General features: G+C 66.3%; 103 protein-coding genes and 5 pseudogenes (2 of these 108 only partly in view). 59 read left to right on the top strand and 49 right to left on the bottom strand.

Annotated features, from left to right (window positions below; translation table 11 throughout):
* On the bottom strand, positions 1 to 879 hold the 5' portion of the coding sequence (locus tag QO058_RS02930) for an aminotransferase (protein WP_284170238.1). 306 nt of this gene lie to the left of the window's left edge; only the first 879 of its 1185 coding nucleotides appear in the window; it begins with the start codon at positions 877 to 879; its stop codon lies off the left edge, out of view.
* Between the two features lie 153 nt (positions 880 to 1032).
* Here QO058_RS02930 and QO058_RS02925 point away from each other — a divergent pair, with 153 nt between their 5' ends.
* Entirely contained in the window at positions 1033 to 1746 is a 714-nt protein-coding gene (locus QO058_RS02925) for an SIR2 family NAD-dependent protein deacylase (protein WP_284170237.1), read from the top strand.
* Positions 1747 to 1955: 209 nt separating this feature from the next.
* Here QO058_RS02925 and QO058_RS02920 read toward each other — a convergent pair whose 3' ends face one another.
* Positions 1956 to 2588 (bottom strand): LysE family translocator, encoded by a 633-nt coding sequence (locus QO058_RS02920; RefSeq protein WP_284170236.1) that lies wholly within the window; start codon positions 2586 to 2588, stop codon positions 1956 to 1958.
* 11 nt (positions 2589 to 2599) lie between these two features.
* Entirely contained in the window at positions 2600 to 3718 is a 1119-nt protein-coding gene (locus tag QO058_RS02915) for a mandelate racemase/muconate lactonizing enzyme family protein (RefSeq protein ID WP_284170235.1), read from the bottom strand.
* A 193-nt stretch (positions 3719 to 3911) separates the two neighbouring features.
* Here QO058_RS02915 and QO058_RS02910 point away from each other — a divergent pair, with 193 nt between their 5' ends.
* From QO058_RS02910 to QO058_RS02900, 3 genes are all read left to right on the top strand, one after another.
* A complete protein-coding gene (locus QO058_RS02910) occupies positions 3912 to 4523 on the top strand; it encodes a cold-shock protein (RefSeq protein ID WP_284170234.1) in 612 nt (203 codons plus the stop codon).
* 217 nt (positions 4524 to 4740) lie between these two features.
* Positions 4741 to 5418 (top strand): HPP family protein, encoded by a 678-nt coding sequence (locus tag QO058_RS02905; RefSeq protein WP_284170233.1) that lies wholly within the window; start codon positions 4741 to 4743, stop codon positions 5416 to 5418.
* 119 nt (positions 5419 to 5537) lie between these two features.
* Complete coding sequence (locus QO058_RS02900) at positions 5538 to 6572, top strand: HD-GYP domain-containing protein (protein ID WP_284170232.1); 1035 nt, start codon at positions 5538 to 5540, stop codon at positions 6570 to 6572.
* A 7-nt stretch (positions 6573 to 6579) separates the two neighbouring features.
* On the opposite strand, the gene QO058_RS02895 is transcribed toward QO058_RS02900, so the two are convergent.
* On the bottom strand, positions 6580 to 6930 hold the full coding sequence (locus tag QO058_RS02895; protein ID WP_284170231.1) for a HesB/IscA family protein: 351 nt from the start codon (positions 6928 to 6930) through the stop codon (positions 6580 to 6582).
* An 86-nt stretch (positions 6931 to 7016) separates the two neighbouring features.
* Here QO058_RS02895 and QO058_RS02890 point away from each other — a divergent pair, with 86 nt between their 5' ends.
* The 14 genes from QO058_RS02890 (at position 7017) to QO058_RS02825 (ending at position 22110) form a co-directional block, all read left to right on the top strand.
* The gene (locus QO058_RS02890) at positions 7017 to 8258 is read left to right on the top strand and encodes a deoxyguanosinetriphosphate triphosphohydrolase (protein ID WP_284170230.1); all 1242 of its coding nucleotides are present in this window, start codon (positions 7017 to 7019) and stop codon (positions 8256 to 8258) included.
* A gap of 35 nt (positions 8259 to 8293) precedes the next feature.
* Positions 8294 to 10060, top strand: coding sequence for an arginine--tRNA ligase (gene argS, locus QO058_RS02885; protein ID WP_284170229.1), 1767 nt, complete (start codon positions 8294 to 8296; stop codon positions 10058 to 10060).
* Between the two features lie 187 nt (positions 10061 to 10247).
* Positions 10248 to 11837 (top strand): SPOR domain-containing protein, encoded by a 1590-nt coding sequence (locus tag QO058_RS02880; protein ID WP_284170228.1) that lies wholly within the window; start codon positions 10248 to 10250, stop codon positions 11835 to 11837.
* A gap of 166 nt (positions 11838 to 12003) precedes the next feature.
* Positions 12004 to 12936 carry an arginase family protein gene (locus tag QO058_RS02875; RefSeq protein WP_284170227.1) on the top strand — a complete coding sequence of 311 codons (933 nt, stop codon included), beginning with the start codon at positions 12004 to 12006 and terminating at the stop codon, positions 12934 to 12936.
* Positions 12937 to 13110: 174 nt separating this feature from the next.
* Complete coding sequence (locus QO058_RS02870; protein ID WP_284170226.1) at positions 13111 to 14202, top strand: TRAP transporter substrate-binding protein; 1092 nt, start codon at positions 13111 to 13113, stop codon at positions 14200 to 14202.
* Positions 14203 to 14421: 219 nt separating this feature from the next.
* Positions 14422 to 15435, top strand: coding sequence for a beta-N-acetylhexosaminidase (gene nagZ / locus QO058_RS02865; RefSeq protein ID WP_284170225.1), 1014 nt, complete (start codon positions 14422 to 14424; stop codon positions 15433 to 15435).
* Between the two features lie 67 nt (positions 15436 to 15502).
* Positions 15503 to 16321: a segregation and condensation protein A gene (locus tag QO058_RS02860; RefSeq protein ID WP_284170224.1), complete on the top strand. Its 819-nt coding sequence runs from the start codon at positions 15503 to 15505 to the stop codon at positions 16319 to 16321.
* Between the two features lie 7 nt (positions 16322 to 16328).
* The gene (scpB, locus tag QO058_RS02855; protein WP_432212004.1) at positions 16329 to 17015 is read left to right on the top strand and encodes an SMC-Scp complex subunit ScpB; all 687 of its coding nucleotides are present in this window, start codon (positions 16329 to 16331) and stop codon (positions 17013 to 17015) included.
* A gap of 116 nt (positions 17016 to 17131) precedes the next feature.
* Complete coding sequence (locus QO058_RS02850) at positions 17132 to 18172, top strand: ABC transporter ATP-binding protein (protein ID WP_284173082.1); 1041 nt, start codon at positions 17132 to 17134, stop codon at positions 18170 to 18172.
* A gap of 68 nt (positions 18173 to 18240) precedes the next feature.
* Positions 18241 to 18474, top strand: a complete 234-nt coding sequence (locus QO058_RS02845) for a twin-arginine translocase TatA/TatE family subunit (RefSeq protein WP_284170223.1) — start codon at positions 18241 to 18243, stop codon at positions 18472 to 18474.
* A 50-nt stretch (positions 18475 to 18524) separates the two neighbouring features.
* Positions 18525 to 19076, top strand: a complete 552-nt coding sequence (tatB, locus tag QO058_RS02840) for a Sec-independent protein translocase protein TatB (RefSeq protein WP_284170222.1) — start codon at positions 18525 to 18527, stop codon at positions 19074 to 19076.
* On the top strand, positions 19073 to 19900 hold the full coding sequence (gene tatC / locus QO058_RS02835) for a twin-arginine translocase subunit TatC (RefSeq protein WP_284170221.1): 828 nt from the start codon (positions 19073 to 19075) through the stop codon (positions 19898 to 19900). The genes tatB and tatC overlap by 4 nt, the downstream gene beginning before the upstream one ends.
* 258 nt (positions 19901 to 20158) lie before the next feature.
* Positions 20159 to 21343 carry an OpgC family protein gene (locus QO058_RS02830; RefSeq protein WP_284170220.1) on the top strand — a complete coding sequence of 395 codons (1185 nt, stop codon included), beginning with the start codon at positions 20159 to 20161 and terminating at the stop codon, positions 21341 to 21343.
* Complete coding sequence (locus tag QO058_RS02825; protein ID WP_284170219.1) at positions 21280 to 22110, top strand: SGNH/GDSL hydrolase family protein; 831 nt, start codon at positions 21280 to 21282, stop codon at positions 22108 to 22110. Before QO058_RS02830 ends, QO058_RS02825 begins: the two co-directional genes overlap by 64 nt.
* A 174-nt stretch (positions 22111 to 22284) precedes the next feature.
* Here QO058_RS02825 and QO058_RS02820 read toward each other — a convergent pair whose 3' ends face one another.
* A complete protein-coding gene (locus tag QO058_RS02820) occupies positions 22285 to 23178 on the bottom strand; it encodes a hypothetical protein (RefSeq protein WP_284173081.1) in 894 nt (297 codons plus the stop codon).
* Positions 23179 to 23322: 144 nt separating this feature from the next.
* Here QO058_RS02820 and QO058_RS02815 point away from each other — a divergent pair, with 144 nt between their 5' ends.
* The 3 genes from QO058_RS02815 to QO058_RS02805 are packed head-to-tail and all read left to right on the top strand — an operon-like array spanning position 23323 to position 24700.
* Complete coding sequence (locus tag QO058_RS02815; protein ID WP_284170218.1) at positions 23323 to 23892, top strand: nitroreductase family protein; 570 nt, start codon at positions 23323 to 23325, stop codon at positions 23890 to 23892.
* Between the two features lie 5 nt (positions 23893 to 23897).
* On the top strand, positions 23898 to 24503 hold the full coding sequence (locus QO058_RS02810; protein WP_284173080.1) for a flavin reductase family protein: 606 nt from the start codon (positions 23898 to 23900) through the stop codon (positions 24501 to 24503).
* 5 nt (positions 24504 to 24508) lie between these two features.
* Complete coding sequence (locus tag QO058_RS02805; protein ID WP_284170217.1) at positions 24509 to 24700, top strand: hypothetical protein; 192 nt, start codon at positions 24509 to 24511, stop codon at positions 24698 to 24700.
* A gap of 201 nt (positions 24701 to 24901) precedes the next feature.
* Here the strand turns inward: QO058_RS02805 and QO058_RS02800 are convergent, their stop codons facing one another.
* Together QO058_RS02800 and QO058_RS02795 are read right to left on the bottom strand one after the other, a co-directional pair.
* Entirely contained in the window at positions 24902 to 25780 is an 879-nt protein-coding gene (locus QO058_RS02800; protein WP_284170216.1) for an HpcH/HpaI aldolase/citrate lyase family protein, read from the bottom strand.
* Positions 25780 to 26271: a MaoC family dehydratase gene (locus QO058_RS02795; protein WP_284170215.1), complete on the bottom strand. Its 492-nt coding sequence runs from the start codon at positions 26269 to 26271 to the stop codon at positions 25780 to 25782. The genes QO058_RS02800 and QO058_RS02795 overlap by 1 nt, the downstream gene beginning before the upstream one ends.
* Before the next feature lie 136 nt (positions 26272 to 26407).
* Here QO058_RS02795 and QO058_RS02790 point away from each other — a divergent pair, with 136 nt between their 5' ends.
* The 3 genes from QO058_RS02790 (at position 26408) to QO058_RS02780 (ending at position 30575) form a co-directional block, all read left to right on the top strand.
* Entirely contained in the window at positions 26408 to 27544 is a 1137-nt protein-coding gene (locus tag QO058_RS02790) for a lytic transglycosylase domain-containing protein (protein ID WP_284170214.1), read from the top strand.
* Entirely contained in the window at positions 27541 to 28752 is a 1212-nt protein-coding gene (locus QO058_RS02785; protein WP_284170213.1) for a DUF2336 domain-containing protein, read from the top strand. The genes QO058_RS02790 and QO058_RS02785 overlap by 4 nt, the downstream gene beginning before the upstream one ends.
* Before the next feature lie 236 nt (positions 28753 to 28988).
* Positions 28989 to 30575, top strand: a complete 1587-nt coding sequence (locus QO058_RS02780) for an ABC transporter substrate-binding protein (protein WP_284170212.1) — start codon at positions 28989 to 28991, stop codon at positions 30573 to 30575.
* On the opposite strand, the gene QO058_RS02775 is transcribed toward QO058_RS02780, so the two are convergent.
* On the bottom strand, positions 30562 to 30825 hold the full coding sequence (locus QO058_RS02775) for a hypothetical protein (RefSeq protein ID WP_284170211.1): 264 nt from the start codon (positions 30823 to 30825) through the stop codon (positions 30562 to 30564). The two genes, QO058_RS02780 and QO058_RS02775, sit on opposite strands and share 14 nt — an antisense overlap.
* A gap of 182 nt (positions 30826 to 31007) precedes the next feature.
* On the opposite strand from QO058_RS02775, the gene QO058_RS02770 reads away from it, so the two are divergent.
* From QO058_RS02770 to QO058_RS02760, 3 genes are all read left to right on the top strand, one after another.
* Positions 31008 to 32123: a M20 family metallopeptidase gene (locus QO058_RS02770; protein ID WP_284170210.1), complete on the top strand. Its 1116-nt coding sequence runs from the start codon at positions 31008 to 31010 to the stop codon at positions 32121 to 32123.
* Between the two features lie 202 nt (positions 32124 to 32325).
* On the top strand, positions 32326 to 33504 hold the full coding sequence (locus QO058_RS02765; RefSeq protein ID WP_284170209.1) for an E22 family MetX-like putative esterase: 1179 nt from the start codon (positions 32326 to 32328) through the stop codon (positions 33502 to 33504).
* 10 nt (positions 33505 to 33514) lie between these two features.
* Positions 33515 to 33961 (top strand): GNAT family N-acetyltransferase, encoded by a 447-nt coding sequence (locus tag QO058_RS02760; RefSeq protein ID WP_284170208.1) that lies wholly within the window; start codon positions 33515 to 33517, stop codon positions 33959 to 33961.
* Positions 33962 to 33975: 14 nt separating this feature from the next.
* Here the strand turns inward: QO058_RS02760 and QO058_RS02755 are convergent, their stop codons facing one another.
* Entirely contained in the window at positions 33976 to 34929 is a 954-nt protein-coding gene (locus QO058_RS02755; RefSeq protein WP_284173079.1) for a GlxA family transcriptional regulator, read from the bottom strand.
* Between the two features lie 83 nt (positions 34930 to 35012).
* Between QO058_RS02755 and QO058_RS02750 the strand changes: the two genes are divergently transcribed.
* Positions 35013 to 35678, top strand: coding sequence for a DJ-1/PfpI family protein (locus tag QO058_RS02750; protein WP_284170207.1), 666 nt, complete (start codon positions 35013 to 35015; stop codon positions 35676 to 35678).
* A gap of 24 nt (positions 35679 to 35702) precedes the next feature.
* Positions 35703 to 36050: a gamma-glutamylcyclotransferase family protein gene (locus QO058_RS02745; protein ID WP_284170206.1), complete on the top strand. Its 348-nt coding sequence runs from the start codon at positions 35703 to 35705 to the stop codon at positions 36048 to 36050.
* 333 nt (positions 36051 to 36383) lie between these two features.
* Here QO058_RS02745 and QO058_RS02740 read toward each other — a convergent pair whose 3' ends face one another.
* Positions 36384 to 37016: a MarC family protein gene (locus QO058_RS02740; RefSeq protein WP_284170205.1), complete on the bottom strand. Its 633-nt coding sequence runs from the start codon at positions 37014 to 37016 to the stop codon at positions 36384 to 36386.
* Positions 37017 to 37057: 41 nt separating this feature from the next.
* Here QO058_RS02740 and QO058_RS02735 point away from each other — a divergent pair, with 41 nt between their 5' ends.
* Together QO058_RS02735 and gyrA are read left to right on the top strand one after the other, a co-directional pair.
* A complete protein-coding gene (locus QO058_RS02735; RefSeq protein WP_284170204.1) occupies positions 37058 to 37210 on the top strand; it encodes a hypothetical protein in 153 nt (50 codons plus the stop codon).
* Positions 37211 to 37792: 582 nt separating this feature from the next.
* Positions 37793 to 40597: a DNA gyrase subunit A gene (gyrA, locus tag QO058_RS02730; RefSeq protein ID WP_284170203.1), complete on the top strand. Its 2805-nt coding sequence runs from the start codon at positions 37793 to 37795 to the stop codon at positions 40595 to 40597.
* Between the two features lie 145 nt (positions 40598 to 40742).
* On the opposite strand, the gene QO058_RS02725 is transcribed toward gyrA, so the two are convergent.
* The 3 genes from QO058_RS02725 to QO058_RS02715 form a co-directional block, all read right to left on the bottom strand.
* Positions 40743 to 42542 (bottom strand): AsmA family protein, encoded by a 1800-nt coding sequence (locus QO058_RS02725; RefSeq protein WP_284170202.1) that lies wholly within the window; start codon positions 42540 to 42542, stop codon positions 40743 to 40745.
* Positions 42543 to 42667: 125 nt separating this feature from the next.
* Positions 42668 to 44365: an ABC transporter permease gene (locus QO058_RS02720; RefSeq protein WP_284170201.1), complete on the bottom strand. Its 1698-nt coding sequence runs from the start codon at positions 44363 to 44365 to the stop codon at positions 42668 to 42670.
* Positions 44362 to 45375 (bottom strand): extracellular solute-binding protein, encoded by a 1014-nt coding sequence (locus QO058_RS02715; RefSeq protein ID WP_284170200.1) that lies wholly within the window; start codon positions 45373 to 45375, stop codon positions 44362 to 44364. Before QO058_RS02715 ends, QO058_RS02720 begins: the two co-directional genes overlap by 4 nt.
* Before the next feature lie 658 nt (positions 45376 to 46033).
* Here QO058_RS02715 and ilvD point away from each other — a divergent pair.
* The 3 genes and pseudogenes from ilvD to QO058_RS02705 all read left to right on the top strand — a co-directional run bounded on the left by ilvD (position 46034) and on the right by QO058_RS02705 (position 49229).
* Positions 46034 to 47763, top strand: a pseudogene (gene ilvD, locus QO058_RS30995) (dihydroxy-acid dehydratase).
* Entirely contained in the window at positions 47750 to 48697 is a 948-nt protein-coding gene (locus QO058_RS30990) for a tetratricopeptide repeat protein (protein WP_347975765.1), read from the top strand. Before ilvD ends, QO058_RS30990 begins: the two are co-directional and overlap by 14 nt.
* Before the next feature lie 163 nt (positions 48698 to 48860).
* Entirely contained in the window at positions 48861 to 49229 is a 369-nt protein-coding gene (locus QO058_RS02705; RefSeq protein ID WP_284170198.1) for a hypothetical protein, read from the top strand.
* A 26-nt stretch (positions 49230 to 49255) separates the two neighbouring features.
* Here the strand turns inward: QO058_RS02705 and QO058_RS02700 are convergent, their stop codons facing one another.
* The 4 genes from QO058_RS02700 to QO058_RS02685 form a co-directional block, all read right to left on the bottom strand.
* Entirely contained in the window at positions 49256 to 49546 is a 291-nt protein-coding gene (locus tag QO058_RS02700) for a putative quinol monooxygenase (RefSeq protein ID WP_284170197.1), read from the bottom strand.
* Positions 49547 to 49548: 2 nt separating this feature from the next.
* Positions 49549 to 50328: an exodeoxyribonuclease III gene (gene xth, locus QO058_RS02695; RefSeq protein WP_284170196.1), complete on the bottom strand. Its 780-nt coding sequence runs from the start codon at positions 50326 to 50328 to the stop codon at positions 49549 to 49551.
* Between the two features lie 184 nt (positions 50329 to 50512).
* Positions 50513 to 51568, bottom strand: a complete 1056-nt coding sequence (locus tag QO058_RS02690) for a sensor histidine kinase (protein WP_284170195.1) — start codon at positions 51566 to 51568, stop codon at positions 50513 to 50515.
* 290 nt (positions 51569 to 51858) lie between these two features.
* Complete coding sequence (locus tag QO058_RS02685) at positions 51859 to 52311, bottom strand: BA14K family protein (RefSeq protein ID WP_284170194.1); 453 nt, start codon at positions 52309 to 52311, stop codon at positions 51859 to 51861.
* A gap of 210 nt (positions 52312 to 52521) precedes the next feature.
* Between QO058_RS02685 and QO058_RS02680 the strand changes: the two genes are divergently transcribed.
* Positions 52522 to 53094 (top strand): TIGR00645 family protein, encoded by a 573-nt coding sequence (locus tag QO058_RS02680; RefSeq protein ID WP_284170193.1) that lies wholly within the window; start codon positions 52522 to 52524, stop codon positions 53092 to 53094.
* Positions 53095 to 53223: 129 nt separating this feature from the next.
* Here QO058_RS02680 and QO058_RS02675 read toward each other — a convergent pair whose 3' ends face one another.
* From QO058_RS02675 to QO058_RS02660, 4 genes are all read right to left on the bottom strand, one after another.
* Positions 53224 to 54729 carry a helicase HerA domain-containing protein gene (locus QO058_RS02675; RefSeq protein ID WP_284170192.1) on the bottom strand — a complete coding sequence of 502 codons (1506 nt, stop codon included), beginning with the start codon at positions 54727 to 54729 and terminating at the stop codon, positions 53224 to 53226.
* 146 nt (positions 54730 to 54875) lie between these two features.
* Positions 54876 to 55247, bottom strand: a complete 372-nt coding sequence (locus tag QO058_RS02670; protein WP_284170191.1) for an Atu4866 domain-containing protein — start codon at positions 55245 to 55247, stop codon at positions 54876 to 54878.
* Positions 55248 to 55258: 11 nt separating this feature from the next.
* Entirely contained in the window at positions 55259 to 55720 is a 462-nt protein-coding gene (locus tag QO058_RS02665) for a carboxymuconolactone decarboxylase family protein (RefSeq protein ID WP_432212003.1), read from the bottom strand.
* 10 nt (positions 55721 to 55730) lie between these two features.
* The gene (locus tag QO058_RS02660; protein ID WP_284170190.1) at positions 55731 to 56456 is read right to left on the bottom strand and encodes an SDR family oxidoreductase; all 726 of its coding nucleotides are present in this window, start codon (positions 56454 to 56456) and stop codon (positions 55731 to 55733) included.
* A 111-nt stretch (positions 56457 to 56567) separates the two neighbouring features.
* Here QO058_RS02660 and QO058_RS02655 point away from each other — a divergent pair, with 111 nt between their 5' ends.
* From QO058_RS02655 to QO058_RS02645, 3 genes and pseudogenes are all read left to right on the top strand, one after another.
* Positions 56568 to 57503, top strand: a complete 936-nt coding sequence (locus QO058_RS02655; RefSeq protein WP_284170189.1) for a LysR substrate-binding domain-containing protein — start codon at positions 56568 to 56570, stop codon at positions 57501 to 57503.
* Between the two features lie 137 nt (positions 57504 to 57640).
* The gene (locus QO058_RS02650) at positions 57641 to 58354 is read left to right on the top strand and encodes a DNA helicase (protein ID WP_284170188.1); all 714 of its coding nucleotides are present in this window, start codon (positions 57641 to 57643) and stop codon (positions 58352 to 58354) included.
* Between the two features lie 62 nt (positions 58355 to 58416).
* Positions 58417 to 58966 (top strand): annotated as a pseudogene (locus QO058_RS02645) (AAA family ATPase).
* Here QO058_RS02645 and QO058_RS02640 read toward each other — a convergent pair.
* On the bottom strand, positions 58963 to 59244 hold the full coding sequence (locus QO058_RS02640) for a YARHG domain-containing protein (protein ID WP_284170187.1): 282 nt from the start codon (positions 59242 to 59244) through the stop codon (positions 58963 to 58965). The pseudogene QO058_RS02645 and the gene QO058_RS02640 sit on opposite strands and share 4 nt — an antisense overlap.
* A gap of 482 nt (positions 59245 to 59726) precedes the next feature.
* Here QO058_RS02640 and QO058_RS02635 point away from each other — a divergent pair, with 482 nt between their 5' ends.
* The 6 genes from QO058_RS02635 to QO058_RS02610 all read left to right on the top strand — a co-directional run bounded on the left by QO058_RS02635 (position 59727) and on the right by QO058_RS02610 (position 64780).
* Complete coding sequence (locus QO058_RS02635) at positions 59727 to 60509, top strand: DsbA family protein (protein WP_284170186.1); 783 nt, start codon at positions 59727 to 59729, stop codon at positions 60507 to 60509.
* 287 nt (positions 60510 to 60796) lie between these two features.
* Positions 60797 to 61261: an acetyl-CoA carboxylase biotin carboxyl carrier protein gene (accB, locus tag QO058_RS02630; protein ID WP_284170185.1), complete on the top strand. Its 465-nt coding sequence runs from the start codon at positions 60797 to 60799 to the stop codon at positions 61259 to 61261.
* A 29-nt stretch (positions 61262 to 61290) separates the two neighbouring features.
* Positions 61291 to 62655: an acetyl-CoA carboxylase biotin carboxylase subunit gene (gene accC, locus QO058_RS02625; RefSeq protein ID WP_126110855.1), complete on the top strand. Its 1365-nt coding sequence runs from the start codon at positions 61291 to 61293 to the stop codon at positions 62653 to 62655.
* A 207-nt stretch (positions 62656 to 62862) separates the two neighbouring features.
* Positions 62863 to 63540 (top strand): leucyl/phenylalanyl-tRNA--protein transferase, encoded by a 678-nt coding sequence (gene aat, locus QO058_RS02620; protein ID WP_284170184.1) that lies wholly within the window; start codon positions 62863 to 62865, stop codon positions 63538 to 63540.
* 54 nt (positions 63541 to 63594) lie between these two features.
* The gene (locus QO058_RS02615; RefSeq protein WP_284170183.1) at positions 63595 to 64059 is read left to right on the top strand and encodes an Rrf2 family transcriptional regulator; all 465 of its coding nucleotides are present in this window, start codon (positions 63595 to 63597) and stop codon (positions 64057 to 64059) included.
* Positions 64049 to 64780, top strand: a complete 732-nt coding sequence (locus tag QO058_RS02610; RefSeq protein WP_284170182.1) for a class I SAM-dependent methyltransferase — start codon at positions 64049 to 64051, stop codon at positions 64778 to 64780. The genes QO058_RS02615 and QO058_RS02610 overlap by 11 nt, the downstream gene beginning before the upstream one ends.
* A gap of 18 nt (positions 64781 to 64798) precedes the next feature.
* On the opposite strand, the gene QO058_RS02605 is transcribed toward QO058_RS02610, so the two are convergent.
* Entirely contained in the window at positions 64799 to 65173 is a 375-nt protein-coding gene (locus QO058_RS02605; RefSeq protein ID WP_284170181.1) for a VOC family protein, read from the bottom strand.
* Positions 65174 to 65176: 3 nt separating this feature from the next.
* Positions 65177 to 65776: a DUF2155 domain-containing protein gene (locus tag QO058_RS02600; RefSeq protein ID WP_284170180.1), complete on the bottom strand. Its 600-nt coding sequence runs from the start codon at positions 65774 to 65776 to the stop codon at positions 65177 to 65179.
* A gap of 236 nt (positions 65777 to 66012) precedes the next feature.
* On the opposite strand from QO058_RS02600, the gene QO058_RS02595 reads away from it, so the two are divergent.
* Entirely contained in the window at positions 66013 to 67359 is a 1347-nt protein-coding gene (locus QO058_RS02595) for an Nramp family divalent metal transporter (protein ID WP_284170179.1), read from the top strand.
* A 79-nt stretch (positions 67360 to 67438) separates the two neighbouring features.
* Here the strand turns inward: QO058_RS02595 and QO058_RS02590 are convergent, their stop codons facing one another.
* The 3 genes from QO058_RS02590 to QO058_RS02580 all read right to left on the bottom strand — a co-directional run bounded on the left by QO058_RS02590 (position 67439) and on the right by QO058_RS02580 (position 69725).
* Positions 67439 to 67849, bottom strand: coding sequence for an NADH:ubiquinone oxidoreductase subunit NDUFA12 (locus QO058_RS02590; RefSeq protein ID WP_284170178.1), 411 nt, complete (start codon positions 67847 to 67849; stop codon positions 67439 to 67441).
* Between the two features lie 96 nt (positions 67850 to 67945).
* Entirely contained in the window at positions 67946 to 68953 is a 1008-nt protein-coding gene (locus QO058_RS02585) for a serine hydrolase domain-containing protein (RefSeq protein ID WP_284170177.1), read from the bottom strand.
* A 76-nt stretch (positions 68954 to 69029) separates the two neighbouring features.
* A complete protein-coding gene (locus tag QO058_RS02580; RefSeq protein WP_284170176.1) occupies positions 69030 to 69725 on the bottom strand; it encodes an NIPSNAP family protein in 696 nt (231 codons plus the stop codon).
* 704 nt (positions 69726 to 70429) lie between these two features.
* Between QO058_RS02580 and QO058_RS02575 the strand changes: the two genes are divergently transcribed.
* Positions 70430 to 74155, top strand: a complete 3726-nt coding sequence (locus QO058_RS02575) for a vitamin B12-dependent ribonucleotide reductase (protein WP_284170175.1) — start codon at positions 70430 to 70432, stop codon at positions 74153 to 74155.
* 184 nt (positions 74156 to 74339) lie between these two features.
* Here the strand turns inward: QO058_RS02575 and QO058_RS02570 are convergent, their stop codons facing one another.
* The 7 genes from QO058_RS02570 to QO058_RS02540 all read right to left on the bottom strand — a co-directional run bounded on the left by QO058_RS02570 (position 74340) and on the right by QO058_RS02540 (position 82047).
* Positions 74340 to 76154, bottom strand: coding sequence for an ABC transporter ATP-binding protein (locus tag QO058_RS02570; protein WP_284170174.1), 1815 nt, complete (start codon positions 76152 to 76154; stop codon positions 74340 to 74342).
* Positions 76151 to 77041, bottom strand: a complete 891-nt coding sequence (locus tag QO058_RS02565; RefSeq protein WP_284170173.1) for an ABC transporter permease — start codon at positions 77039 to 77041, stop codon at positions 76151 to 76153. Before QO058_RS02565 ends, QO058_RS02570 begins: the two co-directional genes overlap by 4 nt.
* A 13-nt stretch (positions 77042 to 77054) precedes the next feature.
* Positions 77055 to 77993 (bottom strand): ABC transporter permease, encoded by a 939-nt coding sequence (locus QO058_RS02560; protein ID WP_284170172.1) that lies wholly within the window; start codon positions 77991 to 77993, stop codon positions 77055 to 77057.
* Positions 77994 to 78049: 56 nt separating this feature from the next.
* A complete protein-coding gene (locus tag QO058_RS02555) occupies positions 78050 to 79603 on the bottom strand; it encodes an ABC transporter substrate-binding protein (protein WP_284170171.1) in 1554 nt (517 codons plus the stop codon).
* Positions 79604 to 79724: 121 nt separating this feature from the next.
* On the bottom strand, positions 79725 to 80438 hold the full coding sequence (locus QO058_RS02550) for an SDR family NAD(P)-dependent oxidoreductase (RefSeq protein WP_284170170.1): 714 nt from the start codon (positions 80436 to 80438) through the stop codon (positions 79725 to 79727).
* A 12-nt stretch (positions 80439 to 80450) separates the two neighbouring features.
* A complete protein-coding gene (locus QO058_RS02545) occupies positions 80451 to 81608 on the bottom strand; it encodes an NAD(P)/FAD-dependent oxidoreductase (protein ID WP_284170169.1) in 1158 nt (385 codons plus the stop codon).
* A gap of 10 nt (positions 81609 to 81618) precedes the next feature.
* Complete coding sequence (locus QO058_RS02540) at positions 81619 to 82047, bottom strand: RidA family protein (protein WP_284170168.1); 429 nt, start codon at positions 82045 to 82047, stop codon at positions 81619 to 81621.
* Positions 82048 to 82321: 274 nt separating this feature from the next.
* Between QO058_RS02540 and QO058_RS02535 the strand changes: the two genes are divergently transcribed.
* Entirely contained in the window at positions 82322 to 83923 is a 1602-nt protein-coding gene (locus QO058_RS02535; RefSeq protein WP_284170167.1) for an ABC transporter substrate-binding protein, read from the top strand.
* 118 nt (positions 83924 to 84041) lie between these two features.
* Here the strand turns inward: QO058_RS02535 and QO058_RS02530 are convergent, their stop codons facing one another.
* Together QO058_RS02530 and QO058_RS02525 are read right to left on the bottom strand one after the other, a co-directional pair.
* Entirely contained in the window at positions 84042 to 85367 is a 1326-nt protein-coding gene (locus QO058_RS02530) for an NAD(P)/FAD-dependent oxidoreductase (RefSeq protein ID WP_432212002.1), read from the bottom strand.
* Positions 85368 to 85434: 67 nt separating this feature from the next.
* Positions 85435 to 86181, bottom strand: a complete 747-nt coding sequence (locus tag QO058_RS02525) for a GntR family transcriptional regulator (RefSeq protein ID WP_284170165.1) — start codon at positions 86179 to 86181, stop codon at positions 85435 to 85437.
* 193 nt (positions 86182 to 86374) lie between these two features.
* Between QO058_RS02525 and QO058_RS02520 the strand changes: the two genes are divergently transcribed.
* The 6 genes from QO058_RS02520 (at position 86375) to QO058_RS02495 (ending at position 92867) form a co-directional block, all read left to right on the top strand.
* The gene (locus QO058_RS02520; RefSeq protein WP_284170164.1) at positions 86375 to 87388 is read left to right on the top strand and encodes an SIS domain-containing protein; all 1014 of its coding nucleotides are present in this window, start codon (positions 86375 to 86377) and stop codon (positions 87386 to 87388) included.
* A 25-nt stretch (positions 87389 to 87413) separates the two neighbouring features.
* Positions 87414 to 88253 carry a PfkB family carbohydrate kinase gene (locus QO058_RS02515; RefSeq protein ID WP_284170163.1) on the top strand — a complete coding sequence of 280 codons (840 nt, stop codon included), beginning with the start codon at positions 87414 to 87416 and terminating at the stop codon, positions 88251 to 88253.
* Between the two features lie 23 nt (positions 88254 to 88276).
* On the top strand, positions 88277 to 90322 hold the full coding sequence (locus QO058_RS02510; RefSeq protein ID WP_284170162.1) for a hydantoinase/oxoprolinase family protein: 2046 nt from the start codon (positions 88277 to 88279) through the stop codon (positions 90320 to 90322).
* Positions 90322 to 91704, top strand: coding sequence for a hydantoinase B/oxoprolinase family protein (locus QO058_RS02505; protein ID WP_284170161.1), 1383 nt, complete (start codon positions 90322 to 90324; stop codon positions 91702 to 91704). Before QO058_RS02510 ends, QO058_RS02505 begins: the two co-directional genes overlap by 1 nt.
* A complete protein-coding gene (locus QO058_RS02500) occupies positions 91649 to 91927 on the top strand; it encodes a hydantoinase B/oxoprolinase family protein (protein WP_284170160.1) in 279 nt (92 codons plus the stop codon). The genes QO058_RS02505 and QO058_RS02500 overlap by 56 nt, the downstream gene beginning before the upstream one ends.
* A 247-nt stretch (positions 91928 to 92174) precedes the next feature.
* Positions 92175 to 92867: an SDR family NAD(P)-dependent oxidoreductase gene (locus QO058_RS02495; protein WP_284170159.1), complete on the top strand. Its 693-nt coding sequence runs from the start codon at positions 92175 to 92177 to the stop codon at positions 92865 to 92867.
* A gap of 9 nt (positions 92868 to 92876) precedes the next feature.
* Here QO058_RS02495 and QO058_RS02490 read toward each other — a convergent pair whose 3' ends face one another.
* The 7 genes from QO058_RS02490 to QO058_RS02460 form a co-directional block, all read right to left on the bottom strand.
* Positions 92877 to 93842, bottom strand: a complete 966-nt coding sequence (locus QO058_RS02490) for a 2-hydroxyacid dehydrogenase (RefSeq protein WP_284170158.1) — start codon at positions 93840 to 93842, stop codon at positions 92877 to 92879.
* 24 nt (positions 93843 to 93866) lie between these two features.
* A complete protein-coding gene (gene ggt, locus QO058_RS02485; protein ID WP_284173077.1) occupies positions 93867 to 95468 on the bottom strand; it encodes a gamma-glutamyltransferase in 1602 nt (533 codons plus the stop codon).
* A gap of 86 nt (positions 95469 to 95554) precedes the next feature.
* A complete protein-coding gene (locus tag QO058_RS02480) occupies positions 95555 to 96079 on the bottom strand; it encodes an RraA family protein (protein ID WP_284170157.1) in 525 nt (174 codons plus the stop codon).
* Between the two features lie 101 nt (positions 96080 to 96180).
* Positions 96181 to 97005, bottom strand: coding sequence for a creatininase family protein (locus tag QO058_RS02475; protein ID WP_284170156.1), 825 nt, complete (start codon positions 97003 to 97005; stop codon positions 96181 to 96183).
* A gap of 41 nt (positions 97006 to 97046) precedes the next feature.
* Positions 97047 to 97850, bottom strand: coding sequence for an ABC transporter permease (locus QO058_RS02470; protein WP_284170155.1), 804 nt, complete (start codon positions 97848 to 97850; stop codon positions 97047 to 97049).
* Positions 97847 to 98803 (bottom strand): ABC transporter permease, encoded by a 957-nt coding sequence (locus QO058_RS02465; protein WP_284170154.1) that lies wholly within the window; start codon positions 98801 to 98803, stop codon positions 97847 to 97849. Before QO058_RS02465 ends, QO058_RS02470 begins: the two co-directional genes overlap by 4 nt.
* Positions 98800 to 100254, bottom strand: coding sequence for an ABC transporter substrate-binding protein (locus QO058_RS02460; RefSeq protein WP_284170153.1), 1455 nt, complete (start codon positions 100252 to 100254; stop codon positions 98800 to 98802). The genes QO058_RS02465 and QO058_RS02460 overlap by 4 nt, the downstream gene beginning before the upstream one ends.
* Positions 100255 to 100505: 251 nt before the next feature.
* Between QO058_RS02460 and QO058_RS02455 the strand changes: the two genes are divergently transcribed.
* Complete coding sequence (locus QO058_RS02455; protein ID WP_284170152.1) at positions 100506 to 101276, top strand: GntR family transcriptional regulator; 771 nt, start codon at positions 100506 to 100508, stop codon at positions 101274 to 101276.
* Positions 101277 to 101710: 434 nt separating this feature from the next.
* Here the strand turns inward: QO058_RS02455 and QO058_RS02450 are convergent, their stop codons facing one another.
* From QO058_RS02450 to QO058_RS02440, 4 genes are all read right to left on the bottom strand, one after another.
* A complete protein-coding gene (locus QO058_RS02450) occupies positions 101711 to 101992 on the bottom strand; it encodes a hypothetical protein (protein ID WP_284170151.1) in 282 nt (93 codons plus the stop codon).
* Positions 101993 to 102138: 146 nt separating this feature from the next.
* A complete protein-coding gene (locus QO058_RS02445; RefSeq protein WP_284170150.1) occupies positions 102139 to 103383 on the bottom strand; it encodes a thiamine pyrophosphate-binding protein in 1245 nt (414 codons plus the stop codon).
* Positions 103296 to 103490, bottom strand: coding sequence for a thiamine pyrophosphate-binding protein (locus tag QO058_RS30985; RefSeq protein ID WP_347975747.1), 195 nt, complete (start codon positions 103488 to 103490; stop codon positions 103296 to 103298). Before QO058_RS30985 ends, QO058_RS02445 begins: the two co-directional genes overlap by 88 nt.
* 113 nt (positions 103491 to 103603) lie before the next feature.
* Positions 103604 to 103987 carry an NAD(P)/FAD-dependent oxidoreductase gene (locus QO058_RS02440; protein WP_347975745.1) on the bottom strand — a complete coding sequence of 128 codons (384 nt, stop codon included), beginning with the start codon at positions 103985 to 103987 and terminating at the stop codon, positions 103604 to 103606.
* A gap of 5 nt (positions 103988 to 103992) precedes the next feature.
* On the opposite strand from QO058_RS02440, the pseudogene QO058_RS02435 reads away from it, so the two are divergent.
* The 3 genes and pseudogenes from QO058_RS02435 to QO058_RS02425 all read left to right on the top strand — a co-directional run.
* A pseudogene (locus tag QO058_RS02435) lies at positions 103993 to 104382 on the top strand (pirin family protein); the annotation flags it as partial.
* 1 nt (position 104383) lies between these two features.
* A pseudogene (locus QO058_RS02430) lies at positions 104384 to 104754 on the top strand (alpha/beta fold hydrolase); the annotation flags it as partial.
* A gap of 293 nt (positions 104755 to 105047) precedes the next feature.
* Complete coding sequence (locus QO058_RS02425; protein ID WP_284170149.1) at positions 105048 to 105293, top strand: hypothetical protein; 246 nt, start codon at positions 105048 to 105050, stop codon at positions 105291 to 105293.
* A 442-nt stretch (positions 105294 to 105735) separates the two neighbouring features.
* On the opposite strand, the gene QO058_RS02420 is transcribed toward QO058_RS02425, so the two are convergent.
* Together QO058_RS02420 and QO058_RS02415 are read right to left on the bottom strand one after the other, a co-directional pair.
* A complete protein-coding gene (locus tag QO058_RS02420) occupies positions 105736 to 106428 on the bottom strand; it encodes a response regulator transcription factor (RefSeq protein WP_284170148.1) in 693 nt (230 codons plus the stop codon).
* Positions 106425 to 107825 carry a sensor histidine kinase gene (locus QO058_RS02415; protein WP_284170147.1) on the bottom strand — a complete coding sequence of 467 codons (1401 nt, stop codon included), beginning with the start codon at positions 107823 to 107825 and terminating at the stop codon, positions 106425 to 106427. The genes QO058_RS02420 and QO058_RS02415 overlap by 4 nt, the downstream gene beginning before the upstream one ends.
* Before the next feature lie 812 nt (positions 107826 to 108637).
* Between QO058_RS02415 and QO058_RS02410 the strand changes: the two genes are divergently transcribed.
* The gene (locus QO058_RS02410; protein WP_284170146.1) at positions 108638 to 112687 is read left to right on the top strand and encodes an autotransporter domain-containing protein; all 4050 of its coding nucleotides are present in this window, start codon (positions 108638 to 108640) and stop codon (positions 112685 to 112687) included.
* 117 nt (positions 112688 to 112804) lie between these two features.
* Positions 112805 to 113360, top strand: a pseudogene (locus QO058_RS02405) (methylmalonyl-CoA mutase family protein); its annotated part runs 110 nt beyond the window's last position; the annotation flags it as partial.

Below are 113360 nucleotides of genomic sequence, written 5' to 3'. Positions count from 1 at the left end.
GCGGATGCCGTCGATGCCCCAGGCGACGGCGCTCTGGCCGGCGCGAACCGGGCTGATCTGGACGCAGTCAAGCACCTTGCCGATCTGGGCCAGCGCCGCCTCGCCGGCGGTGATCGCACCGAGCCGCCAGCCGGGAACGGCATAAGCCTTGGAGAAGCTGTAGAGGCCGATCAGCGAATCCTGCCAGTCGCTTGTGCTGAAGAGTTCATGCGGCCGGTCGGCGCCTTCCGGCAGGAAGTCGCGATAGGTCTCGTCGAGCACGAGCCAGATCTTGCGCCTGCGGCAGAGCGCGGCGAAGGCGGCGATGGTGGCAGGCGGATAGACCGCGCCGGTCGGATTGTTCGGCGTCACCAGCACGATGGCGCGCGTGCGCTCGTCGATCAGCGCCTCTGCGCGTTCGGCATCGGGGACGAAGCCTTGAGCCGGGTCGCAGGGCAGCGGGCGCGGCTCGACGCCGAGCATGTTCAGCGTCATCTCATGGTTGAAGTACCAGGGCGTCGGCAGCAGCACATTGTCGCCGGCGCGGGCCAGCGCCATCATCACGGTGACATAGGCCTGGTTGCAGCCGGCGGTGATCGCGACCTCCTGCGGCCGGATCGCCCCGCCATAGAAGGCGCTACTCTCGGCGGCATAGGCCTCGCGCAGGATATCGTCGCCGGCGATCGGCCCGTAGCGCGTGCTCTCGGGCAGCGCCGCAGCCTCGGCGAGTCGCTCGAGCAGAGCAACCGGCGGCGGGGCGCCCGGCACGGCCTGCGACAGGTCGATCAGCGGGCCATTGCTACCGGCATATCCGCGGGCCCAGGCCTTGGCCTCGGGAATCGGCGGGGTCGCGGTGTCGATGAGATCAGGATTGAGCGGGGCGGGAGAGGGCGCAGGCATGGCTGAGCTTTGCGGTGCCTTCGCTGCGACGTCAACGGTCGGGCAAGCAGGGCTGGAGCGCGGCACGGCTAAGCCCCATATTCGAACCGGAGCAATGCGAGGCTGACGGCATGGACGAGGCGACGCAGGACGCGATCGAGGGAACTGCACGCCATGCTCGACCGCGCCCGGGTGATCGTGCCGTTCACCGGGGCGGGGATCTCGACCGAATCGGGCGTGCCGGATTTCCGCTCGCCCGGCTCGCCCTGGATGCAGAACAAGCCGATCCCGTTCGATGCCTTTCTCGCCAGCCGCGAGGCGCGGATCGAGGCCTGGCGGCGCAAATTCGCCATGGACGACCATTATCGCGACGCCAGGCCCAATCGCGGCCATCGGGCGCTGGCGACGTTGGTGGCGGAAGGGCGCTCGCCCGGCGTGATCACCCAGAATATCGACGGCCTGCACCAGGCTTCCGGCATCGCCGAGGATGGCGTGATCGAACTGCACGGCAACGGCACCTATGCCACCTGCCTGACCTGCGGCTGGCGGCACGAGCTCGCGGCGATCCGGGCGCAGTTCGAGGCGAGTGGCGAGCCGGCCACCTGCGTGATGTGCGCCGGCGTGGTGAAGACGGCGACGATTTCCTTCGGCCAGCAAATGCCGCAGCAGCCGATGTTGCGGGCACATGAGCTGACGATGTCGGCCGACCTCTATCTGGTCGCCGGCTCCTCGCTCGTCGTCTTTCCGGCCGCGACCTTTCCGGTGATCGCCAAGCGCAATGGTGCCAAGCTCGTCATCCTCAACCGCGAGCCGACCGATCTCGACCCGATCGCCGATCTCGTCGTGCGCAGCGAGATCGGCCCGGTGCTGGCGCGGCTGGCAAACTAAATGGCTCGGCCGTCATTCCGGGGCGCTGCGCGGCAGCGAGCCCGGAACCCATGAACACGGCGCCATTCCAGCTCGTCATGCTCGCCCTTGTGGCGAGCATCCACGTCTTGAACACCGCATCGCAGGAACGAAGACGTGGATGGTCGGGACAAGCCCGACCATGACGGGAAGGGCAGTTTTCAAAGACGGGTGCCGCGAGCTCTGATCAGCTAATCGCGCGACGCCAGTGCCAGCCTCACCGCCAGCCCGCCGAAGACGACGCCGAGGACGCGCTGCGGCCAGAGCGCCAAATGCGGGCGGCTTGCGATGGCGCGGCCGAGGCGGCTCGCGGTCATGATGACGATGCCGTTGGCGAGGAGGCCCATCAGGTTGAGGATCGTCGCCAGCACCATGACCTGGAGCAGCAGCGAGCCGGCCTCGGGCTTGAGGAACTGCGGCAGCAGCGCCAGCATGAACAGCGCCATCTTCGGATTGAGCAGGTTGGTCAGCAGCCCCTGCAGGAAGATCTGGCGCAGCGGGAAGCGCGCCGCATCTGCCGTCGGCGCGAACAAAGTCGCGGGCGACCTGAAAGTCTTCCAGGCGAGCCAGGCGAGATAGGCCGCGCCGGCCCAGCGCAGCGCGTCATAGGCCGCCGGCACCAGCAGAAAGAGCTGCGACAGGCCATAGGCGGCGGCGAGCGCCTGGAGATAGCTGCCGGTGGCAATGCCGGCATAGGTCATGAAGCCGGCGGCACGACCCTGGCTCATGCTGCGCGAGGCGATCAGTAGCATGTCCGGCCCGGGCGTCGCGGTCAGCACGGCGCAGGCGGCGGTGAACAAAGCGAGGGTGGCAAAATCGGGCATGATGGGGTCCTTCAGGCCAGCGGCTTGGCGAAGCGGGCGAACGCGTCCTTCGTCGGCGTGGTGCCGGCGCCGGGCTGTTCTGGTCTACGGAAACAACCATCGGCGACATTGGCGGGTTCCGCGAAAGCGTCCTTGATCCAGGGAATGTATTCGAGCACCGGCGTCGCCGGATGCCAGTAGGCGAGATGGACGTGGACCTGGCTCATCTCGCCGGCATGAGGCGCGACCGGCAAGCGATGGGCCAGCGCCAGCTCCGCCACCTGGATGTATTCGGTGATGCCGCCGAGGCGGGTGACATCGGGCTGAACATAGTGGATCGCGCCGGCCTGCACGAAGGCGCGGAAGGCATCGAGCGTGTAGAGCTGCTCGCCGAGCGCGACCGGGATCGAGGTCGAGCGGGCGAGCTCGGCATGCGAGCCGATATCGTCGTACCAGAGCGGTTCCTCGAACCAGAAAATGTCGAGGGCCTCGGCGCGGGCGCAGAAGCGCTTGCAGGTCGGCAGATCCCATTTGCCGTTGCCGTCGATCGCCATGGTGACATGGTCGCCTATGGCGCGGCGCACCGCTTCGAGACGGCCGATATCGGTCATCGGATCGGCATGGCCGACCTTGACCTTGATGCGATGGAAGCCGTCGCGCTCGACCGCCATGCGCGCGCCCTCGACGAGCTCGTCCTTGGGGATCGAGAGCCAGCCGATATCGGTGTTGTAGGCTTCGAGCTTGGCCTTGCTGGCGCCGCCGAGCAGATGCCAGAGCGGCGTACCGGCCTTCTTCGCCTTCAGATCCCAGAGGGCGACGTCGACGGCGGCGAGTGCGAGCTGGGTGATGCCGGCACGGCCGACCCATTGTAGCGCCGGATGGCGGGCGAGCTTCAACCAGAGCCGGGAATGCTCGGAGGCATCCTCGCCGGCGAGCAATGGCGCGTAGCAATCGCGGATGCAAGACGTGATCAGCCGGTCGGAAGCAAGGTCGGCATGGGTGCCGGTGAAGCCGTAGCCGACGAGCCCGTCCTCGGTGGTGATCGTCGTGCCGACCACGCCCCAATGGCTGATCCGGTGGGTCGAATCGGCGATCGAGCCGCCGGTGACCGGGATGTGCAGGATGAAGGGTTCGATGCGGGCGATGCGCATGACTGGTCTCCCGAGCGCGGTTCGCACGATCATCGGCGCGATGCACGAAAGCGACAAGGCGCAGCTTTCGTTGGTCTCTCACAGGGTTTACGCATGCTGATGATGTGGATGAGCCGGAAGCGACTGTTTCGCGACTCCGCCGGGGTGCTATCGTCACGTCACGAATCACGTTCGCGGCGGAGATGAGCGGGACATGTCCGACGAATACGGCGACGGAGGCAGGCCACCGGTCGGCCCGCTGCAATCGCTCAACCGGATCGTGCGGCTGGACGGGCCTGACGACGTTGGCGAGCAGACGGTCGAGATCACGGGCCATGTCAAATGGTTCGACGTCAGCAAGGGCTACGGCTTCGTCGTGCCACAGGATGGTGGCAGCGACGTCCTGGTCCATGTCACCACCCTGAAGCGCGACGGCTTCCACGCCATCGCCGAAGGCGCCCGCATCGTGCTCGAGGCGATCGCGAAGGCACGGGGCCGCCAGGCCGTCCGCGTGCTCTCGATCGACACCTCTGCCGCGCGTCACCCGGCCGAGATGCCGATGCCGCGGACCAATGCGACGATCACGCCAACCAGCGGGCTCGAGCGTATGGTGGTGAAGTGGTTCAACCGCCTGCGTGGGTTCGGCTTCGTCTCCGCCGGGGAGGGCTCACCCGACATCTTCGTGCATATGGAAACGCTGCGCCGCTACGGCATCGTCGAGCTGATCCCGGGGCAGGTCGTGCTGGTGCGCTACGGGCCTGGGCCGAAGGGGCTGATGGCGGCCGAGATCCGGATGGAGCAGGGCGGGCCTCCGAGCTCGCACTGAGAAAAATGTTCTCTGAAAAGGCGCCTTCGGGCGCCTTTTTTGTTGTGCTTCTGGTGTTTGCTTCAGATGCCTCATGTAATTCACGTTCGTGCATGTGAATTTGTTATTTTGCCGTTGAATTGTGCGTAATGCCTATTATAGAGGCGGTCCTAGACTGACGTGGGAGCCTGTCTCGCTCGGCCGGGTGGCGGGCGGGCCATGCTCCGGAGAGCCGGCCGTGAAGCTGTTTCAACCGATCCTCGCCGGCGCGACGCTGACCGAGCGTGTCGTTGCCTGTACCGGCGTCTTCGCCGCGATCGCGCTCACCGCGGCGGCCGGATACGTGTTCCCGACCCATTCGCCGCTGGTGGTGGCGCCGATCGGCGCTTCGGCGGTCCTGGTCTTCGTGGTTCCGGCAAGTCCGCTGGCGCAGCCCTGGCCGGTGGTCGGTGGTAATGTGATCTCGGCCTTGGTCGGGCTCGCGGTCGGCTGGGCCGTGCCGGATCTGACAATCGCCGCGGCGCTGGCCGTCGCGCTCGCGATCGCGATCATGTCGCTGACGCGCTCGCTGCATCCCCCAGGCGGCGCCGTCGCGCTCACTGCCGTGCTCGGCGGCCCGGCCGTGATGAAGTGGGGGCTGATGTTCCCCTTCGTGCCGATCGGGCTCTGCTCGCTCTCGCTGGTCGCGCTCGGCGTCGCGTTCCATGCCCTCACGCGCCGCAGCTATCCGCATCGGCCGCCGCCGGCTGGTCATGTCGGTCCGCAAGCCGCGACGCCGGCGATGTTCAGCGCCCCCGATATCGACGAGGCCCTGGTACAGATGGGCGATTCCTTCGACATTGCGCGAGAGGATCTCGACCGGCTGCTGCACTATGCCGAAGCGAGCGCGATGCGCCGGCAAGCCCGGAGTTCATAGCCGTTTCGAGGCTTTTCGCCATTTCTGAAAGGAAATGGCGAATTTGAGCGATTCAGTTTCACGGGACCTCAACGGACCCGCGGCTAGGGTGTCCTCGTTATGAGGATATGCCGATCGCCGTGCTGCTGATCACCGACCGCCCGGAACAGAGCGTCCAGCTGGAGCGGCTCCTGTCGCTGTGGGGCCCTTGCGACGTCGTCGACCTGCATCACCCGATGCGGGGCGGGACGGCGCCGAAGCGCCTGCTTGTCAGCGATGTCGATCTGTCCAACCGCGCCTCGGTCGAGGCAGTGCGCGACCGGCTCGCGGAGCGCAGGCGGAACGGAACCCCCTATCTTTGCCTGTTACGCAACGAGTCGCCGCGCCTGACCACCCAGGCCAATGCGATCGGCGCCAGCGCGATCCTGCCGGCCGACATTCCGGCGAAGGCCTTGCTCGACGAGATCGGTCGCATCCTCAATCCGGAGGGGCAGGCGCCGATCCAGCGGCAATTCGTTGCCGCGTCCGCCGCCATGGCCGATATCCTCGCGGCTGCCACCGACGGCGCGGCGCTGCCGGTCGCGGCCATAGAGGGTGGGGTCGAGGCGATCAACCGCGCCGCTGACGACCGCGATCTCGGCGCCTGGCTCGACATGGTCTGGAACCATGACGATGCCACCTATCAGCACTGCCTGCTGGTCGCAGGGCTCGCTGCCGCGTTTGCCCGTGAGCTCGGTTTTCCGGAAGAGGCACGCAAGCTGGTGACCAGTGCCGCCGTGCTGCACGACATCGGCAAGGCGCGTGTTCCGCTCTCGATCCTGCACAAGCGCGGCAAGTTGACGGCGGAGGAGTTCGCGATCGTGCGCGAGCACCCGCAGACCGGCTACGAGATGCTGCTGCGGCAGGGGGCCTTCGCCCGCGAGGTCGTCGAGGCGACGCGCAGCCATCATGAATATCTCGACGGTTCGGGCTATCCGCAGGGGCTGAAGGCGGCCGAAATCTCCGACGTGGTCCGGATGATCACGATCTGCGACATCTACGCCGCCCTGATCGAGCGGCGTTCCTACAAGGAGCCGATGGCGCCGGAAGAAGCTTATTCCGTGCTGATCGGGATGGGCGCTAAGCTCGACGCCGACCTGCTCCGCGCGTTCAGGCCAATGGTGCTGCCGGGCTGACGCAGTCTCAAAGAGCGAAGGAGGTTCCGCAGCCGCAGGAGCTCGTCGCGTTCGGATTGATGATCTTGAAGGACTGACCGACGAGATCGTCGACGAAATCGATGGTCGAGCCATCGAGCAATTCGAGCGAGGTTTCGTCGATCAGCACGGTGGCACCGTCGCGCTCCAGGACGAGGTCTCCGTCGGCCTTCTCGCGATCGATGTCGAAGACATACTGGAATCCGGAGCAGCCGCCGCCGGCGACGCTGACGCGCAGCATCGCTCCGGGGGCCTCGCTCGCCATCACCGCGACGATGCGGCTCGCGGCCTTGTCGGTCAGCGAGATCGTGTGCGGGTTGGCTTCGATTGCCGTGCTCATGCGCAGAACATCCTTGCTCCTGCCTCGATTGCGAAGGTAATGGCGCAGGCGCATCGCTTCAAGCCGCGCCTGCCCAAGGGGCTGCCATGCCGCACGCACACGATCCCGCCTCTGCCTTGGCCCGGGAGCCGGGCGATCGCTGGCGCGCGATCTACGCCTGCCGCACGGCGACGAGCCGCGGCCGACTGGTTGAGGAGCCGGGCTCGGCGACGCGCAATCCGTTCCAGCGTGACCGCGACCGCATCATCCATTCCACCGCCTTCCGCCGGCTGAAGCACAAGACCCAGGTTTTCGTCTCGCATGAGGGAGACCATTTCCGCACGCGCCTGACCCATACGATCGAGGTGGCGCAGATCGCCCGCGCGCTCGCCCGGGCGCTTGGGCTCGACGAGGACCTCGCCGAGGCGCTGGCGCTGGCGCACGATCTCGGTCACACGCCCTTCGGCCATACCGGCGAGGACGCGCTCGACGAATGCATGGCCGGTTTTGGCGGCTTCGACCACAATGCGCAGACTTTGCGGATCGTCACCCGGCTGGAGCGGCGCTATGCCGGCTTCGACGGGCTGAACCTGACCTGGGAGACGCTTGAAGGGCTGGTCAAGCACAACGGCCCGCTGCTGAGCGCCGATGGGAAGCCGACCGAGCGATATGCCAAGACGGGCATTCCGGTGGCGATCCTCGAATACCAGGAGAAGCAGGATCTCTGGCTCGAAAGTCATGCCTCGGCCGAGGCGCAGGTCGCGGCCCTTGCCGACGATATCGCCTACAACGCTCATGACATTGACGACGGCCTGCGCGCCGGGCTGTTCGATTTGCCCGAGCTCAGAGCCGTGCCGTTTCTGGGCGGACTGCTCGACGAGATCGACGCCCTGCATCCCGGGCTGGAGCGGTCGCGCGCCACCAACGAGCTGGTGCGCCGGGTGATCACCCGCTTCGTCGAGGACGTGATCGCTGAATCCGAGGCGCGGATCGCGGCGCTGGCTCCCTCCGATGCCGATGCGATCAGGCAAGCGGGCGCGCCGGTCGTCGCCTTCTCGCCGGGAATCGTCGCCGCCGACAAGGCGATCAAGGGCTTCCTCTATCCGAACATGTATCGCCACCCACGCATCGGCGTGATCCGGAAGGAGGCGGCCGACATCGTCCGCGACCTGTTCGTGCGCTTCAAGGCGCAGCCGCAGGCCATGTCCCCGGAGTGGGCGGCGGGATGCGAAGAGCTCGACGAGGCGCGTCTTTCGCGCCGAATCGCCGACTACATCGCCGGCATGACTGATTCCTACGCACTCGACGAGCACCGGCGCCTGTTTGACGCCACCCCGTCGCTGCGATAGGCGCTGGCCCGCTTCCCCATGCATCTTTGGTCGTCATGAACATTTTCGAGACTTTCTCCGCACGCCTCGCCGCCGTCCTGACCGGATTGGCGGAGGCCGGTCGCATCCCGGCCGGGCTGTCGCTGGCGCGCGTCGTGGTCGAGCCGACCAAGGACCCGGCCCATGGCGATCTTGCGATCAACGCCGCGATGGTGCTGGCTAAGGAAGCCGGCATGGCGCCGCGCGCGCTGGCTGAGCTGATCGTCGCCGAGCTCGCCAGGGACGGCGATGTCCTCAAGGCCGAGATCGCTGGCCCAGGATTTATCAACCTGACGCTGCAACCTGCTGTTTTCACTAAGGTTCTGAAGTCGGCAGTGCTGGCCGGCACCGAGCACGGCCGCGGTGCCGCCAAGGGCGATCCGAAGATCAACGTCGAATACGTCTCGGCCAATCCGACCGGGCCGATGCATGTCGGCCATGGCCGCGGCGCGGTCTTCGGCGACGCGCTGGCGAGCCTGCTCGCGTTCGCCGGACACGACGTCACCCGCGAGTACTACATCAACGATGCCGGGGCGCAGGTCGACGTGCTCGCCCGTTCCGCCTTCCTGCGCTACCGCGAGGCGCTGGGCGAGGAGATCGGTGCGATCCCGGAAGGGCTCTATCCCGGCGACTATCTCGTTTCGATCGGCGAGACGCTGGCCCGCGAGCATGGTCCGGCACTGCTCGACAAGGCCGAATGGGACTGGCTGCCTCTGGTGCGCGGGGTGGCGATCGACGGGATGATGGCGATGATCCGCGATGATCTGGCCGCGCTCGGTGTCGTCCATGGGGTCTTCTTCTCGGAGCGCTCGCTGCAGGGCAGGGACGGCAACTCCAACGCGGTTCACCAGACGATCGAGGATCTGCGCGCGCGGGATCTGATCTATGAGGGCCGGCTGCCGCCGCCCAAGGGCCAGAAGGACGAGGACTGGGAGGATCGCGAGCAGACGCTGTTCCGCGCCACGCAGTTTGGCGATGATGTCGACCGGCCGCTGCTGAAGTCGGATGGCAGCTACACCTATTTCGCCAACGACATCGCCTATCACCGCTCGAAGTTCACGCGCGGCTTCGCCGAGATGATCGACGTCTGGGGCGCCGACCACGGCGGCTACGTCAAGCGCATGCAGGCCGCTGTGAAGGCCGTGACGAACGGGCAGGGCGCGCTCGACGTCAAGCTCTGCCAGCTCGTCCGCCTGCTGCGCAATGGCGAGCAGGTCCGGATGTCGAAGCGCTCCGGCGATTTCGTCACCCTGCGCGAGGTCATCGACGAGGTCGGCCGCGATGCCGTCCGCTTCATGATGATCTTCCGCAAGAACGACGCGACGCTCGACTTCGATCTGGCCAAGGTCGTCGAGCAGTCGAAGGACAATCCGGTCTTCTACGTTCAGTACGCACATGCGCGCTGCGCCTCGATCTTCCGCCAGGCAGCCGAGGTCTTCCCCGATCTCGACCTGTCGCCGCAGGCGCTGGCGGAAGCCGACCTTGGCCTGCTGACCGACGAGTCGGAGATCGGCATCGTCAAGATGATTGCCGCCTATCCGAGGATGATCGATGCCGCGGCTGCGTCACACGAGCCCCATCGTGTTGCCTTTTTCGTGCATGACTTGGCCAGCGCCTTCCACTCGCTATGGAACAAGGGCAAAGACTCGCCGCAATTACGGTTCGTTAATCAAACTGATCGAAAGTCGACATCGGCAAGATTGGCGTTCGTGCATGCCGTGCGCAGCGTCCTTGCTTCCGGTCTGGCGGTCGTTGGGGTGACGGCGCCGGAGGAGATGCGCTGACGGGATCCATCCCGGCGCATCGGACGCTTTGCGGATCAGGATGATCCGGTCGGCGTCCGCCGGGTCCGACACGGAAGTGGTGTTGGCCGGTCTGCCGAAAGGCGATCGGCTAAGGCTTTCGTCAGATTGACCGCGCTGTGGCGACGTCCTTTGATGGGTAGCGGCACGCGCTGGAATGGATCATGTGATGAGCGAGCCAGCTAGAAATCGTTTCGCCCTCGATCTCGACGACCTCGAGCGCCAGCTGCGCGGAGCGGCCCAGCCGCAGAAGCCGGGCACGGCTTCCGATCCGCTGATGGAGCTGACCCGGCTCGTCGGGCAGGACGATCCGCTGAAGGAACTCTTCGCCGGTCGAACCGATCAGGCACGCCCTGCTGCGTCGCAGCCCGCGTCCTGGTCTGCCAACCGGACCGAGCCGAGCTTCCAGCCGACATTGGTCACACCGCCTCAGGCGCCATCAGCTTCGCCGCCGCCGGATGTGCGCGGCACGCTCGACGAATTCGAGGCGCTGCTGCGCCGGACCGAGCCCGTGCGGACTGCGCCGGCTCAGCCGATCGCCCACGCCCCTTCGGCGCCGGTGCACGATTACGATGAGCCGGAGCCGCTGCCGCCAGGCTCGCAGCCCTATGCGGTGCAGCAAGAGGGGCATCACGCCTATGTCCCCGAGCTGCCGCGCGACCTCGACGAGGCGGCCGGCCAGCCGCAGGCCCAAGCTTACGACCACGACTATCCTGCCGCCCCACAATATGATGCCCAGTCGCAAGTCGCTGAGGACGAATCTCGCGACTTCCAGCGGCCGCGCTCGCGCAAGGGGCTCATTACGGCTGCGGCGCTGCTCGTCGTCGTCGTCGGCGGTGTTGGCGCCGCCACGGTCTTCCGCGACAAGAGCCCAGCCGGCGTCAACGGCCAGCCGCCGGTGATCGCGGCCGATACCGGGCCGTCCAAGGTCGCGCCGGTCAATCCCGGCGGAGCCGAGATCCCGAACCAGAACAAGCAGATCTACGAGCGCAGCGGCGACGCCTCGACCGACAAGACCAAGGTCGTCAGCCGCGAGGAGCAGCCGGTCGACGTGCAGCAGGCAGCGCGTACGATGGCAGCGCAGCGCCCGACGCAAACGTCGAATGGCAGCATCACGCCGACCGATACGGCTGCCGCCGCTCTGGCTTCGACCGAGCCCGGCCTGATCCCGATCCCGGCCGTGCCCGGCCTCGGTGAGCCGCGCAAGGTGCGCACCGTCGCAATCCGCCCGGACGGCACGCCGGCGACCAGCAATGCAGCCGCCACGAACGGGGCAGGGCAAGGCATCGTGACCGGTTCGGCGCCGTCGAACCGCCCGGCCGCGACGCCTTCGGCGACGCCGAGCCCGGTCGCACAGGCGCAGGCACCCAAATCGCAGGAACGTGCGGCTGCTCCAGCGACCCCGCCGGCCTCGCAGACGCCGCCCGCCAACACGACCCGGACCGCGGCACTCGCGCCGCAGCCGGTCCAGCCGGCCGCCCCCGCCGCTACGCCGCCGCGCACAGACCCGGCAGGTGGCTTCGTCGTGCAGCTCGGCGCGCCGGGCAGCGAGGCCGAGGCACGCGCCACCTTCGCAGCGCTCCAGCGCAAATATTCCGATCAGCTCGGCGGCCAGAGCCCGATCGTGCGCAAGACCGAGCTCGCTGGCGGCAAGACGGTCTATCGCCTGCGCGTCGGTCCGTATTCCCGCGAGGATGCGAGCTCGATGTGCTCGGCGTTGCAGGCTGCCGGCGGCCAGTGCTTCATCGCGAAGAACTGAAGCACGGCCGACCTTCTCATAGACACCTGACACACCGGCCGCGATCGTCGCGGCCGGTGTTTTCGTTTGGCTTCCGCGAACCTGCCCACGGCGATGCGCTTGCGTGCCCGGATGCCGGGTGGCAGGCAGGCTGGAGACACCATCCTCCGTCATTGGTTCGTTCGCCATGCCTCTCGACCCGATCTCCCGCGTTAGCGAGACCTTCCTTGGCTGCGAAGCTGTCGCGCTCGACGCTGTGCCGCACGGCGCAGTCGCGGTGGTCGGCATTCCCGGCGCGACGCCCTATCCGTCAGGCAGCCTGCACAGCGCCTCGGCTCCCGCTGCCGTCCGCAGTGCGAGCGCGCGACAGGCGGCGCGGCGCGGGCACTATGATTTCGATCTCGGCCGGGCGTCGGCCTGGTCGGACCAGAACCTGGTCGATTGCGGCGATATCGCTTTCGATCCGGGCGACTTCGCCGGCAATCGGGCGCGGATCGAGGCGGTCTATTCCGCCTTGCTCGCGCAAGGAGCGGCGCCCTTGCTGCTCGGCGGTGATGACAGCGTGCAGATTCCTGCCCTGAAAGCCTTCGCCGCACGCAGCGAGATCAGCATCCTGCAGATCGATGCGCATATCGACTGGCGCGAGGAGGTCGAGGGCGAGCGTTTCGGGCTGTCCAGCACGATGCGGCGCGCATCCGAACTTTCCGGCGTCAAGGCGATCGTTCAGGTCGGTGCCCGCGGCATCGGCAGCGCCCGCGAAACCGATGTCAGCGATGCGCGCGCCGCCGGGGCGCAAATCGTCGACATGCGCATGCTCAGGGAAAAGGGGATCGGCCACGCGGTCCAGTGCGTGCCGGCGGGCCGGCCGGTCGTGGTTTGCCTGGATGTCGATGGCCTCGATCCGTCGGTGGTGCCGGGTGTGCTCGGCCGGGCGCCGGGCGGCCTCGGCTATGGCGACCTCGTCGACCTGCTGAACGGCGTAGCGGCGCGCGCGCCGATCATCGGCTTCAACATCGTCGAGTTCGTACCCGAGGAGGACATTGGCGGCCTCGGGGCGCGGAGCGTCTGTCGGCTGGCCATGCTCGGGGCTGGCCTCCTTGCTGGCAGCGCAGGCAGCTGAACCGCATCCCCATGCCGCTGTGCAGGAATCCCGGATTGCTCCTGCTATCCGGACATGCGCGCGTTGCGGGGCCGTGACTGGAGCCCCGTCAGCGCGTGCTCTAGCGTCGCGCCAGGCCATCGGGCATAGCCCGTTCGAAGAATGCCGAAGCCGGCAAGCGAGAGGAAACACACCATGGACCGCCGCAAGCTTCTCAAGACCACGGCCGTAGGCGCCGCGGCCGCGACCATCGCTGCACCGGCGATCGCGCAGACCAATCCGAAGATCAATTGGCGCCTGACCTCGAGCTATCCTAAGAGCCTGGATACGCTTTTCGGCATTTCGACCCAGGTCGCCAAGCGCGTCGCAGAGGCGACGGACGGCCAGTTCCAGATCCAGACCTTCGCCGCCGGCGAGATCGTGCCGGCGCTGCAGGCGCTCGATGCGGTGCAGAACGGCACGGTCGAGTGCAGTCACACGCTGTCGAGCTTCTATATCGGCAAGGACACGGCCTTCGCCTTCGAGACCTCGCTGCCGTTCGGCCTCAACACGCGCCAGCAGAACGCCTGGCTCTACCAGGGCGGCGGTCTCGAGCTTTGCCGCGAGCTGATGAAGAAGTTCGGCGTGCACACGATTCCGTCCGGTAACACCGGCGCCCAGATGGGCGGCTGGTTCCGCAAGGAGATCAAGAGCGTCGCTGATCTCCAGGGCCTCAAGTTCCGCATTGCGGGTCTCGGCGGCCAGATCATGGCCAAGCTCGGCGTGGTACCGCAGACATTGGGCGGCGGCGACATCTACCCGGCGCTGGAGCGCGGCACGATCGACGCGGCCGAGTTCTCCGGCCCCTATGACGACGAGAAGCTCGGCTTCGTGAAGGTGGCGAAATACTATTACTATCCCGGTTTCTGGGAAGGCTGCGCGAACGTCAGCTTCATCGTCAACAACGAGAAGTGGGCCGGGCTGCCGGCGCATTATCGCGCCATCGTCGAGGCGGCCTGCGCCGAGGCGAACGCGCTGTGCATGGCGAAATACGACCACGGCAACCCGGACGCGCTGCTGCGGCTGATCGCTTCCGGCGCCGAACTACGTGCCTTCCCGCAGGATGTGATGCAGGCGGCCTTCAAGGAGGCCTTCGCCCTCTATGCCGACCAGGCGGCGAAGAACCCGGCCTTCAAGACGCTGTGGGATTCCTTCCTGTCGTACTGGAAGAAGGAGCAGCTCTGGTTCCGCGTCGCCGAGCTGCCCTTTGACGCCTTCAATGCGCAGGCCTCGCAGTCGCTGCGGTGAGGGCAGGCTGCAACCACTCCTGGCCGGGCACCGTCATGCTCGGGCTTGACCCGAGCATCGCAGGCCGAAGGAGGCGCCAGTCGGCGCCTTCCAATCCTGAGATTCTCGGGTCTGCGCTTCGCTTCGCCCGAGAATGACGGCGTGGCTCCGGGCTCGGCGCTTCGCGCCACCTCGCAATGACGCAATGCGGCTCGCCCCCGAATCGGCGATAACGGGCGCATGACCTCGCGCGCCTTCATCGCCGGTTGCCTCGGCACGAGCCTCACCGCCGACGAGCGGGCCTTCTTCCGCGACGCCCGGCCCTGGGGCTTCATCCTGTTCAAGCGCAATACGCAGGACCCGGCGCAGGTCGCGGCGCTGACGGCGCAGATGCGCGACTGCGTCGGCTGGCAGGCGCCGATCCTGATCGACCAGGAAGGCGGCCGGGTCCAGCGCATGGGGCCGCCGCATTGGCCGCCCTATCCGCCGGCGCTGACCTTCCTCGCGATCAACGATCCCGTCCAGCAGCGCGAAATCGTCCGGCTCTCGGCGCGATTGATGGCGCATGACCTGAAAAGCGTCGGCATCGATGTCGACTGCCTGCCGGTGCTCGACGTGCCGATCGCCGGCAGCCATGACGTGATCGGCAATCGCGCCTATGCGCGTGATCCCGCCATGGTGGCGACGCTCGGCCGGGCGGCGGCCGAGGGGCTTTTGGCGGGCGGTGTCTTGCCGGTGATCAAGCATATGCCGGGCCATGGCCGGGCCAAGGCCGACAGCCATCACGACCTGCCGGTGGTCGAGGCTGGTATCGACGAGTTGCGCGCCCATGATTTCCGGCCGTTCCGCCATCTCGCCGACATGCCGCTGGCGATGACGGCCCATGTCGTCTTCACCGCGCTCGACAACCGCCGGCCGGCGACGGTCTCGCGGAAGATCGTGCGCGATATCATGCGCGGCGAGCTCGGCTATGACGGGCTGATCATGACCGACGACATCTCGATGAAGGCGCTGTCCGGCTCGTTCGCCGAAAAATCGCAGGCGGCGATCCGGGCCGGCGTCGACGTGGTGCTGCATTGTCATGGCATCATGGAGGAGATGGTCGCGGTAGCTGGCGCCGTCCCGGCGATGAGCGGCCAGCGTGCCCGCCGCGCCGCGATGGCACTCGCCCGCATCCGGCACGAGCCCGAGCCGCTCGATCTCGAAGCTACGCGGGCACAACTCGCGACTGCCCTTGCCATGGGCGGTAGATAAGCTGATTCTATCCCCGGGGTTGCGGCCTCGCCAGACGGGCGGGGCAGGACATGGGGATAGGCCAACGATGGCCGCTGAGCTGCCATTCCAGGAGGACGGCACGTCGGAACGCGCGAGCGGCGAGCCGGCGTTCCTGATCGATGTCGACGGCTATGAAGGGCCGCTCGACCTGCTGCTCGATCTCGCCCGCCGCCAGAAGGTCGATCTCGCCCGTATCTCGATCCTGGCGCTGGCGGAGCAATACCTCGTCTTCGTCGAGAAGGCGCGGGAGCTGCGGCTCGAGCTCGCTGCCGACTATCTCGTCATGGCGGCCTGGCTCGCCTATCTGAAATCGCGCCTGCTGCTGCCCGAGCCGCCCAGGGGCGAGGAGCCGAGCGCCGCTGATCTCGCCACCGCGCTGGCGCTGCGCCTGAAGCGACTGGAGACGATCCGCGCCGCGGCACAGCGGCTTGCGACCCGCGAGCGGCTCGGCCGCGACGTCTTCGCCCGCGGTGCGCCCGAAGTGATCGCCTTCGAGGGGCGGCCGATCTGGGAAGCGGAGCTCTACGACCTGCTGGCGGCCTATGCGCAGCAGCGCCAGAAGCGCATTCGCCAGCCGATGAGCGTCGGCCAGCGCCAGGTCCTCTCGCTGGCCGAGGCGCGCGAGGCACTGGCGCGGCTGGTCGGCGAGGCCGGCGAATGGACCGCGATCGACGGCTATCTCACCCGCTATATGAGCAGCCACGGCCTGCCGGAAGAGACGATGGCGGCGACGGTCAGGGCCTCCTCGCTCTCGGCCATGCTTGAGATGGTGCGCGAGGGCGTGCTCGACCTGCGCCAGGATGGCGCCTTCTCGCCGCTTTATGTCCGCCGCCGCTCGGCGCGGCCACCGACGCTCGACCTGTGAGGCGCTGATGGCCGTGGCTGAAGCCGAACGCGAGGACGACGAGGAATGGGATGCCGACGAGGCGCTGGCGCGCGCCTGCCGCATCGTCGAGGCGCTGCTCTTTGCTTCGGTGCAGCCGCTTACAGCCGACGACCTGGCGAAATCAGTAGCGGCGAACGTGCCGATCGAGCGGGTGATCGCCGAGCTCGAGCAGAGCTATGCCATGCGCGGGGTGACGCTGCATCGCGTCGCCGGCGGCTATGCCTTCCGCACCGCGCCCGATCTTGCCTATCTGCTGGCGCCCGAGGCCGAGCCGCCGCGCAAGCTCTCGCGCGCCGCGCTGGAGACGCTCGCCATCATCGCCTACCACCAGCCGGTGACGCGGGCCGAGATCGAGGAGATCCGCGGCGTCGCCACCGCCAAGGGCACGCTCGACATCCTGCTCGAAGCCGGCTGGGTGCGCCTGCGCGGCCGCAGGCGCTCGCCGGGGCGGCCGGTGACCTTCGGCACGACGCCGGCTTTCCTCGACCATTTCGGGCTCGACCGGATCGACGACCTGCCGGGGCTGGAGGAGCTGAAAGGCGCCGGCTTCATCGAGGGGCGCCTCGCCAAGGACCTCGCAGTGCCGGTGCCGGACGACGATCCGAGCCTGCACGATGACGAGGATCCGCTCGGCGACCTGTTCACGCCGCTTGACGACGGCGACGCCAGCTAGCACAGCGCAGGCGATTGAGCCCGGCGGGCCGGCAGGAGAACGACTTGGCTCGCAGCGAAGGCAGACCGCGTTGGTTGGGGTGGGGACGGCGTGGCACCGCCGGCGCCGCCATCCCGATGGCGCTCGGCTTCGACGGCGTCACACAGCGATTCGGTGCGGTGACCGCGCTGGACCAAGTCTCGCTCAACGTCGCGCCCGGCGAAATCGTCGCGCTGCTGGGCCATTCCGGCTGCGGCAAGACGACGCTGCTGCGGCTTGCCGCCGGGGTCGAGCGGCCGAGCGCGGGCCGCGTTCTGCTCGAGGGCCGTGACGTTTCCTCACCGGGGCATTTCGTCGAGCCAGAGGCGAGGGGGGTCGGCCTCGTCTTCCAGGACTATGCGCTGTTCCCTCATCTCAGCGTGCGCGAGAATGTCCGTTTCGGCCTGCGTGGCTATGGCAATGCCGAGGCCGACGCGACGGCCCTGCGTGCCATCGCCCGCGTCGGCCTCGCCGACCTCACTGATGCCTATCCGCACATGCTCTCGGGCGGCGAGCAACAGCGCGTCGCGTTGGCGCGCGCGGTGGCGCCGCGTCCCGGCGTGCTCTTGATGGACGAGCCCTTTTCCAATCTCGACCGGCGCCTGCGCGACGTGGTGCGCGACGAGACGATGGCCTTGCTGCAGGAGATCGGCGCGACCTCGATCATCGTGACGCACGATCCCGAGGATGCGATGCGCGTCGCCGACCGGATCGTGCTGATGCGCCAGGGCCGCATTGTCCAGAGCGGAACCGGCGAGGAGCTCTACCGCCACCCAGCCAGCCTCTTTGCCGCCCGATTTTTCTGCGATCTTACCGAGATCGAGGCGAATGTCCGCAATGGCGAGATCGACACGCCGCTCGGGCGCTTCCCGGCGCCTGGACTGCCGGACGGAGCGGCCGTGCTCGGCGTTCGGCCGCAAGCGATCCGCCTGGTGCCCAAAGGGTACTGCCTGCCGGCGCGGGTGGTGACGCGGCGCTTCCTCGGTGAGGTCGACCATATCGAGCTCGCGGTCGATGGTCTCGACAAGCCGTTGATGGCGCGGCTGCCAACACGGCGGGATTCCGTCGCAGAGGGCGAGGATGTCGGTATCGACATTACGATGGACGAAGTCCTTGTGTTCCCTGTAGGGGACACCTAGTTTCCGGCACAAGCATCTGGCCCTTCGGCACAAGTCGGGCCGCGCGTTCAATTCGGAGGAGTTCCGCCATGGGTGGCGTCAGCATCTGGCACTGGATCGTCGTCGGCGTCATCGTCATGCTGCTGTTCGGCCGCGGCAAGGTGTCCGAACTGATGGGCGACGTTGCCAAGGGCATCAAGTCGTTCAAGAAGGGCATGGCCGAGGACGAGACCCCACCGGCGGCTGCGCAGCAGCCGGTCGATCCCAAGGTGATCGACCAGACCGCGACTCCGCAGCCGGCCAAGGCCGAGACCAAGGCCTGAGTCCGCGCCGCTCTGGCCGTGTTTAAAGTTTCCTGAAGGACCGGCCGTCGATGTTCGACATCGCCTGGAGCGAAATGCTGCTGATCGGGGGCGTTGCGCTCGTCGTTATCGGCCCCAAGGATTTGCCCGGGGCGCTGCGTGCCGCCGGGCAGGCGATCGGCAAGATTCGGCGCATGGCCTCCGAATTCCAGGGGCAGTTCAACGACGCGATGCGCGAGGCCGAGCTCACCGACTTGAAGAAGCAGGTCGAGGACATCGGCAATTCGGTACAGGCCTCGACCAATTTCGACCCGATCGAGCCGATGAAGGATTTCGGCGCCGCCGACGCTTCGAAGCCGGCGGCCGACGACAAGGCCATGAAGGACGCCGAGGAAACGCTCGCCAAGCTTCCGGCCCCGGACCTGCCGGCACCCGTCAGCATCGATCCTGCTCCCGTGGCGTCTCCCGTACCGGAGGAAAAGCCGAAGCGCCGCCGCAAGACCGTCGCGACTGAAGAACCTGCGGTACCGGACATCGCGGTCGCGGCTGAGGAGGCGGCGGCCAAGCCGGTGCGCAAGCGCAAGGCCAAGGCCGCTTCGGTCGAGGGCGGAGAGACGGCATGAGCGTCGTCGAGGCCAATACCGATCCGAAACGTGCCGGCGAGGATGAGATCGAGGCGTCGCGCGCGCCGCTGATCGACCATCTGATCGAACTGCGCTCGCGGCTGATCAAGTCGCTGATCGCCTTCCTGATCATGTTCTTCATCTGCTTCGCTTTCGCGACGCAGATCTACAACCTGCTCGTCCAACCCTATATCTGGGCGGCTGGACCGGGCGCGAACGTGCAGCTGATCTACACCGCACCGCTCGAATATCTCTTCACGCAGATCAAGATCGCGGCCTTCGGCGCCGGCTTCTTCGCCTTCCCGGTGATCGCGACGCAGATCTACAAATTCGTCGCGCCCGGCCTCTACAAGAACGAACGCCAGGCCTTCGCGCCCTATCTGGCGGCGACGCCGATCTTCTTCCTGCTCGGCGCGGCGATGGTGTTCTTCTTCGCCATGCCGGTGCTGATGAAGTTCTCGATCGGCATGCAGCAGGCGGCGACCGAAGGGCAGGCCGGCATCCAGCTCCTGCCCAAGGTCAGCGAGTATCTCTCGCTGATCATGACGCTGATCTTCGCCTTCGGCATCTCCTTCCAGCTGCCGGTGGTCCTGACCCTGCTCGGCCAGGCGGGAATCATCGACGCGCAGTTCCTGAAGGACAAGCGCCGTTACGCCATCGTCTTCGTCTTCGTCATCGCCGCGGTGCTGACTCCGCCCGACGTGATCTCGCAACTGATGCTGGCGATCCCGATGCTGCTGCTCTACGAGCTCTCGGTGTTCTCGGTGCGCCGGGTCGAGAAGAAGCGCGACGCGGCGAAGGCGACCGAGGACGCAGGCGCCTAGCGCAGCTCATCCCTTCATCCAGCTCATGCCGTTGATTGCTCAATAGCGATGCAATTTGTCACAGGCCGTTGAAGCCAATAACGGATTGCGGGATTGCCCATGCGATGCCGCGGCAAACCGCGTGCCTCTCCATACGGCAGTGCACAGGCTTGTGATCCGCTTCCGCGGAGCCTTGCTCGCAACACAATGTTAAGATGAACGGCAGATGAACGAATGCGCGGCCGCCTCACAGGCCGGGCATGGCGGAGCGGTAGTGACGTGAGCGGATTCTGGCGCCTGATGCTGTTCGGAAAAGGGCCCCGCGAAGCGGCCTCGCCCGGCCGCGATCTGCGCATCGACGTGATCCGCGGCCTGATCCTGCTCGTCATCTTCATCAATCACATGCCGGGCAACATCGTCTCGTCGGCGATGCCGCATAATTACGGTTTCTCCGACGCTGCCGACGTCTTCGTGCTGCTGGCCGGCATCTCGGCTGCCTTCGCCTATGGCAGGCTGATCGACCAGCGCGGACTGCTCGTCGGCTCGCTCAAGGTCGGCGCGCGGATCTGGACGCTCTACATCGCGCATCTGTCGCTGTTCGTGCTGGTCTGCGGCATCGTCGCGACGGCGGTGGTGCGCACCCAGAACGCGCTCTATGTCGAGGCGATCAACATCCAGCCCTTCTTCAGCGACACGCAGGCTGCGATCGTCAATGCGCTCGGCCTGGTCTACCAGCCCTATTATCTCGACATCCTGCCGCTCTACATCGTGCTGCTGGCGCTGTTTCCGCTGATCTATGTCGCAGCACGGACCAGCCCGCTCGCGACGCTGCTCGTCTCGTTCGCAATCTGGCAAGGCGCCACCCATGCAGGGGTCAACCTGCCGAACCATCCGGGCGAGGGCGGCTGGTTCTTCAATCCATTCGCCTGGCAGATGGTGTTCACGCTCGGGGTGGTGATCGGCCGCCTCGGCATCGTCGGCGCCGCCCTGCCGAAGCTGGTCCTGGCTGATCTTGCAGCTGCGGCCATCATCCTTTTCGCGGTGGTGGTGAAGCTGTCCTCCGGCAACCCGTTCGGTATCGCGCTCCTGAACGACTGGATCGAGAGCCTGCAGATCGGCATCGACAAGACCAACCTCGCCTGGCTGCGCGTCGTTCACCTGGTGGCGTTGGTCTGGCTCGTGCTGCGCTTCCTCAAGCCCGGTGCGAGCCTGCTGAAAGGGGTGGTCGGCAGGAGGCTGGCCTCGCTCGGGCGGCATTCGCTCGAGGTCTTCTGCGCCGGAATCGTGCTGGCGATCACCGGCCAGATCATCCTTGCGGAGACCTCCTTCGCCCTTTTGATGCAATTGATCGTGAACCTCGCCGGGATTACCATCCTGATCGGGCTAGGAACCTTTCTCTCGTGGTACAAGTCGCTTACGGCACGCGCCGCCAGCGCCCCTCGCGAGCAGGCCGCTACGGCCTGAGCGCCCTTCTTCTGATCCTGGCGTCGGCCTTGCCGGCAGTCGCCGGGCCCAAGCCGCTCGCTCAAATGGTGGACGGGCGCTGCCGGGCCGGCGCGGCCCAGCACCCGTTCAAGCCGTTGCTGTCGGCGTCGAAGCGCGCCCTGACCGAGACCAATAAGCTCACCATCGTCGCACTAGGCTCGTCCAGCACTGCCGGAACGGGCGCGAGCGACGCCGACCGCAGCTACCCCGCTGTGCTCGAAGCCGAGCTGCGCCGGCGTTTGCCGGGGCGCGAGATCAAGGTCGTGAACCTCGGCGTCGGCGGCCAGTCTGCCTATGAGATGTATCTGCGGCTCGAAAGCGAGGTCATCCCCGAGAAGCCGGCGCTGGTGATCTGGCAGACGGCGGTGAACGACGCCATTCGCGATATCGGCGAGGAGAAGCTGGCGAAGATCCTGCGCAAGGGCGCCCATAGGCTGCAGGAGGCCGGGGTCGACCTCGTGCTGATGGATATGCCCTGGCTGCAGCGCGAGGGCCGCTATCCAAAGTACGACGACTATCGGGCCGTGCTGGCGAAGACGGCGAGCGAAAGCGGCGTTCCGGTCTTCCCGCGCTACGCCATGATGAAGAGCTGGTCGGGCTCGAAGCAGTTCAGCGAAGAGGAGATCGTCGGCATGGACGGACTGCAGGTCGTCGAGGCCGGCTATCGCTGCTTCGGCATTCGCCTGGCGGACGGCATCGTCAGCGAGCTGACCGGCGGGCGCGAGCCCGGCAAGCCGATAAACTGAGGTAGGAACCTCTTTCGTCATTCCGGGACGCTGCGCAGCAGCAGGTCTGGAACCCAGAATCAATGCCATTCTTGAAAGCGCGATGTCGCCGTCGCGCCGAGGTGCCTCTGATCGTCGGTTCTGGATTCCAGGCTCTTCGCTTCGCGAAGCCCCGGAAAGACAGAGCAGAGCCGCTCAGCGCGCGATCACTTCGATATCGCGATCGCGTCCAGCCTCGACCTTGAAGTCGCGCGAGAAGACCTGCCCCTCCTGGCGGGCGATCAGGACATAATCGCCCTCGGCCAGAATCACCTGCGGGAAGGCGCCGATCGCCTCGCGAATGACGTCGCCGCCGGGCGTAAGAACGCTGAAGGCGGTGCCAGCGAAAGCCTCGCCGCCGGGGCCGGCAACCAGCTTGAGCGTCACCTGTGCGGCGCGGTGGTGCAGCGTCGCCTGGGTGACCTGGCCCGACTCGACCCGGACATCGGAGCGCTGGATGGCGTTCGAATCACCATAGGTCGAGACGATGTGATAGGTGCCCTCCGGCAGACGGATTAGCTCGCCGGACTTGACGTTGGAAGCGACGAGGCGGCCCTCGGAGTTGCCCTGCAACGGCACGAACACCGAGAAATTGAGCTGAGCCGGAGCGATCGGGGTCTCGCCGATCGAGCCCGCGAGCGACAGTCCTCCGGCGCTGATGCTGAGCTTGTCGCTCAGCCCCTGCGCACCCAGCGTGACGCGCTTTGTGGCGCTGGCGAAACCATAGGCGGCGTGCAGGAGATAGACGCCTGGGTCGAGTGGGAAGCTGGGCTCGGCGTCGTTCGAGCGGGCAACGATCCGGGGCGGCGAGCCGTCGAAGGATTCGGTCAGCACGCGCCAAACCAGGCCGGAGCGGATCGGCTTGCGGTTTCCGGAGAACTGGGCGCCGAGGGCGAGCGTCGCCTGGCCGGGCCGTGCGGCTGGTGCCGCGTTCGGCGACGAGCCCGGCGTGGTGGCGGATGTCGCGGCGCCAGGAGTCTGGGCGAGGATGGGCGAGACCGCGAGCACGGCGGCAAGCAGCGTGATGCCGACCCTGGCCATGGTCCGCATCCGAATCTGAAACTTGTCGCGTTGAAACATGCGTTGCGCCGTCATCGTCCCTGCGCCGGGGAAGGAGCAGGTTCGCTTGTCCTCATCATGGCGAAACCTTAACTGGGAGACCATCACCCCAGCCGCGCCATTTCCGGATCGTTCATGACCGACACGCTCTCCCTGCTCAAGCTCCGTCGCTCGGTGCCACCGCAATTTCTAATCGCTCCTGGGCCGGACGAAGGCCAACTGCGCGAGATCCTGACCGTGGCGGCCCGCGTGCCGGACCATGGCAAGCTTGCACCCTGGCGCTTCATCGTCTTTTCCGGTGCGGCCAAGGAGAAAGCGGCGGAGATCGTCGCCGACGTCTTCAAGGAGCGCAACCCGCAGGCCGATGAGGAGAAGGTGGCGTTCGAGCGCAAGCGCCTGCTCCATGCTCCGGTCGTGATCGCGGTGGTTTCGCGTGCCCGCAAGCATGAGAAGATCCCGGAATGGGAGCAGGAGCTCTCGGCCGGCGCGGTCTGTATGAACATGCTGATCGCCGCCGAGGCGCTTGGCTTCAACGGTTCGTGGCTGACCAACTGGTTCGCCTTCGACCGCAAGGTTTTGGATGCCTTCGGGCTGGAATCGGGTGAGCGCATCGCCGGCTTCGTTCATCTCGGCAAGGCCGATGGCCGTCCGGCCGATCGCGAGCGGCCCGATCTTGCCGCGATCGTCAGTCGGTTCGGAGCATGAGCACGATGTACTACACCGACGAAGGCCGTGACCTCGAGTTCAAGCACGACCCGTTCAAGGCGATCGTGGCCCCGCGGCCGATCGGCTGGATCAGCGCAGTCAACGCGAAGGGAGAGGTCAATCTCTCGCCCTACAGCTTCTTCAACGCGATCTCGTCGCGGCCGAACATCGTGATGTTCTCCTCCGAGAACAAGAAGGATGCGGTCGCCTTCGTCGAGGAGACCGGCGAGTTCACCTGCAGCCTGGTCACCAAGGCGCTCGACCAGCAGATGAACCTGACCTCGGCGCCGTTGCCGCGTGGCGAGAGCGAGTATGGCCATGCCGGTCTGGAGATGGCGCCCTCGCGCATCGTCAGGCCGCCACGGGTCGCGGCGAGCCCGGCTGCGCTCGAATGCAAGCTTCTGTCGATCCAGCAGCTCCGGGACATCAACGGCAACGACGTGCCGCGCTGGATGGTGCTCGGCCAGGTCGTCGCGACCTATATCGACGAGGCCTTCGTGCGCGACGGCCGCTTCGACACGGCGGGCGCCAACCCGATCGCGCGCTGCGGCTACGCCGACTATGCAGAGGTCAGCGAATTGTTCTCGATCACCCGGCCTGCGGGAGGCTGACCGCCATGGTCCGGCGCCAGGACCAGGAGCCGGAAGAGCAATGGCGGATGACAGTGAACCTGCTCGCGATCATCGCCGTGCTGGTGATGGTCGGGGCGGGCTTTTGGCTGCTGCGCGAACTCAACGCAGCCAAGAAGGCGCAGGAGTGTCTCGCCACTGCGGCGCGGCATCAGTGCCGGCAGATCGGGATGCCGTAAGATGAGCGCACCGTCTTTCCGGGGCAGCCCAAAGGGCTGAGCCCGGAACCCAGAACCGATGCGTCTTATCGAGAAGGCGCGGAGTCTGTGTGGTCTTCCAGTTGGGGCATCGGTTCTGGGTTCCGGGCTCGCCGCTTTGCGGCGCCCCGGAATGACGGTGCCGATCCCGAAATTCGAATTACCGGAATCGCTTGCGTTCGATCATTCACGCAATCTGTCAGCCCGCGCCTTGAGCCGGCGGGCGCGCATCAGATGCGGCCGGTCGAGCATCTCGCCGTCGAGCCCGATCACGCCGAGACCAGGATTGGCGTCGAACAGCTTGATGATCGCCTCGGCCCGGGCCAGCGCTTCCGGCGAGGGTGAGAAGACCTCGTTGATCACCGGCACCTGCGCCGGGTGGATCGCCATCTTGCCGGTGAAGCCGTCGCGCCGTCCTGCGATGCATTCGGCACGCAAAGCCGCTTCGTCGCGGAAGGCTGTGAAGACGGTGTCGATCGCGTCGACCTGCGCCGCGGCGGCAGCGAAGAGCAGGAGCGAACGCGCGATCCGGTAGGGATCGGTGTAGGTGCCATTCTCCAGCCGGTTGGTTTCGGCGGCGAGATCGGCCGATAGGTCTTCCGCACCCCAGGTCAGGCCGGAGAGCCTATGGCTGGCGCCGGCATAGCTGCCGAGGCCGAAGATGCCCTTTCCGGTCTCGGTCGCGATCGCAATGATCTTGGTCACAGCGTCGGGCAGGTCGTATTCGGCCTCGCGCACGGCGATATGGGCGGCGAGGTGGCTGAGGTCGGGGCCGCCTTCCGATTTGGGCAGCATGATCGCATCGGGTCCGCCTTGCATGACGATGTCGAGATCGGCCTCGGTCATGCCCGTGCTCAACGCATTGACGCGGATGATCAGGCGCGGGCGCTTTGCCCGGGCACTGATCTCCTTGAGGAAATCGCGGGCAAGTTCGCGCGCCATGGGCTTGGCGTCGAGCGCGACGGAATCCTCGAGGTCGAGAATCAGCGCGTCGGCGCCGCTCTCCAGGCCCTTCTGCAGCTTCTTCTGGTTATCGGCGGGAACGAAGAGGAGCGAGCGCATCAGGCCTGCCCTCCCGTCGGCCGCTTCTTCATGAAGGCCTGGCGGCGGCACTGCGCCACCAGCGTGCCGTCCTGCTTATAGGCGCGATGATGGAAGTCGACGATGCCGGCATCCGGCCGCGACTTCGATTCGCGCTTGGCGACGATCTCGGTGACGCAGTTCACCGTGTCGCCCTCGAAGAGCGGGGCCGGGAAGGTGACGTCGGTCATGCCAAGGTTGCCGATGGTGGTGCCGACGGTGGTGTCGTTGACCGAGATGCCGATCATCAGGCCGAGCGTGAACAGCGAGTTCATCAGCGGCTTGCCCCATTCGGTCTCGGTTGCGCAGAAATGCGCATCGATGTGCAGCGGCTGCGGATTCAGCGTCATGTTGGAGAACAGCATGTTGTCCATCTGCGTGACCGTGCGGGTCAGCCGATGCTCGATCGAGGCGCCGATCTCGAAATCCTCGAAATAGAGCCCACCCCGCTTATGCCGCGTCGCTTCCGCCATCGTCTTGCTCCTGTGGCACTTTTTACGTCTGAGCCGGTTCTGGCGAACGCCCGTTTTAACGGTTCGCTTACCATAACCGGTCCAGTCTCCTCAGGTGCTCCGGTCCGCCTGGAACGGCAGCGGACCGAGTGACCTCATGTTCCTTTTCAGCACGCCGAGTACCCGTGAGACAACGCCTGCCAACCCGGTCGTCAACGCGATCAAGGAAGGGGCGGACAAGACCGGCGTCGGCTTCGACTATCTCCTGAAGACGGCGCAGCGGGAATCGGCGCTCGCGCCGGATGCCAAGGCGCGCACCTCGAGCGCGACCGGCCTGTTCCAGTTCATCGAGCAGACCTGGCTGTCGATGATGCGTCAGGAAGGGCCGAAGCAGGGGATGGCCAATTATGCCGGCGCGATCAGCGATGATGGCAGCGGCCGGCTGACCGTGGCCGATCCGGCGCTGCGCGAGAAGATCCTGCAACTGCGCACCGATCCGCATGTCGCGACCGTGATGGCCGGCGCGCTGACGCAAAAGAATGCCGAGCAGCTCGGCCAGGCACTCGGGCGCCAGCCGCAGGCCGGCGAGCTCTATATGGCGCATGTGCTCGGCGCACGCGGTGCCACCGACCTGATCCGCACCGTCGGAAGCGACCCGGCGCGCGCTGCGGCACGCGACTTTCCAGACGCCGCGGCGGCGAATCGCTCGATCTTCTTCGACAAGGGCGGGCGGGCCCGCAGCGCCCAGGAGGTCTACGGCCTGCTTGCCGCCAGCCACGCCAACACCCAGGTCGCGGCGACCACCGGCGCCATGCTGGCGCAAGCACGGCCGACAGGCGCGGCCACGACCGCCACAGCTTATGCTGCCGAGCCAGCCGTCGTGCCGATCGCCGCCGCGCTGGCGCCTGACCGGGCAAAAGGGCTGATCGGCCTGTTCTCGACCGAAGGGCCGCGTACTCCGGTCTCGAAGGCGGTCGCCAATCTCTGGACGACGCCGCGTAGCGGCAACACGTCCCGCACCATCGATGACGATCCGGCGACCCGCTATTTCCCGCGCGTGAGCTCGGCGGCGAGCGGCAGCGATGTCTCGTCCGCGGACAAGGTCGCCAAGGCGGAAAGCACGGTCGGTTCGACCGCTCCAGCCAGCGCCATGGCTCCGTTGCCGCCGTCGCGGCCGCGTGATTTGGCCGTGGCGGATACGCAGACTGCTTCCAGCGAAACGGTCGCTCCCCGCAAGCCGCGGCGCGGACCGCTCGATCTCAGCCAGTTCATGCTTCATGGGAGGCGCGGATGATCGTCCGCCGCTTCCTGCTCTGGGCCCGCACCGCTCCGGCCGAGGCTCGCGCAAAAGGCGCCGCTGCCCTGGCTGGCGCCTATCTGCGCTCGGCAATGTCGCCGGAAGACAGGCGCGAGGCCGAGACGGCCTTGATCTCCCTGGTCGACGATCCTTCGCCGCTGGTGCGACGCGCGCTCGCCGAGGAACTCGCGGCCGCGCCGCTGGCACCGCGCAACGTGGTGCTCGGCCTGATCGCCGAGCAGAGCGACATCGCCGCTCTGCTGCTGGCGCAGTCGCCGGTACTGACGGAGGCCGACCTGGTCGATGCCGCTGCTATCGGAGACGGGCTGGCCCAGCGCGCGATCGCGCAGCGGCCCTGGCTGTCGGCCGGCATCTGCGCGGCACTCGGAGAGGTCGCAGTCGAGGAGGCGCTGGTCGCGCTGCTCGCCAATCCGACGGCCGAGATTCCCGATTTCTCGCTGGAGCGCATCTTCGAGCGTGCAGGCGAGGTTGGCACCGTGCGCGAGGCCATGCTGGCGCGCGACGACCTGCCAGCCGGTTTGCGCCAGGCGATCGCGGCCAAGGTCTCCGACGCACTTGCCGCCTTCGTCTCCGGCTGTGGCTGGCTCACCGAGGAACGCAGCGCGCGCCTCGCCCGCGAATCGACCGAGCGCGTGGCCGTCGCGCTTGCCGCTGGTGGCGAGGCGAGCGACGCCCCCGCGATCGTCGATTGCCTGCGCGAGAACGGTCGCCTGACCCCCGGCGTCATCCTGCGCTCGCTGCTGAGCGGCGAGCCGGCCCTCGCCGAAGCTGCCTTCGCGGCGCTGTCGGGCCTGCCGCTCAACCGCGTCCGGGCGCTGCTCTGGGACCGGCGCGGGGCCGGCCTTAAGGCGCTCTATCGTAAGGCGGCGATGCCGGAGGCCTTGCTGCCAGCCTTCGCCGCCACAGTGGATGCTCTCAAACACGCCGGCCCCAGCCAACGCGGCGCAGGCGGCCTCGACCGCGATTTGCTGGCGCACGTCCTGATCGCCTGCGAGGCGCTGGAGGGGCCTGGGGTCAATGCGCTGATGGCATTGCTGCGCCGCCTCGATGCGGAAGCGGCGCGCGATGAAGCGCGGATGCTGGCCGATTCGCTCGCCGACGACGCGGCGCTGGCGCTGCTGATCGAGGCTGATCCGGACTTCCTTGTCGAGCTCGAGCTCGACGATCTGCGCGACGCGGCCTGAACGAGCCTCGCGTTCGTCGCCGGCCGGCTTGACCGGCCGCTGGCATGCTGATTGCCTGAGCCCCGCCGTATCGCCAAGGGCTTCGCCATCCCGGACCGACGCCCTGTTGCTAGAGCCGGATCCGATCAGGTTGTTCCAACTTGATCGGTGAATCCGTCTCTCCCTTTTAGTTTGGAGACCGTTTGCCGATCGGCTTGCGGTGCAAGCTGATCGGAACGGGCTCCAGGGAGCCTGAAATGCCGACACGTCGCGCTTTCATCGCAGGCACGGCTGCCGCCTTTGCGGTCAGCAAACCCAATATCGGCCGTGGCGCCGACAAGAACGTGATCAAGTTCGTGCCGCAGGGCGATCTTGCCGTGGTCGATCCGATCTGGACGACGGCGACCGTCACCCGTAACCACGCCTTCCTCGCCTATGACACGCTGTTCGGCCAGGACGAGAGCTACAAGGCCCAGCCGCAAATGGCCGAGGGCGCGCTCGCCGAGGCTGACGGCAAGACGTGGACGATCAAGCTGCGCGACGGCCTGACATTCCATGACGGCACGCCGGTGCTGGCGAAGGACTGCGTCGCCAGCCTGAACCGTTGGGGCAAGCGCGATTCCTTCGGCCAGACGCTGATGGCGCAGACCGACGAGCTCGCCGCGGTCGACGACAAGACCTTGCGCTTCCGGTTGAAGAAGTCGTTCCCGCTGCTGCCCGACGCGCTCGCCAAGATGACGGCCGCAGTGCCGGTGATCATGCCGGAGCGCCTGGCCAGGACCGAGGCAACGACGCAGGTCACCGAGGTGATCGGCAGCGGGCCGTTTCGCTTCATCGCGAGCGAGCGCCAGTCCGGAAGCCGGGCGGTCTACGAGAAGTTCGTGGGCTATGTCCCGCGCAGCGACGGCAAGCCCGGCCGTACCGCCGGGCCGAAGATCGTGCATGTCGAGCGGATCGAATGGCATACCCTGCCGGACCCGGCGACGGCGGCGGCGGCGCTGCAAAGCGGCGAGATCGATTGGGTCGAGCAGCCTTTGCCAGACATCCTGCCGCTGCTGGCGAAGGATCCCAAGCTCGAGGTCGCGATAAAGGAGACGACCGGCTCGATCGCGATCATGCGGATGAATCATCTGCATCCGCCCTTCGACAATCCCGCGATCCGCCGCGCCGTCTTGATGGCGATCGACCAGGCCGAGTTCATGGAGGCGGTCGGCGGCCCGGACAAGGAGCTGTGGCGCACTGGTGTCGGCCTGTTCCCGCCCGGAACGCCGATGGCGAACGATGCCGGCATGGCGGTGCTGAACGGGCCGCGCGACATCGCCAAGGTCAAGCAGGCGCTGGCGGCGGCCGGCTACAGGGGCGAGAAGGTCGTCCTGCTCGGCGTCACCGATCTCGCCAATCTCAAGGCCGAATGCGAGGTCGGCGCCGAGATGCTGAAACGCATCGGCATGAACGTCGACTACCAGGTGATGGACTGGGGCGCGGTGGTGACGCGCCGGGCCAACAAGGAACCGCCCGGCAATGGCGGCTGGAACTGCTTCTTCACGGGCTGGAACGGCATCGACATCCTCGATCCGGTCGGCCACATCTCGCTGCGCGGCAATGGCGCCGCAGCCTGGCCGGGCTGGCCGGTGGCGCCGAAGATCGAGGCGCTGCGCGAGGCCTGGATGGAGGCCACCGATCTTTCGGCCAAGCAGAAGATCGCGGCCGAGCTGCAAAAGCAGGCCTTCGAGGACGTGCCCTACGCCCCGCTCGGCCAGTATTTCCAGCCGACGGCGTTCAGCCGCAAGCTCACGGGCGTGCTGCCGAGCTTCCCGACCTTCTGGAACGTCAAGCGCGTCTAGCGAGGGCGGCCCTCGCGAGGAGGGCGCCGAGCAGCAGGCAGCCCGCCCGCAGCCAGGCCGCCAGGGCCTGGCGGCCGAGTTCCGGCATGGGCTGGGTCGCTGGTGGTGGCAGGCCGAGCGAACGCAGCAACTGGTCGGCAAGGAGCGCGAGCACGAGGACCGCTGTGAAGCCGGCCAGCGCCGCCATGAGGCTGCGCAGCCAATACAGGGCCGGCAGTATGGCAATGGCGGGGGCGGCGGGCGGGCGCATCGTCTGGTCCTCGGCGGGTTTGCTTCGAGGACGGACGAGGACCGGCGCTGCCGACAGCAGGCTGAAATTTTTTTGAGGCGCTAGGCCCGCAGGGCGGCTAGGCGTGTTTCAACATGGACAAAGCCGGCGAATTGGCCAATGTCCTGTTATCGCCACGCTTTCCTGCGAAAACTCTCCCCATCATGACCATTCACGATCCCGCCGTCCCCGCGCTTACCGTCTGGGTAGCGCTGGAGAGCCCCACCCATCACGTGCCTGGCGTCAACGGCATGATGGACCTCGTCGCCAGGGAGGTCGAAGGCCTGCCCATTGCCGTCGAGCGCATCCCCGGCCGCGACGGCCTCGGCGACAACCTGATCCTGCGCGCCGGCGTCCGTAACGGCGAGAAGGCCGTGGCGCTGATGTCGCATCTCGACACGGTCCACCCGGTCGGGACCAGCGCCAGGGACCTGTCCGTGCGGGTCGAGGGCGACCGGCTTTACGGTCCCGGCGTCTACGACATGAAGGGCGGCGCCTGGCTGGCGCTGCAGGCTTTCAAGGATGTGGCCAGGGCCGGCACGGCTCAGCGGCCGCTGGTCTTCCTGTTTACGCCGGACGAGGAGATCGGCTCGCCGACCTCCCGCACCCTGATCGAGGATATCGGCCGCGAGGCGATGGCGGTGCTGGTGACCGAGCCGGCGCGCGAGGGTGGCAAGATCGTCACCGCGCGCAAAGGCGTCGGCCGCTTCGAGGTCAAGCTGGAGGGCCGTCCGGCGCATTCCGGCTCGCGCCATGCCGATGGCCGCAACGCCATCCGCGAGGCGGCGCACCAGATCCTCGCCATCGAGGGCATGACCGACTATTCGCGCGGCATCACCACCACGGTGGCGCTGGTCGGCGGCGGCACGGCGGCGAACGTCATTCCGCAGCATGCCTGGTTCAGCGTCGATTGCCGCGTCACCACGGTGGCGGACGGCGTCGCCATGGAGCAGCGCATCCTCGGCTTGAAGGCTCGCGACCCGGATGTGAAGCTCAGCATCACCGGCGGCATGAACCGGCCGCCCTATGAGAAATCGCCGGAGGTCGCGGCGCTCTACGAGCAGGCGCGGGCGGTGGCGGCCAAGGTCGGCTTCGACCTGCAGGATTGCCCGATGACCGGCGGCGGCTCGGACGGAAACTTCACCGCGGCACTCGGCATCCCGACGCTGGACGGGCTCGGCATCGACGGCGATGGCGCCCATACCTTGCAGGAATATGCGCTGATCTCCTCGATCGCGCCGCGCCGTGCGCTGATCAAGGGACTGCTCGAAACACTGTGAAGAAGGCTTGGCGTCATGCTCGGCCTTAACCCGAGCATCTCAGGCCGGAAGAGGCTCCAGCCACCGCCTTCTCGTCCTGAGATTCTCGGGTCTGCGCTTCGCTTCGCCCGAGAATGACGGCAAGCAGCCCCTTCCGTTAGCCGGACAAATCCGCTCTGATCCAGCCTAAGGCCGTGCGACGGCCGGAACGGAGGAGTGCGGCATGAAGGCTTGGATCGCAGGAGTGCTTGGTGTCGTTGGCGCGATGGTGACGGGAATGGCCGAGGCGCAGGATCTGATCGCCGAGAAGAAGGTCTTCGAGCTGCCGAGCTACACCACGCAGGGTGGCCGGACCCTGAAGAACGTCAAGGTCGGCTGGGAGAGCTACGGCACGCTCAACGCCGACAAATCCAATGCGATCCTGATCTGCCATTTCTTCTCGGCCAATTCGCACGCCGCTGGCAAATATGCCGCCGCCGACGCGGCGCCCGGCTACTGGGACGCGATCATCGGCCCGGGCAAGGCGATCGACACCAACAAGTATTTCGTCCTGTCCTCCGACACGCTGGTCAACCTCAACACCGGCGACCCAAAGGTGACGACCACCGGCCCGGCCTCGATCGATCCGGACACCAACAAGCCCTATGCTCTCGATTTCCCGGTCGTGACCATCGGCGATTTCGTCAACGTCCAGAAAGCCTTGGTCGAGAGTCTTGGAATCAAGAAGCTCGTCATGGTCGCCGGCCCCTCGATGGGGGCGCTGCAGACCTATGAATGGGCGGCGAGCTATCCCGACATGGTCGGCAAGGCGATGGCGGTGATCGGCGCGGCCGAGGCCGACGCCCAGCTCATCGCCTGGCTCGACGTCTGGGCGGCGCCGATCCTGGTCGATCCGAACTGGAACAAGGGCGACTATTACGGCAAGACGCCGCCCAATGCCGGCCTTGCCAAGGCGCTGACGGTGGTGACGCTGCAGGCCAATCATGGCGACTGGACCAACGGCACCTTCGGCCGCCGCCCGGCCAAGGAGGGCGAGGATCCCGCCAAGGCGCTCGGTAACAAGTTCCAGGTCCAGAGCATCCTGGACAATGCCGGCGAGGCGCGCGCCAAGGTCTCGGACGCCAACCATTTCCTCTATCTGGTCAAGGCCAACCAGCTCTACGCCGCCGGCGGCAAGTCGCTCGCGGATGCGATGAGCCGGATCAAGGCGCCGCTCCTGATCGTCAATCAGCCCAAGGACCTGGTCTTCCCCGACGAGATGATCCAGCGCACCGTCGCCGAGGCGAAGAAGGCCGGGCGTGACGTGACCCATGTGACCATCCAGGGCACGCGCGGCCATCTCGACGGAGTGATCTCGATGAAGCAGGCGGAAGCGACAGTGAAAGCGTTCCTGGAGAAGTGAGGCTGACCGTTTGACTACGCCTGTCGTCACATTGCGGGAGATCACGGGCGAAACCGTGCGAACCATCTGCGAGCTTGAACCGCATGAGGCGCAAAGCGGTTTCGTCGCGCCAAATGCGGTCTCGATCGCGCAGGCTCATTTCAATCCGGACGCGGTATTCTGGGCGATCTACGCCGGCGACGAACCGGTCGGCTTCATTATGTGGCGGCCGGAGGATGATGGCGCGAGCTGCTTCCTCTGGCGCTTCATGATCGATGGGCGTCACCAGGGCAAAGGCTATGGGCGCGAAGCGATCGCGCTCTGGCTGGAGGGCCTTCCGGCGCAGGGATACACGCTCGCCCGGCTGAGCTATGTGCCTGGTGCCGCCGGGCCGCACGGCTTCTATCTGGCGCGGGGGTTTCAGGATACGGGTGAGACCCGTGCCAATGGCGAAAGGCTGATGGAGTTGGCGCTGTAGACGGTTGACCGACGCTATCCCGCAAAGCGCTCGCGATAGGCCTGTGGGCTGGCTCCGAGCCGGCGCAGGAAGGCGCGGCGCAAGGTTTCCTCGGAGCCGAAGCCGCAGCGACGGCCGGCCTGCGCGACCGAGAGACCCTGTTCGAGCAGGCGGCGCGCGGTCTCTATCCGGAGTTCCTCAACGGCGCGGGCGGGCGTGCGGCCTGTCGCCTGGCGATAATGCCGGGCGAAGCTGCGCAGGCTCATCCTGGCCTCGCCGGCCAGCCGCTCCAGCGAGAGATCGCCGCGCAGGTTCTCGACGATCCAGCCATGCAAACGGTCGAAACGCTCGTCCTTCTCCTGCAGGGTGAGCGCCGCGCTGAACTGGGCCTGGCCGCCGGGGCGCTTCAGGAAGACGACGAGCTGGCGGGCGATGGCGAGCGCCGGCTCACGGCCGAGATCGACCTCGACCAGCGCCAAAGCGAGGTCGATCCCGGCGGTGACGCCGGCAGAGGTCCAGACATTGCCGTCGCGGACATAGATCGGATCGGGCTCGAGCCGTACGGAAGGGAACATCGCCCGGAATTCGGCGCAGCGACCCCAATGCGTCACGGCGCGCTTGCCGTCGAGCACGCCCGCCACCGCGAGCAGGAAGGCGCCGCTGCAGACCGAAGCGACGCGCTGCGCTGACGCCGAGCGCTGCCGGACCCAGGCGACCAGTGCCGCATCGTGGCAGGCGGCGTTGACGCCATAGCCGCCGGCGACGACCAAAGTGTGCAGCGGCGCGGTTGGCTCGGGGAGCGGCATCGCGACGAGTTCGAGCTTCGCGCTCGTGATCACGCGGCGTTCAGCGGCGACGACCGCAGTTTCATAGGGCAGGGGCCGGCCAGCGATGGACGCAAGATCGTTGGCGGTGGCGAAGACCTGCAAGGGCCCGGCGACGTCGAGCAATTGCCCGCCGGGGAAGGTCAGGATCTCGATGCGGCGCATGTTTGGCATGAAGCGAGGGATGCTTGGCAGTTCAGCCAGAGCTTTGCCCGCTACGCTGCTCCCGTCAATCAGGAGTTCCGCCCATGTCTCTCAGCTTCGGCATCCTCGTCTTCCCGCAGGTCCAGCAGCTCGACCTGACCGGTCCCTATGAGGTCTTCGCTTCGGCCCGGGGTGCTGAGGTGCATCTGATCTGGAAGGATACTGCGCCGCTCAAGGCCGCGACCGGGCTGACGCTGACGCCGACCACGACCTTCGCCGAGTGCCCGCCGCTCGACGTGCTCTGCGTGCCGGGCGGCGCCGGGGTCAATGCCTTGCTCCAGGATGAAACCGTGCTCGCCTTCCTGCGCGAGCGGGCCGTGCAGGTGCGTTATCTCACCTCGGTCTGCACGGGATCGCTGGTGCTGGGCACGGCCGGGTTGCTGAAGGGTAAGCGCGCCACCAGCCACTGGAACGCGCATGACCTGCTGGCGCGGTTCGGCGCGATCCCCACGCAGGGGCGGGTCGTGCGCGACGGCAACCTGATCACGGCCGGCGGCGTCACCTCCGGCATCGATTTCGGGCTCACCGTGATCGCCGAACTGCTCGGCGAGGAGGAGGCGCAGACGATCCAGCTCTCGCTCGAATATGCGCCGGAGCCGCCTTTCCGGGCGGGCACGCCGCAGGAGGCGCCGGAGCTTATCCTGGCTGCGGCACGGCAGCGTCTTGCCGGCTCGCGTGCGGCGCGCGAAAAGCTGCTGGCGGCGCTCTAGAGGCGCGCCTGGTACGGAGCGAGCATGGCCGAGGATCGCAGCATTTTCCTGTTTTCCTATGGCACGCTGCAGCAGGAGAACGTCCAACTCTCGGCCTTCGGCCGCCTCCTCGACGGCCATGACGACGCCATGCCGGGTTTTTCCCAGACCATGCTGGAGATCACCGATCCCGAGGTGATCCGCACCAGCGGCAAGCGCTTCCACCCGGTGGTGGCGCCGAGCGACGAGCCGGCCGACAGCGTTGCCGGCAAGGTCTTCAGCATCAGCGCCGAGGAGCTCGCGGCGGCTGATCGCTACGAGGTCGCCGACTACAAGCGGATCAGCGTCCGTCTGGCTTCGGGCAAGGAGGCGTTCGTTTATGTCAAGGCGTAGCTGTGCCGGGTCGGCTCGACTTCGGCAGCGCTGCTTTCGCAGGTGCCGCTGCTCGCCAAGCTGATCCGCTGGGGGATCGACGCCCATATGGGCATCCTGATCGGCTGGCCGAACCAATTGCTGATGGTGGGGCTCGGCCTCGCTGCCGCGGACGCTGGTCCAGGCCTGGCTGCGGCTCGGCTGGCCGGGCAGGGCGCTGGCGGCTCTCGTCGCCGCGGGATTGGGCTGGGCGCTGCCGCTGGCCGGTGTCAGCCTCGCGCTCTTCGTGCTGGTCGACATTGTCCGCTGGCAGCTGGCGCGAGCCGCCTGAGCCGAGATTCGATCCGGGGCGGCTTAGCCGCTCCGGATCACGGCGCGCACGCCGTCGATGACGAACTGCACCGCCAGTGCGGCGAGGATGACGCCGAGCAGGCGAGTCAGCACGACATTGCCGGTGATGCCGAGCAGCCGCGCGATCGGCACCGCCATCAGGAAGACGACGAGGCAGGAGAGGACCACCAGCCCGCAGATCGCGGCGAGCGAGGCCAGCATGGCGATGTCGCCATTGGCGCGGCCGGCGAGCAGCATCATCGCGGTCAGCGCACCGGGGCCTGCCATCAGCGGAATCGCCAGCGGGAAGGCGGCGACGTTGCGGATGTGGTCCTGGGTGATCGCGGTCTCGGCCGTCTGCTGCTTGCGCTCGTTGCGGCGCTCGAACACCATCTCGAACGAGATCCAGAACAGCAGCAGGCCGCCGGCGATGCGGAAGGCCGGCAGCGAGACGCCGAGCGCCTTCAGCACCACGTCACCGGCGAGGCCGAAGAAGGCCATGATGCAGAAGGCGATGATGCAGGCACGCACCGCGACCTGCCGGCGCTCGCTGGCCGACATGCCGCGCGTCAGCGACAAGAAGATCGGCGCCAGCCCGGGCGGATCTAGCGTCACCAGCAGGGTGACGAGGGCGGAGGAGAGATATTCGGCGAACATTCCGCTACGCTATGCTAGCTTGCTGCAACGAACCAGACGACATGAGCGTCTTCGACGTGCAGGCCGAGACCAATGCGCCGAACCGCATCGAATTTCGCGGCAATGAGAGCCGCGGGGCGGCGCTTTTCTATGTTTGCTTCGGTGGATTTCTGGTGGCCCTTCTCGTGTCCAAGGGGGATGGACCGCCATTATAGGTGGAACTATTTTCGGCTTCCTGTTCCTGCTTCTTGCCTTTGGAAAAGCATTTGGCGAGCTCGATCGCTCGATCCACCTGGCGTTCGATGCGGAGGGGATCACGGCACCGTACGTGTTTGTGCGAAAGGTGCCGTGGGACGCGGTGCAGGGTTATTCCTTCGATCCCAATCTGGATACCAAGGCTGTCCTGGTTCACCTGGCGGAGCCTGCGCGTTTTGTGCCTACGGTCACCGATCCCTTAAAGGAGTGGCCAGTCACCTGGTACGGCTTTCGCCTCTCACTCAATGAGGTTGCGTGCTGCTACGAGGAGATCGAAGACGCCTTTCGGCGCTTCGCTCCGCAGGTTCGGAAGATCTAGCTCGCATCCTCGCGATGACGCATCTGGCAATTTCCGTACGCGACCACGCATGAAACATGGCGAGATTGCGGAAGGCACGCGAAAGCGAATCAAGAATCACCCGCAACCCGCTGCGATCAAACGGTTTTATTTTCTCTGAATAGATTCGCGTTTTGCTGGCTTCGCGCGCCGGAATCGGCTAGCCAGAACGTTGAAAAACCAGCGGTAAACGGGACTTTTCCCCTTGAGCGAAGACAACGACGACAAGCGCGACGACGGCCCGCAGTTCGGCGGCGACATCAAGCCGATCGCGATCACCGACGAGATGAAGAAGAGCTATCTCGATTACGCGATGAGCGTGATCGTCAGCCGCGCTCTTCCCGATGTCCGCGACGGCCTGAAGCCCGTGCACCGGCGCATCCTGTTCTCGATGCACGAGAACAAGAACCTGCCCGACCGGCCCTATACGAAATGCGCCCGCATCGTCGGCGACACGATGGGTAAATACCATCCGCACGGCAATCTCGCGGTCTATGACGCGCTGGTGCGCATGGCGCAGGATTTCTCGCTGCGCCTGCCGCTGATCGACGGCCAGGGCAATTTCGGCTCGATGGACGGCGACAGCCCGGCGGCCGATCGCTACACCGAGGCGCGCCTCGACAAGGCGGCGATGCCGCTGCTGGAAGACCTCGACCTCGACACCGTCAACTTCCAGCCGAACTATGACGGCAAGGAGCATGAGCCGACGGTCCTGCCGGCGCGCTATCCGAACCTGCTCGTCAACGGCGCCGGCGGCATCGCGGTCGGCATGGCGACCAATATCCCGCCGCACAATCTCGGCGAGGTGATCGACGCCTGCATCGCGCTGATCGAGAATCCTGAGATCACGATCGACGAGCTGATCGAGATCGTGCCCGGCCCGGACTTCCCGACCGGCGCCCAGATCATGGGCCGCAGTGGCATCCATTCGGCCTATCACACCGGGCGCGGCTCGATCATGATGCGCTCGAAGACGCATATCGAGGAGCTACGCAAGGAGCGCGAGGCGATCATCGTCACCGAGGTGCCCTACCAGGTGAACAAGGCGACGATGGTCGAGAAGATCGCCGATCTCGTCCGCGAGAAGCGGATCGAAGGCATCTCCGACCTGCGCGACGAATCGAACCGCGAGGGCGTGCGCGTCGTCATCGAGATCAAGCGCGATGCCGTCGCCGACGTGGTGCTGAACCAGCTCTATCGCTTCACCCCGCTGCAGACCTCCTTCGGTGCCAACATGGTGGCGCTGACAGGCGGCCGGCCCGAAATCCTGAATCTCAAGGATTTCATCTCCGCCTTCGTCGAGTTCCGTGAGGAAGTCGTCTCGCGGCGCACCCGCTATTTGCTCAACAAGGCGCGCGAGCGGGCCCATGTCTTGTGCGGTCTCGCCACCGCCGTCGCGAATATCGATGAGGTCATCCGCCTGATCCGCACGGCGCCGACACCAGCCGCGGCGCATGAATCCTTGATGGCGCGGGACTGGCCGGCCGAGGATATCGCACCGCTGATCGCGCTGGTCGACGATCCGCGTCACCCGATGAATGCCGACGGCACCTATCGGCTCTCGGACGCGCAGGCCAAGGCGATCCTCGAGCTGCGCCTTGCCCGCCTGACCGCTCTCGGTCGTGACGAGATCGGCGACGAGCTCGAAAAGCTCGCCAAGGAGATCGCCAATTATCTCGACATCCTGCGTTCGCGGGTGCGCATCCAGGAGATCATCAAGACCGAGCTTGCCGAGGTGAAGGCCGCCTTCGCCACGCCGCGCCGCACGGTGATCCAGGACTGGGGTTCCGACCTCGACGACGAGGACCTGATCGCCCGCGAGGACATGGTCGTCACCGTCAGCCATGCGGGCTACATCAAGCGTGTGCCGCTCTCGACCTATCGGGCGCAGAAGCGCGGCGGCAAGGGCCGCTCCGGCATGTCGACCCGCGAGGAGGATTTCGTCACCCGCCTCTTCGTCGCCGACACGCATACGCCGATCATCTTCTTCTCCTCGCTGGGCCAGGCCTACAAGGAGAAGGTCTGGCGGTTGCCGCTGTCGGCGCCGAACGCGCGCGGCAAGTTCCTCAACAACATGCTGCCGCTGGACAAGGACGAGCGCATCACCACGGTGATGCCGCTGCCGGAGGACGAGGAGAGCTGGGAGCGGCTCGACGTGATGTTCGCGACCAGGACAGGCAATGTCCGGCGCAACAAGCTCTCCGACTTCGTTCAGGTCAACCGCAACGGCAAGATCGCGATGAAGCTCGACGAGGGTGATTCCATCGTCGACGTGCAGATCTGCTCCGAGCATGACGACGTGCTGCTGACGACTGCCGAGGGCCAGAGCATTCGCTTCGCCGTGCCGGAGGTGCGCGTCTTCAAGGGGCGCGACTCGACCGGCGTGCGCGGCATTAACCTTGCCAAGGGCGACGAGGTGATCTCGCTCGCGATCCTGCACCATCTCGATGCGACGCCGGACGAGCGCGCTGCTTACCTGAAGCTCGCCTCGGCGGCGCGCCGCGCCGTGACCGGCGATGGCGACGAGACGGCCGCGCCGGTTGCCGACGCGGAAGAGGCCGCCGGTGACATCGAGCTCGGCCAGGACAAATACGCCGAGATGGGCGCGTCTGAGCAGTTCATCCTGACGGTGTCGGAAAAGGGCTATGGCAAGCGCACCTCGTCGTTCGAGTACCGGGTCACCGGGCGGGGCGGCAAGGGCATCACCGCCATGGTCGTCAACGAGCGCAACGGCAAGCTGATTGCCTCGTTCCCGGTGACAGAGACCGACCAGATCATGCTGGTCACCGATGGCGGCCAGGTCATCCGCATCCCGGTGGAGGGCCCCAAGCCGATCCGCATCGCCGGACGTTCGACGCAAGGCGTCACCATCTTCGACACGGCTGAGGGCGAGAAGGTTGTCTCGGTCGAGCGGATCGGCGAGGAGGCCGACGAAGAGGGCGAGACCGGCGAGGCCGAGAACGGCGGCGGCGAGAACGGTGGGGGCGAGGAGCCGGCTGGGGAGGCGTGAGCCGACCCCGGCGAGGCCCGCCGTGAAGTGACGCCATGGTCGGCCTTGAGCCGACCATGTCTCAGGCCGGAAGAGGCCCCAGGGCGCGCTTTCTCATCATGAGATTTCGGGTCTGCGCTTCGCTTCGCCCGAGAACGATGCGCGCCTAGCGCAGCAGCGGGATCGGCGGGCCTGGCGTCCGTAAGGCCGCATCGATCTCGGGTGTGAAGGCGGCGCCGAAGAAGGGGCCGCGGACCTCGAACGGCACGCGCGTCGAGGTCGCGGTCGAGCTCAGGGCGCCGTTGAGGTCGAGCCAGCGCCGGCTGAGATCGGCAGTGCCGTTCAGGACGACGCCGTAGCCCGAGCCGGCGAGCTGAGTGTCGGTGAGGTAGAGCACGCCGAGATTGGCGAGCGCAGCCAGCTGCAGGGTTTCGAAGGCGCTTTTGCCTTGGCGCCAGTCGCGCGCTGAGGCCGGAGGCTTCTCGGCCTTGCGCAGCAAATCGGCGAAGGCGATGCCGCGGAACTCGCCTTGCCGGATCGTCAGATTGGCCCGGCCGGTCAGCGAACTCACCACCTGGTCCAGGCTATTTCCGACACCGTCGAAGGCGAGTTGGCCGGTCGCTGTGCCGCTGAGGCGGGCGAGCTCCGGCAGGTCGTCGGCCGCCAGCGCCAGATTCACCTTCTCCAGCCCGAGCTGCAGCTTGACGTCCGAGCCGGCCGCAACCGGCGTGGCGAGGATTCGGGCGCGGGCCGAGCCGCCATAGGCGGCGGCGCGCAGGAGCGAGGCCTCGAACCTGCCTTTGCGTATCAGCAGCTGCGCCGCCAGATCGCGGACACGGGCGCTGCCGACCTTCGCGGAATCGAGCGACAGGCGCAGGTCGATATCATTGGTGGTCCAGCTATCGAACTCGAGCGGTGCGTTACCGGCCTCACCACCTCCGGAAGGCGCCGGCAGCCCAGCCTGCTGGAGCAGGCGGCCGAGATCGAACTCGGCTCCGGCGAGCGTCCCGGAGAGCGCCCAGTTCGGCATCGAGCCGTCGAGCTTCAGCGCGCCGTCGAGCTGATCGCCATCGACCATGGCGACGACGGAGTCGAGCGAGGCGCTGTTCTGGCTGAGCTGAGCCTGCGCGGTCAGCTCGACTTGGCGAACCAGCGAGGCGATGCGCGGGCGCGGTCCGATCCAGGCCAGGGCGTCCGGGAGCGATTTCGTGCTGAACTCGATCTGGCCGTTGGTGACGCCCTGCGCAGCCGAGCGCGTGCCGTTGAACCGCAGGCTCATCAAGCGCGAGCCGAGTGAGAAGCCGGTGCGTGCCCGCTCCCCAGCCACCGGCCAGAACAGGTCCACCTTGGTGGCTTCGCCGCGCCAGCTGAACGAGCCGGCAAGGGTGACCGGCGCCTGGGCAGTCCGCTCGTCGATCACCACATTGACGTCGCGCAGCGTGGTCAGAACTGTGCCGCCGGCACGGATCATGACGCTGCCGGAGGTCAGGATGAGCCGGGTCTGGCTTTCGAGGCGGGTGAGATAACCCAGCGCGCGGTTCTGCCATTCGGCGTAGCTACCGGTGTCAGCCACAGCGAGATCGAGCTCGGGGGCGACGAGGTCGATGCGGTCGAAGTCGAGCTGGCCGCCGATCAGTGACAGCAGCCGGGCGCGGGCACGCAGACGCGCCGCCTTACCTGACAGCACGCCCTGCGGATCGACGAAACTCACATCCGACAGGCTGATCCGGGGCAGGGGCAGAAAAGCGATCTCGGCGCGGCGCAGCGCCGTCACCTTGAGGCCGGTCCGGGCCTCGATGCCGGCGATGACGGAACGCTCGACATGCGACAACGCCAGATTCCACGGCCGCAGCCCGAGGACGAGCAGCAGCGCAGCGGCGGCGAGGCCGAGGAAGAGTGTGCGTCGTGACATGGCCTGGCGTTTGGCCTTCATCGGCCCGACGGCGGAGGTGTCGTCGTCAGGCATCCTGATATCGCGGCCGAATCGGCTTGAGGCGGCCGATATATGTCGCGCGGCAAGGGTTTAGCCCCCCGGTTTACGAATGTCGAGTTCAGCGCCCCGGACGACGCTCGCAAAGCCGGGGAAATAGTTCAATTTTCCCGCGATTCCGGCAACTGTTCGCCGGCTCGGGCCAGCCTGAGCGCCGGATAGATGCCGATCGCGACGATCAGCAGGGCTGCCAGGGCGCCGTCCTCGAAGACGCCGCGAGCGGCATGTCCGTAAACGAGCGTGGCCAGGGTATCGAAGTTCAGCGGGCGCAGTAGCAGCGTCGCCGGCAGCTCTTTCATGCAGTCGACGAAGACGAGCAGGGCGGCGGCCGCGATGGCAGGGCGCATGAGTGGCCAGTGCAGCCGATGCAGGAGCTCGTGCCTGTTCGCGCCGAGCGAGCGCGCCGCGTCGTCGATACGCGGCGAGATGCGGGCATAGCCGCTTTCGACGCCGTTCACCGCGATGGTCAGGAAGCGCACCAGATAGGCAATCACCAGCGCGGCGCCGGAGCCGAGAAGCAGCAGGCCGGGGCTCACGCCCAGGAGCGCGCGGCTCGCATCGGCGACGAGGTTGTCGAAGGCGGCGAGCGGCACCAGCAGGCCGAGCGCCAGAACCGTCCCCGGCAAAGCGTAACCGAGCGAGGCGATGCGGGCGAGCGCCGGCAAGGCACGCTCGCGCCCGAGTCGAAGCGCCGCGGCGATGCCGAGGCCGATTGCCACGATCAGCGCGGCCGAAAGCGCCGAGATCGAGACGGTGTTGGCGAGTGCCCGCCACAGCGCCGCATCGGCCTGGGCGAAGAGGTCGCGGCGCCACAATTCGCCGAGCAGATAAAAGAGCGGCAGCACCGCGCCGAACAGCGCGGGCAGAAAGCAGGCGACTGCTGCCGTCCAGGCACGGGCGCCGGAAAGCCGGATGCGGCCGACCGGCCGCGGCCGTTTCACCGGCAGGGTGAAACGGCGCGCCCCGCGCGTCCGCGCCTCGGCGACCATCAGCCCGACGACGACGAGCAGCATGACGCAGGCGATCTGGGTGGCGCCCGCCAGCGAGCCGCGATTGATCCAGGTGGTGTAGACCGAGATGGTCAGCGAGCGGACGCCGAGATATTCGCTGGCGCCGATATCGTTGAGCGTCTCGAGCAGAGCGAGCGTCAGCCCGGCGGCGAGGGCGGGACGGGCCATCGGCAGGCCGATGCGCCAGAACAGCGGCCAGCGCCTGGTTCCGAGCGTGCGGGCGGATTCGATCAGCGCGGCGCTCTGCATGGCGAACAGTGCGCGAACGCTGAGATAGACATAAGGGTAGAGCACGAGCCCGAGGATCAGGATCGCGCCCGGCAGGTTGCGCGGGTCGGGAAACCAGTAGTCGCGCAGCGAGCGCCAGCCGGTGAGCGCCCTGAGCGCGCTCTGGAACGGCCCCTGGAAGCCGAGGATTTCGACGTAGACATAGGCGGTGATGTAGGTCGGCAACGCGAGCGGCAGCACGAGCAGCCATTCCAGGCTGCGCCGGCCGGGAAACTCGTATTGCGTCACCAGCCAGGCAGCGCCGGTTCCGACAGCCCCGCAGAACAGGGCGATGCCGGCGAGCAGCAGGGCGGTGTTCCAGAGCGCGACAGGCAAGACGTTGGCGGTCAGATGCGGCCAGACCGTCAGCGCCTCGCGCGACAGCGCGGTGAAGGCGAGCGCCAGCACTGGCAGCGCGACCAGCCCCGCCGCAGCCACCGTGACATACAGCAGACGCGTCGACGGCCGCCAGCGGGTTGCTGGCGGCCGTTCTGCAGGTGTCGCGGGTGCGTTCAGGCTCAATTGTCGAAGCCGACCTTGTCGACGAGCTCGGACGCGGCCTTGCGGTTCTTGGCGATGTCGCCGAGCGGGGTCGTGTCGGGCGTCAGGGCGCCGAGCAGCTTGACCGCCTCGGCCTGCTTGACGTCGGCATTGACCGGATACTCGAAATTGCCGTCGGCATAGAGGTGCTGCGCCTTCTCACCAAGCATGTACTCGATCAGCTTGACGGCGCTGTCCTTGTTCGGCGCGTTCTTGGCGATCGCGGCGGCCGAGACGTTCACATGGGTGCCGCCGCCCGCGAAGGTGGTCTTCAGCGGCTTGATCGCCTCGTACCAGCCCTTCTGCTCGTTCGTCGCCTTGCTCATCAGCCCGATATAGTAGGTGTTGATGATGGCGATGTCGCACTGGCCCGAGAGGATGTCGCGGGCGACGTCGCGGTCGCCGCCGCCGGGCTTGCGGGCGGTGTTGGCCTTGATCGCCTTCAGGAAGGTCTCGGTCTTCTCGGCGCCGTTGCGGGCGAGATAGGCGGCGAAGAAGGCATTGTTATAGGGGTGCTGGCCGGCGCGGATGCAGAACTTGCCCTTCCACTTGGGATCGGCGAGCTCGTCATAGGTGATCGCGTCCTGCTTCACCCGGTCCTTCGAGACGACGACGATACGGGCGCGCTGGGTCAGCGTGACCCAATTGTTGCCGGCGCCACGCAGAGCCGCGGGAACGGTCTTGTCGACGAGCGCAGACTGCACCGGCTGGGTGATGCCGGCATCGGCAGCAGCCTGGATCTCGCCGACATCGACGACGAGCATCACGTCGGCCGGGCTGTTTGCGCCCTCGGCCTGGATGCGCTGCTGCAGGCCGTCCTTGAGGAAGACCGCGTTGACCTTGATGCCGGTGTCCTTGGTGAAGGCTTCGATGACCGGGTTGAGGAGGGCGGGCTCGCGGGTCGTGTAGAGGTTGACGCTCTGCGCAAGGGCTGGGGCCGCCAGCAGACAGGAGGCCAAGGCTGTCGCGGCAAGCGCGGTCTTGATGGTCATGTTTCGCTCCTTCAGGCGGGGCCTGTGAAATCGGCCATGTAGGGCGGAGCGGTAGAAGGAGAAATAGAGGCGGTCAAGAAATATACCTTTCATTTCAATGGGTTATATAAATTCTAAACTATGCCTTGATTATACAAATTCTAATCTGATGAGCGTGAACTTCGCCTCCCAACCCGGGCGACACCCGTAGTACGCTTCAAAAGTCGCAAGACTCCAATAGCTTGAGAATGATGCGCTTGTTGCCCAGGGCTGCTGGCGGCACCCCTGATTTCGCCAGGATCAGTTCATTCCATTCCAAAGACTTTATCCCCGCCGCGCCGTACCGGGATTGTGAACCGTGGGGTTCCGCGGGCGTCGGGTTGCAGTTGAGATATCGCATGTCCCGCCGCGATCCCTAAAATTCGTGACATTTCTACAACATCGGCAGCTATTGCAGCGCTGGCCCGGCAGGCCGCCACGATTGCCGCGAAGCCGCCACAAAGCGGCCCCAGCTGCAAACTTCAGTAACTATCTGGGATACGGAAGAATTAAGCCCCATCGGGCAGGGTGCGCAGCAGAAAAATGCTTCGCATGCCGCCTAGGGGCAGATGATTGCACCGGCGGGCAACAGCGTGGCACATCTGGCGCCCGCCAGGTGGGGTGGCGGGACAGAGTTTGCATGGACGCGCGCGTTTTCGATAAGTCGAAGTTGCCCAGCCGGCATGTCAGTGTCGGGCCGGCCCGTGCGCCGCATCGTTCCTATTATTACGCGATGGGCATGACCGCGAAGCAGATCGCGCAGCCCTTCGTCGGCGTCGCCTCCTGCTGGAACGAAGCTGCGCCCTGCAACATCTCGCTGATGCGCCAGGCCCAGGCCGTGAAAAAGGGCGTCGCCTCGGCCGCCGGCACGCCGCGCGAGTTCTGCACGATCACCGTGACCGACGGCATCGCCATGGGCCACCAGGGCATGAAGTCGTCGCTGGCTTCGCGCGAGGTCATCGCCGACTCGGTCGAGCTGACCATGCGCGGCCACTGCTATGATGCACTGGTCGGCCTCGCCGGCTGCGACAAGTCGCTGCCCGGCATGATGATGGCGATGGTGCGCCTCAACGTGCCGTCGATCTTCATCTATGGCGGCTCGATCCTGCCCGGCACCTTCAAGGGCAAGCCGGTCACGGTCCAGGACGTGTTCGAGGCTGTCGGCAAGCACTCGGTCGGCGCGATGTCGGACGAGGATCTCAAGGAACTCGAGGAGGCAGCCTGCCCGTCCGCGGGCTCCTGCGGCGCCCAGTTCACCGCCAACACCATGGCGACGGTGGCCGAGGCGATCGGCCTGGCCTTGCCCTATAGCTGCGGCGCCCCGGCGCCCTACGATGTCCGCGACGCCTTCTGCTACACCGCCGGCGAGATGGTGATGGAGCTGATCGCCCGGAACATCCGGCCGCGCGACATCGTCACCCGCAAGGCGCTGGAGAACGCCGCGATGGTCGTCGCCGCTTCCGGCGGCTCGACCAATGGCGCGCTGCACCTGCCGGCGATCGCGCATGAATGCGGCATCGACTTCGACCTCTTCGCCGTCGCCGAGATCTTCAAGAAGACGCCCTATATCGCCGATCTGAAGCCGGGCGGGAAATACGTCGCCAAGGACATGTTCGAGGTCGGCGGCATCCCGCTGCTGATGAAGACCCTGCTCGACCACGGCTTCCTGCACGGCGACTGCATGACGGTCACCGGCCGCACCATCGCCGAGAACCTCGCCTCGGTGAAATGGAACGATGAGCAGGACGTGATCCGTCCGGCGAACAAGCCGCTCTCCGACAATGGCGGCGTCGTTGGCCTCGTCGGCAATCTGGCGCCGGAGGGCGCGATCGTGAAGATCGCCGGGATGACGCCCGAGCAACTCGTCTTCACCGGGCCGGCGCGCTGCTTCGATTGCGAGGAAGACGCTTTCGCCTGCGTCAGCAAACGCGAATACGAGGTCGGTGACGTGCTGGTCATCCGCTATGAGGGGCCGAAGGGCGGCCCTGGCATGCGCGAGATGCTGTCGACCACGGCGGCGCTCTATGGCCAGGGCATGGGCGACAAGGTCGCACTGATCACGGACGGCCGTTTCTCGGGCGCGACGCGCGGCTTCTGCGTCGGCCATGTCGGCCCCGAGGCCGCGGTCGGCGGGCCGATCGGCCTGATCCGCGACGGCGACATCATCGAGCTCGACGCCATCACAGGAAAGCTCGCAGTCCGCCTTTCTGATGCCGAACTTGAGGAGCGTCTTAAGGCCTGGACGCCGCGCAAGACGGATTACACGTCGGGCGCACTCTGGAAATACGCGCAGACGGTCGGTTCCGCCAAGGGCGGCGCCGTCACCCATCCGGGGGCGCAGCCGAGATACAGTGTTATGCGGATATCTGAGGCCATCATTGCAGGAGCGTTGCTCGCTCTGGGCTGCCAGCAGGCAGCTTGGGCGCAGGACGCGTCCGCGGGGCGCATTCCGGTGCCGCCGCGCCCGATTCCGGGCATCGCCCTGCCGGAGCCGGAGGTGGAGAGCCTTACCGTCCCGCTCGTTCCAGGTCGCGGCGCGATCGCGCCGGCTCCGAGCGGCCCCGCTGCCCACACCGCATTGCCGATTGCCCCGTTCAGCAGCGCCCGGGACGCGCTGAAGGCCTGGATGCGCGATTCGACCGCCGGCGATCAGGTCGGTGCGGTCCGCGCGCTCGAATACGCTGCAGCGCAGGGACACCTGGCCGCGCAGTTCAAACTCGGGCGTGTCTTTGCCAGCGGCGATGGCGTTCCGGTCAACGATCTCAAGGCCTTCGAGTATTTCTCGAAGATCGCCGACGAGAATGCCGACGAGATGCCCGGCACCTCGGATGGACGCATCGTCGCGGCCGCCTTCGTCGCGCTCGGCGGCTATTTCCTCGATGGGATCAAGGGCACCTATGTGAAGCCCAATCCCGATCGCGCCTTCGACATGTTCCACTACGCCGCCTCCTATTTCGGCGACCCGGACGGCCAGTACAATCTCGCCCGGCTCTATCTCAACGGCACCAGCGTGGCGCGCGATCCGCGCCAGGCGGCGCGCTGGATGAAGCTTGCGGCCGAGAAGGGCCATGCTCCGGCGCGCGCCGTCTTCGGCGACATGCTGCTGCGCGGTGGCGACGGAGTGCCGCGGCACCCGATCATGGGGCTGATGTGGCTGGCGCTGGCCCGCGAGGGCGCCGATGCCACCCGCGAGACCTGGATCGTCGAGCGCTACGACGCCGCCTTCGCCAGCGCGAACGCGAATGACCGGACTGCCGCGCTGGCACTGGTCGAGCGCCAGCACGGCCGCGCCGAACGGCGCTAGATCATCGCGCGCCCGAATGGGCGCGATCACGATGATCTATCACATAGTTTTAGCATCGGATTCTTCCGAAAAGTGGATTCCACTTTCGGTCCGATGCGTGCGCGACTGCATCCAAGCACTGTCAGGCCACGTAGCCGAGGTATCGGACCTCGGAGGCCTTGCCATGCGCGACGCCGCATTCTTCAGCTTCATCGCAGCGTGTACCGCGCTCGCCATCCACGGCGCCGCCGCCCAGGAGAACTTTGGCGACTGGCCCCCGCTGACCAACCCGTTTCCGAGCACGGGCGGGGGCGGGATCATGATCCACGATTATGATCCGGTGGTCGCCGACGGCACATGCACGACGAAGTTCCGCGCCGTCGAGCCGAACGGGACGACCTATCACAACCTGATCGCGTTCGAGGCGACGCAGACACAGGGCGGCGTGCTCTGCAGCAAGGGCCAGTGGCGCTCGGCCGATGGCAGCGCCAGCGGCACGACGCCATTCCGGGTGTTCATCAAGGACGGAATCAAGCGCGGCTCGCCGCAATAGCCGCGTCGCCCGAAGCCAGCCTTTGCCTAGGCTGCGAACGCATCCATCAGCGTGACGATGCAATCCTGCCGCTGGTGCCGGTTGATCAGCGGCACCAGCCGGGTGAAGTGCTCGCTCCGGCAATGGGCGTCCAGTGCCGCCTGGTCCGGCCATTGCTCGACGAAGACGAAATGCCCGGGATCCTTCTGGTCGATGAAGAGATCATAGGCGAGGCAGAGCGGCTCAGCCTTCGTCTTCTCGACCAGCTCCCGGTAGAGCGGCTTCACCAGCTCGATGCTGTCGAGCTTGATGAAATCCTGGGCGATGACCTTCAGCATGCTCAGTTCAGCTCGATCAGTACCGGCACATGGTCCGAGGCCTTCTCCCAGCCGCGGACATGCTTGGCGATCGAGACGGCGCCGAGCTTGTCGGCGGCCTGCGGCGAAAGCAGGAGATGGTCGATGCGGATGCCGTTGTTCCGCTGCCAGGCGCCGGCCTGATAGTCCCAGAAGGTGTAGAGGCCGGGCGCGTCGGTGCTGGCGCGCAGCGCCTCGGTGAAGCCGAGACTCTGCAGCTTGCGGAAGGCAGTACGGGTCGGCGGCAGGAAGAGCGCATCGCCGGTCCAGGCGGCGGGATCGCGCGCGTCGCGCGGCTCGGGGATGACGTTGTAGTCGCCGGCGAGCACCAGCGGCTCCTCATGGGCCAGCAGGCCCTTGGCGTGCACCGCGAGCCGCTCCATCCAGGCGAGCTTGTAGGGGTATTTCTCGGTGTTCGGCGGATTGCCGTTCGGCAGATAGATCGAGGCCAGCCGCACCACGCCGTCGCCATGCGGCAGCACGCCTTCGAGATAGCGCGCCTGCTCGTCGCCATCATCACCCGGCAGGCCGCGGCGGACACCCTCGAGCTTGCTGCGCGAGATGATGGCGACGCCGTTGAAGCCCTTCTGGCCATGGATCGCGACCTGCCAGCCGGCGTCCTCGATCTCGGCGCGCGGAAAGTCGGCGTCGACGCATTTCAGTTCCTGCAGGCAGAGCGCGTCGGGCTCTGCTTCCTTCAGGAAGGCGAGCACATGCGTCAGGCGCTGGCGGATCGAGTTGACGTTCCAAGTGGCGATGCGCACGGGCTGACTCCGGATTCTCAGGGCGCGGCACATAAGTACCCAGAGGAGCGCCAAGGCAAGTCAGGAGCCACGCCAAGGCAGAGGGGACAATCGACCCGAACTGCCATTGGCGGCCACCGCCCTCGATGGCCGCGCACCATCCCGTTCCCCCGCGCGATCCTTCAAGCAGTCGGTAGGTGGCGGTTTAGGCTGCCCTTGGCATATTCGATGTGAATGTCGCCCGCGTGATTGAGATTTTCATCCCGTCCCTGCCGCTGACAGTGTCCATCGCAGCGTCGAGCTGCTTCACGAGCGCTTGCACGATGGCCGTCCCCAATCCGCTGTTGTGCCCGGTGCCGTCGCTGGCGCATTTCCCAACGCCATTGTCGGAGACCGTCAGTTTCCAGTCCCCTGCATCAATCTCGTAGGTCACAAGGATCATTGCGCCTGCCTTGGCCGAAGGGAATGCATATTTGATTGCATTAATGACAAGCTCGGTGACGATCAGGCCAATGCTTACCGCTTTGTCAGAGCCGATCACGCCTGAGTGGGCCATGACCTTGATTGCGATGGGCTGGCCTTCTCCGACCATAGAGATCGCGAGACTATCGCAGAGATTCCTCAAATATGAACTGACCTCGATCTGATCGACGCCTTCGGATGAATGTAGATGTCGCTGCACCTCGGCGACCGACATCACCCGCTGGTGGGCATCTTTCAGGTGCTGGCGCGTTTCTTCCGACAATACGGCCCGCGCTTTCAATAGCAGTATGCTCGCAATGATCTGAAGACTGTTGGCGACGCGATGTTGCATCTCTTTAAGCAGAATTTCCTTCTGCTGCAGGAGTTCCTCGGTCCTCCTAAGGAGTTCTTCCTTCTCCCGTTCGATCGCCCGGCGGCTCGTGATATCCATAAACGCGAGAAGGATCGTCGATTTTAGTTCGCCTTCGTAAATCACCTGGCGAGCGTTCAGGAGCATCACCCTGTGGCCCAGATTGGGAAAATCGTGCTCGACTTCGAAGCCGTCCATGGCGGCCTGCTCAGGTATGATCGTCTCCAAAAGGACACGTAGGGTGGGGATATCCCATTGACCGTCGCCCAGCGAATAAAGCAGGCGGCCCTGCGTATGGTCGGGATCGACCTTGAAGATTTTGTAGAACGAAACGCTGGCTGCCAACACGCGAAATTCGTCATCGAGCACGAGGAATGGCTCGGGGATGGTGTTGACGATCGCTTGCGCGAGTGTTTGCGCGTCTTCCATCTTTCGAAAATCTAACATGGACGGAACGGTGACTCCCCGCGGAACGCGAGCGCGTTGTTGAGAGCCAGGAGCAGGTGACCCTCGCGGCAGGTTACACCTTGCTGGCATCAATGTCGCGTAAGCAGAGTCCGTGAGTTGGCGCAATCGCGACGCCCGGGTGGCGCTCCACGAACGTCGGAAAACCACCCATCTCAGACACCCGCTGCGCCTGGGCCCTGTATCCTGCCGCTCAGAAAAAAGGCCTCCCCCGTGCGGGGAGGCCTCGATACGATCCGAAAGCGGCGCCGACCTTACGGGCAGGCGCGGACCACGCCGCCCGAGCCGATATAGGTGCCGGTCTCGGGGTCGTAGCTGCGGAAGCGGCGCGAGCAATAGGCGATCGCGTCGCCATCTGGTGCGGCGTAGACGGGCGCCGGCGCCCCATAGACGGGCGGCGGGGCGGCATAGACCGGGCCGGGTGCGAGCAGAGCGCCAGCGGCGAGAGCGCCGAGCGCACCGGCCGCGATGCCGGCGCCAACGGCGGCACCGCGCCCGCCGCGATAGCCATAACCCCGGCCATAATAGCCGCCGCGATAGCCGTAGCGCGGGCCGTAATAGCGGCGGTACTGCACCTGCTCGACGAGATTGGTCGTGCCGGCGGTGGCAACTGCGGCCGCAGCGGGCGCAAGAGGCGCGGCGGCCGCCGGCGTGGCGAGGGCGAAACCGCTCGCAAGCGCGGCGGCGATCATCGTTGTCCTGATCATCTCGAACTCCTTGTCCCTCCCGGCTGGGAGGATTCTCCGGTGAACTCATCAGCCACCCAGGCACAGTCACCTTACCGGCCGAAGTAAACGCAAAACGCGGCGAAATTTCAACGACTTCCGACAGCTTTCGGCGTTTTTCGGCTTGCGTGCGGCGACATCAGGCCCCATCTGGCGGACATTTCCGCACTGCAGCATCGATCCTGGAGCCTCATGTCGCACTCCGCCGAACCCGCCGACCTTCCCGCCAACGGGCCGCTCAAGCCATTGCCGATGGTGATCTTCGCCTCGCGCTGGCTGCAGGTGCCGCTCTATCTCGGCCTGATCGTGGCGCAGTGCGTCTACGTCTTTCTGTTCCTGAAGGAGCTCTGGCACCTCGTCACGCACGCCTTCAATTTCAGCGAGCAGCAGATCATGCTGGTCGTGCTCGGCCTGATCGACGTCGTGATGATCTCGAACCTGCTGATCATGGTGATCGTCGGCGGTTACGAGACCTTCGTCTCGCGCCTTCGGCTGCAGAATCATCCCGACCAGCCGGAATGGCTCAGCCACGTCAACGCCTCGATCCTCAAGATCAAGCTTGCCATGGCGATCATCGGCATCTCGTCGATCCACCTGCTGCGGACCTTCATCGAGGCCGGCAATATCGGCGGGCCGAACGCGACGAACTACACCACCACGGGCGTACTGCTGCAGACGCTGATCCACACCATCTTCATCTTCTCGGCGCTCGGCATCGCCTGGGTCGACCGGATGACCCTCAGCGGCACCAGCAAGGGGCATTGAGGGCAGTCAAAGCGCGTCATGCTCGGGTTTGACCCGAGCATCTCAGGCCGGAAGAGGTTCCAATAGGCGCCTTCTCGTCCTGAGATTCTCGGGTCTGCGCTTCGCTTCGCCCGAGAATGACGCGTTTCGCTAACCCCGCGCGCGCCGCGGCGGCAGGCCCTTGACCAGCGGCGAGGCAAGGCTGGGCGCGGTCTCGACGCCGAGTGACGGCAAAGCCAGCGTGCGTTGGCCGCGGAAGTCGACATGGCAGACGAGGAGGCCGCGCTCCTCGATATAGCCGATCAGGCGGCGCGCCCGGCTTGGCGAATGGCTGCCATAGGCTTCGGCCAGCTCGGCGTCCGACGGGCAGGGCGCGCCTTCGATGGCGCTGCGGGCGATGAACAGGAAGAGCCCGTGCAGGTCTTCCGGCAAGGTCTCGGCCGCGGTCAGCGCCTTTTCCCAGGCATCGGAGGACAGGACCTCCTCGCTCGCCCCGGCGCGGGCGACCGCGAGCCGCTTGCGGAAGGCATCCAGGCTCGTCTCCGGCCCGCTGACGCGGCGCATCCGGCAGCGCACGGTGAAGTCCTGGTAGAGCACGGCGACCGGACGGTCGCGTGCCTCGGGATCGTCGAGCAGTTCGTTCAGGATCTCGACCAGCGCCGCGGCGCGCTCGGCCGGGTCCATCTCGATCTCGGGCTCGGGCGGCGGCACCGGCTGATGCGTCTCGATCCGGCGGATGATCTCGGGCGCCACCGCCGGACGCGGGCGCGGCTGCTTCGGCCAGGGCGCGGGCGCTACCTCACCTTCGCCGGCAGTGAAGATCAGCTTGCTGGCATCCTCCGGCGCCTGGTCGGGCAGCGGCAGCAGGCTCGGCGCGCCGCCGCGATCGACCGAGGCGACCGGGCCGATCCGGACCGGAAGCGGCTTCTTCGACAAAGCAGGGCCGAGCGCGACGAACTGGCCGCGCTCGAGGTCGCGGAACATCTCGGCCTGGCGCCGGTCCATGCCGAGGAGGTCGGCGGCGCGCTGCATGTCGATATCGAGGAAAGTGCGCCCCATCAGGAAGTTGGAGGCTTCCGCCGCGACGTTCTTGGCGAGCTTGGCGAGGCGCTGCGTCGCGATCACACCGGCGAGCCCGCGCTTGCGGCCGCGGCACATCAAATTGGTCATGGCGCCGAGCGACTGGCGCCGCGCCTCATCCGAGGCCTCACCCGCCATCACTGGCGCGAAGAGCTGGGCTTCGTCGACCACGACCAGCATCGGATACCAGTAGGTGCGGTCGACATCGAACAAGCCGCCGAGGAAGGCGGCGGTGGCGCGCAACTGCTCGTCGGCGTCGAGCTCTTCCAGGTTAAGCACGACCGAGACGCGGTGCTGGCGCACGCGCAGCGCGATCTTCTGCAGTTCGACCGGGCTCGCGGTGCCGTCGACCACGACATGGCCGAACTGGTCGGCGAGCGAGACGAAGTCGCCCTCGGGATCGATGATGGCCTGCTGGACCAGCGGCGCGCTCTGCTCCAGCAGGCGGCGCAGCAGATGCGACTTGCCCGAGCCGGAATTGCCCTGCACCAGCAGCCGCGTCGCCAGCAGTTCGGCGAGGTCGAGCTCGGCGGGCTCGCCGCCACGCGTCGACCCCATATCGATGCCAGTCTTCATGCCTGCCAGCGTGTCGCCTTCAGTCCGCGCTCGCTCGACCCGGAGCAGGTCGAGCGAGCGGGGTGGTCTAGCATGCGGGCGCGAGAGCGCAGGTGCTGCCGGTTGCCGCATCCACAGCAAATGCGCAGTGGCTCCGACACCTCATGTCAGGGGCGGCGGCGCAGGATCATGCCGCCATGATGCAGCGTATCGGCGTCGACGAAGGTGCCGTCGGCGGTGAAGCCGGTGTCGTCCCAGTACTCGATATAGCTGCCAGTGACCTTGTAGCGGCCGCGATAGGCGCTCTCGCGATTGCCGCGCGCCTCGTCGTAACGGTCGTTCGGCAGGAGGTTGTGGCGGACATGGCCGTCGGCGGTGACCCACAGGCCGACATAGGGGTGGCTTTGCGGGCTTTGGGCCGCGGCGGTCTGGGTGAGGTTCATGCGGGCGGATCCTTCCGGTCCATTCTGGATGGTCGTGGTGGCAAGGCCGACGCCGGCGGCCAGCAGCAACAAGGCGTTCATGAGCAAGGGGGTCATGAGCGTTACCCTCACTGCTTGCGTCGCTCGGCGAAAAGCTCCGACATCGCCTGGGAGGCGGCGATCGCCCGCGAGATGCCGGCCGGCACCGTGATCAGGTAGACGATCTCCTTCAGCTCTCCCTCGGGCACGCCGATATTGAGGGCGTAGCCGGCGTGGACCTTCATGAAGGCGGTCTGGCCGGTCGCCGCGAACGCCGCCACCGCGGCGAGCTGGCGCGTGCGGCTGTCGAGGCCGGTCCGCGACCAGACATCGCCGAGCGCATAGGCTTCGGTCGCCTCGGCGAGGAAGGGAAATTCCTGCCGCATGCGTTCTAGCGCCTGCTGCGGCGAGCCATTGTTCAGGCTGCGGACGACGGCGTCGCCGCGCTTGCGGCGCTCCTCGCTCGTTTCGGCGCTGGCCGGTGCGGGCATCACCGCGAGGGCGAAGGCTGTGGCTGCGGCGCGCAGCGGGGACTGCATCGACATGGTCATGATTTCCTCCTCAGCGGGTGGCGGTGGGGCGGATGACGATCTCGTTGACGTCGACATCGTCGGGTTGCTCGATCGCGAAGCGCACGGCCCGGCCGATCGCGTCCGGCTTGAGCGCGATGGCGCGATAGCTGCGCATCAGCTCAGCCGCGGCCGGATCGGTGATGGTGCCGGCGAGCTCGCTCTCGACCACGCCGGGATGGATGCAGGTGACGCGCAGGTCGGCGTGTTCCTGGCGCAAACCGTTTGAGATCGCGCGCACGGCGTATTTGGTCGCGCAGTAGACGGCCGCCGTCGGCGAAACGCTGAGCGCGCCGATGGAAGCGATGTTGATGACATGGCCGGAACCGCGTGCCGTCATCTCCGGCAGCACGGCGGCGATACCGTAGAGTACGCCCTTGATGTTGACGTCGATCATCTGGTCCCACTCGTCGACCTTGAGCGAGGCCATCAGCGAGAGCGGCATGACGCCGGCATTGTTGACGATGACGTCGACGCGGCCGAAGGCCTCGCGCGCCGCTTCGGCGAAGGCGGCGACATCGGCGCGGTCGGTGACGTCGAGCCGGCGGGTGTGGACCTCGCCGCCCTTCGCCGCGATCTCTTCGGCGAGTACTTCGAGCCGGTTGGTGCGGCGCGCGCCGAGCATCAGTTTCGCTCCGGCCGCTGCAAGCTCGCGGGCGATGCCGGCGCCGATCCCACTGGAGGCGCCAGTGATAAGGACGACCTTGTCGAGAGGCATGTCGATCTCCGTCTTTGGAACCGCGTCGTTGCGGTTGCCCGAAAGCTAGGAGCAGGCCATTGTCGCGATAAGCCGCTCATTCATTGCCAGTCTGGAGAGTTTTTCTAACCAATGGAGATGGACCTCAACGCGCTTGCCGTGTTCGCGCTCGTCGCCGAAGAGCAGAGCTTTCGCGGCGCGGCCGATCGCGCTGGCGTCACGCGCTCGGCCGTCAGCCAGACGATCAGGAAGCTGGAGGAGAAGCTCGGCATCGCGCTCGTGCAACGCACCACGCGCAGCGTCAGCCTGACCGAGGCGGGCGAGCGCCTCCTTGCCGATCTCGGCCCCGCGCTGTCCGACCTGCGCGCCGCGGTCGAGGCAACGCGTGATCTGCGCGCCGGTGCGCGCGGGCGCCTGCGTCTTGCAGTATCGTCGATCGCCGAGCGCTTCCTGTCCGGGCCGTTCCTCGCCGGCTTCGCTGCGGCCAACCCGGAGGTCGAGCTCGACATCACCGTGACCGACGAGGAGTTCGACATCGTCGCCGCCGGCTACGATGCAGGCGTCAGGCTCGGCGAGGTCATCGAGCAGGACATGATCGCGGTCTCGATCGGCGGCGAGGAGCGCCAGCTTGCCGTCTGCGCTCCCAGCTATCGCCAGCGCTTCGGTGTGCCGGAACATCCGCGCGAGCTGGCGGTGCATCGCTGCATCGGCTGGCGGCCGGGGCCGAAGCTGCCGCCCTATCGCTGGGAGTTCGCCGAGGATGGTAAGGAATTCAGCGTCGCGGTCGCACCGGAGATCACCACCAGCGACATGGCGCTGATGATCAAGCTCGCTGTGGCGGCCGCCGGCATCACCTTCGGCATGGAAGAGAGCTTCCGTCCCGCCATCGCGCGTGGCGAGCTGGAGCCACTGCTGCAGGAGTTCTCCCCGTATTTCGCGGGCTTCTACCTCTATTATCCGAGCCGGCGCGCCGCCGCGCCGAAGCTGCGCGCCCTCGTCGACCATCTGCGCAGCTTCAATTGGGATCGGCATAAGGCGACGGCGCGGGCGGCATCGGTTATGCTGTGATTCTGGCGCTGCCCGCGCCTCCTCCCTCCAACGGGGAAGCACGCTGCCGTGCAGGGCCTATCCGATCGTCGAACCGACTGTTCGAGCGCTGCGCATAAGGAGGGGTTGCGGAAACGGCTCGCATCAGGAGGTCATCGATGAAGCTCACCGCACCCGTCTATCGACTGAAGCGCCAGGCAAAGGCGCTGTCGCGCCAGGAAGGCATCCCGCTCCATCTCGCACTCGACCGCGTCGCCATCGGCGAAGGTTTCGGCGCCTGGAGCCTGCTCACAGCCAAATCGGCCGACTCGCTTTCGGCCGATGAGCTGTTCGCCCGCCTGGTGCCCGGAGATTTGCTGCTGATCGGGGCGCGGCCGGGGCACGGCAAGACGCTGCTCAGCCTCAAGCTCGCGACGGCGGCGATGAAATCCGGCCGCCGGGCCGTATTCTTCACATTGGAGTACACGGCCAAGGACGTGCTGGACCGTTTCCGGGCGCTCGGCGCCGATCCCACACAATTCGAGCCGCTGTTCGGCTTCGACGATTCGGACGCAATCAGCGCCGATCACATCATGCGCTCACTGGCCGAAGCGCCCCGGGGCACGCTTGCGATCGTCGATTATCTGCAACTGCTCGACCAGAAGCGCGGCAATCCCGAGCTGATGGTGCAGATCCGTGATCTGAAGGTGTTCGCGCAGGCGAAGGGCGTGATCCTGGCCTTCATCTCGCAGATCGACCGATCCTACGATCCGGCAACGAAGCCCTGTCCGGACCTCCGCGACATCCGCCTGCCGAACCCACTGGATCTCTCGCTGTTCAGCAAGACCTGCTTCCTGAACCAGGGCGAGGTGCGCTTCCAGGCGGCAAGCTAGCGGTGGTCCGATAGGCGCTGGGCGAACTGGCCGGTTGCGCCTGCGGATACTAGAACGGCGACATGCTCGACTGCGCCGGCCAGATCCTCGTCCTCACCGGCTCGCCCGGCTCCGGCAAGACGACGACGGCGCGTGCCCTCGTCAGCTTGCCGGGTTCGGCCAAGGTGCATCTCCATGCCGACGATTTCTGGCATGCGATCGGGCAGGGCGCACTCGCGCCCTTCCTGCCGGAAGCGCATGCTCAGAATGCGGTGGTGATGGAGGCTCTTGCAGCCGCTGCCTGCGCCTATGCACGCGGGGGGCTATTTCGTCGTCGTCGACGGCATCATCGGCCCGTGGTTCCTGGCACCGTTCAGACTGGACGGGACCGGAGCGCACTATGTCGTGCTCCAGCCGCCGTTGGACGAGGCGATCGGGCGCTGCCAGGCGCGGGGCGGCGATATGCTGACCGACGCACAGGTAATCGCGTCCTTGCACGGTCAGCTCGCCGATCTCGGCGAACTCGTGCATCACGGCCTGCCGACCGCTGGCCTCGATGTCGACGGCGTCGTGGCGGCCGTGGTGCAAGCCGTCGAAAGCGAGCGCTTTCGACTGGAGCGGGCGGCGGACTAGCGCGGGCAGCGGCTCGTGCGCTCGGCGCGCTGGATGTCGGCGACGACGCGGCGCTGGGTCGCCGAGAGCGGCACGTCCTCGACATTGTCGTACTGGCAGCCGGCATTGCCGAAGGCGCTGATGCCGCGCTGCGTGCGGAAGCAGTAGCCCTGCGCCTTGTAGATCTCGTTGCGCTGATACCAGAGGTCCTCGCAGCTCTGGGCCGCCGCGGGGGTCGCGGTCGCGAAGAGCGGCAGGGCAAGCCCGAGGGCGAGGGCAGGGAACAGCAGCTTCGACATGACGGCCTCTTGCGGTTGCGCGTTTATCTGTTGCCCTGCCTTGCGGGCGCGACAAGCCTTTTCGCGCTTTGCCATGGCAGGATCACGATCCTGCTGCAGGGATGCCGGGTCGCTCCGCTGGCAAAGCTGTGAATTGACGCTGCCCCGCTCGTGGAAGACAAGAATCGTCAGGTTATGCAGCACTTTCGCCTTCAACGCTCAGGTTTTGCCAAGCACGATTGGAGCATTGCCTGCACGCAAGCGAGCCCGGACTTGGCCAAATTGCCGCAGGGGACGCCTGGAGCACTGCGCGCTCGCGGCATCGTCGCGTATGTTGCACCCGACAAACAACAACGCAGAGCAGGATGCGAAAAAGTGGGAACCGGTTTTTCGCAGGAATCCTGCTCTAACTTTTTGAATCGATCACGATGATTTTGGATCGATCCGATCCAAAATCATCGTGATCTACAGCGCTCGAATCGCGCCCTGAAAGGACCGTCGCCATGATCTTCTCTTCGCTGCGCCGCCTGGCTCTCGCCGGCATCGCCGCCTGTGCACTCGGTGCCGCCGCCGTGCCGGCCCAGGCCCAAGCGCTGTCGCCCGACCAGCGCAAGGCGGTGGTCGAGCTGATCCGCGAGACGCTGCTCAAGAACCCCGAGCTGATCCAGGAAGCGATGGTGGAGCTCGAGAAGCGCAACCAGGTCGCGCAGGTCGAGGCGCAGCGCAATGCGCTCGCGGCCGAGAAGGCCAGCCTGACCGATCCGGCGACCTCGGTGATCGCCGGCAACCCGCAGGGCGACGTCACCCTGGTCGAGTTCATGGATTACAATTGCGGCTTCTGCAAAAGGGCGATGGAAGACGTCCGCGCACTCGCCAAGGACGATCCCAAGCTCAAGGTCGTGATCAAGGACTTCCCGATCCTCGGACCGGACTCGGTCGAGGCGAGCCGTGTCGCGATCGCGGTGAAAAACCAGCTCCAGGGCCAGAAGTACTGGGATTTCCACCTCAAGCTGATGGCGACCAAGGGCCGGATCAACGGCGCCAAGGCGCTTGAGATCGCCAAGGACGCTGGCGTCGACATCGAGCGCGTCAAAAAGGAGATGGAAGCTCCGGCGACGCGCGCCGTGATCGAGCAGACGGTTGCGCTCGGCGACCGGCTCGGCCTGACCGGCACGCCTGCCTTCATCATCGGCGACGAAGTGGTGTTCGGCGCCGTCGGCCAGCCAGCGCTGAAGCAGAAGATCGACGCCGTTCGCAAATGCGGCAAGACGAACTGCAGCGGCTGAACGTATTGGAACTGGGCCGTCTCGAAGGATGGCCCAGCAGCCGCCTGAGCTTCCTGAAGTACGATTTGTCACGTCGTTCTTGTGGAACAGCTCCTGGAATGGCTGTGATTTGCATAGGCAAGGCGCCCGCTGGGCGCCTTCGCCCTTTCCTGACCCGCCAATCCGGGTAAAGACGCGCGACATCGCGAGGCCGTCGGCTTGATCCGGCACCATTCCTTCGCATAAGCGCTTCCCTTCGGGACCCTGTCGTCCCGCCCATCGAGCTCACGAAGACGGTGAAATCCGCCATGGCGACCAAGAGCCCCATCGATCCCGAACTCGTGCGCGAGATGGCGCAACTGATCAACGAGACGGATCTCACCGAGATCGAGGTGCAGAAGGGCGACCTGCGCATCCGCGTGGCCCGCACCATCACCGCGACCGTCATGGCGCCGGTCGCGGCCGCGCCGAGCTTTGCCGTGGCGCCTGCGGCGGCTCCTACCGCCGCGCCGCTCGAGGCCAAGGCCGCCGCCGCTCATCCCGGCACGGTCAATTCCCCGATGGTCGGCACCGCCTATCGCCGGCCGTCGCCGGAGGCCAAGCCCTTCATCGAGGTCGGCCAGGAGGTGAAGGCGGGCGAGCGCGTGCTTCTCGTCGAGGCGATGAAGACCTTCAACGACATCGTCGCGCCGCGCGCCGGCAAGGTCGTCGCGATCTTCGTCGAGGATGGCCAGCCGGTCGAATACGGCGAGCCCCTGCTGGTGATCGAGTGAGGATCCATCCGGGCGGGAGCGGGCTGAAGATGTTCGACAAGATCCTGATCGCCAATCGCGGCGAGATCGCCTTGCGTGTGCTGCGCGCCGCCAAGGAGCTGGGTATCGCGACCGTCGCGGTCCACTCCACCGCCGACGCCAACGCCATGCATGTGCGCCTCGCCGATGAGAGCGTCTGCATCGGCCCGCCTCCGGCGCGCGAGAGCTATCTCAACATTCCGGCGTTGATCGCCGCCTGCGAGATCACCGGGGCCGATGCCGTCCATCCCGGTTACGGCTTCCTCTCCGAGAACGCCCGCTTCGCCGAGATCCTCGAGCGGCACAACATCGCCTTCATCGGCCCCAAGGCCGAGCATATCCGCAGCATGGGCGACAAGATCGAGGCCAAACGCACCGCCAAGCGCCTCGGCATTCCTTGCGTGCCCGGCTCCGAGGGCGGCGTCGCAGACGACGAGGAGGCGCTGCGTATCATTCGCGAGATCGGGCTGCCCGTCATCATCAAGGCGGCGTCCGGCGGCGGCGGCAAGGGCATGAAGGTGGTTCGCAGCGAGGACGAGGTGTCCGTCGCGCTCTCCACGGCCCGCACCGAGGCCAAGGCCAATTTCGGCGACGACGCGGTCTATATCGAGAAATACCTCGAGAAGCCCCGCCATATCGAGATCCAGGTGCTCGGCGACGGCAAGGGCCGTGCGATCCATCTCGGCGAGCGCGACTGCTCGCTGCAGCGCCGCCACCAGAAGGTCTGGGAGGAGGGGCCGTCGCCCGCCCTCAATGCCGGCGAGCGCGACCGGATCGGCAATGTCTGCGCCAAGGCGATGGCCGATATGGGCTATCTCGGCGCCGGCACGATCGAGTTCCTCTACGAGGATGGCGAGTTCTATTTCATCGAGATGAACACGCGTATCCAGGTCGAGCATCCGGTTACCGAGATGATCACCGGGATCGACCTCGTCAACGAGCAGATCAGGATCGCCGCCGGCGCGCCGCTCTCGATCCGTCAGGAAGACGTCGTCATCGAGGGCCATGCCATCGAATGCCGCGTCAATGCCGAGCATCACGCGACCTTCCGGCCCTCGCCGGGCAAGATCGCCTCGTTCCACACCCCGGGCGGGCTCGGCGTGCGGGTCGATTCGGCCGCCTATCAGGGCTATGTCATCCCGCCGCACTACGACTCGCTGGTCGGCAAGCTGATCGTGCACGGCCGCAATCGGGCCGAGTGCCTGATGCGCCTGCGCCGTTCGCTCGACGAGTTCGTCGTCGACGGCGTCGATACCACGCTGCCGCTGTTCCGCACGCTGGTGCGCAATCCGGACATCCTGAACGGCGACTACAACATCCATTGGCTGGAGAAATTCCTCGCCAATGGCGGCATGGAAGAGCCGGGCGAGGGGTGAGCCTTGCCTTCTCCCCTTGCGGGAGAAGGTGGCTGCGGAGCAGGCGGATGACGGGTCGCACGACCTGTCAATTCGGGCTACCGCAGACCGTACTCATTGTCGAAAAGGGCGGTGCGACCCCTTACCCCAACCCTCTCCCGCAAGGGGAGAGGGGGCGATGTTGAGGCAACGTTTGACTCCCTCGCCGGCCCGCGCTCCCATCGTCTCATGAAGGCCCGCTCCACACCCGCGCGCGCGCCGGCGATCACGCCGGAGATTCTGCTGCGCGCCTATGCGGCCGGCGTTTTCCCGATGGCGGAAAGCGCCGACGACCCCGCCCTGTTCTGGGTCGAGCCGGAAATCCGCGGCATCATTCCGCTCGACGCCTTCCATCTGCCGGGCCGGCTGGCGCGCACAGTCCGCTCCGATCGGTTCGATATCCGGGTCGATCATGATTTCGCGGGGGTGATCGCCGCCTGCGCCGCCAGTCGGCCGGACCGGGCCGAAACCTGGATCAACGGCCGCATCCGCGGGCTCTATGGCGAGCTTTTCCATCTCGGCTATGTCCACACCGTCGAATGCTGGCGCGAAGACCGGCTTGTCGGTGGGCTATACGGGTTGTCGCTTGGCGGCGCTTTCTTCGGCGAGAGCATGTTCCACCGTGAGACGGACGCCTCGAAGGTGGCGCTGGCGCATCTCGTCGCCCGGTTGCGACGCGGCCGCTATCGCCTGCTCGACACCCAGTTCCAGACGGCCCATCTCGCCCAGTTCGGCACGCGCGAGATCCCGCGCGAGGCCTATCGCGTCCTGCTCGACGCGGCGGTGGCGGCTGAGGCAAATTGGTGGAGCTGGCCGCAAGGGCAGCCCGTCGGCGGCCGGGAGGCGCTGGCAGAGCTGGCGAGTTAGCCTTCCGGTGCATCGCGCTTGACCTGCGGCCTTTCACGTAACATATGAAGTTTCATGAATCGAGATAGCCGATTGTCCGGTGTGCTGCACGTCCTGCTGCACATGGCGGAGCAGGATCGTCCGGTCACCTCCGAGGTCCTCGCCAAGGCGATGGCGACCAATCCGGTGGTGATCCGGCGGGTGATGGCCGGCCTACGGGAGCAGGGCTATCTCCGCTCGGAGAAGGGGCATGGCGGCGGCTGGACCCTGGCCTGCGACCTGTCCCGGGTGACGCTGCGCGACATCTACGAGGCGCTCGGCAGCCCAGCACTGCTCGCCATCGGCAACCGCACGGAAGCCCCCGGATGTCTCGTGGAGCAGGCGGTGAATGCCGCACTCAACCAGGCGTTCCGGGATGCCGAGGCGCTGTTGCTGGAGCGTTTCGGCGAGGTGACGCTCGCCATGCTGAGCGCCGATTTCAACCAGCGTCTCGCTGCCCGCGGTGGCCATCACGACCTGGAGTCTGCGCATGCCTCATAAGGGAACCCTTCAATCTGGCGGCGGACCCGACCAGGCCGTGAGCGCGCTTCTGGCGCCCTTCTCCGATCCCGCCGCCGCAGCCCGTTATGCCGAGGGACCGCCGCGCTTCGTGCCCGGCTTCGCCGATCTGCACCGCATGGCCGCAATCCTGCTTGCGGAGCACGCTCCGGTACAGGCCCGGGTGCTCGTCCTCGGCGCCGGCGGGGGGCTTGAGCTGAAGGCCTTCGCCGAGGCCCATCCGGGCTGGACCTTCGACGGCGTCGACCCGGCGCCCGAAATGCTGAAGCTCGCCGTGCGGACGGTCGGACCGCATGCCTCGCGCGTGCGCCTGCACCAAGGCTATATCGACGATGCGCCGGACGGGCCGTTCGACGCGGCCGCATGCCTGCTGACCCTGCATTTCCTGGCGCCCGAGGAGCGGCGACGTACGGTGGCTGCGATCCGGCGCCGGCTCAAACCCGGCGCGCCCTTCGTGGTCGCCCATTCCAGCTTTCCGCAGGGCGAGGGGGAGCGCCCGCGCTGGCTGTCACGCTATTCAGCGTTCGCGGTGGCTTCGGGAGCCGATCCCGCCAAGGCCGAGGCCGGCCGCGTGGCGGTCCAGACCCATCTCAGCCTGCTCAGTCCGGAGGAGGACGAAGCAGTTCTGCGTGATGCCGGGTTTTCGGATGTCAGCCTGTTCTATGCCGGCTTCAGCTTCCGCGGCTGGGTCGCCTATGCCTGATCGCTCTACCGTCGCCGCTTAGGCGCCGGGGAACGCCTGCGGCGAGGGCTGCCATAGTTCGATCGGATTGCCCTCGGGATCGTGGATCCGGCAGAAACGGCCGATCTCGGAATCCCATTCCGGCCGGGTCTCGACCGCAATGCCGGCAGCGCTGAGCGACGTCATCAGCGCATCGAGGTCGTCGACGCGGAAATTGACCATCCATTGCTGCGCGGGGCGGCCGAAATAGTCGGTACTGGCGGCGAATGGGCCGAAAATGGTGGGGCCTGCCTCCTGGCTCCAGACGGTCTTGGCGAGGTCAGCGATGCCGAGATGGCGCTCATACCATGCGGCCAGAGCCTGCGGGTCACGGCTTCGGAAGAACAATCCGCCGATGCCGGTGATCCGTGCCATGGCTCAGTTGCCGCCGGCGGGATCGCGGCCCGGCGCCGGATTCGTCGGGAAGAAGCGCTGGCTCGGCGTCTGACGCGGCTGCACCGGAACGCCTTGCGGCGGCGCGACGTCGATGCGCTGGCTCGGTGGGGCCTGAGCGGGACGGGCAGGGCGACGCTGGTCAGGATTGAGCGGCGGAGGCGGCGCTTCCGGCTCCTTCGGGTCGACCACCAGCTCGGTGCCGCCTTTGCAGTCGGTCAGCCAGACATCGTAGATCGCGTGCTCGACGCCGTGCAGGCCGGGGCTCGAGGCATACATCCAGCCGGTGAAGATGCGGCGATACTCGTTGTTGAAGGTGACCTCGTCGACCTCGCTGAAGGAGGTCGTCTGCGGCGCCTCGGTCGGCGGGCGCGTCCAGCAGACGCGCGGCGTGATCTGCAGTGCGCCGAACTGCACCGTCTCGTCGATCGCCACCTCGAAGGAGATGATCCGGCCGGTGATCTTGTCGAGCCCGGCGAAGACCGCGGTTGGATTGCGGATGCGGTCGGCCTTGGCGGGGACGGCCAGCGCGAGAGCTGCGCCGGAGACGGCGGCGAAAGCGAGGATCCTGCGGAGCGAGAGCATGCTGGCTTGTGATTCTCTTGCAGCGCGGCCGAGCCGCGACGGGGCGCAGTAGCACGGCAATCGCAGCGGAAAAAGGGCGGAGGACGACACTTGGCCGGTGCGGCTGCGGCTGAGTGGCCGAGGAGCATTGCGTATCGGCCATGGCCGGCATGCTCACGTCAGCTGATTGTGCAGTTGCAATCCATTTGCAAATCCATATCCTGCCAATGCCTTGCAAGTGCAAAATCGGGGATCCTATGGAAGCGCGCGTCGAGGGAAAGCCGGCCGGCTGGCGCGGGGAGCGGGGGGACGCCTCGCTGGCTGACGTCCATCGCTCGATCGCGGTGCGCAGTTCCGGACCCGGCTGGCGGCGCGCCGCCGCCTTCGTCGGCCCAGGCTATCTCGTCGCCGTCGGCTATATGGATCCGGGAAACTGGGCGACCTCGCTCGCCGGTGGCTCGAAGTTTGGCTACACGCTGCTCGTCGTTGCGCTGGTCTCCAACATCATGGCGATCGTGCTGCAGTCACTCTGCGCGCGGCTCGCCATCGCGTCTGGCCGCGACCTTGCCCAGGCTTGCCGCGACGCCTTCCCCAAACCGGTCGCCTATATGCTCTGGTTCCTCGCCGAGATCGCGATCATCGCCACCGACATCGCCGAGGTGATCGGCACCGCGATCGGCCTCAACCTGATCTTCGGCATCCCGCTCGAGCTCGGTGTCGTCATCACCGCGCTCGACGTCTTCCTGATCCTCTATCTGCAGCGGCTCGGTTTCCGCTGGGTCGAGGCGCTGATCATCACCCTGCTCGGCGTGATCGCGGTCTGCTTTGCGATCCAGATCGCGCTCGCCGACCCGGACTGGGGGCAGGTGATCCGCGGCTTCGCGCCGACCACCGAGATCGTCACCAATCCGGAGATGCTGTACCTCGCGCTCGGTATCCTCGGCGCCACCGTGATGCCGCATAATCTCTATCTGCATTCGGGCATCGTGCAGACGCGCGCCTATGGCGAAACCCTGCCCGAAAAGCGCCAGGCGCTGACCTACGCGACGATCGATTCGACGGTCGCGCTGATGTTCGCGCTGCTGATCAACGCCTCGATCCTGATCCTCGCCGCCGCGACCTTCCACAGGACGGGCCAGACGGGAATCGCCGAGCTCGGCGAAGCGCACAAGCTGCTTGGCCCGCTGCTTGGCCTGGCGATCGCGCCGACGCTATTTGGCATCGCGCTGCTCTGCTGCGGCATCAATTCGACGGTGACGGCGACGCTGGCCGGCCAGATCGTGATGGAGGGCTTCCTCAAGATCAAATTGTCGCCCTGGCTGCGCCGGCTGATCACCCGCGGCATCGCCATTATCCCGGCGGCGGCAGTGACGATCTGGTACGGCGACGCCGGCACGGCACGGCTCTTGATCCTGACCCAGGTCGTGCTCTCGCTGCAGCTCTCTTTCGCCGTGTTCCCGCTGGTGATGTTCACCGCCGACAAGACCAAGATGGGCGAGCTGGTCGCGCCGCGCTGGCTCGTCGCTTTCGCCGTGGTGATCGCGGTGGTGATCGCGGCGCTGAACGTCAAGCTGCTGGTCGATTTTGCCGGTGGGACGGGGTGATCTCCCCAAGTCAGCTCCATGACAAAAAACGCGGCCCTTTGGGCCGCTTTCTCATCTTATCCGGTCTGATCGGAGCTGTTCAGCGCCCGGGAGTCCAGGCCTGGTAGTCGCCGGTCGCGGCCGGGGTCTGCTTGTCACCAAGCGTCGAGCCCTTCGGGCGATAGGCCAGTGCCGTGCCGGTATGGTTTGGCTGGTGTGGCTGCTGCCATTCGCGGGCGACGTATTTTTCCTCGGACGGGGCGACATCGACGGTGTGGTGCAGCCAGCCATTCCAGCCGGGCGGAATCATCGAGGCTTCGGCGGGGCCGTTATAGACGACCCAGCGGCGCTGGATGCCGAGCGCCTTGTCCTTCTTGCCGCCCTTGGTGCGGTAGTAGACGTTGCCGAACTCGTCCTCGCCGACCTTCTCGCCGAAGCGCCAGGTGTGGAAGCGCGTGCCCATGGTCTGGCCGTTCCACCAGGTGAAGATCTGGAGCAGGGTCTGGTTCATCGCTTCGCGTCCGCGCAGGCCTTAGGCCGTCGCGCGACTTATGAAGATGCGGGCCGGCGATGTCCAGTGCGGCCGGGCGCTGCAGGAGCCTGGCCGTTATGGCGCCGCCGCCACGATCCGGCGCAGCATGCCGATGAAGTCGCGGGTGCGCGTGCCGATGCCGCTGCGCCCGGATTCGGCGGTCTGGACCAGGGCGAGGCGTTTGCTCGGGATGATGGCGAGCAATTGCCCGCCATAGCCGGAGGCGAGCGCCGCGCCCTTGCCGAAACCGTCTTCCGGCAAACTCCACCACATATAGCCGTAGCCGCGCGCCGGACGGTCGGTCGCGGCATGGGCCGTGGTCGATTCGCGCACCCAGGCGGCTGGCACGACCTGCCGGCCCTCCCAGCTGCCGCCATTGGCGAAGAGCATGCCGAAACGGGCGAGATCGCGCGCGCTTAGGCGGAACGGGTAGGCCGGATGCCGTGAGGCCGGCGACAGCGCATAACGCCCGTCCCCGGCGGAGAAATCCTCCATGCCGATCGGTGCGGCGATGCGGCGGGCGAAGCTCTCGAAGATGTCCTCGCCGGTGCGCTGGCGGTAGATCGTGCCCAGCGCATTGAAATCCCAGTTGTTGTAGAACCAGAACGTGCCTGGCGAGTGGCTGCCGCGGGCGGGGCGTTTTTCCCTGATATCCGCAGTCTCGTGCGCCGCCGGCAGATAGATGCCGGAGCGGGCGGTTAGCAGGTCGCGGATGGTGGCGCGCTTCTCCTGCTCGTTCAGCCCCGGCGGCTTCTCGTCGATGCCGAGCTCGCCGAGCGTGGCATCGAGCTTGATCCGCCGGTCGGCTAAGGCGATGCCATAGAGCGCGCTGAGCAGGCTCTTGCGCACCGAGGCGACGCCGACCTTGCGCGCTGGCTCGCCGAAAGAGGCGACGACAGCGCCGTCCTGCACCAACATCAGGGCGGTCGGCTTGCGCAGTTCGGCATAGTCCCGCAGCGCCTGCAGTTCTGTTGTGGGCCAGCCCATCGAGGTGGGATCGACGGTTCGCCAATGGCGACCGGGCTCAGCCTGCGCCGGCAGCACCCAGAGGCAGATTGTGATGAGGGCGAGCAGGCGATTCATCGGCGTGGCTCCGCGTCCGGGCACCATCAGGCCGGTCAACCCCGGCGACTTTGCGGCGCCGGCTCGCCGATTTGCTCTAACGCAGCAACGAGTGCGCGGTCGGTACGAGGCGGGCGATATCCGGTGCCCGGCTGCTGCCGATTGGAACCGCGCGCAAAGCCGCTTCGAGCGCCGGTATCGCCTGCGCGACCGCTGGCCGGACGAGCGTGACGGCGACGCATTCGCCCTCGCGCACGGGCAGGCGTCTGAAGCCGTTCTCGCTGCGATCCGTGATCAGGCTGGCGATCACTGCGCCGCCAGTTGAGCGGACCGCGTCGGCGATCGCCTTCGCTGCAAGCGTCGCCCCGGCGTCGGCTGCCCCTGGCGCGAGATGATGGATGGCGACGATGTAATTGTGCCCGTCTTCGAGATCGATCGTTCCCGGCGGCAGTCGTTCGAGACCCTGCGTATCGAAGCCAGAGCCCGGCGCGGCCGACTTCAGCATCAGCACGTCGTGCCAGGCGAGCATGGTCTCGTTCGCGGCGGGGCCGTGCTCAGCCCAGACCGGGCCGCCATAGAAGGCGGGGAGGGCGCGGGTCCGCGCCGCCTGGTCGGCAAAGCCGCGGAACCAGACGAACTGGTCGGGTGCCGCCGGATCGCGGAACTGGCAGATGACGCTCATGCCCACCGCTTCCTGCGTCTCGACGAGATGGGTGTCGAAGACGTGGATCAAGGCCTCGCGCGTGCCGGGCTTCAAGGTGTAGCGGCGCAGTTCGAAGACGGTGTCGGTCATGGCGGCTCTCCAGCTGCTTTTGCAGCTAGGCGGCGGGCCTGACCAATTCCGTCAGCAGCGTCATCGCAACCCTCGCCACGATTCGGTCATGATTCGAAACGCATCGCGCCCCCTCCGAAATCGCGCCCAGCTGGCCAAGCATCGCGCGGATTCAAGCACTTGTGGCTGCCGGCGCAGGGAGTGCTTTCGCTGGTAGGTCGCGACAGTCCTGTTGACGCTCGGTTAACCATGGTCCGGTGGATTTTAGTGGTTTCACACCGGCAAGGATCGTTGCAAGCTGGCAACGCCGCTGCGATTCCGCATGAGATTCCTTGGGCTTAGCCGGTGCCTTGAAACTTATCCCCGTGATCCACATCTTCCTACAACATGTCGTATCCACACCTATCGCTGCGCACTAATCCTTGACGGCGCGACCCAATCGGGACTAAATTTTGACAGTCGCGTGACGGCTGGCGGAGACGCCTTTTTCGACCCGCGAAACGAGTTCCCAGATGGGTCGGGCGATCACCGCGGCGCGCCAGCAATGGCGACGGCGAACGGCGACGTATGCTCCGCCTGGTCGCAACCGGACGCTCGACGGCGGGGTGACACCGCCGCGGGATCCAGGGGCATCAAACCGAGTTGGACTGCCATCAGGAGCCGGTGAGCAACCGGCCGCGCGGGGCGCCAGGGTGCGTCCGCGGCAAGCATTGGGGACGAAGCTTATGCGCATCGAGCGCCGCCATACCACCGCCGGCCAGTCGCCCTATGCGGCGATCCCCTTCCGCACGACGGTGAGCGAGATCCGCAACCCCGATGGCTCGATCGTCTTCCGACTCGAGGGCATCGAGGTGCCGGAGGTCTGGTCGCAGGTCGCCAGCGACGTGCTCGCGCAAAAGTATTTCCGCAAGGCCGGCGTTCCCGCCGCCATGAAGAAGGTGGAGGAGAACGACGTTCCCTCCTTCCTCTGGCGTTCGGTTCCCGATGAGGCGGCGCTGGCGAAGCTGCCGGAGGGCGAGCGTTACGGCTCCGAGATCTCGTCCAAGCAGGTCTTTGACCGGCTCGCCGGCTGCTGGACCTATTGGGGCTGGAAGGGTGGCTATTTCTCCTCGGAAGAGGATGCCCACGCCTTCCATGACGAATTGCGCTTCATGCTCGCCCGCCAGATGGTCGCGCCGAACTCGCCACAATGGTTCAACACCGGCCTGCACTGGGCCTATGGCATCGACGGGCCGAGCCAGGGCCATTTCTACGTCGACTTCAAGACCGGCAAGCTGGTGAAGTCGAAGTCGAGCTACGAGCACCCGCAGCCGCATGCCTGCTTCATCCAGGGCGTGCAGGACGACCTCGTCAATGAGGGCGGCATCATGGACCTGTGGGTGCGCGAGGCGCGCCTGTTCAAGTACGGCTCCGGCACCGGCTCGAACTTCTCGATGCTGCGCGGCGAGGGCGAGAAGCTCGCCGGCGGCGGCCGCTCCTCCGGCCTGATGTCCTTCCTCAAGATCGGCGACCGCGCTGCCGGCGCGATCAAGTCGGGCGGCACCACCCGCCGCGCCGCCAAGATGGTCGTGGTCGACGTCGATCACCCCGATATCGAGACCTATATCGACTGGAAGGTGAAGGAGGAGCAGAAGGTCGCGGCCCTCGTCGCCGGCTCCAAGATCGTCCAGAAGGCGATGAAGGCGGTGATGAAGGCCTGCGTGAATTGCGAGGCTGCCGACGACGCCTGTTTCGATCCCGAGAAGAACCCGGCGCTGAAGCGCGAGATCAAGCTCGCCCGCAAGGCGCTGGTCCCGGACAACTACATCAAGCGCGTCATCCAGTTCGCCAAGCAGGGCTACACCGAGATCCAGTTCGACACCTACGACACCGACTGGGATTCGGAAGCCTATCTCACCGTTTCGGGCCAGAACTCGAACAACTCGGTCTCGCTGACCGACGACTTCCTGCGCGCGGTCGAGACCGACGGCGACTGGAACCTCATCGGCCGCACCACCGGCAAGGTCACCAAGACCCTGAAGGCGCGCGACCTCTGGGAGAAGATCGGCTACGCCGCCTGGGCCTCGGCCGATCCGGGCCTGCACTTCAACACCACGATGAACGACTGGCACACCAGCCCGGCCTCGGGACGCATCCGCGCCTCGAACCCGTGCTCGGAGTACATGTTCCTCGACGACACCGCCTGCAACCTGGCCTCGGCCAACCTGCTGCAGTTCTACGATCGGCAGACCAAGGCCTTCGACGTCGCCGGTTACGAGCATCTCTGCCGGCTCTGGACGATCGTCCTCGAGATCTCGGTGACGATGGCGCAGTTCCCGAGCCGCGAGATCGCCGAGCTCTCCTATGAGTACCGCACGCTCGGCCTCGGCTACGCCAATATCGGCGGCCTCTTGATGACCATGGGCCTCGGCTATGACAGCGACGAGGGCAGGGCGCTCGCCGGCGGCCTGACCGCGATCATGACCGGCGTCGCCTATGCGACCTCGGCTGAGATGGCGGGCGAGCTCGGCCCCTTCCCGGGCTACAAGAAGAACGCCCGGCACATGCTGCGCGTCATCCGCAACCATCGCGTCGCGGCCCATGGCCAGGCTGCCGGCTATGAGGACCTGCAGGTCACGCCGGTGCCGCTCGACCATGCCACGCTGGAGCGCCTCGGCGGCTCCTCGGTGACGGTGTCGGAGCGGGCCAAGGCAAGCTGGGACGAGGCGCTGGCGCTGGGCGAGAACCATGGCTACCGCAACGCCCAGTCGACCGTGATCGCGCCGACCGGCACGATCGGCCTGGTCATGGACTGCGACACCACCGGCATCGAGCCCGATTTCGCTCTGGTGAAGTTCAAGAAGCTCGCCGGTGGCGGCTACTTCAAGATCATCAACGGCGCCGTTCCGGACGCGCTGCGTGCGCTCGGCTATCGCGAGGCCGATATCGCCGAGATCGAGGCCTATGCCGTCGGCCATGGCTCGATGAAGCAGGCGCCCGCCGTCAACCCCGGCTCGCTGCGGGCCAAGGGCTTCAGCGACGAGAAGATCGATGCAATCGAGAAGGGGCTGAAGAGCGCCTTCGACATCAAGTTCGTCTTCAACAAGTGGACGCTGGGCGAAGACTTCCTCACCGGCACGCTGGGCGTCCCGGTCGAGAAGCTCAACGACATGTCGTTCGAGCTCCTGCCCTTCCTCGGCTTCAGCAAGGCCGAGATCGAGGCCGCCAACGTCCATGTCTGCGGGGCGATGACGCTGGAAGGCGCGCCGCACCTCCGGAAGGAGCACTACAACGTCTTCGATTGCGCCAATCCCTGCGGGCGCATCGGCAAGCGCTATCTCTCGGTCGAGAGCCATATCCGCATGATGGCGGCGGCGCAGCCCTTCATCTCGGGCGCGATCTCCAAGACCATCAACATGCCGAACGACGCCACTGTCGAGGACTGCAAGAGCGCCTATCTGCTCTCGTGGAAGCTGGCACTGAAGGCGAACGCGCTCTACCGCGACGGCTCGAAGCTGTCGCAGCCGCTGAACTCGGCCCTGATCGCCGACGAGGACGACGACGCCGACGACGCGACCGAGGCGCTCTACCAGCAGCCGCTGGCGGCACGTGCCACCCAGATCGCCGAGAAGATCGTCGAGCGCATCGTCGAGCGGGTCGAGCGGGTGCGCGACCGCGAGAAGATGCCGTCGCGCCGCACCGGCTACATCCAGAAGGCGGTGGTCGGCGGCCACAAGGTCTATGTCCACACCGGCGAGTATTCCGACGGGCGCCTCGGCGAGATCTTCATCGACATGCACAAGGAGGGCGCGGCCTTCCGGGCGATGATGAACAACTTCGCCATCGCGGTCTCGCTCGGCCTGCAATACGGCGTGCCGCTGGAGGAGTATGTCGAGGCCTTCACCTTCACCCGCTTCGAGCCCTCGGGCTTCGTGCAGGGCAACCAGTCGATCAAGAACGCGACCTCGATCCTCGACTATGTCTTCCGCGAGCTCGCGATCTCCTATCTCGGCCGGCACGACCTCGCCCATGTCGATCCCTCCGAGATCGGCCATGACGTGATGGGCGGCGGCGTCGAGCAGGGCAGGGCACCGGATGCAGCCGGGCCGATCACCTCGACCCCGCTGGCTTCGTCAGGCTTCCGCCGCGGCAAGCCGATCAACCTGCTCGCCATCCAGGGCGGGGCTGCGGCCAACGACGCGGTCGCCCGTTCGACCAGCAGCGTCATGGGCCTCGCCACCGCCGGCGCGACCGCGCTGAAGGAGGAGCTGGAAGAATTCGGAGAGGCCGAGATGAGCAAGCTCGGCTTCGCCGCGCCGGCCGCCCAACCGACGGCGTCGGAGCGCCGGGCCGAGGCGATCATGAAGGGCTATGTCGGGGACTCGTGCGGGGAGTGCGGCAACTTCACGCTGGTGCGGAACGGCACCTGCCTGAAGTGCAACACCTGCGGCTCGACGACCGGATGTTCGTGAGGTTGGGCTTCAACTGATGAAAGTCGAGGCATAGTGTTGCCGCGATTGCAGGAAAAGTTCCGCGAATGAGAGAGGGCGGCCGGGTCAAACCGGGCGCCTTTTCTTGACTAGCGGGCCTTCGCGCCGCGAGGCGAGGCTGGGTACCTCTTCTTCGCCTCTTGAGCCCGTGCGGGGGCCGTCTCCGTCAGACCGCCTGTCTGACGAAATGACCGGTCTCGACCTCGACCAGCGCCTGCGCCGGCGCGCGCCAATCGAGCGCACGGATCGGGCTCGGGATCTCGTCGACCGCCAGTTCGCGGCGCAGGGAGCGGCGTGCCGGGTCGGGCACCGGCACGGCCGAGAGCAGTTTTCGCGTATAGGGATGCAGCGGATTGGCGAATACCGCCTCGCGCGGGCCGAGCTCGACGATCTCGCCGAGATACATCACCGCGACGCGGTGGCTGACACGCTCGACCACCGCCATGTCATGCGAGATGAAGAGATAGGCGAGGCCAAATTCCGCCTGCAGGTCGAGCATCAGGTTCAGCACCTGCGCCTTGACCGAGACGTCCAGCGCCGAGACAGCCTCGTCCGCCACGACCAGCTTGGGCGACAGCGCCAGTGCCCGGGCGATGGCGAGCCTCTGGCGCTGGCCGCCCGAGAACTCGTGCGGGAAGCGCGTGCCCATGGCTGGCGACAAGCCGACACGGCGCATCAACTCGTCGACGCGCTCCTTCGCTTCTGCGCCCCGGGCGAGGCCATGGACGACGATCGGCTCGGCAATGGCGGCGCCCACCGTCTTGCGTGGGTTCAGCGAGGCGAACGGGTCCTGGAAGATCATCTGCATGTCGCGGCGCGCCGCGAGCAGCTCGTGTTTGCCGAAGCCGGTGACGTCGCGGCCCTCGAAGCGCACCGTGCCGGAAGAAGGCTCGATCAGCCGCAGGATCGAGCGCCCTGTCGTCGACTTGCCGCAGCCGGATTCGCCGACCAGCGCCAGCGTCTCGCCGCGCTGGAGCGTGAAGGAGACGCTCTCGACCGCATGGACCCGGCCGCGCAGCCGCCCGAACACGCCGCCGCGAATGGCGAAGCGCGTCGTCAGACCGGCGACCTCCAGGAGCGAGGCCTCGCTGACCTTGACCGTGTCGGCGGCCTCGACCGGCTTGCCGCGCACCTCGCCATTGTCGGGATCGATATGGGGGAAGCGCAGGGGCCTGCCATGCCCCTCCATGTCGCCGAGCCTAGGCACGGCGGCGAGCAGCGCCTTGGTATAGCCATGCACCGGCCGGTTGAAGACCTGCTCCGAGGGCGCATCCTCGAGCTTGCGGCCCTTCCACATTACCACGACGCGGTCGGCGATCTCGGCGACGACGCCCATGTCATGGGTGATGAAGAGGACCGACATGCCCTCCTCGTCCTGCAGTGTCTTGATCAGTTCGAGGATCTGCGCCTGGATCGTCACGTCGAGCGCTGTCGTCGGCTCGTCGGCGATCAGGAGTTTTGGCTTGCAGGCAAGCGCGGTCGCGATCATCACGCGCTGGCGCATGCCGCCCGAGAGCTGGTGCGGATAGTTGGCAAAGCGGGTCTTGGCGGAGGGGATGCGCACCTTCTCCAGCATGCGCAGCGCCTCTGCCTCGGCGGCCGCCTTGTCGAGCCCGCGATGATAGCGCAGCGCCTCGCAGATCTGGTGGCCGACGGTGAGCACCGGGTTCAGGCTCGTCATCGGTTCCTGGAAGATCATCGCGATGTCGTTGCCGCGGACCTTGCGCATCTCCTCCTCGGCGAGTGCCAGCAGGTCGCGGCCTTCGAGTGCGATCTTGCCCTGGATGCGGCCATTGGCGGCTGAGACCAGCCGCATGATCGAGAGCGCGGTGACCGATTTGCCCGAGCCGGATTCGCCGACGATCGCGACGGTCTCGCCCGGCGCGATGTCGAAGCTCAGATCCTCGATCGCCCAGCGCCACTGGCCGCCGACGCGGAAGGCCGTCTGCAGGTTCTCGACGGAAAGGACGGGGGCGCTCATCGTTCGCCCTTCAGCTTGGGGTCGATGGCGTCGCGCAGACCGTCGCCGAGGATGTTGAGCGCAAAGACGATGATAAGGATGGCGATGCTCGGCGCCAGCACCAGCCAGTAGCTATCGAGGATGTTCTCGAAGCCCTCGCGGATCATGCCGCCCCAGGTCGGGATCGGCGGCTTCACGCCGAGCCCGACAAAGGCGAGCGAGGCCTCGGTGCGGATCGCGTTGGCGAGCCAGAGCGAGCCCATCACCAAGATCTCGGGGAAGATGTTGGGCAGGATGTGGCCCGCCATGATCCGGACGTCGGAGAAGGCCAGCGCCCGACCAGCCTCGATATAGTCGCGCTCCTTGACCGAGATCGTCGGCGCCCGGGCGATGCGGGCAAAGGAGGGAATCGAGGTCAGCGCGATCGCGATGGTGATGTTCTCCATTGAGGGGCCGAGCATCGCGACCAGGATTAGGCCGAGGATGAGCGAGGGGAAGGCGAGCAGGATGTCCATCGTCTGCATCACGACGACATCGAACTTCCCGCCATACCAGCCGGCGAGGATGCCGATCAGCGAGCCGAGCACCAGCGCGATCACGGTCGAGGCAACACCGATGACGAGCGAGATGCGCGCGCCGTAGAGCAGGCGGGAGAGGATGTCGCGGCCGAAATAATCGGTGCCGAGATAGAAATTGTCATGCGGCGGCTGGAGGCGTGACAGGATGTCCTGCTCGAGCGGGTCATGCGGGGCGATGACCGGCGCGAACACAGCGGCCAGGATTACTGCGACGACGATGACAAGTCCGACCCAGGAGGTCTTGTTGGCGTTGAAGGCGCCGATCGTGGCCGAAAGCCAACGCAGGCGCGGCGGCGCAGCCTGGCCGGCATCATGAACCGAGGTGCTCATGCCAGCTTCACCCTCATGACAGTTTCACTCTTGGATCGACGACGGCGTAGGTTAGGTCGGTGGCGATGTTCACCAGCACGACGATCAGCGTGTAGATCACCATCATGCCCTGCAGCATGGTGTAGTCGCGCTGGTTCAGCGCGCCGATGATCAGCTTGCCGAGACCGGGCCGGTTGAAGACGATCTCTGTCAGCACCGAATTGCCGATCAGGATGCCGAGATACAGACCCACGATGGTGATGACCGGGATCAGCGCGTTGCGCAGCGCGTGCTTCCAGACCACGACGCGCCAGGGCACGCCCTTGGCCCGTGCGCTGCGGACATAGTCCTCCTGCAGCACCTCCAGCATGGCCGAGCGGGCGACGCGGGTGATGTAGGCGGCCATGATCAGGCCGAGATTGAGCGCCGGCAGCGCCATCGCCTGGAACCAGGCCGAGGGAGAGCCGGAGCCGGCGCTGATCACCGGGAACCAGCGCAGCACGATCGCGAAGACGATCAGCAGGATGATCGCCGAGACGAAGGGCGGAAAGGACAGGCCGAGCAGCGAGGCGATACGCGTCACATAGTCCGGCATGTGGTTGCGATTGATCGCAGCCCAGACCCCGAGCGGCACGCCGATCGCGACGCCGATCGCCATCGAGACCAGTGTCAGCTCGATGGTCCAGGGCAGGACGGCGAGGATCTCCTGGATCACCGGCCGGCCAGTGACCAGCGACACGCCCCAGTCGCCCCGCAGCGCCCCGGAGAGGAAGGTCCAGTATTGCTCGATCACCGGGGCATCGAGCCCCAGCCTGGTGCGCATCGCAGCGATCGCGGTCGCATCGGCCTGGTCGCCGAGAATGACCTGCGCCGGGTCGCCCGGCACGATCCGCACCACGACGAAGACGAGCGAGAGCACCGCCCAGAGTGTGACGACGGCGAAGCCGAGCCGTTTGACGAGGAAGGCGCCCATGATGCCGCCGCAAGCAAGAGAAAGGGAGCGGCCGTCTTAAGGCCGCTCCCTGAGGGTCACTTGGTGAAGCGCGTGGTCTCGAGCACCGGCGGGCCGAGATTCAGCGAAGCCTTGAGCTCGTAGCCGAGGTCGAGGCTGTCCTTGTAGGCCCAGAGCTGCATCATCTCGTTGACTGGGATCGCGCAGACTTCCTTGATGATCTTCTCCTGCGCCGTCTTCCAGAGCGCGAGCTGCTTGGCCTTGTCGGTCTCCGACCGGGCCGCATCGATCTCGGCATCGGCGACCTTGCAATGCGAGAAGTTCGTCACCGCCGTCGGGGTTTTCACGATCGCGCGCGAGTGGAAGAACTGCGAGAGATAGACATCCGCGACGGGGAAGCGCGCCGCCTGGAAATGCACAACCTGCGACAAGTCCTGCCGGATTTGCTGGTGGAAGGTCGCATGCTCCACCGGCTGGATCTCCAATGTGATGCCCGCCCGCTTCAGCAGCGCCTGCGTCGCCTCGGTGAAGCTGAGCATCGAGGGCAGCGTCGTATTGATCGTCTTGATCGTGACGCCGTTGGGGAAGCCGGCCTCCGCCAGCAGCGCCTTCGACTTGGCGAGGTCGAAGGGCAGCAGAGCTGCCTTCTCGTCCGTGCCGAGATAGCCCGAAGGTACCACCGAGACGGCCGGGCGCGAGATGTTCTTACCGCGGAACTGCCAGATCGCGTTGCGGTCGATCGCATGGGCGATCGCCTGGCGAACCTTGAGGTTGTCGAGCGGCGGCTGGCTCATATTGAGATGCAGCACCGACATTTCGGCCGGGCCCATCGCCACCACCTTGACGCCGGGCAAGGCGTTCATGCGGTCGACCCAGGCCTGCTCCTGCCGGCCGAGCATCATGTCGAGTTCGCCGGACTGGAAGGCGAGGTCGCGCGAGGAATCCGACGGGATGAAGCGGTAGAGGATCTCGGTCAGCTTCGGCTTGGCCCGGAAGTAGTTCGGGTTGGCGACGAGCTTGGCGTATTGCTGCGGCACATATTCGGAGAACATGAACGGGCCGGTGCCGACAGGCTTCTTGGCGAAGCCATCCTTGCCCAGTTCTTCGGCGGCCTTCTTACAGACCATGTTGCCGCCATGATAGTTCATGACGATGCCGAGCAGGCTCGGAATGGCCTGCTTCAGCGTGATCTTGACGGTGTATTTGTCGGGGGCCTCGACCTTGTCGAAGGCGCCATAATCCGACGAAAAGGCCGAGCTTTCCTTGGTTGCGGCCCGGTTCAGCGAATAGACCGCGTCCGCCGAGGTGAACTCGCCATAGCCGTGATGGCACTGCACGCCCTGGCGCAGCTTGAAGGTCCATTCCTTGCCGTCCGCCGAGGCGGTCCAGCTCTCGGCGAGATCGGGCTCGATGAATTCGGGCGAGAGTTCGCCGGGCTTGATCCGTACCAGTCCGTTGAACATCCAGTTCAGCAGCGCCTTGCCGGGCGTGCCGGAATTCAGATGCGGGTCGAGCACGCCGGCATCAGAGCTCTGCATGCCGACGGTCAGCACCGTCTTCTGTGCCAGCGCGGGCGTCGCCAGCAGCGCGCCGGCCAGCATGGCGGCGACGATTGATCCGGTTCGTTTCATTGCTGTTCCCCTGCGTTCTTGTTGGGTATCGACGATCCCGGCTTTGTGCCGGTGATAGCTGAGCAGGACGCCCCGTCTGGAGCGCGAATTCTGTCCTGTCTTTGCCCTTCGGTCTCCGCGCCTAGAGCATGTCCTCCAGCCTGCAATTGACCAGCAATTCCGCGACCGAGGCATTGTTGGGCAGCGCGAGGACCGTGGCAACCAGCTGCGCCAGATCGGCGGGCTGGGTCATGTCCTGGCGTGCCATCGCCTTGCTCGCCGCCGTCATGTCGGTCGGCACGAAAGAGGGGCAGAGCGCGGTCGCTCGTACGCCCTTGTCCCAGGCAATCCGGCGCGCCGCATGGGTCAGCGCCACCAGGGCATGCTTGGTCATGTTGTAGGCGACATGGTCGTTGCGCACGCGCTTGCCCGACATCGATGCGACATTGACGATGCGCCCTGAGCCGCTCGCCTCGAGATGCGGCAGCGCGCAATGGATCAGGTTGAGCGGGCCTTTGCAGTTCACCGCCCAGATCGCATCGAGCTCGGCTTCGTCCGGAGCGCGCAGCGTGATCGACGAATGCATGCCGGCATTGTTGACGAGCCCGTCGATCCGGCCGAAACGCGCCATCACGGCATCCGTCCAGGCGCGGTGGCTTGTCCAATCCTGCGCGTCGTAGCGCGCGATGTGGACACGGCCTGAAGCCCAGCCGGCGCTCATTGTCTTGAGCGAGTCGAGGTCGCGCCCGCCAAGGCTCAGGCTGTAACCCTCCTCATGCAGCGCCTCGGCAACCGCGCGGCCGATGCCGCGATTGGCGCCCGAGATCAGGATCACGCGTCCCATGGGGGCAAGCATCTGCGATGTCCTCTAGCCCTGCAGCGTCAGCGCGGCGTCCGTCGCCGGTTCGCCTGCGAAGCGGTCCAGCCTGAACGGGGTGAGGTCGAAGCGCGGCTGCTTCGACAGCGCAAGGTCGGCGAGGATTTCGCCGGTGACCGGGCCGATGCCGAAGCCGTGCCCGGAGAAACCGGCCGCGACGATCAGGCCGTCAAGGCCGGTATGGGCGTCGATCGCCGGCAGCGCATCGGGCGTGAGGTCGATCAACCCGCCCCAGAGGCGCGCGATCCCGGCATCGGCGGCAGCCGGCAAAACCTGCGTCACCCGCCCGATCAAGGCGGCGATGTCCGCCGCGCGCGGAGCCAGCGCGTCCATTGTCCAGGAGGCCGGCTCATGCGGCCAGTCGCCGATGCCGGTGGTAACGCGCAGGCGGCCATCGACCTCCTGCCGGCCGGCGGCGTCGGCATTGGCGACGCCGAAGACCTGCTCGACCAGTGGCGGCAGCGGCACGCTCTGCATGACGCAGACGAGCTTGACTCGCAGCGGCAGATCAAGCCCTAGCGGCCGCAGCAGCTCAGGCGCATGGATGCCAGTCGCCAGGATGACGCGCCCGGCGGGCACGCTCGCGCCCTCTGAGGTCTCGACGCCTGTGACCGTGTCGCCGGTTCGCTTCAGCGCCTTTACGCCGATGCCGTCACGGATGGTCGCGCCATGACGTGCGGCAGCCGCTGCGAAAGCCCGCACCACCGGAACCGGGTCGGCATGGCCGTCGCCCGAGCAGAACGAGGCGGCGAGGATCGACGGGCCGATGGCCGGCGCGATCGCCCTGATCGCCGCATTGTCCGGCAGATAGTCGATGGCGAGGCCGAGCTGTCGCTGCCGGACAACCAGCTCGCGGATCACCTCGACCTCGGCTTCCGTCCGCGCAAGACGCAGATTGCCGCGCCGGCGATAGCCGGTCGCCGCGCCGAGTTCCTCGTCGAGCCCACCCCAGCGTTCGACGGCGGCCTTCGCCAGCGGCAGTTCGGCCGGGTCGCGCCCGGATTGCCTGACGCCGCCCAAGGTCCAGCCGGATGCCATGGCCGCGAGGCTGCGGGCCTCGAACAATGTCACCGAATGACCGGCGCGCGCGATCTCGTAGGCTGCGGCCGCGCCGCTGATCCCGCCTCCGACGATGACGACGTCCGGCATGTCGACAGGCTCAGGAAAGATCGACGCTGATGCGCTTTTCGGCTTCGTCCGGCCTGCGGCGGCGATAGGCCGTCACCTCGAACTCGACTTTGAGCTCAGGCTGGCCGAGCGGCGTGCAGGTCGTGGTGTTGGCGGGGTCGATGCCCCGGAACTTGAGTCCGACGACCTCGCCGACCGCCTCCATGTCGGCGATGTCCGGCACGAAGACCTTGATCGCGACGACGTCCTTGAGCGAGGCGTCGACGGCGGCGAGCGCGCCCTCGATATTGCGGAAGGCCTGCTCGGCCTGGCCCCTGGCGTCGCTGGCGATGGCGCGGGTCTTATAGTTCCGCCCGGCCGTGTTGGAGACGAAGATCATGTCGCCGGCGACCACCAGCCGCGAGTAGCTGTTCAGATTCTCGTACTTGCTCCCGGATTTGACTTTGATGATCTCGCTCACGGCGCACCTCCTTCAGGCATGGTCGGCGGAGCACGGCAGCTCTCACCGCGCGTCGGCGATCGCTTGCCCGCTCAGCGCAGGCAAGATTGGTATATACCACTTAAGTGGATCAACGCTGTCAAGGATGCCGGCGGCAAGGGCGCGTAGAAATCAAAGGAGACCCGACATGGCCTTGCGCCCAAAAAAGACGCGCACCACCGCCAAGCGAGGACGCGATTGACGTTTGGTATACACCAATCCATGCTGCTTAAGGCCGATAACAAGGGGATCTCCGATGACGATGATTTCGCGCCGTGCCCTTCTTGCCGCCGGAGCCAGCTTTCCCCTGGTTACGGCCTCCGCCTTCTCCCAGATACCAGCAAGGAAGGTCCTGCGCTTCGGTCTGTCGAGCTTTCCGCCGAGCCTGCAACCATGGGTCCATACGGGCACCGCCGCGCTGACCGTGAAGCTCCTGATCTTCCGCGGCCTGACCGGCTTCGACGAAAAGGGCGAGGTCCGGCCCGAGCTCGCGGAATCCTGGACGCAGGACGGGCCGACCGGATGGATCTTCAAGCTGCGGCAGGCGAGCTTCCATAACGGCAAGCCCGTGACGGCCGACGACGTGAAATGGACGCTGGAGCAGATCGCCGCGCCGAATTCCACCGCCTTCCTCAGGGCCGAGTTCGGCGGCATCGAGACGATCGAGACGCCCGATCCCCGCACCGTCCGTATCGTCATGAAGCAGCCGACAGTGACGCTGCCGATCTGGCTCGCCAGCCCGCACGCGCCGATCATCGCCAAGGACTCGCTCGAGGGGCGTGGCCTCGGCGTCGGCGCGGGCCCGTTCGTCGTCAAGGACCAGGAGCGCGGCGTCTCGATCGAGGTCGCGGCCTTCGACAAATACTACAAGCCAGGCCTGCCCAGACTCGCCGGCATCAAGCTCACGGCCTATGCCGATGAGAACCTGCGCGTCGCCGCGCTCCAGGCCGGCGATATCGATCTGATCGAATACGTGCCTTGGCAGCACATGGCGGCGATCGAGAAGGACCCGCGCCTCAAGCTCGATGCCGCCAACGGCCCCTTCATGGGGCTGAACTTCAACGGCACCAGCGGGCCGTTCAAGGATTCGCGCCTGCGCCAGGCGGTCGGTTTCGCCATCCGGCGCGAGGATATCGTCCAAGCTGCCTTCTTCGGGCGCGGCACGCCGCTCCAGGGCATCCCGATCCCCGATACCAGCCCCTATTACGATGCCGGGCGGGCGAAATTCTGGAGCTATGATCCCGACAGGGCCAGGAAGCTGATGGCGGAAGCCGGCGTCCCGAAGGGCTTCTCCTGCACGCTGCTCTCGACGGCGCAATACGGCATGCACAAATCGACGGCCGAGGTGGTGCAGGCCCATCTCGGCGAGATCGGCATCGACGTGAAACTCAACCTGCCGGACTGGGCCTCGCGCGTCGATCTCGGCGGCAAGGGGCGCTACGAATTTTGCGTCCAGGGCACGACGGCCGACAACAACGATCCGGACGGGCTCGCACCGCTGCTCGACGGCGAGTTACCGCCGAACATCTCGCGCAGCTTTGGTCTGCCGACGCCGGAGCTCCACGCTCTCTTCGCCAAGGGACGCGCCGAGTTCGACATCGCCAAGCGCAAGGCCATCTATGCCGAGCTCGAGAAGCTCGCGCTGGAGCAGGCGCCGCTCGTCGGTCTCGCCTGGCGCTCCCAGGGCTATGGCATGGTCAAGGGCGTGACCGGCTTCAAGGCTCTGCCGGGCGGCACGAATTTTTCTCGGCCTATTCGCTGGAAGAGACCTCGCTGGCTTGAGCCATGCTGCGCTTTGCCAGAATCAAGCAGCGTCATCCCGGACGCAGCGAAGCGAAGCTCCGGGATCCCATCGTAAAGCTGCGGAGCCATACGATGGATCCCGGAGCGGCGCGGCTAAAGCCGCTTGTCCGGGATGACGCGGGGAGGTTTCCGCCTCGTCGCAGCGCGCGTTAAAAGTCCTTTTTGAACGACTCTCAAGCCGCGCGCGTCGTGCGCTCCAGCCGGGCGAAGCGCTCGAGCCGGAAGGGCCTGGCGTCGATCAGGGGCGTGGCGCCCCTGACGAGGTCGGCAATGAGCCGCCCGGCACCCGGGCCGATGCCGAAGCCATGGCCCGAGAAGCCGCTGGCGATGAAGAAGCCGGGCAGGCGCGGCACTTCGCCGATCACCGGCACGGCGTCAGGCATCGCATCGACGAAGCCGCCCCAGGCCTGCGCGATCTTAAGACCCGCGAAAGCCGGAAAGGCCTTGATCAGATTGGCCTGCCCCTCGCGGAGGATCGCGCTGACCGGCGCCGGATCGAGCACGCGCATGCGCTCGAAAGGCGTCACCTCGTCGAGGCCCCAGCGCCGCGGCGTCCGCGCCTCCTCCAGGAAGCGCGCGCCGAGATGCAACCTGAGCTCATGCCGCTGCTTCACCAGCGAAGGCAGGAAATCACCGAACAGGCGGAACGAGTCCGGCACGATCTCGGCGGTGCTCGCGCCGCGATGGGCAATGGTGTAGCCGCCATCCTGACGCTTGCGAAAGGCGAAGTCCGAGCCGCCCACGGCATGGGCAGGCGGGCCGTCGAGCGGTTCGGTGCGCAGGACCGAGCCGAGCACCTTGAGCTGCGGAAAGTCGATGCCGAGATTGCCGAGGAACAGCCGCGACCACGCGCCGCCTGCCAGCACGATCTGCGAGCAGGCGATCGTGCCGCGCTCCGTCACCACGGCGCTGACCCGGCCGGCTCTGGTCTCGATGCCGCGCACGGCACAGCGTGTCAGCACGGTGCCGCCATGCCGGCGCAGCGCGCGCGCCATCGCCGGCACGGCCTTCTGCGGTTCGGCCCGCGCATCGCTCGGTGTAAACAAGGCGCCAGCGAAGGTGCGCCCGCAGCCGGGCAGCACGCTCTCGATCTCGCGCGAGCTCAACAGCCGGGAGTCGAGCTGGTATTGCCTGGCATGGTCGAGCCAGGCCTCGTGCTGGGCGAGCGCGGCGGGCGTATCCGCGACATAGACGATACCGGAGCGGGTGAAGCCGGTATCGCCCCCGACCAGCTTGTCCATCTCGGACCAGAGCCGCATGCTTTCCAGCCCGAGCGGAATCTCGCCGGGATCGCGTCCCATGATCCGGACCCAGCCCCAGTTGCGGCCCGACTGCTCGTGGCCAACCTCGCCCTTCTCGCAGACCGTGACCGAAATTCCGTCTTTCGCTAGGAAGAGCGCGGTCATGATGCCGATGATGCCGCCGCCGATGACGACGACGTCGCTGCTCTTCGGCAAGCTCGCGTCAGCGTCGATCGTCTCGATCGTGATGCCCATCACATGCGCTCCCCGGCCGGAGACGAAATCATAGCCCTGGGCCGGGAGTGAAAGGCAGGCAGCGGCATGATCAGTCCTGTGGGGCCGGCGTGGAGTTGCGAAAGACGACGTGATGAGGGTGGTTGATCGATTTCATGTATTCGATCGGCGTGCCGTCGCCGTCGCGCGCCACCAGCCTCAGGACCAGAGTGGGCGAACCGGGCTGGAGCAGGAGCAAGCGGGCCTCCAGGTCCGTCGCGATACCGACGCCGATCTCGCGGTCGCGCGCGCTCGCCTCGACATGGTAGCGGGCTCTCAGCAATTCATAGAGCGACTGCCCGGCGACGAGGTCTTCCGCCACGAGCCCGGCAAAACGCGCCGCCGGCAGGTAGCTCGTCTCGATGCAGAACGGCTCGTCATTCACCGTGCGCAGCCGACGGAACATGATCAGATCGGCGCCAGCTGCGATGTCGAGCCGACGTGCGATGCTCTCGGTCGCCTTCTCCTCGCCGAAATGCAGCAGCTTGTTGCCGGGTTCGCCGCCGGCATTGCGAATGATGCGGGTGATGCCGAGGGTCGAATGCACCTCGATCGGGCGCGTCACCTGGACCAGCGGGACGCGGGTGCCGCTGGTGCCGTTGCGCTCCAGCACATTGCGGTCGACGAGCTTGTCGATCGCCTTGCGCACGGTCATGCGGTTGATGCCGAGCGTGTCAGCGAGCGCGCGTTCGGAGGGAACGCGGTCACCCGGGCCATAGTCCGGCCCGTTGATGAGGTCGAGCAGGTAATCCTGCACCTGGACATAGATCGGCTTGGCCCGCTTCACGGGTTCGCGCATGGCTGGTGTCTCTCGGATGCTTCCCGTTTCCGCATATAGCGGGATTGCGTCGGCTCCACATCCCGGGGAGCATAAACGCGGAAGTGCGGCGCAATCGAGCTGGTCCATCGGCCAATTGGACTATGGTTGACAGGAATTGGTATAGGTGATTGGTGTATACCAATTCTTCGTCGCCAGGAAGTGACACTCTCCCATGTCCATCGCCTTCGATCGCGCCCGCGTGCAAGAGGGGCTCGCGCAGACCCGCGCCGCCGTGCCACGGGCCTTTGCGCTCGGCCGCCACCTCGCTCCCGATATCGACCGAATCTATCTCGTTGCCTGTGGCTCGGCCAATCGCGCCATGGCCGGCATCAAATACTGGCTCGAGCATTATTCCCCTGGCATCGAGGTGCGCCGCTATTTCCCGGCGGAGTTCATGGCGGTCGATCCGCCGCGGCTCGACGGCCGCACTCTGGTCCTGCTCGCCTCCAAATCCGGCACGACGCCGGAGACAGTCGCCGCCGCGGGGTTCCTGAAGGACAAGCCCTGCAAGGTCGTGGCCTTCAGCCAACACGCCGACAAGCCGTTGAGCCAATCCGTTCCCGAACGCTTCATCGTCGGCGACACCAGCGAATCCTTCGTGGCCATGTTCATGCTGATGCAGGCGCTGGTCGGCGGGGTCATGGCGGAAAAGGAAGGCTGGCCGCTCGGCGACAAACTCGTTTCGTCGCTCGATGCGCTGCCCGGCGCGATCTGCGATGCTGCTGAGCAGAACGAGGAGCGCGCCACAGCCGACGCGCGTCTCTATGCCGAGGACCGCAATTTCTATCATGTCGCCTCGGGGCCGGGCTTTACCACGGCATATGTCTTCGGGGTCTGCATCCTGATGGAGATGCTCTGGCTGCACAGCTACCCGATCGAGGCGGCGGAGTTCTTCCACGGTCCCTTCGAGATCATCGACCGCAGCACGCCGCTCATCCTGATCACCGGGGAAGACCCGAGCCGCCCGCTGATGGAGCGCGTCTCGGCGTTCTGCGACACCCATGCTGAGCGCGTGATGAAATATGACTCGCGCGATTTCGCGATGAAGGGCATCGCGCCGGAGATTCGCCCGATCGTCGCTCCCTACATCCTCCAATCGGCGCTGAAGCGCATGGCGGCGCATTTGTCAGTGCTCCACAATCAGCCGCTCTCGACCCGCCGCTACATGTGGAAGGTTGCGTACTGAATCTTCGCGCGGAGCGGAGGCGCTCATGACCCTCAGGCTGCTCGGGCTTGGCGACAACACGGTCGACACCTATGTCGATCGCGGCCTGCAATTTCCCGGCGGCAATGCGGTCAATGTCGCGGTCCTGGCCCACAGGCTCGGTGCCGAGACAGGCTATCTCGGCTGTCTCGGCTCGGACGAGGGCGGGATGCTGATCGTCGATGCCCTGCGCCAGGAGGGCGTGGATACCAGCCGTTGCCGCATGCTTGCCGGCGACAATGCCCGCGCCTTCATCGGCCATGATGGCAATGACCGCCGCTTCCTGCGCTCGCAGCACGGGGTGCGTGGGCAATGGGGCCAGTTCTGGCCCGAGGATCTTGCCTATGTCGCTGCCTTCGATCTGGTGCATTCGAGCGTCTACGGCGAACTCGATGCCAATCTTGCGACGCTCCGTCGTGCCGTACGTCGGTTGTCCTACGATTTCTCCGAGCGCTGGACGGACGCCAATCTGGCGGCGACGCTGCCCTCGCTCGACATCGCCTTCCTGTCCTTCCCCTCCGGTTCCGACGCTGAATGCCGCGACCTCGCTCGCTGCTGTGCCGATGCCGGGCCGGGCCTCGTGGTGGTGACGCGCGGCGAGCGTGGCTCGTTGGCGATGGCAGATGGGGTATTCCACCATAGCGGGATCAACCAGACTCAAATCGTCGATACGCTGGGCGCCGGCGACGGCTTCATCGCCGCGTTTCTTCTGGCCGTGCAGGAGAAGAAAAGCATTCCGGAGGCACTGGCCGCCGGTGCGGCCCATGCGGCGGCGGTCTGTGCCTATCAGGGCGGCTTTGGCCATGGCGTGCCATGGTCAGCCGCCGCAAAGACGGCGTTCGGTTGAACGGAAGGATTTGAGATCATGGCGTGGCGGATCGGGATCGATTCGGGGGGACCTTCACCGATGTCTGCCTCTTCGACGACGCGACCGGAGCGGTCGCGGTCTGGAAAGTCCCATCGACGCCGGATGACCCGTCCCGCGCCATCGCGCTCGGCACGCAGGAAGGCACCGAGCGCGTTGGCGCCAGGCCGAGCGAGGTCGTCTATTTCGGCCATGGCACGACGGTCGGCACCAACGCCCTGATCCAGCATCGCGGTGTCAGGACCGGTCTCATCACCACCGACGGCTTCCGCGATCTGATCGAAATCGGCCGCCAGAAGCGCCCCGATCTCTACGACCTTCAGGCCGACAAGGCCCCGCCGCTCGTCACCCGCGACCTGCGCTTCGGCGTCGCCGAGCGCGTCCGCCATGACGGCTCGGTCGAAACCCCGCTCGACGAGGATGGCGTGCGCCAGGCGGCGCGCGCGCTGAAGGCGGCTGGCGTCAAGGCGGTCGCGATCGGCTTTCTCTACGGCTTCGTCCGCCCCGAGCATGAGGACATTGCACGGCGCATCGTCGCCGAGGAGTTTCCCGAGGCCTTCATCTGTACCTCGCATGAGGTCGCGCCGGAATTCCGCGAATATGAGCGCATCTCGACGGCGGTGGTGAACGCCTATCTCGGCCCCGTCATGCAAGGCTATATTCAGCGCCTCGCCGGGCGGCTGAAGGAACTCGGCGTCACCGTGACGCCGCATCTGACGCAATCGAATGGTGGCGTCATCGGCTTCGACATGGCTGCGCGCCTGCCGGTGCGAACCGTGCTGTCGGGGCCTTCGACCGGCGTCGTTGCGGCGCAGGCGATCGGCGCCATGACCGGCATCGCGAACCTGATCACCTTCGACATGGGCGGCACCTCTTCGGATGTCGCGCTGCTGCGTAACGGCGAAGCCAAGCTCGCCAGCGAAGCCAATGTCCACGGCTACCCGATCAAGGCACCGATGCTCGACATCCACACGGTCGGTGCCGGTGGTGGCTCGATCGCGGCGATCGATTCGGGCGGCCTGCTCAAGGTCGGACCGCGCAGCGCCGGCGCCGATCCAGGCCCGGTCTGCTACGGCCGCGGCAGTACCGAACCGGCCGTCACCGATGCCAATGTCGTGCTGCAGACCCTGAACCCGACGCATCTGCTCGGCGGACGCATGCCGATCGACCAGTCGCTCTCACGGCAGGCGATCGGCCGCATCGCAGACAGGCTCGGCCTCGACCTGATGGCGACGGCGCAGGGCATCATCGCGGTCGTCACCGCCAACATGGCCAAGGCCATTCGCGTCATCAGCGTCCAGCGCGGCCATGATCCACGGGATTATGCGCTTGTTGCCTTCGGCGGGGCGGGGCCGCTTCATGCCGCCCGTCTCGCGCGCGAACTGGAGATGAAGCGTATCATCGTGCCGCGCAATCCCGGCATCGGCTGTGCGCTCGGACTGCTGCTTACCGACCTGCGCGCCAATTTCGCGACCACGCGCCTGGCGACGCTTGATGACGGGCTCGTCGGCGACATGGCCGAGATATTCGCAGGTCTCGAAGCGCAGGCCGAGCACTGGTTCGCGGAGGAGAAGGTTGCCCCCGCCGATCGCAAGGTCAGGCGCACCGCCGATCTGCGCTATCATGGCCAGAACTACGAACTCGCCATCGACGTGCCGGAAGGGGCGATCACGACCGAGACGATCGCTGCTCTCGCTGAAGGCTTCGCCGAGGCGCACAAGCGGCTCTACGGCTTCATTGCCGAGGGCGAGGCGGTGCAACTCGTCACCTACCGCGTCGAGGCGATCGGTTTCGTGCCGAAGGCCGAGTTTCGGCCGCAACCCGATGCCGGTCCGGATGCCTCTGCCGCCATCATAGGCCAGCGCGAGGTCTGGTTCCCCGAGGCGGGAGGCTTTGTCGATTGCCCCATCTATGACCGCGACGCGCTGCAATCGGGCAACCTGATCGAAGGGCCGGCGATCATCGAGCAGATGGACGCGACCACGGTGCTGCTGCCCGGCATGACCGCCCGCGTCGAGCCCTATCTCAACCTGATCCTGGAGACGCCGTGATGAACGCGACCGCATCCGTTGCCGTCGATCCGATCACCGTCGAGGTCATTGGCTCCTCCTTCGCCTCGATTGCCGAGGAGATGGGCGAGGCGCTCGTCAGGGCGAGCTATTCCACCAACATCAAGGAGCGCCGCGATTGCTCGACCGCGCTCTTCGACATCGAGGGCCATACGCTCTGCCAGGCCGAGCATATCCCGATGCATCTCGGCTCCTTCATCGGCATCATCCCGCATGTCCTGAAACGCCATCCCATCGCCGAGATGAAGCCCGGCGACGTCTTCATCGGCAACGACGCTTATGAGGGCGGCGGCACGCATCTGCCTGACATCGTGCTGGCCGAGCCCGTCTTCCATGACGGCGTCATGGTCGCTTGGGCCGTCAATACGGCCCATCATTCCGATTTCGCCGACCGCGGCCACGCCCATATCTATCAGGAGGGCCTGCGCATTCCGCCGATCCGGCTCTATGATGGCGGGATGCTGATGAAGGACGTGCAGGAACTCATCCTGCTCAACTGCCAGGTCCCGCGCGAGCGTCTTTCGGATCTGCGCGCCCAGATGGCGGCGAACCGGCTCGGCGTCGAGCGCGTTCGCGCACTCTGCGACAAATACGGCCGCTCGACCGTGCTCGCCGCCGGCAAGGCGCTGCAGGACTATGCCGAGCGCAAGATGCGCGCCGGCATCGCCTCGATTCCCGACGGCGTCTATCGCTTCGAGGATTCCTTCGACAATCCGGAGATCGACGAGCCGCTGAAATTCTCGGTCGAGATCGCCGTCGCCGGCGAGGAGATGACGCTCGCCTTCGACTCGCCGCCGCAGATGCGCACCGGCTTCAACATGGTCTACACCGCGCTGCTTTCGACGGTCTATTACGCCGTCAAGACGGTCGCCGACCCGACGATCCCGCCCAATGCCGGCCTCGCACGGCCGCTCACCGTCACCGCGACGCAAGGGACGGTGCTCAACTGCGTCCATCCGGCAGCGGTGAACGGACGCATCGCGTCCTGCCAGCGTGTCGTCGACCTCATCCATGGCGCACTTGCCCAGGCGGTCCCCGAGCGCGTCATCGCGGCCTGTTCAGGCGCGGTAGCAGCGGCGACCTTCATGGGCGCGCAGCCCGGCAGCGGCGATCTCTGGGTCTACCTCGAGACGATCGGCGGCGGTTCCGGTGCGCGCGCCAGCAAGGATGGCCTCGACGGCGTCCATGTCCATATGACCAACACCTCGAATCTGCCGGTCGAGGCGCTTGAGGTCGAGTATCCGCTCACGCTGCTGCGCTATGAACTCGTCGACGGCTCGGGCGGGCAGGGCCGCCAGCGGGGGAGGCATGGGCCTGCGCCGGGTCTACCGCGCCGAGGCGTCTTGCCGGCTCAATATCGATAATTCGCGGCTGAAGTCACAGCCCTGGGGCATTGCCGGCGGCGGGCCAGGGCAGGGCGGCTCCTTCGTCTTCAGCGAGGGCGTCGAGCCTTTCGTCAAGGGTGATGGCACGCTGGAGGCTGGGCAGATCGTCGAGATCATCACGCCCGGCGCCGGCGGCTATGGCCGGGCCTCCGAACGCAGCCCGGAAGCGCGGGCGCGGGACCTTGCCGAGGGGCGGATTTGACCCGACCGATGGACGATCGTCATGGTCGGGCCTGTTGTCCCGGCCATGACGGGGAAACAGGTCCTCACGACAGGTTTTCGCGAAGGACGATCTCGATGCGCGGCCGCTCGATGCCCTGCGTCGCCGGCCGACCGGCCTGAGGTTGGCCAAGACGGTGGCGCAGTCCACATCAGCGTCGCCTGTGGGGCTCGGCGATGCCGCGCCTGAAGATCGCAGCGGCTGGATCCAACCTGAGCGGGAGCACGTCATGTCGAGTCTTCCCTACCGCACGGCCCTGATCGTCGGGGCCGGCTCCGGCATCAGCGCCTCGTTTGCCCGACAGCTCTCGGCTGCGGGTGTGCAGGTCGCACTCGCCGCGCGAAACACCGAGAAGCTTGCGACGCTGACGGCGGAAACCGGCGCGAGGGCCTTCGCGGCGGACGCTTCGGATGCTGCCAGCGTCTCGCGGCTGTTCGATGAGGTCGATGCCGCGTTCGGCGCGCTGGATGTGGTGGTCTACAATGCGAGCCGCGCTCTGCGGGGACCTCTGCTCGATCTCGATCGCGCTGCCGTTGAACAGTCGCTGGCGGTCAATGCGCTCGGCGCTTTCCTCGTCGTGCAGCAGGCGGCGCGGCGGATGCTGCCGCATGGCCGGGGCGCGATCCTGCTCACCGGCGCCACGGCGGGCATCAAGGGCTTTGCCCGCTCGGCGCCCCTCGCCATGGGAAAGTTTGCTTTGCGCGGCCTCGCCCAGAGCGCGGCCCGCGAATTCGGGCCGCAGGGCATCCATGTCGCGCACTTCGTCATCGACGGCGGCGTGCGTAGTGCGACCCGGCCGGACGCTTCCGACAACACGCTCGACCCGGACGCCATCGCCCAGACCTATCTCGACGTGCTCGGCCAACCGCGCAGCGCCTGGACGCAGGAGGTCGATCTCAGGCCCTGGGCCGAAAGCTTCTGAGACGCGCCGTCACACCACGAGATCGAGCGGCGGCACCGGCTCGCCACGAGAGACGTGCTCGATATTGGCGAACATCCGCCTCACGGTCGGTGCGAAATTGTCGGCGGCCATGGCGGCGAGATGCGGCGTCACGACGAGGTTGTCGAGCGTGAGCAGCTCGCTGTCGGCCGGCAGCGGCTCGACGGAGAAGACATCCATCGCCGCGCCTGCGATCTCTTTCGCGCGCAGGGCCACGACCAGATCGGCCTCGTTGACGACGCCGCCTCGGGCGACATTCACCAGCACGGCCGTCTTCTTCATCGCCCGGAAGGCGGCGGCATCGATCAGATTGGTGGTCTCCGGCGTCAGCGGGCAATGCAGCGAGACGACGTCGGACTGCGCCAGAAGCTCCGCCATCGAAGCGTGCTTGACGCCGAGCGCAGCCTCTTGCGCGGCGTCGAGCGGCTGGCGTTTCGCATAGAGGATGGTGCAGCCGAAGCCCTTGAACAGCTTGGCGACATTCTTGCCGATCGCGCCGAAGCCGACGATGCCGACCGTCTTGCCCGAAAGCGTGTAGGTGTCGCCCGGCATGTGCCCGGTGCACCAATGGCCCTTCTTCAGTTCGGCGTGGCCATAGCCGATGAAGCGTAGTGCGGCGAGCGTCAGGCCGAGCGCGAACTCGGCTACCGGCACGGCGTTGCTGCCGGTGGTCCGGGCAACCTTGATGCCAAGCTCCTTCGCCGCCGCGACGTCGATATTGTCGACGCCGACGCCCCATTTATGCAGCAGCTTCAGCCTCCTGGCTGCGCGCAGCACATCGGCTGAAACGCCGACCTGGCCGGAAATGGCGTAGTCGGCCTCGGCAATGATCTCCTTCATATGCGCGTCGCCGCGCATCGTGCCGTGGGTCAGCACGAAGCCGGGCGGCAGCAGCGCGCGCAGCTTCTCGGCGCGCTCGGAGGCGGTCATGTCGAGGAGGACGATGGTTTCGGGCATGGTCAGGGATCCGGTCGCGAAAGGTCAGATGGTGAAGCGCACGCCTTCGCGCGCGAGCCCACCGGATATCGCGACGGGGGTGCCGTCGGCGCGCCAGCAGGCCGCGCCTGTCAGCGTGCCGTCAGGGTTGAAGGCGATGGCATTCATGCCGCCGGCGATGCGCGGCATGCGGAGGATCCTGTGGCCGCGCGCGGCGAGTTCGTCTGCGACGCTGTCTGGGATCGCGGCCTCGAGTTCGAGCGCGCCGCCCTCGGTCCAGACACGCGGCGCCTCGACCGCTTCCTGAAGGCTCATGCCATGGTCGATCAGGTTGACGATCGCCTGCAGGGCCGAGGGGAAGATGCGCAGCGCTCCGGGGAGCCCGAGCGCGAAGGCGAGCTTGCCGTCGCGCAGTACCATCATCGGTGCCATCGAGGTGAAGACGCGCTTGCCGGGTGCGATCGACAAGGCGCGGCCGGGATGCGGGTCGAAATTGAACATGTAATTGTTGGTCAGCATCCCCGTGCCAGGGATTTGCGTGCAGGCACCGAAGAGCCCGTTGATCGTCTGGGTCGCGGTGACGACATTGCCTTGGGCATCGGCGACCGTGACATGGGTCGTGTCGGCGGATTCGCCACCGGAGAGCCCGGCGCTCCAGCCTTTGGCCTGGTTCATCGCGATCAGAGCGCGCCGCTCGGCCGCATAGGCCTTGTCGATGAGCCGCTCGACCGGGACCTTGATGAAGTCTGGGTCGGCGGTGGCGACGGCCCTGTCTGCGAAGGCGATCTTGAGCGCTTCCGCCAGCAGATGCACCGCATCCGCCGAGCCGAAGCCGAGGGAGCCGATATCGTAGCCCTCGAGGATGTTGAGCATCTGGACGATGTGCACGCCCGAGGAGGAGGGCGGCGGCGGGCCGACGATCTCATAGCCGCGATAGCTGCCACGCACGGGCTCTCGCGTCGCGACCTTGTAGGCGGAAAGGTCGGCCTGATCGATCAAGCCTCCATTCGCCGCCATGAAATCCGTCAGCGCCTTGCCGAGCGGACCGTCATAGAGCGCAGCCGGACCCTGGCTGGCGATCAGGCGCAGGCTTGCGGCATAGTCGGCCTGAACGAGCCGCGTGCCGGGTTCGATCGCTTTGTCTCCCGCCAGCAGCAACGCCGAAAGACCGGGATCGCGCGCGAGATCGGCGACATTGTCGGTGATGCAGTTGGAGAGGTAGGGCGTGGTGACGAAGCCACGCTCGGCCAGTCCGATTGCCGGTTGCAGCACCTCCTCAAGCGAGAGCGTGCCGAAGCGCGCCAGGGCCTCGCACCAGCCGGCGAGCGCGCCGGGAGCCGCGACCGCCTTCGGCCCGACGACGTTGAGCCGGTCGCGCACGTCGCGCTGCCGGCCGACCTCGTCGGAGAGGTAGTCATACATGTCGGGTGTTGCCTTGAGCGGCGCGGTCGAGAGCCCGTCGAGGACGACATGGCGGCCATCCGCCATGCGGATATGCGCGACCCCGCCGCCGAGGATGCCGACCATCATGGGCTCCACGACAGTCAGCGCAAAGAGCGAGGCGACGGCAGCATCGACTGCATTGCCGCCCGCGAGCAGCATCTGCGAGCCCGCCGCCGAAGCGAGCGGGTGGTTGGTCACCACCATCCCGCGCGAGCCAGCGGCCGGCCTCTTCTCGCAGGTGAATGGGGCCAGTCGCGGCACGGGGGCGATCGCGTTCACGGGCTTGTCCCTCAGTGGTTCTGCTTGAGCGCGTCGGACACCATCTTGATCGCGCCGGAGATGTCCCCAAGCTTCTCGCCGGCCTTCAGCTCCTGGCGGCGTTCGCCGCGCTCCTGCCGGCCGATGGCGGCGGCGGCGATCGCCTCTGCCTCGTCGCGCGGCAGCACCAGCACGCCGGATTCGTCTGCCAGGATGGCGTCGCCAGCTTTGACGGGAACATTGCCGCAGGAGATCGGCAGGTTGATGGTCCGGCCAAGATTGTAGAGCCGGGTGGTGATCGGCGACATGCCGCGGCACCACATCGGGAAGTCCGAGCCCTCGATCTCGGTCAGGTCGGTGCAGGGGCCGTCGATGATGCCGCCGCCCCAGCAGGCATGCTTGTCGTCGCCGAGCCGGTCGACGACGAGAATGTCGCCCCGCCACAGCAGGCCGAGCGTGCGGTGCAGCAGCGTGGAATCCTGGCCGGGAATGGCGAGCGTCACGGCCGCGGCCGCGATGCGCTTGCCGCGCAGCAGTGGCTGGATGCCGCGATCCATGAAGCCCCGGTAAGGACGAGACGACGTGTGAGCATGGGACACCTGCTGCTGGTTGCTGGGACCGGCGGCGCGCCGCGGGATTGTGATGGGCAAACTGGGGCTCAAGCTTCGACCTTGCTGGCGAAATGCGCGATGAAGCGGGCGCAGATCTCGGTCAGCTTCTCGGTCAGTGCCGCCCCGGTCTCGGCCGTGCAGAGCTTCGGATCACCCTTGGCGACGCCGAGATTGTAGACCTCGTCATATTCGTTGGGCATCGCGACCTCGGCGCCTTCGAAGGAGGCCGTCCCAAGCCCCGTGAAGGACAGGTCGAGGATCGGATCGCGCTTGAGCGGCTTGCCGTCCGGGATCAGGTCCTTGCGGATCAGTTCTGGGAAGAGATGCAGCCCGATCGAGGTCAGCGGGTCGGCGCCATGGCCGGAGACGGCGGTGGCCTTCTCCGCGCCGACGATCGACGGCAGCAGCCCATAGCCTATGCGCCAGAGGTAGAGGCTCGGCAGCACCATCCGCTCGCGCAGGTAAAGCTCGCGTGCCACCTCGGAAATCGGCCCGACATTGCCGCCATGACCGTTGATGACGATGATCCGGGTCAGGCCGTTGCGATGCAGCGAGTCGACCATCTCGGCGATGACAGTGGTGAGTGTCGCCTGCGAGATCGCGATGCCGCCGGTCATCGAGCCGAACCAATCGGCGCCGCCGAAGGGCAGGACGGGGGCGACGAGCGTGCGCGTGCCGGCCTTTGTGGCGCGGATGGCGGCGAGCTCGGCGATCTTCTCGGCGAGCAGATAGTCGCCCATCGGCGCATGCGGACCCTGGTCCTCATGGCTGCCCATCGGCAGCAGGATGACCGGATTGCCTTTCAGGATCTCGCGGGCTTCGCCCCCGGAGATCGTGCCCATATGAACAAGCGGATCGGTCTTGGCAGCCATGGTTTGGTTCCTGGTCAGGCTGGTGGAAGAGGGGAGCGGGGTCAGCGTCCCGCCGTGCGTGGATCGACTGCGTCGCGCAGCGCGTCGCAGAGCAGGTTCATGGCGAGGATGGTCAGGGTCAGCGCCGCGCAGGGCCAGACCAGCAGCAGCGGCGCCTGCTCCATGGTGGCACGCGCGCCGCGGATCATCAGGCCCCATGAGGGCGCTGGTGGCACGACGCCGAGGCCGAGGAAGGAGAGGCCGCTCTCCAGCACCACGGCGGCGGCGACGGCAAGCGACAATTGCACCAGCACCGGGCCAGCAATGTTCGGCAGCACTGTGCGCAACAGGATGTACCAGGTCGGAGCGCCGAGCGCCCGCGTCGCCTCGACATAGTCGCGCCCGCGCACCGAGAGAACCTCGGAATAGGTCACGCGCGCAAAGCCCGGCAGGTAGAGCACCGAGAGCACCAGGATCAGCGTAGCGGCGCCCGGTCCCAGCAGCGTCACGACGAGCAACGCCAGCAGCACCGGCGGGAAGCACAGGATGATGTCCATGCTGCGCACCGACAGGAATGAGCCGACGCCGCGCGACCAGCCGCCGATCAACCCGAGCACGACGCCGACGATGCCGGCCGTCAACGCCGAGGCGAAGGCGACGGCGAGGCTGGTGCGCGCGCCCCATATCAGGCGAGAGAGCACGTCGCGGCCGAATTCGTCGCGACCGAGCCAGGAGCCCGACATCGGTCCAGCGAGGCGGCGCGCGATGTCCTGCCGTACCGGATCGGGCAGGCCGAGCAGCGGAGCGGCGAGTGCCAGCAGTAGGATCAGCGCGACGAAGGCACCTGGAAGCCAGAGCCGGTTCATCGTGCGCCGATCCTCGGGTCGAGAGCCGCCTGGAGCATTTCGACGATCAGGTTGATCAGAAGGAACAGCACGGAAATCGTCAGCACGATGCCGACCACCATCGGATAGTCGCGCGCCTCGACCGCGCGCAGCAGCGGCGTCGAGAGGCCGGGCCAGTTGAAGACATATTCGACCAGCACCGTGCCGCCGAGCAGCGTGCCCATGTGCAGGCCGAGCACGGTGATGACGGGGTTGAGCGCGTTGCGCAGCACATGGACGACGAGGATGCGGCCAGGCGCGAGGCCCTTGGCGCGGGCCGTGCGGACATAGTCGTTGGCCAGCGCGTCGAGCATGGCGGCGCGGGTCATGCGGAACAGCACGGCGGCGAGACCCTTGCCGATCGCTATCGCCGGCAGGGTCAGCAGCTTGAGATGGAGGAAGGGATCCTGCGCGAAGGGCGCAAAGCCGCCGGCCGGCATGATCCGCAGCGTCTGCGCGAAGAGCAGCACGAGCAGAGTGCCGACAACGAAGACCGGAATCGCCAGCAAAAGCGCGGTCACGCCCGAGGCGCAACGGTCGAACGTGCCGCCGCGATGCATCGCAGCGTAGACGCCGGCGGGAACGCCGATGATGATCGCCAGCAACGTGCCCGCGAAGATGAGTTCGAGCGTGCGCGGCAGGCGCAGCGCGATTTCGTGGAGGACGGGATAATCGTCGACCAGCGAGGTGCCGAGATCACCGCGCAGCAGCCCGGCCAGGAAGGCGCCGTATTGGATCAGGAGCGGCCGTTCGAGCCCGAGCTTCTGGCGAAGCTCGGCGACGGAGGCCGGATCCGGCGAGACGCCGCCAGTCGAAAGCAGGAGTTCAGCCGGATCGCCCGGCACCATGTGCAGGGCGAGGAAGACGATCGTTGCGACGACCCAGACCAGGATCAGCGAGACCGCGATGCGATGCGCGAGCCAGACGCCGGTCATCCGAAGAAGGTCTCCTCGAGCATGCCGCCCGACGAGGTCGTCAGCGCGCCGGGCAGGTTGGTAAAGCCCTTCACGCCCTTGTCCATGCCGTAGCCCTGCGAGCGCCAGGCGAGGCCGACGAGCGGCACCTCCTCGAGGGCGGCGCGCTGCATCTCCTTGTAGATCTCGACGCGTTTGGCCTGGTCGAACTCGGAGCGCCCCTTGGCGAGTGCGGCGATGGTGCGTGGCGCCTCGACCTTGAAGGAGCGGCCGTGGCTCGGCGAGAGCGAGGTGTCGAGCACGACGGTGAGCCCGTCCGGGTCGTTGTTGTCGGCCGAAACACCATGGATCGCCATGTCGTACTGGCCGCGGGAGCCGCGGCTGACGCGCGTCGACCAGTCGGGCAGTTGCAGTTCGCACTGGATGCCGATTGCGGAAAGATGCTGCTGGACGACCTCGGCGGTATCCTTGTGCATGCCGAACTGCGCGGTCGAAAGCAGCGTCGTCTGGAAGCCGTTGGCGAAGCCGGCCTCTGCGAGGAGCGCCTTGGCACGGGCGGGGTCATAGGCCCAGCCGCGTGCGAGGTCCTTGTCCCACCAAGGCGTGCCTTCGACGATCGGCAACCCTTCCAGCGGCTTGCCACGGCCGAAGAAGGCGGCCTTGACGATGTCCTCGCGGTTGATCGCATGGGCCACGGCCCTGCGCACGCGCGGATCGTTGAAGGGCGGCTTGGTGCCGTTGAAGAGGATGTCCATGAACGGTCCCTCGACGGAATCGAGCTTGAGCCGCGGCTCGGCCTCCACAGTGGCCATGGATTGCCAGGGGACGTATTCGATCATGTCGACATCGCCGGCCATCAGGGCCGCGTTGCGCAGATTCTCGTCGGCGTAGACGATGAACTTGATGCCCTTCAGCTTGGGGAAGCCGGGCTTGTAGAACTTGCCGAACGCGGCGAGATCGAGCGACGTGCCGCGCTCCTGCCCGACGAGCCGGAAGGGCCCAGCGCCGATCGGTTCGTTCGGCGTCGATTTCCGCCAGATCACGAAGGTGTTGTAGTTGCCGAACCAGCTCGGCAGCGTCGCCTGCGGCGTCTTGGTGACCAAGCGGATCGTTTGCGGGTTCGGGATCTCGACGCGCTCGATCTCCTGGAACTGCGTACGCATATAGGCGGTCGATTTCTCGCCGGCGATCTGCTCGATCGACCATTTGACATCGTCGGCTGTCACCGGCTCGCCATTGTGGAAGACGGCGCCCTGGCGCAGCTTGAAGACCCAGGCACCGTCAGCGTCGATTGCCCAGGATTCCGCCAGTTCCCCGCGCAACTGCCCCTTGTTGTCATAGGAGATGAGGCTGCGATGCGTCAGCAGTTTCACTGTCCCGGCCGAGGCGCCCGTCGAGACCCAGGGTTGGAGATTGGGCGGGAAGGCAGAGAGGCCGAAGCGCAGGATGCCGTCGGCGCGCTGCGCCGCCACTGGCCCGGTCAGGAGGGGGGGAGGTCAGCAGCGGGGCTGCGAGACCGGCTCCAACAAGCGTGCGGCGGGAGAGCGTCATGGCTTGGTCCTCAGTGGCGGGCTGCGAGAGCGCCGGATTGGGGCTTTGCCGCGCGGAGCAAGAACAGCGCCATCATGAAATCGCACGCTCGCCGATGCGGGGCGCGGCCGCCGGCGCCGACCGATCACGGCGCAGGCCTCTGTAGGGTCCATTTTGTCGATGGTGCCAAATCATGATGCGTCATGTATACGTGGCGGATGTTCGAGTGTCGACGCCTTGGATCGTGATGGAAGGCGGTTGCGATATGCAAATCGCTGATGAAATGAAGCTGCGGGAGTCGGGGCCGTCCGCCGCGAAGCCTGCGCGCGAGCGCGTCTACGCCCATGTCCGCGAGCAGATCCTGCGTGGCAACTTCGCCGGCGGCTCCTTCATCGAGGAGGAGCAGATCTCCTCGGTTCTGGGTATCTCGCGAACGCCGGTGCGCGAGGCTTTCCACCGGCTGGAGGCGGAGCGCTTCATCGACCTGTTGCCGCGTCGCGGGGCGCTCGTGCGCCAGGTCACGGCGCAGGAACTGGTCGATCTTTATGAAACGCGACGCATGATCGAGGGCTATGCGGTCGCACGCATCTGCCAGCAAAGGATTCCGGTGCCGCCGCAAATGACGGCGATCCTGGAACAGTTGGAGGATACTCCTTTCAGCGATCATTTCGCCCGGGTCGAATTCAACCAGGCCTTTCATTTCGCCATGGTCACGGCGCTGGGCAACGAGGTGCTGTCCGAGCTCTACCAGTCGCTCGGCTCGCGCCAGCAGCGTGTCGCCATGACCGCGCTGCGCATCGAACCGAACGGGATCGAGCGCATTCGCAGCGAGCACTACGCTCTGCTCGATGCCCTTCAGGCCCGGGATGAAGCCCGGGCGCGCGCGGTTCTGGAGCAGCACCTGCGACCCATCGGCGGCGTCGTCTCGCGCCTGCCGGGCTATTTGCTCGATGAGGCGGATTGAAATGGGTGGCTCGGGCTTACCGTGTTGTGAGTGTGAGTAAGCTCCGAGGATTGATCCCGCAAGTTCTGCCTTTAACCCACTGACTTGAATGGCATATTGGCTCTCGCAGAGGCGTCACGATCGGCGCCGACTGCGGCCCTTCTGCAAATGCAGATAATCTTTTAGATTGAATGGTTTAGACGCCATTTGAGGCGGGATCAGACTTCGATGCCGAATCACATCGGGCGTGGTGCGGCGGAATCCCTCTTGGAACGACGATCTACGTCGCGCTCGATGATGCGCTGAGGCTGACCGATATGCAGCTCAACGGTGCGCTCGACCATGCCAGGCGAGATCCGGCGGGTCAGGGTAGGAGCGGGCTGGAGGATTTCTGATGGGCCACTGGGAGGAGATCGGCCGGGACAATGCCGCAGAGCGCAAGCGGGTGCTTCACGTCAGCCAGGGATTTCGGGCTCGTCGAGCATTTCATGTATCAGCTCGGCCGCCTTCTTCGTCGAAATCGTCTTGACGCTCGAACTCGCAAGCCGATCGAACATTTTCGCCACCGCTGCGATAGCGTCGCGCTCAGCAGCTGAGATGGCCAAAATGGTCTGAGCTAGGGCCTTGTCTCGATTGGCAAGAACAATCGGAGTCGGTGACGAATGCAGCGTCGTCGTAAGCCCGTCGATGAGCTCTCTGGCTCGTTCTTCGGGCGTGTATCCCGATGGAGAACTCATTTGTGTCACTCTGACGCAACTCAAGGACCGGACTAGAGTGCTGTTCAATGTCCGTGCCATCGTTGGCGACGTGGTCGACGTGACGGAATATCTCCTCGGCGAAGGCGGCTCCCCGCGCTCCGACCTCCCAGCGCCTTTGCTGCAGGTCAAAAGTAACGCACTTCGTCGGCCTCAATGCTGAGCGGGTCTTTGCCGCGCTTTGTCAGCCATGAATAGACCGGCGGCACGCGGTCGGCGATCGACTCGACATGGATATCGATCAGGCAAGGGCCATCGGCATGCGCGAACGCCTTGGCCAGTGCCGCGTCGAGCTCCTCGGAGTTCGTGGCTGTCCAGGCTCTCACATCGAAAGCCTCAGCGATCGCCTGGCCGCGGGGAGGCGTGAAATCAACGCCGAAACATTGATTATGGCCCTTCAGCCGATGCAGGCCTTTGATCCATCCGAACGTGCCGTTGTCGAACAGCAGGAGGATGGCCAGCACCTGCAGGCGGACGAGCGTCTCCAGTTCGCCGAGCGACATCCCGAATGAACCATCGCCGAACATGCCGATGGGCCGGCGCTCCTTGTCCGCGAACCACGCCCCGGCCGTGGCGGGCAGCGCCGAACCGAGGCCGCCGAAGGCACGCGGAATCGCAAGGCGCGTCCTGCGATCCTTGAGCGTGAGAAAGCGCGTCATATGGGGCGTCGGCGTACCGGCGTCCGAATAGATATGGGCAGGCCTGCCATAGAGCTCCAGAGCCTCGTTGAAGCAGCGTACGGCTCGCTCCGGTCGCAGAGGCGTTGCTTCCGAATTCAACAGAACCTCGGCATTCGCCCAGAAATTCGCGCGCAGATCGTTGAGCTCGTCGACCCATTCCCGCGTTCGTCCGGCATCTCTGTCGGCAGCAACCATGTCGATCAGGCGCTGGAGGACCAGGCCGGCATCTCCCTGGACCGACACCACGTTCTCGTAGTTGTTCGCCATGATCTCCGGGTCGATATCGATCTGGGCGACGCGCTTGTTCAGCGTGATCTTCGGGAAAGTCCAGCCAATCGTCACCACAGAGCCCATTCGAGAGCCGACGAAGAGCACGAAATCGGCATGTTCCAGCGCCCAGTTGGCGTGCGGGTGAAAGCCGTTGTCGCCAACGACGCCGACCGCCAGGCGATGGTCGTCAGGCATGGTGCCTTGCCCGGTCATCGTCGTGCAGACCGGGATGTTCAGGCGCTCCGCCAGCTCCGTTACCTGCGGACCTGCGCAGGAGCGATTAACCCCGCCGCCCGAGACGATCAGCGGGCGCTTGCTGCCGGTGAGCAGCGAGATCAGCGTGTCGAGCTTTTCCGGGGAAAGGAGCGTTGGATAGGCCGGAAACTCCTTGCACTCATCTTCGACATGAAGGGAAATCCGCATAGTTGCAGCGCTTCATAGAACGGCACGTTCGTATCGCCCGGCACGCCGAAGACGACCTCCACGCCGTAGCCGATCAGCATCTCGACCAGGATATCTGCGCCACGCATTCTTCATCTCCTACAAGGCTTGGGGATCGACGAATCCAGCAGCGGCGCACCACGTCCGGAGACCGGGCGCGCAGGGTGCGGCTTTCGGCTTGGGAATGGCTCGCTCCCGGCACTCATGACAGAAGCCGGCCGAGCCTGAAGCGCCGCGGCGAATAGGCTTCGATGTCGGAGGCGTCTGCCAGGCCGGCGACATGCTCGGCGACGATGCGCCCTGTCGCCGGGCCCGCGGCGAAGCCGACATGGCCATGCCCGAATGCGTAGAAGACATCCGGCGACAGCGAGGACCGGCCGATCACAGGAAGCCCGTCCGGCGTCGACGGCCGATGTCCCATCCATTTGTCGACGGTCAGCTGCTGCATCCCGGCCAGCGCCGCATAGGTCGTGCGCGCATGGGCGGTCAGGACATCGACGCGGTTCCAGTTCGGCGGCGCATCGACCGATGCCAGCTCGACCTGGCCGGAGAGCCGCAGCCCCGCCGATGTGGGCGTATTCGCCATCCTGCGCCTTGCCGGCGCCGAAGCGGCAAATGGTCGGGCCGTTCATCTTCTTCGATCAGGCCGGGCCGGCCGAGCTGCTGACCGGCCAGGGCATCGACGTCCGGCCGCACCCGCACATCGGTCTCGGCACCGTGACCTATCTCTTCCGCGGCGATTTTCATCATCGGGACAGTACCGGGGCCGACCAGATCATCCGCCCCGGCGCGTTGAACTGGATGGTCGCCGGGCGTGGCGTGTCCCACTCGGAGCGTACCTCCGCAGCCAGCCGAAGCGGGCCGAACAGCCTATTTGGCATCCAGACCTGGTTGGCCTTGCCCGAAAGCCATGAGGACATGGCGCCTACCTTCGAGCATCACGGCAAGGAGGCGTTTCCGGTCATCAAGGACCGCGGCGTGCGGCCAGGTCATTTCGAACGCGGCGAAGGGCCACGACAACGTCAAGTCGCTGGTCTATGTGGCGGCGTTCGCGCCGGATGCCGGCGAGGCGGCGGCTGATCTCGCCGGCAAGTACCCGGGCGGGACGCTCGGCGAGGCGCTCGCGCCTCCGGTCAAGCTCACCGGCGGCGGCGTCGACCTCTACATTGATCAAGCCAGCCGTCCTACTTCGTCTATGGCGAGGGGGACAAAAACATCCCGGCCAAGGCGCTCGCATACATGGCCGAGCGCGCGCGGTCCAAGCGCACGGTCGTGGTGAACGGCGCATCGCATGTCGTAATGGTCTCCCAGCCTCAGCTCGTCGCGGGGCTGATCGAAGAAGCGGCACGATAGCCTCCGACGGGCCACGGCGCATGAACGCCGTGGCCCGTCTGCTCACTCGCCAATCAAGTCCATTTGAACATCTGCAGCTCCGATAAGGAAAAACGAATGTCCGGTTCCAGTGGCGGCTCAGTGTCTGCTCCTGGCGCGCTACGACGGCCCACGTCTCCGAACGCGGGCCGTCAGCTAACCCCATTTTAGGCGTCTGCGGCTAGATGCCGAGCAATCTCGTATGAGCGACTCGTATTCCAACGATTGGATCGCTAACGTAGTGGGTGTGAGTTGCGTAGCGATGAGGTGGTGTCATGCCCAACGCCGACGCCGTGATGATCTCGTCTTATGAACAGCGGAAGGCTGCTGTACTGCGAGCTGCACAGCTAATCTCATCCTTGAGGGGCTCTGACGGTGAGCGGGAATTCGAGATGCTAACCGAGGCTATCGCGGACTTCGATATCCGCCAGGAAGCTCTCAGCTTCATTGAGATCCCGCCGGCTTTCATGCAGTTCCTCTCCAGTGGGCATCAGGGCCGGGTTTCAAGCAACCGTCGCTGAGACGAAAAGGTCTGTTCGGTAGGAGCGCGCTGGCAAGTGGCTCTGCGCGTTTCACGGAGGGCGGCTGTGCCGTCGCGGTGGCGGCCATGGCTGAAGGCTCGGAGGCGCATGGGTCACAGGCGCCTGCGAATTCTGGCGGGCGGCTGCCGCACCGTGAACCCGGTCGGTGAACTGCGACGTGTGCTAGTGGCGCCCTGTCGCCTCTCTCAATCCGAGTTGTCGGCGCCGGCCGTGAAGGCATCCCGGCACCAATCCACGAAGCCGCGAACTTTCGGATCCAGGTAACGCGTCGAAGCGTAGAGGACGTGGACCGGCATCGGGACGCTCGCCGGTCCGTGCGTCCGCTTCCGAGTGTCGGTTTCTGGCGCGGTCCAGCTGTGGGGGGTCTGCCGAAGCGAACAGCGCGCTGCGCGGAAAGCCAAAGCAATCGTTCAACGGATGCTCATTGCATCGCCGCAGCGCCTGTGAAGGTGTATCCGACGCCATAGACGACCTTGATTGGCGCTGGCAGGCTGGTGCGTTCCTCGATCTTGCGGCGCAAGCGGCTGACGATGGCGTCGAGATGACGGTTGCCGAAATTTGATCTGGGGCGGGCGAGCGTCTCCATCAGATCCTCGCGCTGACAGATGTCGCCACCATTGCTGCACAACACGCTCATGAAGGCGAATTCAGTCGCCGTTAGCTTGAGCGAACGGTGATTGGGCGCGACCAGCATCCAATTCGTGCCATCCAGCACCCACTGATCACCGCCGTTTGCAGAGCTGGGCAGGTTTCCGCTCCGTCGCAGCAGGCTGCGAATTGCCGCTTCGATCTCGCGCAGTGTGCTGTGCTTGACGAGGTAAATGTCAGCGCCGCTCTCGAAGCCCCGGATGCGGTCGTCACTGTCGCCGAGCGCCGTCAGCATGATGATGCCGCAGCGGTGGGTTTCACGAATCTGGCTTGCGAGCTCAAAGCCATTGCCGTCCGGCAAGCCGACATCGAGAATGATCACGTCTGGTGAATGGCCATCCGCGAGTGCCTGACGCAGCTCATGCGCTGTTGCGACCCCACTGGCCGTGAATCCGCATAGGCCGAGAAAATCGGCCAGATCCTTGCGCAACCTCGTTTCGTCCTCGACGATCAGAATCTGCGTCACGCCGTCGTCTCCTCAGGCAACTCAGCGCTGGATACCTCGCCCGACGAAGGCAGGCGCACGATGGCTGTCGTTCCCCCTTCATCGTTGGGAAGCAGCTGCAGCGTCCCTCCGTGGTAGGCTAGGAGCTTGCGCGCCGAGTAGAGCCCAAGACCGGTACCGGTACTGGCCTTGGCATTGGATGCTCGGAAGAAGCGACGTCCGATCTTGCTGAGCTCGGCACCGGGAATGCCGATGCCGCGATCCTGGACCTGGATCACGACGAATCCGTGCTCCGCCCAGGTCGCTATGCGGATCGGCAGGTCGTCCGGCGAATATTTCAAGGCGTTGTCGATCAGGTTGATGATGACTGTCGCGAGCATGTCCGGGTCGGCGTCGAAAGAGACTGTTTCGTCTTCCATGATGAACTGCAGGCGCTCGCCGCGTGCAGTCATCTCGAAATGCAGCCGCACGTCTCCTATCAGGGAGCCGAGCTGAAGCGGCTCCGGCTGAAAGCCATTCTCTCGATCATCCGCCATGAACCTGTCGATCAGGGAAAAGAGGCGGTTGAGCGCCTCGCCGATGCCGGAGAGGCGCTCTCGGGTCGCGTCGGGCGATCTGTCGCCGACAAGGCCGATCATGTCGGCGGCGTTGCGAATGATCGCGAGCGGCGTGCGGAACTCATGGCTGACGACGCGCATGAAGTCCGCCTGCTCGTCGCGCAAGGCACGCTCGGCCTCCAGGCTGGCGCTGAGCCGGCTCTCGAGCCTTCGCCGTTCCTCCACTTCCCGCAGCAGAGCATCGTGGTTTTTGCGCAGGTCGGTGGAGAGCCTCGCGCTGACCATGAAGAGCAGGCAGGCGAAAAGCGCGATCAGGAAGAGGGTGCCCTGCAACAGATACCAGGCATTGCGGTCCGCCAGAATCGGGCCACTGTCGAACTCGGCCGGCAGGCGATACTCGATGACGCTCTGCAGGAAACTGGCCGCCATGTACTCAGCGAGGAGACCAATGGTGATCCAGCGCAGGAGCGGAGGCTGCGTCCTGTCTCGCGCGAGGCCCAAGCACATCACCGACATCATGATCACGGTGAAGACGGTCGAGCTGTGAATGCGGATCGCGAGGTTGTCGGGGTCGATCACCACGGCCGCGCTCCAGACGACGATCTGGAAGACGAGGAGCGAGACGCCGATCCATGTGTAGCGCGGCTGCCCCAGGAAGCGCGCGAGCCCTTCAGCGAGCAGCACGAGTCCAAGCTTGATGACCGTGTTGTGCAAGACGATGGCTAAAGCGGCCGGCTCCGCGCCACGAACGAGCATCAGGAGGAGGCCGACGGCAATGGCTCCAAAACCTGCTGCCAGGAATTTAAGCTCGTAGAAATGGCGCCAGGCCCGCCACACGAAGACCCAGGCGACGGCCTGCAAGCTGGCCGTCGCCAGCGCCACAACCAGAACGGTTTTGAGATCAAGCATCCTTATGCGGCTTCATGAGCAATATCTGTAAGCTTACACTTCGCAGGAGTTGAGGAGTCGTGCAAGAGCGATCCGGAATCGTAAGAATTTGTCAGAATTGATTGGCTCTCATTGGTAGAGAAGTCGCCCACGATTAAAATATGCATCCGAAATACTGCTTTGGGCGCGCTGAGAAAAAAGGCGGCGCGCGGCAATTCCGGAGCCCCTGCGCCAGGTGGGTAACGGAGCGATATTGCCCATTCCGGTAGGCGGCGGCCGTGGTTAATCCGCGTAAAAGCCGCACGAGAAGCATAGCGGTCTATATCTTCGCTGCTCCGCGAAAGTCCTGCAAGAATTGGTCAGAATTCAGCAGAATTGATTGATGGCGTTGTCGGGAACGGGGGATTTATCCTGATCCCAATCCGCCTCGCTGTTCGCCTGACGGAATGATGACGTTGCTGCGGTTTCAGGTGCGGGCGGACGCATTTGAGCCGACCCAGCTGCAACGCAGGACGCGGCGCTCCGGAAAGGAGCGCGGGATCGGAGCGGTGCTGAAAGGGTCGTCGGCCCGCTCGCGGCACAGGAGGGGGATTTCTATGACGGTCTGCGGACGCCAGTCGCTGATGCGCCCGCTTGCGCTTTCATACGCTACGGCACCGATGAGATCGATGCCTGCCCTGTCAGGATCTATCGCCCCTGCCTTTTCTGGTGGTTGCGGTGATGCGGATGGTGCGGGAGTTCAGGCGCATCCGGGCGCTGTTTCGCGGCGGCGGAAAAACCTGCGCATGACGACCTCCTGGACCTGCCTTTCGCTCGGATTGTCGCTCGGCGCGGGGCTGTTGCTGTTGCCCCACCCGGCTGCTGCGCAGCAGATCACTCAGGGTGGCGGCACTGGTGGTGGCAATAGTGGTGGCATTGGCGCGACCGATGGAGCTGGCGGCATCGCAGGTGGCGGGGGCGGGGCCGGCGGCGGGGCATTTGGATTGACAGGGGCTGGCGGCTCGGCGGCGCAGGCTCCCGGCGGCTCCGCCTCGCCGGGCGGAACCGGAGATAATGGCGCTGGGGGGCGGCGGCGCAGGCGGGCCCCCGGGACGCCCAATGATCTTGCTGCCGGTGGTGGCGGCGGTGGTGGTATCGGCAGTTTTGACTCCGCAAGTCCCGGCGATGGCGGAGCGGGCGGAGCCGGAGGCAGCGGTACTGTCCTCGGTACGACTGGTCCCTTCCAATTTGGCGCAGACCATGGCGGCGGAGCTGGAGCGGCTGGCTTGGCTGGCACGGGTGGCCTGGCTGATAGAGGTGGTAACGGCGGCGGCGCTGGCGGCCTTGTCCTGGCCGGCGCCGGCGCCATGCTCGACACGAGCGGGTTCAACGTGACGGGCGGCTCTGGCGGTGGCGGGAGCCGCGGTGGCGGTGGCGGTGGCGCGGGGCTGGTGCTGCTCGATGGCGGCACGATCACTGTCGCGACCGGAGCGGGTGGCACCAGCGCCATTACCGGCGGACAGGGCGGTGGTGGCGGGGAATCCGGGGACGGCGGCGCCGGGCTGCTCCTGTATAATGGCGGCACCTTGTCCCATCAGGCCGGCACCATCACAGGCGGGGCGGGTGGATCGGGCCAATACGCCGGCCACGGCGGCGCGGGCGTTCTGAGCAATCAGGGCGCCATCGACAACCGGGCCACCATCACCGGCGGCCGCAGCGGCGACGCAAATGCGGGCCATACGGTGCCCGCTCGAAGATCGGGCGGTGCGGGCCTGGAAGCCTGGGGCGGCACCGTTGCCAACACGGCGACCGGCGTCATCTCGGGCGGCGCTGGCGGCAACCAGATCTCGGCCAACCCGGTTTATGCTGCAGGCGCCGGTGGGGCTGGCGTGGTGTTCCGGGACGGCCAGACCGCGAGCCTGAGCAATGCCGGGACGATTTCAGGCGGTACTGGCGGCACGGTCGTTGCCGGCAGCAATTTTGGCCCCGGCGGCGTCGGCATCGTCGGCGCGGCGAGCGGCGGCATCTCGATCATCAATTCCGGATCGATCTCGGGTGGGCTTTCCGGCGACGGCGTGCGCGCCAATGCGGTCGAGCTCTTCGGTAGCGACAATCGTTTCGAGATGTGGGCCGGGTCAGTAACTAACGGCAATGTCGTGGTTGCGCCCGGCGGCACCAACAATGTTCTGGCGCTCGGCGGAGCCACGAATGGCTCTGTCGACCTTTCGAACTTGACGAGTAGCCATACCGGCTTCACGGCTTTCGAAAAGACGGGCACGTCGACCTGGGCGCTGGCGGGAGCCGGCAGCCAGAACTGGACGGTCCGGGAAGGGACGCTCAGCGGCAGCACGGCCAGCATGGCCGGCAACCTGACTTTTGCGACGGGCCCTGGAACGCGCGCCGTCGTTTTCAACCAGGGAAGCGACGGCACCTATTCCGGGACCATCTCGGGCGATGGCAGTTTCACGAAGACGAACACCGGCACCCTCACCCTGGCCGGGGTGCAAAGCTACACCGGAGATACGACGATCTCGGCAGGTACGCTGCGGATGGGTACGGCCAATGCCCTGACCTCTTCTGCCGGTATCATCCTTCAGGGCAGCAGCACCTGGGACCTCAACGGCTACGATCAAACCGTCAAGAGATTGGAAGGAAACGCCCCCGGCACGGCGATCAAACTGGGCGCGGCGATATTGACCATCGACAACAGCGCCTTTTTTGTCTTCAGGGGCGATATTTCCGGCTCGGGCGGTCTGACCAAGACGGGATCGGCCGGTCTCAATATCTTTGGGACCAACACCTATTCCGGCCCAACCAGTGTCGCGGGTGGGACACTGAGAATTGGCCAGGGCGGGTCCATCCTCAACTCGACCGCGATCAACATCTCCAACGGCGCTCGGTTCGTCGTTTTCGAGCCCAACGCCCTGTCATCCACGGGGGCGGTCAGCCTGACGGGGGCCGGTTCGCAGTTTGAGACGCTATTCGACCAGCGGATCGGCTCGCTTGCTGGTGGGGCAGATACGAACGTGATCCTCAGCCCGGGAGTAGTGCTGACAACGGGTGCGAACAACACGAGCACCATCTTCAGCGGCACCATTGGCAGCATTTTCGGTGATGGCTCCCTGACCAAGGTCGGCACTGGCAGCTTCACCCTGAACGGAGTGAACACATACGAGGGCGCGACGCTGGTCAATGCCGGCTCGCTGATCGTGAACGGCTCGATTGCGGCGTCCTCCAGTGTGACGGTTGCGGCCGGCGCGACGCTCGGTGGTGCGGGCGTGGTTCCAACGACGGTGATCAATGGCGGCACGCTGTCGCCCGGCAACTCGCCGGGCACGCTGACTGTGCGGGGAGACCTGACCCTCAACGCGGGCTCGACCTATCTCGCCGAGGTGCAGGGTGCGAATGCCGACCGGGTCGATGTCTCCGGCACGGCTTCGCTGGCGGGAACGTTGCGGATCGTGCCGCTCGGCGGCGCCTATACCTTCTCCTCGCCCTACACGCTGCTCTCGGCGACCGGGGGCCGGACCGGCACCTTCAGCCCGGTCGATACGACAGGCAGCTTTGGCGATGGCGTCACCACGACAGTGAGCTACACGAGCAATGACGTGCAGCTGACGCTGACGCCGAAGCCGCTGACGCCTGTCGATCCACCGGTGATGTCTCCCGGCCCAGGCTTTATCGGGGTGACGGGGCCGAAGAATGCCTACGCCATTGGCAGGGCCATCGACCGAGCGGTGGCGGATGGTGCCGATCCGTCCTCACTGTTCGGGATCTACAATCTGCCGGCGGCATCGATTCCGGCTGCGGTGAACAGCCTGTCGGGCGAGGTGCACACCGCTGCACCTGCAATGGCGAATGCCGCGTCCGACCAGTTCTTGCGGGTGATGCTCGATCCGACGGCCATGGGTCGGCTCGGCGATGCCGGGGCGGCTGGGCCAGGCGCGGCGGCGTTCTCCGGTCTCGCGCGCAAGGGCGCGGATCGACCTGCTGGCCCCTCGCGTCTCGACCTGCCGTTCTATTCGGTCTGGGGCTCGGCCTATGGCTCCCATGGCCGCACCGACGGTAGTGCCTATATCGGCTCGGCCAGGCGCACGATCGACGACGCGCATCTGGCGACGGGCATCGATGTCCGGCTGCAGCCGGGGACGGTCGCGGGTGTCGCGCTTTCGGGCGGCAAGGCGCGGGCTTCGCTGCCGGGCGTGATCGGCAAGGTCGATGCGGAGGTATTCCAGGCAGGCCTCTACGGCGTGACGCAGCTCGGCCCGGTCAGGCTCGGCGCAGCGCTGAGCTACGCCAGACTCGAGAACGACATCCGCCGCAGCATTCCGGTGCTGGGCTCGAGCCTGTCATCCTCCTATGCGACGACAGCGTGGAGCGGGCGGCTGCAGGCAAGCGCCGCGCTGCTGAATTGGAACGGGCTCTCGCTCTCGCCGCTAGCAGCGATCCAGGCGACGCGGGCGCGCAGCCCAGCCCTGATCGAGGCGAACTGGGCAGGAGCCAATGCCGGGGCGCTCGCGCTGGCCAAGCGCGGCGATGTCACCGCCCGCAGCGAGCTCGGCCTGCAGCTTGATGCCGATACCGTGCTCGGCGGTGTTGCCGTCACCGGCTATGTCCGGGTGGCCTGGGCGCACTATTTTCGGCGTGATGCCGACCTGACCGCGAACCTGATCGGACTGCCCGGCGCGAGCTTCACCGCGACTGGCGCCCAAGCCGACCGCAACAGCGCCCTCGTCGGCGTCGGCGCCATGGCCAGGCTCAGCGAGCGCGTCACGCTCGGCCTCAGCCTCGACAGCGAGCTCTCCGCCAATAGCAGCCGCATCGGCGGATCGGCCCAGCTTAGGGTCAGCTTCTAAGGGCAGATGATTTGTAGCAGAGGCTCGGGACGGTCGCCCTTGTGGCGGCCGCAGCCGACGCATGGGGCGGCAATATGTCGACCTCAGGACGTTGAAGACCGACGTCGCTTGAGCCAGGCGGCCCTCACCGCGCTGACCCATGGCGCGCAAGGCAAGGCCAATCTGCTCGACCTTGCGGTCAAGGCGGCGCGGGCGAAGGCGACCGTCGGCGAGATCTCGCTGGCGATGGAGCAGGTCTTCGGGCGCCACCGGGCCGAGATCAAGTCGATCTCGGGCGTCTACAAGCGGGAGGTCGGCGAGATGAACCCTGCGGTGACGCGCGTGCAATTGATGTGCGAGGCCTTCGAGGAGGCGGACGGGCGCCGCCCGCGCATCCTTGTCGCCAAGATGGGCCAGGACGGCCACGACCGCGGCCAGAAGGTGATCGCCTCGGCCTTCGCCGATCTCGGCTTCGACGTCGATATCGGACCGCTCTTCGCCACGCCCGACGAGGCGGCGCGGCAGGGCGTCGAGAACGACGTCCATATCGTCGGCGTCTCGTCGCTGGCTGCCGGCCATTTGACGCTGGTGCCCGAGCTGAAGGCGGCGCTCGCCAAGGCTGGGCGACCCGACATCATGATCGTCGTCGGCGGCGTGATCCCGCCACAGGATTTCGACGCGCTGATCGAGGCCG

Origin of the sequence: Bosea vestrisii, assembly GCF_030144325.1 — a bacterium.
Classification (GTDB): domain Bacteria; phylum Pseudomonadota; class Alphaproteobacteria; order Rhizobiales; family Beijerinckiaceae; genus Allobosea; species Allobosea vestrisii_A.
This window is presented reverse-complemented; position numbering and strand designations above follow the sequence as displayed.

Excerpts from the sequence above, each read along its gene's own strand:
- QO058_RS02480 (WP_284170157.1), bottom strand. The coding sequence starts at position 96,079 with ATGGATCGCGGCATCCAGCCACTGCTGCGCGGCAAGCGCATCGCGGCC.
- QO058_RS02775 (WP_284170211.1), bottom strand. The coding sequence starts at position 30,825 with ATGCGCCCGCCCGCCGCCCCCGCCATTGCCATACTGCCGGCCCTGTAT.
- QO058_RS02515 (WP_284170163.1), top strand. The coding sequence starts at position 87,414 with ATGACCCTCAGGCTGCTCGGGCTTGGCGACAACACGGTCGACACCTAT.
- QO058_RS02610 (WP_284170182.1), top strand. The coding sequence starts at position 64,049 with ATGCCTCATAAGGGAACCCTTCAATCTGGCGGCGGACCCGACCAGGCC.
- QO058_RS02470 (WP_284170155.1), bottom strand. The coding sequence starts at position 97,850 with ATGAACCGGCTCTGGCTTCCAGGTGCCTTCGTCGCGCTGATCCTACTG.
- QO058_RS02565 (WP_284170173.1), bottom strand. The coding sequence starts at position 77,041 with ATGAGCACCTCGGTTCATGATGCCGGCCAGGCTGCGCCGCCGCGCCTG.
- tatC (WP_284170221.1), top strand. The coding sequence starts at position 19,073 with ATGAGCGTCGTCGAGGCCAATACCGATCCGAAACGTGCCGGCGAGGAT.
- QO058_RS02680 (WP_284170193.1), top strand. The coding sequence starts at position 52,522 with ATGTCGCACTCCGCCGAACCCGCCGACCTTCCCGCCAACGGGCCGCTC.
- QO058_RS02525 (WP_284170165.1), bottom strand. The coding sequence starts at position 86,181 with ATGCGCGAACCCGTGAAGCGGGCCAAGCCGATCTATGTCCAGGTGCAG.
- QO058_RS02555 (WP_284170171.1), bottom strand. The coding sequence starts at position 79,603 with ATGAAACGAACCGGATCAATCGTCGCCGCCATGCTGGCCGGCGCGCTG.
- QO058_RS02685 (WP_284170194.1), bottom strand. The coding sequence starts at position 52,311 with ATGATCAGGACAACGATGATCGCCGCCGCGCTTGCGAGCGGTTTCGCC.
- aat (WP_284170184.1), top strand. The coding sequence starts at position 62,863 with ATGAAGGCCCGCTCCACACCCGCGCGCGCGCCGGCGATCACGCCGGAG.
- QO058_RS02735 (WP_284170204.1), top strand. The coding sequence starts at position 37,058 with ATGAGCGTCTTCGACGTGCAGGCCGAGACCAATGCGCCGAACCGCATC.
- QO058_RS02880 (WP_284170228.1), top strand. The coding sequence starts at position 10,248 with ATGAGCGAGCCAGCTAGAAATCGTTTCGCCCTCGATCTCGACGACCTC.
- QO058_RS02475 (WP_284170156.1), bottom strand. The coding sequence starts at position 97,005 with ATGGCTGCCAAGACCGATCCGCTTGTTCATATGGGCACGATCTCCGGG.
- QO058_RS02605 (WP_284170181.1), bottom strand. The coding sequence starts at position 65,173 with ATGGCACGGATCACCGGCATCGGCGGATTGTTCTTCCGAAGCCGTGAC.
- QO058_RS02615 (WP_284170183.1), top strand. The coding sequence starts at position 63,595 with ATGAATCGAGATAGCCGATTGTCCGGTGTGCTGCACGTCCTGCTGCAC.
- QO058_RS02780 (WP_284170212.1), top strand. The coding sequence starts at position 28,989 with ATGCCGACACGTCGCGCTTTCATCGCAGGCACGGCTGCCGCCTTTGCG.
- QO058_RS02575 (WP_284170175.1), top strand. The coding sequence starts at position 70,430 with ATGCGCATCGAGCGCCGCCATACCACCGCCGGCCAGTCGCCCTATGCG.
- QO058_RS02535 (WP_284170167.1), top strand. The coding sequence starts at position 82,322 with ATGACGATGATTTCGCGCCGTGCCCTTCTTGCCGCCGGAGCCAGCTTT.
- QO058_RS02585 (WP_284170177.1), bottom strand. The coding sequence starts at position 68,953 with ATGAATCGCCTGCTCGCCCTCATCACAATCTGCCTCTGGGTGCTGCCG.
- QO058_RS02795 (WP_284170215.1), bottom strand. The coding sequence starts at position 26,271 with ATGGCGGAAGCGACGCGGCATAAGCGGGGTGGGCTCTATTTCGAGGAT.
- QO058_RS02600 (WP_284170180.1), bottom strand. The coding sequence starts at position 65,776 with ATGCTCTCGCTCCGCAGGATCCTCGCTTTCGCCGCCGTCTCCGGCGCA.
- QO058_RS02790 (WP_284170214.1), top strand. The coding sequence starts at position 26,408 with ATGTTCCTTTTCAGCACGCCGAGTACCCGTGAGACAACGCCTGCCAAC.
- QO058_RS02700 (WP_284170197.1), bottom strand. The coding sequence starts at position 49,546 with ATGCTGAAGGTCATCGCCCAGGATTTCATCAAGCTCGACAGCATCGAG.
- QO058_RS02455 (WP_284170152.1), top strand. The coding sequence starts at position 100,506 with ATGATGCGTCATGTATACGTGGCGGATGTTCGAGTGTCGACGCCTTGG.
- QO058_RS02560 (WP_284170172.1), bottom strand. The coding sequence starts at position 77,993 with ATGGGCGCCTTCCTCGTCAAACGGCTCGGCTTCGCCGTCGTCACACTC.
- QO058_RS02425 (WP_284170149.1), top strand. The coding sequence starts at position 105,048 with ATGCCCAACGCCGACGCCGTGATGATCTCGTCTTATGAACAGCGGAAG.
- QO058_RS02745 (WP_284170206.1), top strand. The coding sequence starts at position 35,703 with ATGGCCGAGGATCGCAGCATTTTCCTGTTTTCCTATGGCACGCTGCAG.
- QO058_RS02465 (WP_284170154.1), bottom strand. The coding sequence starts at position 98,803 with ATGACCGGCGTCTGGCTCGCGCATCGCATCGCGGTCTCGCTGATCCTG.
- QO058_RS02655 (WP_284170189.1), top strand. The coding sequence starts at position 56,568 with ATGGAGATGGACCTCAACGCGCTTGCCGTGTTCGCGCTCGTCGCCGAA.
- ggt (WP_284173077.1), bottom strand. The coding sequence starts at position 95,468 with ATGGTGGTGACCAACCACCCGCTCGCTTCGGCGGCGGGCTCGCAGATG.
- QO058_RS02440 (WP_347975745.1), bottom strand. The coding sequence starts at position 103,987 with ATGGCGAATACGCCCACATCGGCGGGGCTGCGGCTCTCCGGCCAGGTC.
- QO058_RS02845 (WP_284170223.1), top strand. The coding sequence starts at position 18,241 with ATGGGTGGCGTCAGCATCTGGCACTGGATCGTCGTCGGCGTCATCGTC.
- argS (WP_284170229.1), top strand. The coding sequence starts at position 8,294 with ATGAACATTTTCGAGACTTTCTCCGCACGCCTCGCCGCCGTCCTGACC.
- QO058_RS02715 (WP_284170200.1), bottom strand. The coding sequence starts at position 45,375 with ATGACCATCAAGACCGCGCTTGCCGCGACAGCCTTGGCCTCCTGTCTG.
- QO058_RS02810 (WP_284173080.1), top strand. The coding sequence starts at position 23,898 with ATGTACTACACCGACGAAGGCCGTGACCTCGAGTTCAAGCACGACCCG.
- QO058_RS02450 (WP_284170151.1), bottom strand. The coding sequence starts at position 101,992 with ATGAGTTCTCCATCGGGATACACGCCCGAAGAACGAGCCAGAGAGCTC.
- accB (WP_284170185.1), top strand. The coding sequence starts at position 60,797 with ATGGCGACCAAGAGCCCCATCGATCCCGAACTCGTGCGCGAGATGGCG.
- QO058_RS02690 (WP_284170195.1), bottom strand. The coding sequence starts at position 51,568 with ATGGAAGACGCGCAAACACTCGCGCAAGCGATCGTCAACACCATCCCC.
- QO058_RS02750 (WP_284170207.1), top strand. The coding sequence starts at position 35,013 with ATGTCTCTCAGCTTCGGCATCCTCGTCTTCCCGCAGGTCCAGCAGCTC.
- QO058_RS02550 (WP_284170170.1), bottom strand. The coding sequence starts at position 80,438 with ATGCTTGCCCCCATGGGACGCGTGATCCTGATCTCGGGCGCCAATCGC.
- QO058_RS02875 (WP_284170227.1), top strand. The coding sequence starts at position 12,004 with ATGCCTCTCGACCCGATCTCCCGCGTTAGCGAGACCTTCCTTGGCTGC.
- QO058_RS02505 (WP_284170161.1), top strand. The coding sequence starts at position 90,322 with ATGAACGCGACCGCATCCGTTGCCGTCGATCCGATCACCGTCGAGGTC.
- QO058_RS02850 (WP_284173082.1), top strand. The coding sequence starts at position 17,132 with ATGGCGCTCGGCTTCGACGGCGTCACACAGCGATTCGGTGCGGTGACC.
- QO058_RS02580 (WP_284170176.1), bottom strand. The coding sequence starts at position 69,725 with ATGACCGACACCGTCTTCGAACTGCGCCGCTACACCTTGAAGCCCGGC.
- QO058_RS02590 (WP_284170178.1), bottom strand. The coding sequence starts at position 67,849 with ATGAACCAGACCCTGCTCCAGATCTTCACCTGGTGGAACGGCCAGACC.
- QO058_RS02725 (WP_284170202.1), bottom strand. The coding sequence starts at position 42,542 with ATGCCTGACGACGACACCTCCGCCGTCGGGCCGATGAAGGCCAAACGC.
- QO058_RS02820 (WP_284173081.1), bottom strand. The coding sequence starts at position 23,178 with ATGCGGACCATGGCCAGGGTCGGCATCACGCTGCTTGCCGCCGTGCTC.
- QO058_RS02495 (WP_284170159.1), top strand. The coding sequence starts at position 92,175 with ATGTCGAGTCTTCCCTACCGCACGGCCCTGATCGTCGGGGCCGGCTCC.
- tatB (WP_284170222.1), top strand. The coding sequence starts at position 18,525 with ATGTTCGACATCGCCTGGAGCGAAATGCTGCTGATCGGGGGCGTTGCG.
- QO058_RS02815 (WP_284170218.1), top strand. The coding sequence starts at position 23,323 with ATGACCGACACGCTCTCCCTGCTCAAGCTCCGTCGCTCGGTGCCACCG.
- QO058_RS02640 (WP_284170187.1), bottom strand. The coding sequence starts at position 59,244 with ATGTCGAAGCTGCTGTTCCCTGCCCTCGCCCTCGGGCTTGCCCTGCCG.
- QO058_RS02520 (WP_284170164.1), top strand. The coding sequence starts at position 86,375 with ATGTCCATCGCCTTCGATCGCGCCCGCGTGCAAGAGGGGCTCGCGCAG.
- QO058_RS02920 (WP_284170236.1), bottom strand. The coding sequence starts at position 2,588 with ATGCCCGATTTTGCCACCCTCGCTTTGTTCACCGCCGCCTGCGCCGTG.
- QO058_RS02890 (WP_284170230.1), top strand. The coding sequence starts at position 7,017 with ATGCCGCACGCACACGATCCCGCCTCTGCCTTGGCCCGGGAGCCGGGC.
- QO058_RS02705 (WP_284170198.1), top strand. The coding sequence starts at position 48,861 with ATGCGCGACGCCGCATTCTTCAGCTTCATCGCAGCGTGTACCGCGCTC.
- scpB (WP_432212004.1), top strand. The coding sequence starts at position 16,329 with ATGGCCGTGGCTGAAGCCGAACGCGAGGACGACGAGGAATGGGATGCC.
- QO058_RS02500 (WP_284170160.1), top strand. The coding sequence starts at position 91,649 with ATGGGCCTGCGCCGGGTCTACCGCGCCGAGGCGTCTTGCCGGCTCAAT.
- QO058_RS02805 (WP_284170217.1), top strand. The coding sequence starts at position 24,509 with ATGGTCCGGCGCCAGGACCAGGAGCCGGAAGAGCAATGGCGGATGACA.
- QO058_RS02545 (WP_284170169.1), bottom strand. The coding sequence starts at position 81,608 with ATGCCGGACGTCGTCATCGTCGGAGGCGGGATCAGCGGCGCGGCCGCA.
- QO058_RS02765 (WP_284170209.1), top strand. The coding sequence starts at position 32,326 with ATGAAGGCTTGGATCGCAGGAGTGCTTGGTGTCGTTGGCGCGATGGTG.
- QO058_RS02910 (WP_284170234.1), top strand. The coding sequence starts at position 3,912 with ATGTCCGACGAATACGGCGACGGAGGCAGGCCACCGGTCGGCCCGCTG.
- QO058_RS02670 (WP_284170191.1), bottom strand. The coding sequence starts at position 55,247 with ATGACCCCCTTGCTCATGAACGCCTTGTTGCTGCTGGCCGCCGGCGTC.
- QO058_RS02770 (WP_284170210.1), top strand. The coding sequence starts at position 31,008 with ATGACCATTCACGATCCCGCCGTCCCCGCGCTTACCGTCTGGGTAGCG.
- QO058_RS02665 (WP_432212003.1), bottom strand. The coding sequence starts at position 55,720 with ATGACCATGTCGATGCAGTCCCCGCTGCGCGCCGCAGCCACAGCCTTC.
- QO058_RS02755 (WP_284173079.1), bottom strand. The coding sequence starts at position 34,929 with ATGCGCCGCATCGAGATCCTGACCTTCCCCGGCGGGCAATTGCTCGAC.
- QO058_RS02925 (WP_284170237.1), top strand. The coding sequence starts at position 1,033 with ATGCTCGACCGCGCCCGGGTGATCGTGCCGTTCACCGGGGCGGGGATC.
- QO058_RS02635 (WP_284170186.1), top strand. The coding sequence starts at position 59,727 with ATGATCTTCTCTTCGCTGCGCCGCCTGGCTCTCGCCGGCATCGCCGCC.
- QO058_RS02915 (WP_284170235.1), bottom strand. The coding sequence starts at position 3,718 with ATGCGCATCGCCCGCATCGAACCCTTCATCCTGCACATCCCGGTCACC.
- QO058_RS02675 (WP_284170192.1), bottom strand. The coding sequence starts at position 54,729 with ATGAAGACTGGCATCGATATGGGGTCGACGCGTGGCGGCGAGCCCGCC.
- QO058_RS02410 (WP_284170146.1), top strand. The coding sequence starts at position 108,638 with ATGACGACCTCCTGGACCTGCCTTTCGCTCGGATTGTCGCTCGGCGCG.
- QO058_RS02870 (WP_284170226.1), top strand. The coding sequence starts at position 13,111 with ATGGACCGCCGCAAGCTTCTCAAGACCACGGCCGTAGGCGCCGCGGCC.
- QO058_RS02595 (WP_284170179.1), top strand. The coding sequence starts at position 66,013 with ATGGAAGCGCGCGTCGAGGGAAAGCCGGCCGGCTGGCGCGGGGAGCGG.
- QO058_RS02570 (WP_284170174.1), bottom strand. The coding sequence starts at position 76,154 with ATGAGCGCCCCCGTCCTTTCCGTCGAGAACCTGCAGACGGCCTTCCGC.
- QO058_RS02860 (WP_284170224.1), top strand. The coding sequence starts at position 15,503 with ATGGCCGCTGAGCTGCCATTCCAGGAGGACGGCACGTCGGAACGCGCG.
- QO058_RS02445 (WP_284170150.1), bottom strand. The coding sequence starts at position 103,383 with ATGCGGATTTCCCTTCATGTCGAAGATGAGTGCAAGGAGTTTCCGGCC.
- QO058_RS02740 (WP_284170205.1), bottom strand. The coding sequence starts at position 37,016 with ATGTTCGCCGAATATCTCTCCTCCGCCCTCGTCACCCTGCTGGTGACG.
- QO058_RS02800 (WP_284170216.1), bottom strand. The coding sequence starts at position 25,780 with ATGCGCTCGCTCCTCTTCGTTCCCGCCGATAACCAGAAGAAGCTGCAG.
- QO058_RS30990 (WP_347975765.1), top strand. The coding sequence starts at position 47,750 with ATGCGGATATCTGAGGCCATCATTGCAGGAGCGTTGCTCGCTCTGGGC.
- accC (WP_126110855.1), top strand. The coding sequence starts at position 61,291 with ATGTTCGACAAGATCCTGATCGCCAATCGCGGCGAGATCGCCTTGCGT.
- nagZ (WP_284170225.1), top strand. The coding sequence starts at position 14,422 with ATGACCTCGCGCGCCTTCATCGCCGGTTGCCTCGGCACGAGCCTCACC.
- QO058_RS30985 (WP_347975747.1), bottom strand. The coding sequence starts at position 103,490 with ATGCGTGGCGCAGATATCCTGGTCGAGATGCTGATCGGCTACGGCGTG.
- QO058_RS02660 (WP_284170190.1), bottom strand. The coding sequence starts at position 56,456 with ATGCCTCTCGACAAGGTCGTCCTTATCACTGGCGCCTCCAGTGGGATC.
- QO058_RS02490 (WP_284170158.1), bottom strand. The coding sequence starts at position 93,842 with ATGCCCGAAACCATCGTCCTCCTCGACATGACCGCCTCCGAGCGCGCC.
- QO058_RS02650 (WP_284170188.1), top strand. The coding sequence starts at position 57,641 with ATGAAGCTCACCGCACCCGTCTATCGACTGAAGCGCCAGGCAAAGGCG.
- QO058_RS02785 (WP_284170213.1), top strand. The coding sequence starts at position 27,541 with ATGATCGTCCGCCGCTTCCTGCTCTGGGCCCGCACCGCTCCGGCCGAG.
- QO058_RS02895 (WP_284170231.1), bottom strand. The coding sequence starts at position 6,930 with ATGAGCACGGCAATCGAAGCCAACCCGCACACGATCTCGCTGACCGAC.